Raw genomic sequence first — 83,564 nt, forward strand, 5'->3', positions numbered from 1 at the left:
GGGGCTCGCCCGCCAACGCCTGCCGTACGAAGGTGGGCACGGCCCGGCCGTCGTAGCCGCGCATCCGCGGCCCGTAGGTGTTGAACAGCCTCACGATGCAGGTGTCGGTGCCCAGCGCGTCGGCGTGGGCGGTCGTCAGCGCCTCACCGAACCGCTTGGCCTCGTCGTACACACTGCGCGGACCGACCGGATTGACGTTGCCCCAGTACCGCTCGTTCTGCGGATGCTGCTGGGGGTCGCCGTACACCTCCGAGGTGGAGGCGAGCAGGAAGCGCGCACCGGCCCGGTGCGCCAGCGCCAGCACATGGCGCGTGCCGAGACTGCCGGTCTCCAGCGTGTGCAACGGCAGACGCAGATAGTCGGCGGGGGACGCCGGCGACGCGAAGTGCAGCACCAGGTCGGGAGTCCGGTCGACGGTGAACGGCTGCGCCACGTCGGCCTCGACGAACGAGAATCCCGGGCGGCCGGTCAGTATGGATATGTTCTCCGGCAGCCCGGTGCTGAAGTCGTCGACACAGGTGACCGCGGCACCCGAGTCCAGCAGGGCGGCGCACAGATGCGAACCGACGAATCCTGCGCCACCGGTGACGACGGCGTGCTCCCATTTCCGAGGGAAAGCGGTGTTCATTCGATTTCCTCCGTACGTCGAACGGATGCCCCATGCCTGCGACCAGGCTCAGCCGAACGGGCGTCGGAGGCACGGCGGTGTGAGCCGTTCGAGTGGTGACGCGGTGTCACGGCGGGCCCGGGCCGGCCCGGGGGAGGGCACGGCACCCCGGTCCCGTCCACGGCCCGGGCTTCGCCGACGGAGCCACCGTGCGGTTCGGGGCAACCGCCGGGGATCGGCTCGACGCCGTCCCCCCGACCGTGATCACGGCGAGGGGTGCCACGCCGACCGCTCGACGATCCGGAAGCCGTGGACGTCACCGTGTCGCTCGGCGCGGTCACCTCGCCCACCGGGCCGGCCGCCGGATCCACCCACCCGAGCCGAGTCCGCTGTCACGGCGGGGCGGGGCCCCCCGGTGCGCGGCCCGACGAGCCACGGTCGCCGGCTCGCGGTCCGGGGACTCGCGCGTCCACCCGCCGGCCGGGCAGCGGGGGCCGCACCCGTCCAGCCCGGTGGCCGGACGCCCCTACGGCGCTACCGTCTCGCTGAAGAGCAGACCCGCGAGACCCGTCAGGCCGCCCTCGGCGAGGGCCCTGCGCTGCTGGTCCGCCGGGGTGCCCTCCTGGAGGAGCCGGTGGACCAGGGCGGCCACCTCCCGGTCGTCGCCCGTCTCGTCGAGGGCCGGCGTGATGGAGTCGATCAGCCGGGCGAGGACGTCGCCCGCGCTGCGGCGCCGCCCCTCGGGGTCGAGCAGCTGACCGGTCAGCCCGTGGCGGGCGGCGTGCCAGTTGGAGGCCAGCAGCAGTTCCTGCGGGCAGTCGGGGACCGGTAGGCCGTCCTCCTCGTTCCGGATGGCGGTGGCCACCATGGCGCGGATGATGCCGGCGAACATCACGGCGCTGTCGGCCCGCAACTGCACGTCCGTGCAGCGCACCTCGATGGTCGGGTACTTGTCGGAGAGCCGGGCCTGCCAGTACAGCTGACCGGTGTCGGAGATGACCCCGGAGTCCAGCAGCGCCCGGACCCGCCTCTCGTGGTCGTCGTGGTCCTCGAAGCGCGGCGGGGGCCCGCTGACCGCCCAGCGGCCGAAGATCAACGTGCGCCAGCTGGCGAAACCCGTGTCCGTCCCGTCCCACAGCGGCGAGTTCGCCGACATGGCCACAAGGGTCGGCAGCCAGACGCGCAGACGGTTCAGCACCGCGAGCCCGGTCGCCCGGTCCGGGACCGCGACGTGCACGTGCATCCCGTTGACCAGCTGCTCGGCGACCAGCTGGGGGGCCTGCGAACGCATGGCGAGGTAACGGGCCTTCTGGGTGACCGGTACGGGCGCCGCCTCCCGGTACGGCGCGGTACCGCACGCCGCGATCCGGCAGCCGTTCTTCTCCGCGGCCGTGCCGATGGCGTGCCGTAGGCGCAGCAGATGCCCGCCGACCTCCTCCAGGTCCGTGCAGACCGGCGTCGCGACCTCGACCTGGACCTGGAGGAGCTCCGACTGGACCTCCTGGTCCTCCACGATCGGTCCGAGACCGGCCGCGGCGCGCACCTGCTCCGCCAGCGGCACCGGCATGCAGGTGAGCGGATCGAGCAGCAGGTACTCTTCCTCGACCCCAACGGTGATCATGAGGCGACCCCAACGGTGATCATATGGCGCCGAGTACCCGTGAAGGACCGGCTGAACCGGGATGTCCCGACCGCTCCGGTGCCACCCGCGACGGTCACGGGCCGGGCACCTCGGGATGGCCGGACAGGGCCTTGAGCACGTCGTCCGGCTGGATGCGCAGCAGCTGCGGATCGGGCTCCTCGCCGTGCGGATCGCCGGGCGGGCCCGGATGCCACAGCGCCACGTGCCGCGTACCCGGCGGCGGCCCCCACAGGCGGGGCGACACCGGGCCGAACAGCGTGACCGAGGGAGTGCCGTACGCGACGGCCAGATGGGCCATGCCGGTGTCGCCGCTGACCACGGCCGCGGCCCCGGCGAACAACGCGGAGAGCCGCTCGAACGGCAGCCCGCCGCCGAAGACGTCCCCGTCCCTCGGCGCCACCCGCTCCAGCAGCTCGTCCTCACCGGGCCCCCCGGTCAGCACGACCCGGTGCCCGCGCCGGCGCAGGGCGCGCACGACGACCGCGTACCGCTCGGCGGGCCAGCGCCGGGATCCGCTGTCCGCGCCGGGGTGCACGACGATGGCGCCCGGGGCGGGGGAGGGCGTACGGGGCTCGGCGAGCCGCACGTCGTCCGGGTCGGCCGGGATCCCGTACCACTGCAGCAGGCGGCACCAGCGGGCCCGCTCGTGCTCGTCGTGCCGCCACACGGGCCCCTCGATGTCCGGCGTACCGGTGTGGGCGAACGCGAGGAGCCGTCCCGGGGCGAGCCGCTGGAGCAGCAGGTGGCTGGGCGGCCCGTTGCCGTGCAGGTCGACCGCCACCTCCGGCGGCGGACCCGACCAGCCGAGAGCGCGGGGGACGGCCCTGCCCGGCGCCGACGCCGGCAGCAGGGTGTCGACGGCGCCCGACGCGGCGGCCGGCGCGGCCAGCTGCCCGGGAGCGGCGAGCACCGTCTCGTACCCGGGGAACGCCCGTCGCAGCGCGCGCAGCGCCGGCACACCGGCCAGCAGGTCGCCCAGGCCGAGCGCGCGCAGCACCAGCAGCCGGGGCCGCGCCCCTCCGCCCGTCCCGCCCGTCCCCGGGGGGAGGCCGGAACCCGGGAGTCCTTCCGGGGCGGTCGCGTCCCGGGCGTAAGGACGTCCGTCCGGTCTCCGCGCGCCCCGGTTCACCCCCCGTCCTCCCCGTCCTCCATGGCGTGCCCGTCCTCCTCGTTCTCCTCGTTCTCCTCGTTCTCCTCGTTCTCCAGGAGTTTCCCCACCGCGGCCAGCACGTCCTCCGCCGTCACCTCGTCGAGGCACGGGTGCCCCGGTACGGGGCACTCGCGGGCGCGGCTGCCCTCACAGGCCGCCCGCTGGTCCCCGAGGAGGACGTACGGGACGCCGTACGGGCCCCAGCGCTCGGCGGGGACCACGGGGGAGAACAGGGAGACCACCGGCGTCCCGACGGCCGCCGCGAGGTGGGCCGGCCCCGTATTGCCCGTCACCACGGCGCCGGCCGCCGCGAGCACGGCCGCCAGCTGCGGCGGAGCCGTCCTGCCGCCCAGGTCCGTCCCGGCGCCGCCCGCGACGAAAGCGGTGAGGTCCCGCTCGTCCGGTCCGCCCGTCACGATGACCCGGTGGCCCGCGTTCGACAGCAGCCGCACCGCCTGGGCGCACCGCTCGGGGCTCCACCGGCGGGCCGCGACACTCGCGCCGGGGTGGACCACGACATACGGGCCGCCGCCCGTCAGCTCCGGCGCTCCCGCGGCGTGCCGCACCAGCAGCCGCCCGTCGTCACCCGGCGGGGGCGGGAAGCCGGCCGCCTCGGCCAGGTCCAGCGCGGCCCGCGCCTCGTGCGCGTGCGGCGCCCTGGTGTGGCGCACGTCCAGCAGCGAGCCGGGGGCGTCCACGCTGTCGGCGGCGATCCGGGCCACTCCCGCCATCCGCAGCAACAGCGCGGCCGGCAGCGGGCTCTGGTGGAACGACGTCAGCACCAGCGCCTCGTCCGCCCGGGCCGCCGCGATCCGGTCCACCACCCGCCCGATGTCGGTACGGTCCACCGGCGGTGGGCTGAAACCGGCCCACGGCGCCTCCCACACCAGCACCTCGTCGACGCCCGGCAGCAGCCTCGCGGCGGGAGCCCCGCGCGGCCCGCACAGCAGCGCCACCCGGTCCGCCCGGGCGGCGACCGCCCGCACGGCGGGCCCGGCGAGCAGGACGTCACCGAAACTGTCCAGCCGGACGACCAGCGCCCTCATGACGACCTCCTCGGGAGCGGCGACCCGTCGGGCGCCACGGGCACGTCGCCGAGCACCCGCAGGACGGCGTCGAGCAGGTCCGCGCAGACCAGCGGCGCGGCCGCCACCTCGTCCGGCAGGGTGCGCGCCGTCGGGACCAGCACCCCCCGCGCACCCGCCGCGCGCGCCGCGCCCATGTCCGCGCCGATGTCGCCGACGACCGCGCACCGCTCGGGGCGCACGCCCAGACGGCGTGCCGCTTCGAGGACCAGACCGGGGGCCGGCTTGCGGCACGCGCAGCCGTCCTGCGGCACGTGGGGACAGTGGACCCACACGTCGAGCGGCCCGAGCAGAGCGTCGATCCTGGCGTTGACGCGAGCCACCTGGGCCTCGGTCAGCAGCCCCCGGCCGATGCCCGACTGGTTGGACACCACGCCGACCGCGACGTCATGGGCGCGCAGCAGCCGGACCGCCTCCCGCGCACCCGGCATCAGCCGGACCAGGCCGGGATCGCCGTTGTACGGGACGTCCGCCACGAGCGTGTCGTCCCGGTCGAACAGCACGGCCGCCGGCCGGATCACAGGCCACCGCCGTCCCAGTTCCCGGCGCCGCGGTGGCGCAGCTCCCCGTGCAGCCGGTGCCAGGTGGCGAACGCGGGGATCAGCGCGCTGGTCGCGGCCACCGTCAGGATCTCGTCCCGGGTACACGGCCCGGGAGCGATCCGCGCCCGGGCGAACTCCGCCGTGCCCAGCGCCCAGACCGCCGTCGCGACGCCGGCCGCCCTCCGCCGCCCGGCCGTGGCCAGCAGCACGGCCGCCGCACCCGCCGCGGTGATCACCGCGTGGCGGCGGATCCGTCCGCGCGGGGCCGCGGCCCGCTCCCACCAGTCGGCCCCGTGCAGGCGCACCATCAGGGCGTCGTCGGCGTTGCCCCGCTGTACCCGCACCGACACCCAGCGGTCGGCGGGCCGTACGGGGTGTTCGGTGCGCCGCTCGCCCCGCCCCATGCGCCAGCCGGCGTCCATGATCCGCAGGGCCAGGTCGGCGTCCTCCCGGAAGGCCCTGGGGAACCGCTCGTCGAAGCCGCCCACCGCTTTCAGCGCCTCGGTGCGGTACGCCATGTCGGCGGTCGCCCACAGGGCGTCGGCCAGGCCGGCGGTGTTGCGTTCCCAGTCGGTGGGCTTGCGCCCCGGCGGCAGCGGAACCTCCAGGACACCCTGCACGCCCCCGGTCTCGGGGGACGCCTCGGCGAGGTCCCGGGCCAGTTGCTCGCGCCAGTACGCGCTCACCCGCACGTCGTCGTCGAGGAGGACCGTCCAGGGCTCGTCGACCGCGCGCACCCCCGTGTTGCGGGCGGCCGCCGGACCGCGGCCGCCACTGCGCAACACGACCGCGCGGTCCGCCAGCGCGCCGAGCGACGCCAGCGGCAGGTCGCCGGCCGGCCGGCCCGGGCGGTCGTCGACGAGCACGATCCGGCTCGGCTCGGGACCTTCGCTCGCGGCCAGCGCGGCGAGGCAGTCGGCGAGGCACGGCCGTCCGATGGTCGGGACGACCACGGCGTACGAGGCGAGCGGGGGGATCATGTGTCAGCCCCCTGAACCGTCAGCAGCATCTGCACCTCCAGGTCGAGGTGTCGGTTCCGCGCATCGGTACGGAATGCCGACCTTCGGTCACTTTAGGCACATGTGGCACGGCTTCGCAGGGCTCAGCTCCGCAGGTGGCGCTCCATCCAGTCGGCGGCGGCACGGCGGAACAGCCGCCTGTTCTCGGCACGCAGGAAGTCGTGACCCTCGTCGCGCAGGGTGAGGAGCTCGGCCGCGTGCCCGCGTTCGCGCGCGGCACGCACGAACTGCTCGGACTCTCCCGGCGGCACATTGGTGTCGTGCTCCCCGTGCACCGCCAGCAGCGGCACCCGCAGGTCGTCGACGCGGCTCATGGGGGAGAGGGACCGCAGCAGCGCGGCGTCGTGCTCCGGGTGCCCGTACTTGTGCGAGGCCGACTCCGCGATCCACGGTTCGGTCCCCGCGAAGAACGTCGAGAAGTCCGACATGCCGCAGACCGCCACGCCCGTGCGGAAGACCTCCGGGTGCCATGTCAGGGAGGCGAGGGTCAGGTACCCGCCGTAGGAGCGGCCCATGACCGCGAGGCGCCTCGGGTCGGCGAGTCCGCTCAGCACCGCGTGCGCCGCGCAGTCGGCCACGTCGTCGATCGCGGCGAACCGTCCCGCGCCGAGGTCGGCGTCCGTGAACGAGCGACCGGAGCCGGACGAACCGCGGACATCGGGCGCGAAGACGTCCAGGCCCCGCCCCAGGAGCTCGTGGTACAGCGGATCGAGGACGGGCCGTTCCTGCTCCTCGGGGCCGCCGTGCAGATGGACCACGCACGGCGCGGGGGCCCCGGGCTTCCGGCCGGGCGCCCGGTAGTACCAGCCGGCCAGGGGCAGCCCGTCGCGCGCCTTCAGCCGCAGGCGAGTCGGGCGCACGGGCCGGCGGCCCGGGGGGACGGCGTCCTGGTCCCGTGACGACCAGGAGGTACGCGCCGGGGGAGCCGCGCCGGGCAGCCACCACACGCCCGGTCGCCGCTGGGACCCGGACAACGCCAGGACCGCTCCCCGGGGCCCGGACCGGCCGATCCGCGTGACCACCTCGTGCGGCAGGGGGATCGCGCGCCGCACGGGCGGCCCTGGCGACCCCTCGGTGCCGGTGCCCTCGGCCCCGCGCGCACCGGCACCCGCGCGGGCGGTGCCGGTGGCCGGGGACGGCCGTGGCCGAGTGGCCGGCCCGCCGTCCGCGGGAAGTGCGAGGGTCTCCAGACGGCTCACCCCCTGGACGTTCCAGGCGAGGACGGCCTGCCGGCCGTCCTCGGCGAACGCCAGGAGTTCGAGGTCGCAACCCTCCCGCTCGGCCACCACGGACATGCCGGACCACTGGCCGTGCCGGTCCAGCGCGGCGGCCAGCAGCGCCGCGAACTCGCGCCGGTGGTCGCTGCGCAGCCACACGGTGCGCCCGTCCGGGGAGAACCGGCCGATCCACGGATCGCCGTCGGCGACCGGCACCACACAGCTGGTCCGCAGGTCCGACATGCGCAGCACCACCGCCTCCCGGCGACCGCGCGGCCCCCGGCGCAGCAGCGCCAGACGGCCGTCCCCGCTGACGTCGCACACGCGCAGTGTGGCGGCCCCCCGCTCCAGGGCGATCAGCGTGGGAGAGGCCGGACCATCGAGGTCGATGAGATAGGCGGCCAGCGTGTCGCGGCCGTCGGGCCCCGTACCGTCACGGTGTTCCTCGGGCGAGGGCCCCGGCGTGACGTCCCCCCAACGCGCCCCGCCGAGCAGCGTCGCAGGCCCGTCCCGGCCCGACCAGCCGGGGGGAAGCTCCACGGCGTACGCGTCCGGCCGGGCGAATCCCGGTTCGGCGGCCGTCCCCGTACCGCCCTCGCCCCAGCGCGCGACAGGCGGTCCGGCGACGGTGACGGCCAGGGCAGAGCCGTCCCGCGTCCAGCACCCCAGGTGCGCGGAGCTGCCCGGTTCGGCGCCCGCGAGGATCCGGCGGCGGCTGCCGTCCGGGCGTACGCACAGCACCCGGGTGTGCTCGCCGCCGCCCGGCGCGGTCGTATACGCGATCCAGCGCCCGTCGGGCGACCACGCCACCTCCGTCACCGGGTCCGGGTCCGAGTCCAGCAGGTGCGGCTCACCGCCGGCGGCGGGTCCGGTCCACAGCTGGGGCACTCCGGTCCGGTCACAGATGAAGGCGACGTGCTCACCCGTCGGGTCGGCCGACGGGTACCAGCACCCGTGGGCGATCAGCGGCTGCGGGGCGTCCCTCGGGCCCTGCGCGTCGGCGAGCGGCAGGGGGGTGGGGGCGGCGCACGCGGCGAGGCGGCGGACCGGCCCCGCACCGGAGCCGGTACCGCCCGTCACCGCGGGGCCCGGCGCGCCACCTGCCCCGGCCCCGGCCTCGGCCCCGGTCAGTGGATTCCGTGCGTCTGCAGCCATATCTCCAGCAAGGCGACTTGCCACAGGGCGTTCGCCCCGCGCTTCGTACGGTGGTCGTCGGGGGCGCTCAGCAGTTCCCGGACGTACTCGTCCCGGAAGACACCGCGTGCCCTGGCCTCGGGGGCCGACATGGCCTGCCGGACCCGTTCGAGCACGGGACCGGCCATATGGCGGATGGCCGGCACGGGGAAGTAGCCCTTGGGCCGGTCGACCACCTCACGGGGCAGCACACGGCGCCCGGCGTCCTTGAGGACGCCCTTGCCGCCCTGGGCGAGCTTCAACTCCGGCGGACAGGCGGCCGCCAGCTCCACGAGCTCGTGGTCCAGGAACGGCACCCGTGCCTCCAGGCCCCAGTCCATGGTCATGTTGTCGACACGCTTCACCGGATCGTCCACGAGCATCACCTCGGTGTCCAGGCGCAGCGCCGCGTCCAGGGCGGTCTCGGCGCCCGGGGCGGCCATGTGGTCCCGGACGAACCGGCCCGACACATCCTCGCCGGGCAGCATGTGCGGCTGGAGCACCCGGGCCAGTTCGGCGTGCGTCCGGTCGAAGTACACCTCCGCGTACCGCTGCGGCTCCCGCGCCCGCTCGACCTCCGCCATCGCCGGATACCAGTGATAACCGGCGAACACCTCGTCGGCGCCCTGGCCGCTCTGGACGACGGAGACCTCCTTGGACACCAGCTCGGACAGCAGATGGAAGGCGACCACGTCATGGCTGATCATCGGCTCGCTCATGGCCGCGATCGCCCCCTCCAGGGCGTTCGACACCCGGTCGGAGGGCACCATCAGCTGATGGTGCTCGGTGGCGAACCGCCGCGCGACCAGATCGGAGTACGCGAACTCGTCGCCCTCCTCACCGCCCTCCGCCTCGAAGCCCACACTGAACGTGGCGAGGTCCCGCTGGCCCTGCTCGGCGAGCAGCGCCACGATCAGACTGGAGTCCAGGCCGCCGGAGAGCAGCACTCCCACGGGCACGTCGGCCACCATCCGCCGGCGCACGGCGGTGCGCAGCGCCTCCAGCACGGCGTCCCGCCAGTCGGCGGCGTCCATGCCCGCGTGCTCGGGGCGCCGGGTGTACGACGGCCGCCAGTAACGGTGGTCGCGGTAGGTGCCGTCCGGCTCCACGACCCGTACGGTGGCGGGCGCCAGCCTGCGCACCCCCGTGAGGACGGTACGGGGTGTCGCGACGGTGGCGTGCCAGCTGAGGTACTGGTGCAGGGCCACCGGGTCCAGCGAGGTGTCCACCTCACCGCCCGCCAGAAGGGCGGGCAGCGTCGAGGCGAACCGCAGCCGGCCGGGCGTCTGCGACAGGTACAGGGGCTTGATGCCGAGCCGGTCGCGGGCCAGGACCACCCGGCCCGTGTCGTGCTCCACCAGGGCGAAGGCGAACATCCCGGTGAAGTGGTCGACACAGTCGGTACCCCACTGCCGGTACGCCTTGAGCACCACCTCGGTGTCCGAGGAGGAGAAGAAGCGGTGCCCGAGCCCGCGCAGTTCCTCGCGCAGCTCCTGGTAGTTGTAGACGCACCCGTTGAAGACCCCGGTGAGCCGGGCCTCGTTGTCGGTCATCGGCTGGGCGCCGCGCTCCGACAGGTCGATGATCTTCAGCCGCCGGTGTCCGAGGGCCACCGGGCCCTGTGACCAGATGCCCCGGCCGTCGGGGCCGCGCGGCGCGAGACGATCGGTCATGCGCTCCACCGCGGCCAGATCGGGACGGCGGTCGTCGAAGCGGATTTCCCCGCTCAGCCCGCACATACGGCACCTCCGGCCGTCGGCGCGTCCCCCGCTGCATCCGGGGCGTCGGCCCCCTCCTCGACGAGTGTGGGAAGAACCATTGCTACTCCTCGTGCGTGGGAAGCGGGGGTGCCGCCCGGCCGACCGGCTCGGCGGTGTCCGGCAGCCCGCTCCGATCCGCCGGGTTCCCCGCCGACCGCGGAGTAAGCCCCGGTGATCCGGACGCCCCGGCGCTCCGCCATCGGGACCGCCGGCACGTACCGCGCCGGGCATCCCGGTGACTCCCGTGGCCGTCCGGACCTGGAAGAGCGTCACGGCAGCGGTGCTGGGCACCAGCAGGGCCGACACCGTCCAGCCGCACCGGCCCGAGCACCGCCGCATGCCTCCACGGGCCCTCCCCGTAAGGGCCCGCGGGCACCATTCGGGCTCGCCGCCCCCGCCGAACGGGCACCGTGACGGCCGCACCGAGCCGTCCGGACGCGCCCCACCAGGGAAGATCCACGACCGGAACGGGCACGAACGGGCACAGCCCGAGCGGCGAAGAGCCTGGTCGCGCCGTCGCCCGGGTTGTACAAACGACGCATGAGCCCGAACGGGCGCCCGAGCCGCGGCAGAGCAAGGACATGTGTGGTGGACACCGACGAACGCAGACGAGCCATTCTGGACATCGCCCGCCAGGACGGGTCCGTCGCGGTGAACCGGCTGGCCACGGAACTGGGGGTGGCCAAGGAGACCGTCCGGCGCGATCTGCGGGCACTGGAGGAGCACGGTCTGGTGCGCAGGACGCACGGCGGCGCGCACCCCGTGGAGAGCGCCGGATTCGAGACCAGTCTCGCCTCCCGCACCACCCGGCTGGTGCCGCAGAAGTCCAGGATCGGAGCAGTGGCGGCGGACCTCATCGGTGACGCCGAGACCGTCTTCGTCGACGAGGGCTTCACCCCCCAACTGGTCGCCCAGGCCCTGCCCAGGGACCGGCCGCTGACCGTGATCACCGCCTCGCTGGCGGTCGCCTCCTCGCTCGCCGACGCGGAGAGGACCGCCGTCCTCCTGCTCGGCGGACGGCTGCGCGGCGCGACGATGGCCACGGTCGACCACTGGGCCACCCGGATGCTCGCCGGATTCGTCATCGACCTGGCGTACATCGGGGCGAACGGCATCTCCCGCGAGTACGGCCTGACCACCCCCGACCCCGCGGTCTGCGCGGTGAAGGCCCAGGCCATGCGCAGCGCCCGGCGCCATGTGTTCGTCGGCGTCCACACGAAGTTCGGCGCGGTGAGCTTCTGCCGCTTCGCCGAGGTCGGCGACTTCGAGGCCATCGTCACCGACGGGGGGCTGCCCTCCGCCGAGGCACAGCGCTACTCCCTGCTCGGCCCCCAGGTCCTCCGCGTCTGAGCCCACTCACCGCCCGCCCCCCGTACCCCTCCCGCACGGCTCGTCCAGCGGCCCCCTCCCCCATAACTCCCGCCTCCCGCCGCCCGGGAGGCGGGAGAGCGGGACCGCCGCACCCCCGCACAGGCCGACACCGCGCACCCGCACCCGCCCCGCGACCCCGCCCGCTCCCGCCGCGCCCTCGCCCGCCCCGGCCGGCCCCGTACCACCGCGACCCCTCGCACCCTCGCCCCCGTACCACCGGCCCGCCCCCTCGCACGGCCGGCCGGCCCGCGCACCCGTCACGTCCGCCCGCCGTACCACCCCACCAGGCAGGGGCGGTCCGGCACGGCCGCAACGAACGTCAGGAGACCCCATGCCCATCCAGCCACGAGCACGCGCCGTCAGGGTCCGCGTCCGCGTGGGCGCGGCCGCGGCCGCGACAGCACTCATCGCGTCGGGCTGCGCCGGAGCCGGTGGCACCGCCTTCGGCGGAGGCGACGCGCTGAACGTCCTCATGGTGAACAACCCTCAGATGGTCGCCCTGCAGAAGCTCACCAGGGACCACTTCACCCGGCGGACCGGCATCAAGGTCAACTTCACGGTGCTCCCCGAGAACGACGTCCGGGACAAGATCAGCCAGGACTTCTCCAACCAGGCCGGCCAGTACGACGTCGCCACCATCAGCAACTACGAAGTGCCCTTCTTCGCCGAGAACGGCTGGCTGCACGACCTCGGCCCCTACACCGCCCAGGACCGGGCCTTCGACCAGGACGACATCCTCGACCCCGTCGAGGAGGCGCTCACCGCCGAGGACGGCAAACTCTACGCGGAGCCCTTCTACGGCGAGTCGTCCTTCCTCATGTACCGCAAGGACGTGTTCGCGCAGGCCGGACTGACGATGCCGGCCAGGCCCAGCTGGCAGCAGGTGGCGGAGCTGGCGGCCCGCGCCGACGGAGCCAGGGACGGCATGAAGGGCATCTGCCTGCGCGGCCTGCCCGGCTGGGGCGAGGTCATCGCCCCGCTCACCACCGTCGTCAACACGATGGGCGGCACCTGGTTCACCGACGACTGGCGGGCCCGCCTCACCTCACCCGAGTTCGCCAGGGCGACCCGTTTCTACGTCGACCTCGTACGCCGGCACGGAGAGGCGGGCGCCGCGCAGTCCGGCTACGCCGAGTGCCTCAACAACATGACGCAGGGCAAGACCGCCATGTGGTACGACGCCACGGCCGGCGCCGGCTCCCTGGAAGCGGCGGGTTCCCCGGTCAAGGGCCGCATCGGCTACGTACCGGCGCCGGTGGACCGCACCGCCGCCTCGGGCTGGCTCTACACCTGGGCCTGGGGCATGCAGAAGGCATCCCGCAAGAGCGACCGGGCGTGGAAGTTCATCTCCTGGGCGTCCGGAAAGGAGTACGAGAACCTCGTCGGCGAGGAACTCGGCTGGACCCACGTACCGGCCGGCAAACGCGCCTCGACGTACGAGAACCCCGCCTACCGCCGGGAGGCCGCGGCCTTCGCCGACGTGACCCGGCGGGCCATCGCCACGGCCGCTCCCGGCAACCCCGGCACCCAGCCGCGCCCCGCCCCCGGCATCCAGTTCGTCGGCATCCCCGAATTCACCGACCTCGGCACCAGGGTCTCCCAGGAGATCAGCGCGGCCATCGCCGGCCGGCAATCCGTCGACGAGGCGCTGAGGAAGTCCCAGACCATGGCCGAGAAGGTCGCGAAGGAGTACCGGTGACCACATACGCGGCGCCACCGTCGGCGCCGGCCACGCCGTCCCGCCACCCCGCGCCCCGCCCCCGCGCGGTACGCGCCTGGGCCACCCGGGCACCCCTGCTCCCCGCTCTGGTCTTCCTGATCGCGGTCACCCAACTGCCCTTCGTCGCCACACTGGTGATCTCACTCTTCGACTGGAACTCCCTCGACCCCGAGGACCGGGCGTTCACCGGGCTGTCCAACTACGCGACCGTCGCCACCGACCCCGCCCTGCGCGAATCGGTCCTGACCACCGTGGTGCTCACCGCGACCGTCGTGGTGGTGAGCGTGGTGCTCGGGCTGCTGCTCGCCCTGCTCCTGGACCGGGCGTTCTTCGGCCGGGGCCTGGTCCGCACCCTCCTCATCACACCGTTCCTCATCGTCCCGGTCTCCGCGGCGCTGCTGTGGAAGCACGCCCTCTACAACCCGGAGTACGGACTGCTCAACGGCGCCCTGTCCTGGATCGGAGGGCTGCTCGGCGATCCCGAGCCCGCCCAGCCCGACTGGATCTCCGGCATGCCGCTGATCGCCGTCGAAGCCGCCCTCGTCTGGCAGTGGACGCCGTTCATGATGCTCATCCTGCTCGCGGGGCTCCAGAGCCGGCCGGCCGAGATGATCGAGGCGGCCCGGCTGGACGGCGCCGGGGCCTGGCAGATCTTCCGCCATCTGACCCTCCCGCACCTGCGCCGGTACCTCGAACTGGGCACCCTGCTGGGCTCCGTGTACATCGTGCAGAACTTCGACGCCGTCTTCACGATCACTTCCGGAGGACTGGGCACCGCCAACCTCCCGTACACCGTCTACCAGACCTTCTACCAAGCCCACGAATACGGGCTCGCGTCCGCCGCCGGGGTCGTCGTCGTGCTCGGCACGATCGTCATCGCCGCCTTCGCCCTGCGCGCGGTCTCGTCCCTCTTCCGCGAGGAGGCGACCCGCTGATGGCCGCACTCGACGTCCGCCCCGGCACACGGCGCACCGGGCGCCGTCCCGCCCCGTCCGACGCCCGGCCCGCGGCACGGCGCGCCCGCCGCCGGTCGGCCGCACTCGGCCTGCTCGCCTGGGTGGCGGGCCTCGGATTCTGCCTGCCGGCCATGTGGATGCTGCTCACCTCGTTCCACTCGGAACCGGACGCGGCGACCAACCCGCCCTCGCTCGCCGCGCCGCTGACCCTCGCCGGCTACCGGGAGTTCTTCGGTGCCCGGACCGGTGTCACCCCCTGGCCCGCCCTGATCAACTCCCTCACCGCTTCCGTCTTCTCGACCCTGCTCGTCCTCCTCCTGGCCCTGCCCGCGGCCTACGCGCTGTCCATCCGGCCGGTGCGCAAGTGGACGGACGTGATGTTCTTCTTCCTCTCCACCAAGATGCTGCCGGTCGTCGCCGGTCTGCTGCCGGTGTACCTCTTCGCCAAGAACGCGGGGATGCTGGACAACGTCTGGCTGCTCGTCATCCTGTACACCTCGATGAACCTGCCGATCGCGGTGTGGATGATGCAGTCGTTCCTCGGGGACATCCCCCTCTCCATCATCGAGGCCGCCCAGGTCGACGGCGCCCGGCTGCCGACCGTGCTGGCCCGGGTCGTCGCACCCGTCGCCGCGCCCGGCATCGCCGCCACCGCCCTCATCTGCTTCATCTTCAGCTGGAACGAGTTGCTCTTCGCCCGCGTGCTCACCGGTGTCGTGGCCCAGACCGCGCCCGTGTACCTGACCGGATTCGTCACCAGCCAGGGCCTGTTCCTGGCCCAGCTGTGCGCCGCGTCCGTCGTCGTCTCCCTGCCGGTGCTCGCCGCCGGTTTCGCCGCCCAGGACAAGCTGGTCCAGGGCCTTTCGCTAGGAGCTGTCAAATGAGGGCCGCAATCGTCGAAGCCCCCGGCAAGGTGACCGTCACGACCGTCCCCGACCCGGCCCCAGGCCCCCGGGAGGTCGTCGTCGCCGTCGCCTCGTGCGGTCTGTGCGGCACCGATCTGCACATCCTGCACGGGGAGTTCGCCCCCGCCCTGCCCCTCGTGCCCGGACACGAGTTCGCCGGGGAGATCGTCGGTGTCGGCAAGGACGTCACCGGACTGGCCGTCGGTGACAAGGTCGCCGTCGACCCGTCCCTGCACTGCCACGAGTGCCGCTACTGCCGCTCCGGCCGCGGCAACCTCTGCGACCGGTGGGCGGCGATCGGTGTCACCGAGCCGGGCGGTGCCGCCGAGTACGCCGTCGCACCCGTCGCCAACTGCGTCCGGCTGCCCGACCACGTCGACGTACGGGACGCCGCCCTGATCGAGCCGCTCTCCTGCGCCGTGCGCGGCTACGACGTGCTCAACGGCAGTCTCGGAGCGGAGGTCCTCATCTACGGGTCCGGGACCATGGGCCTGATGATGCTGGAGCTCGCCAAGCGGACAGGGGCCGCGTCCGTCGACGTCCTCGACGTCAACCCGCAGCGGCTGGCCACCGCCGGCGCCCTCGGCTGCTCGCGCGCGGCGGCATCCGCCGACGAACTGGACCGGCCGGAAGGCTGGGACGTCGTGATCGACGCGACGGGCAACGCGGCCGCCATCCAGGACGGCCTCCGCCGGGTCGCCAAGGGCGGCACGTTCCTCCAGTTCGGGGTCGCCGACTACGCGACGACCGCCGTCATCGAGCCGTACCGCATCTACAACCGGGAGATCACCATCACCGGCTCCATGGCGGTGCTGCACAGCTACGAGCGGGCCGCCGCGCTCTTCGCCGCGGGCGTGCTCGATCCTTCGGTGTTCATCAGCGACCGGCTGCCGCTGGAGCAGTACCCGCAGGCCCTGGACCGGTTCGCGGCCGGCCGGGGCCGCAAGATCGTGGTGACGCCGTGACGGGCGTGCTGGTGATGGGCGAAGCGCTCATCGACCTCGTGCCGCTGCAGGGCGGGGAACCGGAGCTCAGGCGCGCCCAGCCCGGTGGCGCTCCGGCCAATGTCGCGGTCGGACTGGCGCGGCTCGGGACGTCGTGCTGGTTCGCCGGTGCGCTGGGCGACGACCGCTTCGCCCGGGCCCTGGAGGAGCGGATGACGCGGGCCGGCGTCCACCTCGACCTGTGCGCGCGGTCACCCTGGCCGACGGCTCTGGCGGTGGCCGACCCGGGCGAGGACCGTGACCATGGCGGGCAGGCCCCTGCGGCCGCCGGAGCGGATGCCGCCGCAGGCCCGGGGGCGCGTGCCGGCAGCGACCGCGAAGGTCCGGGCCACCGGAGACGCGAGGGGACGTCCGGAGGGGCGGCCGACGGCTGCCGTCCCTCCGGCGTGTCCAACGGTTACCGCTTCCACCTGCACGACACGGCCACCTTCCGCATCGCGGACCGCGCCGCGAGCGTCGCCCGCTTCGGCGCGGTGTACGTGGGCGGCCTCGCCGCCGTCGTGCCCCCGGCCGCCGACGCGGTGGCGGCGACCGCGCGAGCGGCCGCGGCCGCTCCCGGCACCGTCCTCGTGGTGGACCCCAATGTGCGCGAGGAGGGAGCCGACGACCCCGTGGAGGGGCTGCGGCGGCTGCGCGAGCTGTGCCTGCTGGCGCGGATCGTCAAGGCCAGCGACGAGGACCTGGTACGGCTCTGGCCGGACCGGCCCGTCGAGGAGACGTGCCGCGCGCTGGCGGGGGAGGGCCGCCTGGTCGTGCTGACCCGCGGAGCACGGGGGAGTACGGCATACCTGCCGGGAACCGGCCGGCCCGGTGCCCCGGAACCCGTGTCGGTGCCCGCCGTCCCGGTGGACGTGGTCAACACCATCGGTGCCGGGGACGCGTTCACGGCGGGCCTGCTGAGCCGGCTGGACGCCCTGGGGATGCTGAACCCGGACGCGTTGGGCGAGCTCGACGCCCGGCAGGCCCGGGACCTGCTCCGCCACGCGGCCGCGATCGCGGCCTCGGTGTGCGCGACGTCCGGCACGGAACCGGCACCGGTGGCCGTCGCCTGAGACGGATCCCGGTCCGGGCGGGTGCGGCCCGTCGGCGGCGGAGTTCAGAAGCCGCTGACGAGCCGCATGTACCGGGTCCAGTCCCACAGCGGGCCGGGATCGGTGTGGGTCGCCCCGGGTACCTCGTCGTGCCCGATGATGCGGGCACGGGTTCTCGGAATGGCGTAACGGTCGCAGATCGCGGCGGTCAGCATGGCGGACCGGAGATACATCACGTCGGTGAACCACTCGGGCCGGTCGACCCACCCCTCGTGCTCGATCCCGATGCTGCGGGTGTTGTAGCTCCAGTTGCCGGCGTGCCAGGCGATGTCCTTCTCCCGGACGAACTGGCCGATGTACCCGTCGCCGGAGGCCACCATGTAGTGGGCGGAGACCTTGCGGGCCGGATCCTTGAAGATCCGCATGGCGTCCTGGAACGTCTCCTGGGTGATGTGGATGACGACGTACTCGACCGGATAGCCGGCGGGGCGCGTCGACACGGTGTAGTTGGACGGGCTGGCCGGTATCCAGTGCGTGGTCGGGTACGAGGCGGCGGACGCCGTGCGGGTGGTGAGAGCCCCCAGCCCGGCGGTGGCGGCGGTGAGCGCCGCGCCTCGCAGCAGTCCTCGGCGTGACGGCAGGGCACGTTCCATGGAGACTCCCGGAGCAGGGGGCGTAGGGGCGTCGGTAGGTGTGTGCATGACAACCTGGCGTCATGATGCGGGCTCGTCCTCCCGTCTGCCAAGGTCTCCCGGCTCCTGCCATTGGGCCGACCAATGACCCCGAACCGCCTGGTCGGAGCAGCTGGACGCATCCGGGCGTGACCGCCGGAGCGACGCCGAGCCCGCTTCCGCGCCGCGTCCCGTCTCCCTCTCCGCCGTGCCTCTCGTCACCGCGCCGGGCGCCCCGTCGCCCACCGCTCCGGCACGGCACGGCTCGTCGAGGCGCACGGAGGGCGGGGCCGGTGCGGAAGGCCGCACCGGCCCCGCGACGTCGGGCGCGGTTTCCCCGCCGACGGACGCACCGCCTCTCCGGTGCCCGTTCTCAGCCCTTGTCCTCCTGCCCTTCCTCGCGCCGCACGGGCCCTGGGCCCGGCTTGGGGACGTTCCTGCGCCGCTGTCCGGTCCCGTCCTCCGTGCCGCGTTCGCCCTCGGCCTGGGACGGGGTCGTACGGGGAACCTCGCGGTGACCGGTGTCACCGGCCCCGCTGCCTCGGCGGTCCCTGCCGGGCTCCCGCCCGCCCTCCGCCTGGGATGGAGTCTGCTCACTCATGTCACGCCTCCCGGGAGTGGTCACCCGCCCGCGGTGCCGGGGCGAGAGCCGACGAGTACCCGGACAGCCTGAGGAGGAACGCCGGCCGTCAGGCCGCCGGAACGGTCCGGGGCACCGCCCGGCGAGCAGACCGGGGAAGCGACCGGCGAAGCGCAGCGGCGGACAGCGGCATGGGGTTCGTCGAGGCCGCCGCGCCGGACGGCAGCAGCCGGGAGGGTCTGCTCGATCGCGGATCATCGCGGATCGCGGACGGCTACGGACCACCTCCGGAAGGGTTCCCGGTCGGAGCCGCGGCTCGGTGGCGACCGGCACGCCGTGGGCGTGGCGCGGTGGGCGGGCCACCGCGGCGGTGCCCTCAGATGTGCCGCGCGGGCGGGAGGCCGGTCCAGCGCAGCTCGGCGGGCAGATGCCGCATGTCGTTGGAGACCAGGACGGACGCCGGCCGATCGGGCGCGTACCGGATGACCGTCAGGGCGGCGTTGCCGTGGTGGAGGCCGAGCCAGCGCCACTTCGGCGCGTACATGGCCTCCCGCACCAGCCACGCGACCAGGAAGTTGTGCGTGACGACCAGTTCGTGCCGGTCCTCCTCCGTGTCCGCCGGCCCGGTGAAGAGGTCCATGGCCCGCTGGGCCAGTACGGGGCCGTTCTCCCGTTCCTCGGGTGTGGCACCGGCGAGGAAGCGGAGGAAGAAGTCCGCCGCATGCGCCGGAAGTTCGTCCCTCGCCGGCATGTGGGGAACGTAGTCACCGGCGGCCTCCGAGAGGTGAAGCGGCACGTTCTCCAGCTGTTCCCCGATCAGTTGTGCGGTCTGTTCCGCCCGGGGGAGCGGGCCGTGATGCACAGCCGCGAGGGGGATGTCCCGCAGGCGCCGGCCGAGCAGTACCGCCTGCCGGCGGCCGTCCTCGGTCAGTCCGCTCTCGTCCGGCGACGCCTCGCCGTGCCGGACGAGATAGGGATAGCGGGTGGCTGTGCCGGTCATTCCCACTCCTTCGAGCCCATTCCTGATCTTGTCTATCGGTGGACGCCGGCCCCTCGGCGCCGGTTCCTCCGCCGCGGTGGACGGCGCGGCGGAGGACCGCGACCCGCCGCACGAGGCGAGGGCCCGCCGGGGGGGGGAGGAGGAGGAGCGATCCTCACGCCGCACGGCCTGACCCCGGGGTCCGCCGGGTTCACCGGCCCCCACGAACGTCGGTCAACTCCCCGCTAGGATGCGGCTCATGGACATCGTGATCCCGCTCTTCGACCGCTTCGAGCCGCTCGACGCGATCGGACCGTACGAGGTCCTGGCCCATGTGCCCGGCGCGACCGTACGTTTCGTCGCCCCCGAGCCGGGCCTGGTGCAGGACGTGCTGGGCGCGCTGCCGGTGCACGTCCCGACCAGGTACTCCGAGGTGGAGCACTGCGACGTCCTGCTGATCCCCGGCGGGGGAGGCGCCTGGACCGTGGCGGACGATCCGGAATTCCTCGACTGGGTCCGCCGCATCCACGCCGGCACCCGCTTCACCACCTCGGTCTGTACCGGAGCCCTGGTCCTCGGGGCGGCCGGTCTGCTGAACGGCCTGACCGCCACCAGCCACTGGGGCGTGATCGCCGAACTGGAGTCTTACGGCGCCGTCTACACTCCCGAACGGGTCGTCCGTCAGGACCGGATCATCACCTCGGCCGGGGTGTCCTCGGGTATCGACATGGCGATCCGGCTGGCCGCCCTGCTCAGCGACGAGACCACCGCCCAGGCGATCCAGCTCTACACCGAGTACGATCCGCAGCCCCCCTTCGACACCGGCTCGGTGGCCAAGGCCCCGGCCGAGGTGCTCGAACGGGCTCGCACCCTGGCCTAGGGAGTGTCTTCAGCGTCCCGTCCGGCCGGGCGACCCCTGGCACGCACGCTCAACGCGTCGTCGTCAGTCGCCCATGCTCCGCAGGGTCTCGTTCCTCCGCCTTGCCATCCCCAGCGCCGGACCCCGCTGACCCATCCGGCCTGATCCAGACGGAAGACCCTGGAGCGTGTCCGGAACCTGGACCCGCGGGCCCGGCCCCGGACCGAGAAGATCCGGGGCCGGGCCCGCGGGCGCTCGGCCGTCGTCCGTCGCTCAGTTGAACGCGGCGGCGAACATGCCGGGCTCGTAGGACCCGCCCTGCAGGCGCACGATCACGGCGAGCCGGTTGGCCGCGTTGATCAGGGCGACCATGATGACCAACGCGGCGACCTGGTCGTCGTCGTAGTGCTTGCGTACCTCGGCCCAGGTCTCGTCGGACACGCCCTGATGGGCGTCGGCGAGCCGGGTGCCTTCTTCGGCGAGCGCCAGCGCGGCCCGCTCGGCCTCGGTGAACACGCTGGACTCGCGCCAGGCGGCGACCAGGTGGAGCCGGTCCGCCGTTTCACCCGCGGCCGTGGCCTCCTTGGTGTGCATGTCGATGCACCATCCGCAGCCGTTGATCTGGCTGGCCCGCAGCGACATCAGCTCCTGCGTGGAGTGCGGCAGCGGCGACTGCTGGAGCACCAGGCCGGCGTTGGCGAACCGCTTGGCGAACTTGGCGCCGATCTCGTTCTCGAACAAGTTGAATCGGGTGTCCATGGCGTCGTCCTCACTCGTGGTGTCGCACTGTCGAACACGAGATGCCGGCGCTCCGCTCCGTGTGACGGGAAGGCGGTGTGAGGTGTGCCACTGATCGTGGGTGTCACACATCCGGGGGCACCGGCGTCTTGTGCGCGTGACACCGTCGACAGCGAACAGGCAGGAGCAGCCGGTGAACAGCAAGCACAGTGAGCCCACGCGCACGAAGGGCACGGCCGGGGAGCTCGTCGGCGGCGGAGGCGCGGACACCGCCACCGAGGCGTTCGTCGCCCACCGCAACCTGTTGTTCACCGTCGCCTACGAGATGCTCGGCTCGGCCGCCGACGCGGAGGACGTGCTGCAGGAGAGCTGGCTGCGCTGGGCGGGTGTGGACCTCGCGACGGTCCGGGACCAGCGCGCGTACCTGGTGCGGATCACCACACGCCAGGCGCTGGGCCGGCTTCGTACGCTCGGCCGGCGCAAGGAGTCCTACGTCGGCACCTGGCTGCCCGAACCGCTGCTCACCGCGCCCGACGTGGCCGAGGACGTCGAGCTGGCCGACAGTGTCTCGATGGCCATGCTGCTGGTCATGGAGACGCTCGCGCCGACCGAGCGTGCGGTCTTCGTGCTGCGCGAGGTGTTCGATCTCGGGTACGAGGAGATCGCCGAGGCCGTCGGCAAGAGTCCGGCCGCCGTCCGCCAGATAGCGCACCGGGCGCGTGCTCACGTCGCGGCGCGCCGGCCGCGCGGGATCGTTTCCCCGGCCGAGACCCGAGAAGCGCTCGACGCGTTCCGGCGAGCTGTCGAGACGGGCGACTTGCAGAGCCTGCTCGACACCCTCGCGCCCGATGTCGTCCTCCTGGGCGACGGCGGCGGAGTCAAGCAGACTGTGCTTCGGCCCATCGTGGGGGCCGACAAGGTGGCCCGGCTGCTGGTCCACGGTCTGGGCAGGGTCACCACGCTGTCGCTGCGACCGGTGCAGGTCAATGCCCGCCCGGCGCTGGTGATCCGGCTCGACGGCGAGATCGACACCGTCATGGCGGTTCGCATCGACGACGGCCTCATCACCGGCCTCTACGCCGTGCGCAACCCCGAGAAGCTGTCGCACATGCAGCGCGAGACCACCCTGCGCCGCTGAACCGCTGAACCGGTGTGAACCGGTGGCCGCACGGAGGCGGACGGGGCCCGGCGTGAACGGGCCCCGCGCACCGCTGGAGGCGCGGACGCCGTCCCGTGCGACGGGTGGCGTGCGGGGCCCGCCCTCGGGCGATGGGCAGGGCGGGCCCGGAGTGCCCGGCACCGGGCCCAGGTCAGCGTGCTCGCCGGTCGATGAGTGCGGCCAGGCCGTCCAGGATGCGCTGCAGCCCGAACTCCCACGCCTGATCCTGCCCCTCGGTGTGGAGCGCGGACGCGAGGGCCGCCGTGAGCGCGGGAAAGGGCTCCCCGTGTTCCCGCAAGAGGTCTCCGAGGACGGCGCCCAGGTGCGCCTCGGGGTTGCCCGCGGGTCCCGCGGCCTGCGCCTGCTGGGTGATGCCGCGCATGTGACCGATCAGCAGGACGGCCGCGTCCATCCGTTCGGCGCCGTTCAGCCCTGTGCCGTCCAGCGCGGAGACGGCACGCTCCAGCCAGGACAGTTCCCCCGGCCCCGGGACACGCGGCCCGACGGTGGCGGCCAGCACCCAGGGGTGCTGGTGGAAGACGGTGATCAAACGGCGGGCCCACTCCTCCAACTGCTCCCGCCAGCCACCGGGCCGCGTCGGCGCGGGGCAGGGGCCGATCGCGGCGTCCACCATCAGGGCGACCAGCTCGGCCTTGCCCGGCACGTACCGGTACAGGGCCATCTTCGTCACGCCCAGCTGTGCGGCGACCCGCTGCATGGACACATCGGCCAGCCCGGCCGCGTCGGCGATCTCGATCCCGGCCCGTGCGATGCGGTGCAGATCGAGTGTCGGCCTCGGTCCGCGCGTCGGCTTGGGGTGAGGACCCCACAGCAGTCGTACCACTTCGGCGCCGGCGCCATCCATGTCTGCCGCTCCTTCCGGTCCGGGTCTTGCCCTGCGAACTGTTTCCAGGGTACACAGTCTCTGTCCGTGTCCTTAGGACACAGTTTTTGAGCGGAGGCACCCGTGAGCAGGAACGTCCTCATCTCCGGCGCGAGCATCGCCGGCCCGGCGCTGGCCTACTGGCTGGGACGCCACGGATTCAGACCCACCGTCGTCGAACTGGCCCCGGCCCTGCGCCAGGGAGGCCAGGCGGTCGACTTCCGTGGCGAGACGCACCTGACCGTGCTGGAACGGATGGGACTCGTTCCCGTACTGCGCGCGCTCCAGACCGGCGGGAGCCCGATGCGCTTCGTCGACGAACGCGGCCGGACGCTCTTGCGTCTGCCGTCCGAGTTCGCCGGAGGTGAGCTGGAGGTGCCCCGTGGAGACCTGGCCCGAGTGCTGTACGAACACAGCCTCCCCCACACCGAGTACGTCTTCGGTGACTCGATCACCGGTCTCACCGAGACCTCCTCCGGTGTGCGGGTCGACTTCCGGCACGGGGTCTCACGCGACTTCGACCTGGTCATCGGCGCGGACGGGCTGCACTCCCACGTCCGCGGCCTCGCCTTCGGCCCGGAGGAGCACCATGTGCGCCACCTCGGCTACTACGCCGCCGCCTGGCAGCTGCCCAACGACCTGGGGGTGGAGAAGGGGTCGGTCGGGTACAACGTGCCGGGGCGGCTCGCCGCCGTCGGCGCCGACCACCGGGACCCTGCCCTGGCCGGTGCGTTCTTCGTCTTCGCCGCGCCGGAACTGGCGTACGACCGCCACGATCCCGAACAGCAGAAGCGTCTGATCGGCAGCGCCTTCTCCGGCCTCGGCTGGGAGGTGCCCCGCCTGCTCGCCTCCCTGCACCGGACTCCCGATCTGTACTTCGACTCGATCAGCCGGGCCGATGCGGACACCTGGTCGAAGGGGCGGGTGTGCCTCATCGGTGACGCCGCCTGCGGGGCCACCCTCGGGGGCATGGGCACGGGGGCCGCGCTGGTCGCCGCCTATGTGCTGGCCGGCGAACTCGCGCGGGCGCGGGGCGACCACCGGGCGGCCTTCCTCCGGTACGAAAGCAGGCTCCGCGGGTACGCCAGGAGCTGTCAGACGGGCGGCGGCCGCGCGGGCAAGTTCCTGGCGCCCGGCACAGCCGCCGGCATACGGCTGCGCAACACCCTGCTGTCCCGTCCTCTGTTCCTGAACGCGATGCTCAGGCTGGGGGAGAAGGTCAGCAGCACCCTGGCCCTGCCCGACTACGCGGACGACCCGGGCCACGTCGCTCGGTGACCCGCTTGCGCGAAGCCCTCCCGGCATTCAGGCCCGGCCTCGACGCGCCGTCGCGGCGGGCGCCGGACACCGGGTAAGCGCCGGACACCGGGGCAGGGGCGACCCGCAAGCGAAGCCTCTGCTCCGGTGCCCGAGGCCCGGAAAGGGTCGGACCCCGTCGCGACGGGGGAGACACGACGGGGTCCTGACCCACCTCTTCCCGGAACGTGCACCGTCACACCTTCACCGCCGGGCGGATCGCTCCGAAGGCGGCACGGGCCTCCCGGGACGTCCGGGCGAGGGATCCAGGACGGGGCGGCGGTGCGACCACCCGGCGACCCGCACGAGCGCGCGCCATCCGCTCGGCCGCGGCGCCCGGTGCGCGCGGGTCCACCGCTGGGCGCGGCCGGGCGGTGTACGACGTCACCCGTTCCGGCCGACGGCGGCCTGGTCCGCGATGTGCGCCCTGACCGAGCCGTAGACCGAGGCGTCGAGGGGGAATTCGGTGTGCCCCAGGCAGGTGGTCAGGTTGTTCACCGCGCCGGTGAGGGACACGGTGCTGTCGGGGTTGATGATGATGTCGCAGGGCGACTTCCAGGTGGCGTAGCGGGGAGTGCCGGGCGTCTCGTCACCGGCGTTGAGGGCGTTGAGGAAGGCCGAACCGGGACGCATTTCGGCGCACGCGGCGCCGCCGCACCAGTAGGCGGTGTCGGTGCCGTGGTTGGGGCCCGCCAGCGAGACCCACGCGTCGACCTTGCGGTCTCCTCCGAGGTTCTTGAGGTAGTAACGGGAGGAGAGGCTCCCCAGCGAGTGCGTGACGAGGTCGACCCTGGCCGCGCCGGTGGCCGCCAGGACGCGGTCGATCTCCTGGGCCAACTGGGCGGCCGTCGTGGCGTTTGCCTGGGTGGAGGCGTACGTCCACTGGTACAGGCGGTCGTTCGGCCAGCCGTCGGAGCGGAAGCGGTCGGCCATGGTGTTCCAGGTCGATCCGCTGCTGTTCCAGCCGTGCACGAAGACGATCGGATCGGGGACGGCGGCCGTGGTGGCGGGCGCCTCCGCTGAGACGGCGGGGGCGGCCGCGGCCTCGGAAGGGAGGGCCGCGAAGGCCAGGGCGACGGCGCAAGTGGTGCGCAGCAGAGCAGAGTTCACACACCAGGTTGTAGCGGGACGACAGCACCCGACACCATGAGAACCGGGGTCGGCTCACCCGCCTGGGCGTCGCCCTTCACCGCGGAAACGTTTTGGCGTCGTACTCCCGGAAGGACGGACCGCCGAGGGCGATGAGCGGGGCACCCGGCTCCCCCGACCGCGCCGAGACCGCTGGAAGCGAGCCGGTGCGGACCGCTCCGGGGGCGGGCGGGCGCCGGCTTCCGGGCGGGAACCCGGCAGACGGTGAAGACGTCCCGCAACACGGCCGGCCCGGACGGGACACCCCCTGGGCCCGGAGCGCGGCGGGATCGCGGTGGACGGTCTTCACACCGGCGTAGAACCGCTCGGCCCGCGTCGCAGGGGGACGAACCCCTTCGCCCTCACCGGGCCGACGTCGCCCGGCCCACGACGGAGATCCTTGCGGGCATCCATACGGGCCATCGAGGCGGTCCTTTCCGGTTCACTCCACCGGCCAGGGGTGGACAGGCACCCGTGACGGCGGGAACGTGTGAGGCGAAACCCACGTGATCCCCACACGACCGGCCGGCCCACCGCCCGACGGAGCGGCCGTATCCAGCGACCTCACAGCGGCACCGGGCCGTCGCGGGACGGATACGGGGCCGAACGACGCTCTCCCCGGCGGCACGCCCCCCCCGGCGTCCGCGAACCGGCCACGCGGTCCGGTGGTACGGCCACTGCGAAGGGGCAGGTATGCGAGTCATGTCGGTTCTCACCGTCGACGTCGGCACATCGGTCATCAAGTCGGTCGTGTTCGACGCCCGGGGAAAGGAGATCGCCCTCTCCCGTACCCGTACCGAAGTGCTGCGGCCCCACCCCGGCTGGGCCGAACAGGACATGGACGCGGTGTGGAACGGTGTGGTCCGCACCGTGCGCGGGGCCCTCTCCCGACTCGGCAGGGAGCACGCCCCGGTACGGCTGATGAGCTTTACCGCCCAGGGCGACGGCTGCTGGCTCGTCGACGACGACGGCCGCCCCACCGGCCCCGCGATCCTGTGGTCCGACGGACGCGCCGGCGACCTGCTGACCCGCTGGGCGGCGGACGGCGTCCTGGAACGGGCGTACCGCCGCAACGGCTCGCTGACCTGCGGCGGCATGCCGAACGCCGTGATCAGCTGGCTCGCCGCCCATGACCCGGGGCGCCTGGAACGCTCCCGTACGGCGCTCACGGCCGCCGGATGGCTCTTCCTCGCACTCACCGGTGTCGCGGCCATCGACCGGTCCGACGCCTCGGCGCCCTTCCTCGACCACACCACCGGCCGGTACGACCCGGCGATCCTGGACCTGTTCGGGCTCGGCGACCAGCGCAGGCTCCTGCCCGAGGTCCTGGGGGAGGACGAGCGCATCGCGGAGCTCACCCGCCGCGCCGCCGACGAGCTGGGGCTGCCCGCGGGGCTCCCGGTGGTGATGGCCCCCTACGACATCGCGGCCACCGCGTGCGGTGCCGGTGTCGTCAGCCCCGGCCAGGCGTGCGGCATCCTCGGCACGACCCTGTGCACGGAGATCGTGACCCGGCGGGTGGACACCACCGGCGAACCCTGCGGCATCAACATCGCCTACGGCGGCCCGGACCGCGTGCTGCGCGCCTTCCCGACCCTCTCCGGCACGGAGGTCCTGGACTGGGCGGCGCGCACCCTGGGCATCGGGAGCCCCGCGGCCCTCGGCGAGCTCGCGTTCGGCCCCCGCCCGGTCACACCACCGGCGCGACCCGGCGGCGCACCCCTCGCGCCCGACGCCCGGCCGATGGCGCCCGGAGCCGGGGGAGTGGCGTTCCTGCCCTACCTCTCGCCGGCCGGGGAACGGGCCCCCTTCCTCGACCCCCAAGCCCGCGGCGCCTTCTGGGGACTGTCCCTCGACCACTCACGCGCCGACATCGCCCGAGCCGTCTTCGAGGGCCTGTCGATGGTCGTACGGGACTGCCTGCGGGCAGCGGGAACCGAGGTCCGCGAACTGCGTCTGTGCGGCGGCGGATCGGCCAGCGACCACTGGTGCCGGCTGATCGCGGACGTCACCGGCGTCCCCACCGCGCGCAGCGCCGACACCGAACCCGGTGCCAAGGGCGCGTTCCTGACCGGCCTCGTCCACAGCGGCGCCGAACCGGACATGCGCACCGCCGCCGACAAGTACGTCCGCGTGCGCACCACCTGGGAGCCCGACCCGCGGCGGGCCGCCCGGTACGACGAGCTCCACGCGTCGTTCCTCACCTGGCGCGACACCGCCCGGTCCCTCGGCTGGGCCCCCGCACCGGGTCCCGGGCCCGCCCCCGCGCATAACGTACGTCATGCCTGACGACGTCCTCGGCCCCGACGCCGTCCACCTCGGTCTCGACCTCGGCACCCAGAGCGCCCGGGCCGTCGCCGTGGACGGCACCGGCCGGCTGCTGGCCGCAGTCTCCCGCCCCCTGACCGGCCACCGCGACGGGCCACGGCACGAACAGGACCCCGAACAGTGGTGGTCCGCCCTCGCCGCCGCCTGCCGGGAGGCGCTCGCCGGAATCGCCCCCGGGCGCGTACGGGGCCTGGCCGTCGACGGCACGTCCGGCACCGTCCTCCTCGCCGACCGGCACGGCACGCCCTTGACACCCGGCCTCATGTACGACGACGGGCGGGCCGGCGCGTACACCGAACGCGTCAACCGGGTGGGGGAACGCGTATGGCACCAGCTCGGCTACCGCACCATGCAAACGTCCTGGGCCCTGCCGAAACTGCTGTGGCTCCTCGACCGCACCCCCGTGGACGGAGCACGGCTGCTGCACCAGGTCGACCTCGTCACCTGGCGACTGGCCGGACGGCAGACCGCGAGCGACGCCAGCCATGCCCTCAAGACCGGCTACCACCTGATCGACGAGCGCTGGCCCGAATCCGAACTGGCCGCCCTGGGCGTCCCGCCCGGCCTGCTGCCCGACGTGGTACGCCCGGGAGCCCCGCTCGGCACGGTCTGCGCCGCGGCCGCGTCGGTCACCGGCATCCCCGCCGGAACGCCGATCGTGGCGGGGATGACCGACGGCTGCGCCGCAGGGATCGGCGCAGGCGCCCTCACACCCGGGGCGTGGAACTCCGTCCTCGGCACCACCCTGGTCCTCAAGGGCGTCAGTCCCCACCTGGTCAGGGATCCCACCGGGACCGTCTACTGCCACCGGGGCCCCGGCGGCGCCTGGCTGCCCGGAGGGGCGTCCAGCAGCGGGGCCGGAGCGATCGCCCAGTGGTTCCCCGGCGCCGACCTCGACGCGCTCACCGCACGGGCCGCCGCGTCCGGCTCCACCGCCGTCGTCTACCCGCTGGTGGGCGCGGGCGGCGAACGCTTCCCCTTCCGCGCCCCCGACGCCGTGCCCTTCGTCCTCGGTGACCCGTCCGGCGACGGCGCACGGTTCCACGCCTGCCTGCTCGGCGTGGCCTGTGTCGAACGGCTCGCCTTCGACCACCTCGACCACATCGGCGCCCCCGTCGACGGCCCCCTCACCCTCACCGGCGGGGGAGCCCGCAACCGCTACTGGTCACAGCTGCGCGCGGATGTCCTGGGCCGTCCGGTCGCCCTGCCCGAACAGGCCGAGGGCGCCGTCGGCATGGCGGTACTGGCCGCGACCGCCTCCGGCGCCACGCTGGAGGAGGCCGCGGCCGCCATGGTGCGCGTACGGGAGGAGCTGCGTCCCGATCCGGCGCGCACGGCCCGGCTGACCCACGCCTATCTCGGATTCGTCGACGAACTGACCCGGCGCGGCTGGCTGGACCGGTCCGTGGCCGACCACGCGCGCGGAAGGGCCGGGCAGTGACCCACTTCGTCCTCGTACGCCACGGTGAGACCACCTGGCACGCCGACAACCGCTACGCGGGCCGCACCGACGTACCGCTGACCGGTCTCGGCCGGCGGCAGGCCGCGGCGCTCGGCACCTGGGCCGCGGGACAGCGGCTGGACGCCGTGCTCTGCTCACCGCTGTCGCGTGCGCGGCTCACCGCCGAACCGGCCGCCGCCGCCCTGGGCCTCGCGCCGCGCGTGGACGAGCGGCTGTGCGAACTGGACTTCGGACGCGGCGACGGACTCACCCGGGGCGAGATGGCCGAGCGGTTCCCCGCGGAACTGGCCGCGTTCCTCGACGACCCGGTGGCCCATCACCTGCCCGGAGGCGAGGACCCGGCCGCCGCCGCCGAGCGGGCCATCGCCTGCCTGGAGGAGGTGGCGGACGAACTCCCCGACGGGCGCGTGCTCGTCGTCGCCCACTCCACCCTCGTACGCCTTGTCCTGTGCACGCTGCTCGGCATCCGGCTCTCCCTCTACCGACAGGTCTTCCCGGCGCTGGAGAACGGGGCCCTCACCGAGCTGCGGCTGCGGCACGGCAAGGCGTCCCTGCTGCGGCTCAACGTCCCCGCCATCGCCCCCACCTCCTGAGACCACGCCGCCCACGGCACCGACCGCCCCTGACAGACCCCCTCTGGAGCATCCCGTGACCACCACCGTCCTCGCCGCGGGCGACCATTTCGTCCTGCCCCGTCTGTTCACCGAGGAACTGCGTGCCGCGGCACCCGGCGCGGCGCTCGACGTCAGGGAGATCCAGCTGCCCTGGCCGCACACCCCCTTCGGCAAGGTCGCCGAGGTCGACGAGGCCGTCGGCAGCGAGGACGAGATGATCGAGGCCCTGCGGGACGTACGCGTCTGCGTCACCCAGATGGCCCCGCTCACCGCACGTGTCCTGGCCCGCTGCCCGGCCCTGGAGCTCTTCTGCGTCAGCCGGGGCGGCCCGGTCAACGCCAACCTGGAGGCCGCCACCCGTCACGGCGTGGCCGTGAGCCACGCACCCGGCCGCAACGCCGTGGCCGCCGCCGAGCACACCCTCGCGCTGCTGCTCGCCGCGGCCCGCGGCATCGGCGAGGTCCACACCGACCTCACCCACGGCGTCTGGCGCGGGGACTACTACGACTACGACAACTGCGGCATCGAGATCGACGGCTCCGTCGTGGGCCTCGTCGGCTTCGGCGCGATCGGCTCCCGGGTGGCGCGCGCGCTGGTCGCGATGGGCGCCACGGTCCTCGTCCACGACCCGTACGCGAAGCCCGAGGCCGTGGCGGGCATCGCCGAACTGGTCCCCCTCGACCAGCTGCTGTCGCGGTCCAGGATCGTCTCCCTGCACGCTCGGGTGACGGACGAGACCCGGGGCATGATCGGGCGCGAGCAGCTCGCCTCCATGCCGCGCGGGTCGGTCCTCGTCAACTGCGCCCGGGGCGCGCTGCTCGACTACGACGCCGTGTGCGACGCCCTGGAGTCCGGCCGTCTCGCGGGCGCGGGCTTCGACGTATACCCGGCCGAGCCGGTCCCGGCGGGCGCGCGCCTGCTGAGCACGCCGGGTGTGGTCCTCACCCCGCACATCGCCGGGGCGAGCCGGCAGGTCGCCCACAAGGCGGCTCGGATCGTGGCGGGCGAGGTCGGCCGCTTTCTGCGCGGCGAGGGGCTCGCCCACTGCGCCAACCCGGAAGTGCTGGGCCGTTAGGGCCGCGGGAGGGCGCGGGGGCCGCGGGAGGGCGCGGGCGTGCGCGGGGTCGCTCGGCCGGTGGGGACGGAGGCCGTTTCGCCGGTTTGATCATGGGGTACCCGGGCCGGGTGTCTACACCCGGAGGTGGTCCATGAGTGAACTGGGGCATGAGGCGAACGGCACCATCACCACCAAGGTTCCCGCACGGCTGGACCGGTTGCCCTGGTCGCGCTGGCACTGGATGATCGTGATCGGTCTGGGGACCGTGTGGATCCTCGACGGTCTCGAAGTGACCGTCGTCGGCAACATCGCCAGTCGGCTCTCCGAGGACGGCAGCGGACTCTCCATCACGGACGCCCAGGTCACCGGTATCGCCGCCGCGCTGTACGTGGCGGGCGCGTGTTCCGGAGCGCTGTTCTTCGGCTGGCTGACGGACCGTTACGGGCGCAAGAAGCTCTTCCTGATCACCCTGGCCGTCTACCTGGCCGCGACCGCGCTGACCGCCGTGTCCTTCTCGGCCTGGTGGTTCTTCCTCTTCCGGTTCCTCACCGGCTTCGGCATCGGCGGCGAGTACGCGGCCATCAACTCGGCCATCGACGAACTGATCCCCAGCAGGTACCGGGGCCGCGTCGACCTGATCATCAACGGCAGCTTCTGGCTCGGCGCCATGGGTGGCGCCCTGCTGTCCGTGCTCGCCCTGAACACCGACATCTTCCCCAAGGACATCGGCTGGAGGCTGACGTTCGGCCTGGGCGTGGTGCTGGGCCTGGTGATCCTGCTGGTGCGGCGGCACGTCCCGGAGAGCCCGCGCTGGATGTTCATCCACGGGCGCTCGGAGGAGGCCGAGAAGCTGGTCGACGACGTGGAGCGCGAGGTCGAGAGGGAGACGGGGGAGCGGCTGCCCGAGCCGGCCGGATCGATCACGATCAAGCAGCGGCACAGCGTCGGCTTCGTGACGATCGGCAGGACGCTCTTCCGCTCGTACCCCAAACGGGCGGTGCTGGGGCTCTCGCTCTTCGTCGGACAGGCGTTTCTCTACAACGCCATCACCTTCGGGTTCGGTTCGATCCTGGTGAAGTTCTTCGATGTCCCCAGCGGTACGACCGGCTACTTTTTCACCGTGATCGCGTTCGGCAACTTCCTCGGACCGCTGCTGCTCGGCCGTCTCTTCGACACCTGGGGACGACGGCCCATGATCGCCGGAACCTACGTCCTGTCGGGACTGCTGCTCTATGTCACGGCCTGGATGTTCGGCAACGGCTGGCTCACGGCGATCACCATGACGGCGTGCTGGTGCGTGGTCCTCTTCTTCGCCTCGGCCGGCGCCAGCTCCGCGTACCTCACGGTCAGCGAGATCTTCCCGATGGAGACCCGGGCGATGGCCATCGCCTTCTTCTACGCCATCGGCACCGCTGCCGGAGGTATCTCGGGACCGCTGATCTTCGCCGGCCTCACGGAGAGCGGAGTCGTCGGCGACACCGTGCTCGCGTTCTGCATCGGAGCGACGCTGATGGTCCTCGCGGGGGTGGTGGCCGTCTTCTTCGCCGTGGACGCGGAACGCAAGTCGCTGGAGGACATCGCCACCCCGCTGTCGGCGCAGGCCGCCGCCACGACACCGGCCGACGCGAGCTCGGCCGACGCCTCCTCGACACCTCCGCCCACGGGCTCGGCGTCCCCCCGCTGACCGCATCCGCCCACGGGCTCGGCATCCCCTGCTGACCGCCCCCGACCAGGCCGGACAGTGCCGATTGGCATTCCCGGGGAAGGGTGGTTTATCGTTCACCTAAGCGCTTGTGGAGATCCCTTCACAACCGCGCGAGTTGCCCCGGCTGGTTCCCCCGTCCAGCCGGGGCTTCTCCTTTCCCGGGGCCCGCCGCTGTTCCCGGCGGCTCCCTCCCGGCCGGGTGCCGCCCGCCTTCACGTCTTCTCCTCAGCCTTGTCCCGCCCTTGTCCTGCCCTCGGTCCCGCCCTCGGTCCCGCCCCGTCCTGTCCGCGGCCCCGCCGCTCGCGCGCGGTGCCCCCGTCCCCTGACACGACCCCCGGGGGCACGCGAACGGGTGGGTTCATGCCCGGGCACGGCTTCGGGGCCGACCGCCCGGGCATGCGTCCGACGAACCACTGCGGACGAAACCACCCGAGGAGCGATGGGACATGACCGAGTACGAACGTTCCCGCACGATGCCGGCGCCGCCCGAGCAGGTCTTCGACGAGGCCGCCAACGTCGGCCGGCTGAACTCCTGGATGCCGGAGGATCTGCACGTGCGCGCCGAGGAGCTGCCCGCGGTCACCGTGCACGAGGACCACAGCGACCGGGACACCTCCGCGCTGCTGCGCGCGCGCAAGGAGCAGATGCGGCTGGAGTGGGGGACCAGGGACACCGGCGGCTACGCCGGATGGCTCCAGGTCGCGGGGATCGACAGCGGTGCCAGTGAGGTGACGGTGCACCTCTCCTTCTTCGAGAAGGAGCACGACCCCGGCCAGGAGGCTGTCCACACCGCCCTCGACGGGAGCCTTGAGCGCCTTGAGGAGCAGGTACGGCTGAGGGTCGACGGGGCCGCGGGCTGAGGAGGGCGTCCGGTCCGGCCCCGCGGCCGGACCGTGGGTGATCCGCCCCGGCGGGCGGCCCCGCCGGACCGTGCGCGCGCGCTCACGTCTCCACTCCCGGCGGGCGCTGCCGTCCGTCGCCGCGCAGCCGTCGTCCGACGGCGACCAGCCGGGGGTGGCGTTCCTGGAGCTCGGCGGAGTGGCGGTCGAGCTCCTGGGTGAGCCGCTCGGTGCGCTTGAACACGTCCAGTTCGTCGAGGATGCGGTCGATCTCGGCGAGCAGCGCGCCGTGCAGCTGCCACTGCCGGGGGTGCTCCTGCACGTCCTCCAGCAGCAGGTCGGCGACGTGGTCGCGGGTGGTCCGGCTGACGGCCAGCGCGTTCGTCAGCCGGTCCTCGGCCTCCTCGGCGCTGGCCGCGACCGGGGTCGTGACCAGTACCGCGTAGCTCTCGATCGCGTCGGCCATCTGTGCGTACAGCTCCTTGAGGGACGCGGCGACGTCCGGCGGGAACAAGGACTCCTCGGTCCGGAACTTCGCCAGATCGGTCAGCGTGCGGGTGAGGACCCGCAGCACCACGGCACAGATCTCCAGCGTGTCCAGGCCGGTCCGCAGGACGACCCTGGCCATGAGTCCCTGCCGGACGCGCGGGTTCATCATCAGACTCTCCTCCGCCTGCCGCAGCGAGGCGTCGACCTCCACGATGTCGTGGTCCAGCCGGCGTGCCTCGTGCAGCCTGGAGGCGGCGTGCCCGACAGGGATGTGGCCGCGCTCGCCGATCTCCTCGCCCATGGCGCGCAGCATCCTGCCCATCTCGTTGGCCAGTCCGTTGATCGAGGCCCCGGCCGTCTGCACCCACACGGGCGGGGCGAACAGCAGATTGAACAGCAGGCCGACCCCGGCGCCGATCAGGGTCTCCAGGACCCGGTGCCAGGCCACGGACGTGGCCTGCGAGACACCGAGGACCAGCATCGCGCTGATCGCCACCTCCGGTACGAACTCGTCCACCCGCACGAAGCGCCCGATGATGAGCGAGGTGAAGATCGTCAGGCCGAGGCTCCACCAGGTCAGGCCGACCAGGGCGCTGAAGCCGATGGAGATCAGAACCCCGACGACCACCGAGTTGACGCGCCGCACCCCGGTGGTCAGGGTCGAGTAGAGGGTGACCTGCACGACGAGGAGAGCGGTCAGCGGAGCCGTCAGGGGCGCGGGCTGCGGGGGCAGGACCATCAGGGCGACGACATAGGAGATGACGGCGGCAGCGGTGGAGCGCAAGGTCTGCGCCGCGACGGGTTCGGTGGTCCGCCGCACCAGTTTGATCACGGGTGCTGATACTTCCGGCATCCCATTCCAGTGCCCGATCATGAGCAGATCAGCACACTTCCGTCCCAGGAACCCCTCGGACGCTCCTGTTGCCCAAGCGACTCCCATGTCTCTGCCATCACTGCTGCCACAGTGATATCCGGTGTCACTGACGTGCCCGCTGTTCTCCGCCACCACGGTTGTCCGCGCCGGAGCCGGGCGGAGCCGGGCGGAGCTGGGCGAGGCCGTGCGGGGGAGGCGGGCGGAGCCGCGGGCGGGTTTGCGAGGAACCGTCCGTGGTACGGACAGAGGCCCGGACCCTTGTCGAGGAGGAGTGATGGACCTGCCTTCGGACACCCCCGCCGCTTCCCGCACGCCCCGGCCCGCCCGGGTGGCCGTCGTCACCGGATCGGACTCCGGCATCGGCCGTGCCACCGCCGTCCGCCTGGCGAGCCAGGGCATGGACATCGGCATCACCTGGCACACGGACGAGGAAGGCGCGCACCGGACGGCCGAGGAGGTCCGGGCCCATGGGCGGCGGGCGGCCCTGGCCAGGACGGACCTGTCCCGGCTGCCTGACGCCGCCGGCGTGGTCGAGGACCTGGCGCGGGAGCTCGGTCGTATCGACGTCCTCGTGAACAACGCCGGTACAGGGACGGCCACACCCTTCGTGGACATGGAGTACGAGACCGTGCGCGAGGTGATCGACGTCGATCTCATCGGGCCCTTCCTCTGCGGCCAGGTCGCCGCGCGCCGCATGATCCGGCAGGGCGACGGCGGGTGCATCGTCAATGTGACGTCCGTGCACGAGCACCAGCCCCGGGTCGGCGCCGCGCCCTACTGCGCGGCCAAGGGCGGACTGGGTCTCCTCACCCAGGTCATGGCGCTCGAACTGGCCGAGCACGGCATCAGGGTGAACGCCGTGGCCCCCGGGGAGATCGCCACCCCGATGACCGGCCAGGAGGACGAGGACGTGCGCCGCACCTCCCGCCCCGGAGTCCCGCTGGGCCGCCCGGGTGACGCCCGCGAGGTCGCGGCGGTCATCGCGTTCCTCGCGAGCGAGGAGTCCTCCTACGTCACGGGCGCGTCCTGGGCCGTGGACGGCGGCATGCTGCGGATGGGCCCGCAGGCGGGGTCGCACCTGGAGAGCGACGCCTGGCGCCGGCCCTGAAGCCCGGACGCCCACCGGACCCTGCCCGCCGCGCCCCGGGTGGCCACACGGCGGGAACGCGGGGAGGACGGCGGGGCTGAACGCCGGGACGAAGGCCGGCGGGGACGCGGGAACGACGGCGGGGATGGATGCCGGGCCGAAGGTCGGGATGTATGAACGGCGCTCCTCGGGGCAGCCGCCTCATCAGTGATCGTCAACGATCACCGCGAATTCGACGTGATCCCCTGTGATCCGAGTGAGGAGCCCACCGTGCTGCTGGCCCACCCCGCCGTGCTGAAGAACCTCATGGAGCGCTACGAAGCCCTTGCCCTGCTCCAGGCCGGGGACGGCGGGCCGGAGAGCCGCCAGGAGTTCGACGACGTCGGCTACCTGCTCTGTGTGGCGACCGGGACGAGCGACGTCGACGCCGCGCTCGTGGCGGCCCGCTACCGGCTGCCCGGCGCCCGTACCGAGGACGACTCGCTCCTCGGGGCCCAGGACGCCGTCCTGTGACGCGCGTGATCCGTCGCGCCCCCGCCGCGTGGACGTGAACGCCCGCGCGGTCCCGCCCGCGCTCCTCGCATCGCACGGCCGGCGGAGCCGCGCCGACCGAGGGCCCCGCCGCCGGCGGGGCCCTCGGTCGTTCTCCGGTCGGCCGGGTTCAGCGCGCCGTCGGTCGGTTCACCGCGTGACCACACGCCGCTCATTGGGGACGCAGTGGGTCATGGTGAGACCCGAGACGTCGCGGGGCGGGTTCTCCCCGAGGTTCGCCAGCCGCTTGCGGTCCTCCTCGGTGAGGTCCTGGCTGGCGAGCGGCTCCAGCCCGGCGACCTCCCGCGGGGTGATGCCGAGCCCCTCACCGACGCGGACGCCGAGGTCGTTCTCGACGAGCAGGAAGTGCCAGACCATCCGCTCCTGGACCGGCCGGTCGCACTGCTTGAGCAGCGTGATGAAGTTGTTCACCAGGTCGTCGCGCTCCCACTGCTCCATGAGCAGATAGCGCTGGCCGGCCTGCGTGTAGTCGTTGGTCCGGGGGATCCGCTTGCGCGTGAGCCTGCCACGGATCTCCGGACCCTGTTCGTCGTGCGTGGGGAACTGTCCCTCGCGCAGACCGCCGGTGATCGACGGCTCGTAGTTGACGATCGGGTTCTCGCCGCCGCCGTCCACGTGGTAGGTCATCAGGCCGTCGCGCTGATTGGTGCGCACCTCGGCGTTCTTGGCGTGATTGACCGGCAGCTGCAGGTAGTTGGGCCCGACCCGGTAGCGCTGGGTGTCGCTGTACGAGAAGGTACGGCCGACCAGCATCTTGTCGTCGGAGAAGTCCAGACCGTCCACCAGGACGCCGGTGCCGAACGAGATCTGCTCGTTCTCGGCGAAGTAGTTGTCCGGCATCCGGTCGAGCACCATCCTGCCGATGGGCTTCGGCGGGAAGTCCTGCTCGGGCCAGGTCTTGGTGTCGTCCAGCGGATCGAAATCCAGCTCCGGGTGGTCGTGGTCCTCCATCATCTGCACCCGCAGCTCCCACTCGGGGTGGTCGCCGCGCCCCACCGCCTCGTAGAGGTCCTTGGTGGCGTGCCCGAGGTTGTCGGCCTGCACCTGGGCCGCGTCCTCCGCGGTCATGCTGCTGACGCCCTGCTTGGGGATCCAGTGGTACTTGACGAGGACGGTGTCGCCCGCGTCGTTGACCCACTTGTAGGTGTTCACGCCGAACCCCTGCATATGGCGGTAGTCGGCGGGGATGCCACGCGGGCTGAAGAGGTTGACCAGCATGTGCATGCTCTCCGGGGTCTGCGACATGAAGTCGAAGATCCGGCGCGGCTGCTGCTCGAAGGTGACCGGGTCCGGCTTCAGCGCGTGGATCACGTCCGGGAACTTGATCGCGTCGCGGATGAAGAACACGCCCAGGTTGTTGCCGACCAGGTCCCAGTTGCCGTCCTCGGTGTAGAACTTCACCGCGAAGCCGCGCGGGTCGCGCGCCGCCTCGGAGGAGTCCCGGCCGCCGATCACCGTCGAGAAGCGCACGGCGAGGTCGGTCCGCTTGCCGCGCTCCTGGAACAGCTTGGCCCGGGTGAAGCGGCTGATCGGCTCGTCGCCCCAGGCGCCGTACGCCTCGAAGAAGCCGAACGCGGTGACGCCCCGGGCGTGGACCACGCGCTCGGGGATGCGTTCCCGGTCGAAGTGGCTGATCTTCTCCAGGAACTGGTAGTTCTCCAGTGTCGCCGGGCCGCGTGCCCCGACCGTGCGCTGGTTCTGGTTGTCGTAGACCGGGTGGCCCTGCCGGTTGGTGAGCACCTTGCGGTCGTCGCCGGGGGTGGGACCTCGGCTCGATACGTCCGTCACGATCCTCCGCTCCTTCGAGTTGTTCGAGATGTTTTGTCCAATACGTCGCAGTATCCTCCGTCAGCCGCCAGCCGGAAGGGGCCAACCGGTACGGGAGGCGACGGATCGCCGCCCGCCTCCCGTACCGGACCTGCCGCCGTCACCCCGCCGTGGTCGCGTGCGGACGCGGCGTGGGGGCGCCGTCGCCGGCGTCGTCGGCGCTGTCGCGCACGCCCAGGTGGTAGACCGCGAAAGCCTGGCCGATCACCGGCTGCGCCACGTTCCGGACGCGCACCCCGCCGCTGGTCATGCCGTGTTCGACGCCCATGTGCGCATGACCGTGGACCGCGAGGTCCGCCGCAGCCCCGTCCACCGCCTCGGCCAGCAGATAGCTGCCCAGGAAGGGGTAGATCTCCAGCGGCTCGCCCACCAGGGTGTCCGGCACCGGCGCGTAGTGCGTCAGGGCGATCCGTACCGCGCAGTCCTTCCGTTCCAGCACGTCCAGAGCGGTGCGCAGCCCGTCGGCGCACCGCCGGGAGTACTGGATGAACGCCTTCATCTCCGGCTCGCCGAACTCGCCGCCGCTGCGGCCCGCGAAGCCGCCGCCGAACCCCTTGGTCCCGGCCACACCGACCCGGACGCCATTGATGTCCAGGACGGTCCCCTCGCCCTCCAGCACCCGCACGCCCACCGCTTCGAGCGCCGCCGTCACCGCCGCCTGCTGGTCGCTCTGGTAGTCGTGGTTGCCCAGGACCGCGACGACCGGGACGTCCAGCCCGGCCACTTCCCCGGCCACCACCTGCGCCTCCTCGGCCGTGCCGTGGCGGGTCAGGTCACCGGCGAGCAGCAGGACGTCCGCGCACTCGCCGAGGGTGTCGAAGGCCGGCCGCAGCGCTCCCGCGCTGTCCGGGCCCAGGTGGATGTCGCCGACCGCTGCTACTCGGATCACGCCAGCTCCTCGGGGTGGTCGGGGGCGGTCGCTCGGACCACTACCAGGTCCTCGCGCACGGGCAGCCCGGCCAGCTCCTCGCGCGCGATCCGCAGGATCTCGTCCTTGCAGGCGGCGCTGGAGACGGTGCCGTAGAGCATGACCGTCACACCGCGCTGCTCGATCCGGATGCCCAGCTCGGCGATGTCCTCGCCGGCCAGCCGGTCGCGCAGGTGCGCGATGCGGTACTCGGCGGTGTCGGCGGTGTTCATGACCTCACTCCCGTCGGTCGATGACGTTCAGGCGCTCCAGCAGGTAGAGGAACGCCTCGGGCATCGGGACGCCCTCGTTCTCCCGGCGCAGCAGATCCCAGTCGATCTTCTCCCGCAGGGTCCGTGCGATCGGGAGCACCGCCCCGAAGTCGCAGTGGTGCTCCGAGAAGGCGGCCAGCAGGCTGCCCATCAGATCGGTCGGGGCGAGTACCGGCATCTGCACCGAGTCCACCGGCAGGATCTGGGCCCGGGCCAGCAGGTCACGGTTCACCGGGTGGCGGGTCAGCTCGAAGATCAGGTCGATCTCCTCGCCATGGCTGCGGGCCTTGACCAGCCAGTCCTCCGGCGGGATCCGGACCCGGATGCCCGCGCCCTCCAGGTCCCGCGTCACCGCTTCGGCGTCCTCGCGCAGGATGGCGAAGTCGGTGTCGTGCTGGAGGCTGGCCGGTACGCCGTGAGCGTAGGCGGCCACACTTCCGGCCAGCGCGAAGGGATGACCGGCGCCCTTCAGGATGCTCGCCACGTGCTTGGTGGCCTCCAGGATCGCCTGGGTGCGGTCCGGAGGAAGGCGGCTGCCCCCGGACCCGCCGCCCTGGGCGGGACCTGGCGAAGGGGCCGGAGGATCGGCCTCCACGGCCCTGCCGCCCGCCAGCCGCAGCCCGGACGGCTCCGTCGGTGTGCCCGGATGGGTGGCGTCCTGCGAGTGGTTCCTCACGGTTGTCCGTCCTCCTCGTCGGCCTGCGGGGAGCGGTTCGGGTACCCGCCCTGTGCCGAACGACCCATGGGAATGCGCGGCCGTGTGGATCCCGTCGATCAGCGCCGGCGCCGGGCCACGGCCGCCATCACGGTTCCCACGGTCACGAGCAGCGCCGCCACCCCGGCGAGCAGCCACAGCTGGACCCCGGCACCCGTGTCGGCCATTTCGCCGGCCGCCTCCACACGCAGGCGCCGGTCCATGGCGAGCGCCTCCGATTCGGAGGGGGCCGCCTGGCGCGAGACGGGCGACACGAGCGCGCCGGCGGCGGGGGAGGGACCGCCGGCTCCGCTCGCCGCGACGGGCTTGGGGCCGGCCGCCGGACCGCTGCCGGACTGCTGTGCCCCGGCGCCGCCGTCCGTACGGCCGGTGTGTTCGTCGCCCTGGTCCGGGTGGCCGGAGCCCGCCGGTGCCGAGGGCCCCGACTCCGCGCCGCCGGACGCCCCCGGCCCGGAAGGCGACGGTGACGGCGCGGCCGTGGCGCCCTGTCCGCACGACAGCTCGGCGGCGAACGGGACGTGGTGGATCCCGCCCGCGTTCACCGCGCCACCCGAGGAGGCCGGGAGGGTTCCCGCCTCCAGCGAGCGGACCACGACGTCACCCTCGATGCCCGCCGCGCTCAGGTCCTTCAGATGGGCCCGGGGTGCGTGGAGGGAGCCGAACAGCGTGTTTCCGCCCGTCAGGGTGATCCTCGCGGCGTCGGGGAAGGCCCACAGGAGATAGGGCGCCTCCGCGTCGCCGGCACCCGTGAGGGCGGGTGTGCGCCAGGACAGGCCGTCTCCTCCGGTGTCGGTCACCACGACGAGAGGGCCGGTGGCCGTCGGCTTGTTCTCGAAGGTGAGCACCGCGATGTCGCTGAGCTGCTCGCCGGTCAGACGCAGCACGTTGGTCCGGTCCTCGGACAGGCGGACCCGGACGTTCGAGCCGGGCGCGAGGTCGCCGCGGTCCGTCAGCGCCGCCCCTTCGCCGTCCCGCGCCACCACGTCCGCCGAACAGGAGGCCAGCAGATCGGCGCGCCCGCGATGGCCGGCGAAGAGCTCCCCGACGTCCAGCAGACCGGGCGCGGGCCCGACCGAGCCGGGCGGCTGCGGGACCGTGAGCTCGATGCGCGGCGTGGTGTTGTATCCGGTGCCGGAGCCGACGATCCGGGTGTTGACGGCGGCTCCGTTCATGTCGGTGGCCAGAGCGGGGGTGCGGGCGGTGTCGCCGATCTTGACGTATCCGTCGCCCCGCACCCGCAGCACACCTTCGGCGGCGCTGCCCGCGAAGTCCGCCCTGCCCCCGACCAGCAGCGCCGTGGGCCGGGAGTCACCGGGGGCGACGAAGGAGCCGCCGCCCGGCGGCGAGACGGTGAAGCCCGTACCGAACCGCAGGTCCCCGCCGACCGCGACGGCTCCCCGGCTCTCCCCGGCACCCAGCAGGGCGTCCTTCTCGGTGACGACGCCGAATCCGTTGTTCCCCGCCATCGGATTGCCGACGACGGCCGTCGACGTACGGGAGGACCGCTCGGACGCCGGGGGAGCCGGGTCGGCCTGGACGGTCTGCACCGCGATCCCCAGACTCACCGCGCATACCGCGGGCACTACAGCCATTCCAGTCATTCGCATAGCGGGAAAATAGGATCATCGTGCGCGTCTGTGCGTGTGACGCGCCCAGTCGCCCGACCGCCTCACATCAATGGCGGAACGGACGGCCGCCCACCGGCCATCACCCCGCCCCGTCGGCACATCGGCTCGCTCAGGACGCTGCCCCGGGCGCCGGGCCGCCGAGGCCCGCCGGGCCGGGTCAGCCCAGTTCCAGGGTGCTGACCCCGAAGACCCGGTCGGCGGCGAAGGGGCGGACCGGGCCGGTGTACATGCGTGCCGTACGGAACGAGGGGGTCAGGCCGCGGGCCTCGGCCAGACGGACGGCCGCCGGGTGGGCGTCCGGGACGTCGACGGCGATCGTGGCCGCCCCCGAGGCGGCCACGAGGGAGTCGAAGAGCGCCTCGGCATCGGCCGGCGCATCGGCGAACAGCGGTCCGATCCGCGCACCCTCCCGCGCCGGGCGGATCACCCCGTACCCCGTGAGCCGGCCGTCGACGACACGGGCGAGCGCCACGTGTCCCGGCAGCGTCAGCCACCCTTCCAGGAACCGGACGCGCTCGGCCGGATAGCAGGCGCTGTCGTACGCGGCGATGGCGGACAGGCCCACGCTGACGGCCGGCACCACGCCCTCGCCCGGCGGGCGCACGGGCGCCGGCCCGGCGTACCGCGCGGTGCCGTACGCCCAGGCGAAGCCCGAGCGGCGGTAGTTGTCCTGCTGCGCCGGCACCCCGTCCAGTCCCACCGTGCGGTCACCGGCGTGGGCGAGCGCCGCCTTCCACGTGGCCAGCCCGTGCCCGAGGCCGCGCAGGTCCGGACGCACCAGGTAGAAGCCGAGAAAGGCATAACTGTCGCTGTAGTTGACCACCGACACGGACGACACCGGCTCGCCCGCGATCCTGCCCAGGAAGAAACCGTCGGGATCCTGCGCGAAGAAGCCCGCACCGTCGGACAGGCCCGGATTCCAGCCCTCGGCAGCCGCCCACTCCGTCACCAGGCGCCAGTCCTCCGGCGTCGCCCGGGACACCTGCAGGTCCCCATCCGACGGGTACGTCATCACGATCTCCTTCGGGCCGTCACCACGGTTGTCCTCGTACGCTATGCACGCGGCCGGTCACCCACCAGAGGGCGTCATGGGGCGCGCTGCCTGGGCGGCTCCCGCGACCGGCGGTGCCCACGCCGGTCCCGCGACAGGGACCGGCCGCCCGGCCGCCGCCCGGAACCGGGCGGCCGGGGCGCTGGGCGGGGCGACATACGGGGGGCCATGGACGGGCGGTGCACCGCACGCAACCGTGCGGTGCACCGCAGAGCCCCCTCAGCCCGTCGCTCCCGTCAACCCGAGTCCTTGGACATCCCGCTTCCGGGTGGGCCGTCGCTCCCGGGTCGGTCACCGGTCGGTCCACCGGCTTCTTCCGACGGCTGCTCCGCCGCGGCCGGGTCCAGGATGCGGGTCAGGAAGTTCCGCGTCCGCTCGTGCTGCGGATCGCCCACGACCCGTTCGGCCGGGCCCTCCTCGATGATCCGCCCGCCGTCCATGAAGACGACCCGGTCGGCGACCTCCCGGGCGAAGCTCATCTCATGCGTGACGACCATCATCGTCATGCCCTCGGCGGCGAGCCTGCGCATGACGGCCAGCACATCGCCCACCAGCTCCGGGTCGAGCGCCGACGTGGGCTCGTCGAAGAGCATCACCTCCGGCCCCATGGCCAGCGCGCGGGCGATCGCCACCCGCTGCTGCTGACCGCCCGACAACTGCGCGGGGTAGGCGTCCGCCTTGTCCGCCAGCCCCACCCTTGCCAGGTTCTCCCGGGCGACGGCCTCCGCCTCCTCCTTGCCGCGGCGCAGGACCCGTCGCTGGGGGAGCGTCAGGTTCTCGGTCACCGTCACGTGCGGGAAGAGGTTGAACTGCTGGAAGACCATGCCGATCCGGCGGCGGACGGCGTCGATGTCGACATCGAGGTCGGTGACCTCGGTGCCGCCCACGAAGACCTGCCCCCCGCTCGGCTCCTCCAGCAGATTGACGCAGCGCAGCAGCGTCGACTTCCCCGACCCGGAGGGCCCGATGACGCACACCACCTCGCCCGTGGCGATCTCCAGATCGATGCCGCGCAGCACCTCGTTCTCACCGAACGACTTGTGCAGTGCGCGGATCTCGATCTCCGGACGGCCCGGTTCCTTGCGCATCCCGCTCCTCACCTCGCCCTGTCGGCACGGGCTTCGAGGCGGCGCACCACGAAGCTCAGGGGAATCGTCACCAGCAGATAGCAGAGCCCGGCCACGAGGATCGGCGTGGAGTTGGCGGTCTGGCTGGCCAGATCCCGGCCGAACTTGGTCAGTTCCCGTTCCTCCAGGGTCACCCCGAGGAACAGGACCAGCGAGGAGTCCTTGAACAGCAGGACCAGTTCGTTGGTCAGAGGCGGGATGACGATGCGGAACGCCTGCGGGATGATCACCGACACCATGGCCCGGGCGTGCGAGAAGCCGAGCGAACGCGCCGCCTCCATCTGCCCCTTGGGCACCGCCTGGATACCGGCACGGATGGTCTCGGCCATGTACGCGGCGGCCACCAGGCCGAGGCCGAGCGCCACCTTCCCGTACGTACCACCAGGGATTTCCGTCCCCGGGAAGGCCAGCGGCACCGCGACACCGACGAAGATGAAGATGAGCAGGGCCGGGAGACCGCGGAACAGCTCGATGTAGACGCTCGCCACCCACCGGTAGGGCGCCACGGAGGAGAGGCGCATCAGCGCCACGATCAGACCGAGCACCAGGCCGAAGAGGAAGCCGGAGAGCGTGTACACCACCGTGTTGCGCAGTGCGATGGTGATGATGTCGGGAAAGAGCTGGCTCGCGAGGTCCTTCTGCGCGAACTGGTTCTGCAGGCGGTCCCAGTCGGCCTTGACGGCGACCAGGACCACCACCGCCACGAGCACCGCGTACTGGACGCCCTGGGAGACGCGGCGCCGCTGGCGCCTGGACAGCCGAGAGGTCACGACTGTCCCTTGGGCAGCGGGCCGATCCACTGCTCGTAGAGCTTCTTGTACGTCCCGTCGGCCTTGGCGTCCGTGATGGCCTTGTTGATCGCGGCCAGCAGCTTGTCGTTGCCCTTCTTCACCGAGAAGCCGTACTGCTCGCCCGTCTCGATGTTCTCGCCGAGGGCGAACGCGTCGGCGTTGGCCTTGTCCTTCAGCCAGCCCTGTACGACCGGGTAGTCGATGACGACCGCGTCGACCTGGCCGGTGCGCAGACCGTTCAGCACGGCGTCGGAGCTCTCGAACGCCACCGGGTCGAAGCCCTGCGAGGTGGCGTAGCTCTCCCCGGTGGTCTCCGCCTGCGCCCCGAGCTTGAGCTTCTTCTCCTTGACCTCCGCCAGCGTCGTCACGCCGCTCTTCTTGGTGGCGAGCAGTGCCTGGGTGGCGTCGAAGTAGGGGACGGAGAAGTCCACGTTCTTCTTGCGCTCATCGGTGATGGTCATGCCGGCGGCCGCGAGGTCGCACTCACCGGAGTTCAGGAAGGCGCCCGTCTTGAAGTTCTCGAACGGTGTGTCGAGGATCTCCTGCTTGACGCCGATGTCCTCGGCCACCAGGTCGACGAGCGACACATCGAATCCGACCACCTTCCCGTTCTGCTCGAACTGGAAGGGCGGGTACGGCAGATGGGTGCAGGTGGTCAGCTTCCCCTTCTCGGCCACGGGCACACCCCCCTTGGCCACACCGGGTCCTTCGTCGTCCGACGAGCAGCCCACGGCGAGCAGCAGACCGGCCGCTGTGGCGCAGGCGGTGATGACGGTACGGGAGCGGTGGGCGCGCTTGCCGCCGGCAGTCCTCAGCACGGGTTGACCTCCTTGACACGGGGGCGGCGGGGGTGGGACAGCCGCCGGGCGTGATCGTATGCCACGGAAGGCGTGACGTCGCGGAGATCAGGAATCCCCTCACAGGCGCCGCCCCAGCCCCAGGGCACCCCGTGGCCCCATGAGTCCCAACTCTCATGCGCCGCAGCTCGCCGATCCGGCCGCATCCGGGAGACAAGCCCTAGGGTCGGGGATGTGATCCGACACACGACAAACCCGAAAGTGGCGGTCCTCGGCACCGGAATCATGGGTGCCGCCATGGTCCGTTCCATGCTCCGCTCCGGCCTGTACGTCCACGCCTGGAACCGCACCCGTGAGAAGGCCGACGCACTCGTCGCGGACGGCGCCCGCACGGCATCCACCCCCGCCGAGGCCGTCACCGGAGCCGATGTGGTCCTGACCGCCCTCAACGACGGCCCCCGGGTGCTGCAGGCGATGAAGGACGCGCTGCCCGGTCTCGCCCCCGGGACCGTATGGGCCCAGACCGCCACCGTCGGCGACGCCGCCACCGCGGAGCTGGCCGCCTTCGCCGACGAGCACGGCCTCACGTTCGTCGACGCGCCCGTCCTCGGCACCCGGCAGCCCGCCGAGGCGGGCGAGTTGCTGGTCCTGGCCGCAGGCCCCGAGAGCGCGCGCACCACCCTCGCTCCCGTCTTCGACGCCATCGGCCGACGGACCACCTGGGTCGGCGACGACGGGCGAAGCGCCGCCGCGAGCCGCCTCAAACTGGTCCTCAACAGCTGGGTCGCGGCCCTCACCCACGCCACCGGCGAGGCGCTCGCGCTCGCCCGCGGACTCGACGTCGACCCGCGCCTGTTCCTGGACAGCGTCGAGGGCGGGCCGCTGGACAACGGCTATCTGCGTGCCAAGGCCGCCGCCGTACTCGCCGACGACTACGCGCCGAACTTCACCGTCACCAACGCCCTCAAGGACGCGCGCCTCATCGTCGAGGCCGGCCGGCGCTCCGGCGTCCGGCTGGACCTCGCGGAAGCGGGCGTGGCCCGCTTCGAACGCCTGGAACAGCGGGGCCAGGGCGACCGCGACATGGCGGCCAGCTACCTGGCCGCCTTCGAGCCGTCCGTCCAGGACGGCTGAGGCACGGGGGCCGCGGCGGGAGGAGCCCTGTCCGGGTGCCGACGGACACCCGCCGGGCCGCCCGGCCCCGGAGCCGCCCCGGGCCGCCCGGCCCCGGAGCCGCCCCGGGCCGCCCGGGGCGGCCGTGCGCACCGCCAGGCCATGCACCGGTCCTCCCCGGCCGCTCCTCGCCGCTCCGTCGCGGGCGGACCGGACAGGCCCGTCGGTACGTCGTGCGGATTCCGGGACGCCCGGCACCACCCGGCGGTACGCTGACGGGCCGCCGGCTCACGCGGTGCGGCGGAGCCGGCCACCGAGGTCGTCACACCCATCCGCACGGCATGACCGGGGCTGGAACGGACGAGGTCCCGGCAGCGCCCCGAAGCCAGGAGGGTCCGTTGGACTCGTCAGGTGAGACCCCGCACAGGATGGACCCCGCGGGCGGCTGCCCCCACGCCGACAACGCCCGCCTGCTCGCCCGGGGAGCGGTCGCCCCCGTGCTGCTCCCCGGCGACGTGCCGGGGATGGCCGTGCTCGGCCATGACGCGCTCAAGGAGTTCCTGGCGCGGCCCGACGTCGCCAAGAACGCCCAGCACTTCACGGCGCTGCGCGAGGGGCGCATACCCGACGGCTGGCCGCTGCGGACCTTCGCCACCGTGCGGGGCATGACCACGGCGGACGACGCCGACCATCGCCGGCTGCGCGGTCTGGTCGGCAGGGCGTTCACCACCCGCCGGGTGGAGGAGCTGAGGCCACGGATCGAGGCGCTGACAGCGCAACTCCTCGACCGGCTGGAGGACACGGCCGCGGCGGCCGGTGACGGTGTAGCCGATCTGCGCCGCCACTTCGCCCTCCCGCTGCCGATGGGCGTCATCTGCGAACTCCTCGGCGTGGACCCCGGACACCAGGACCGGCTGCACCATCTGAGCAACCGGGTCGTCGCCACCGACATCGGCCCCGAGGAGGCGATGGCGGCCAACCGGGAGCTCGTCGCCGTACTGACCGCGGTCGCCGCGGCCCGCGCCGCCGACCCCGGCGACGACCTGACCAGCGGACTGATCGCGGCCCATGAGGAGAACGGTGACCGGCTGAGCCGGGAGGAGCTGATCGGCACCCTGCTGCTGATGATCGTCGCCGGGCACGAGACGACGCTCAACCTCATCACCAACGCGGTCCGCGCGCTCTGCGCCCACCGGGACCAGCTCGGCCTGGTGCTCGGCGGCGAAGCGGACTGGGCGGACGTGGTCGAGGAGACCCTCCGCTGGGACAGCCCCGTCGGTTACTTCCCCTTCCGCTATCCCACCCGGGACATCACCCTCGACGGCACCCTCATCCCCAAGGGGACGCCGGTCCTGGCCGGTTACTCCGCGGCCGGCCGGGACACCGCCGCCCACGGCCCGGACGCCGACCGGTTCGACGTCACCCGCACCGCCCGCCACCTCTCCCTGGGGCACGGACCGCATTACTGCCTGGGCGCGCCGCTGGCACGGCTGGAGGCCACGGTCGCCCTGGAACGGCTCTTCACCCGCTTCCCCGAACTGGACCTGGCCGTCCCGCCGTCCCGGCTGCCCCGTCACGCCGGATTCGTGGGCAACAGCGTCCACACGCTCCCCGTGCGCCTGCGACCCGCTACGAAGGACCACGGTCAGCGGCCCTGAGCGCGGCCACCCACCGCATCAACTCGGCCTCGTTGCCGCTCAGCCCGGCGGACCGCAACGCCTCGTCGGCCTCCGCCATCGATGACGACAGATACGCCCCGGCCATCGGCGCCAGCACCGGATCGGTGAGCACCGCTTGCGCGGTCTCCACCAGCCGGATGTAGGCCTGCGCGGCGGCGCGCTCGTGCAGGGTGAGGGTGGTGACCATCTCTGCCTCCCGGTCGATGGGTTGGGACGTCCCACTCTTCCGTACGCCACTGACAATCACCCGGCACGGCCTGCCCCGCGTGTGGCAGGGACCCCTCCGTCACCGGCCGTGCGTCATCCCGCACGCCCCCGGACGTACTCCTCCAGCCGTTCCAGGAACACCTGCTGCCCCGCGACGAGTCGGGGCGCCGCCTCCTCGGGGGCGAACCAGGCCGCCCGGTCGACCTCCGGGAACTCGCGCGACACGCCCGAACCGCGCGGCCACTCCATGGTGAAGGTGCCCGGCACCATCTGTTCCGGATCGAGGTCCGCCTCCACGGCCCACGCCGTGACGATCTTCCCGTTCGCCTGCCGGATGTCACCCAGGGGGATCCTCTCCCCGTCGGGGGCGGGCAGCCCCAGCTCCTCCACGAACTCCCGCCGCGCGGCCGCCTCGGGCGTCTCGTCGGGCTCGTACTCGCCCTTGGGGATCGACCACGCGCCCTCGTCGCGCGCGGCCCAGAAGGGCCCGCCCATGTGGGCGATGAGCACCTCGACACGTCCGTTCGACGTACGGAACAACAGGAGTCCCGCGCTTCGCTTCACCGTCATGCCGGAGAGTTTGCCCCTCGGCGTCCGGGATAGCGTTCCCGGGCAGAACGATCACCCCGAGTGAGGGAGCGTGGGATCCCATGTGCGAAGCGGCCGCCCGGCCAGGCCCGCCGGCGTCCCCCGCTCCTTCCGGCCGGTCCTCGCCGTCCGGCGGGTCCGGTCCTGCCGGGGCGCCGTACCAGCCCGGTTCCGGGGAAGGGCCCGACCGGGCCGGATTCCCGGCCGGCGAAGCGGCCCGGGCGCGCTCCGTCCGCCAGCTCGACGAGCGCGTCACGAGCTGCCGGGCCTGTCCCCGTCTGGTGGCCTGGCGCGAACAGGTGGCCCGGGAGGGCCGCCCTGCCTACGCGGGCTGGGACTACTGGGCCCGGCCCGTCCCCGGCTTCGGCCCCGACGACGCCGCGCTGCTCGTCGTCGGTCTCGCACCGGCCGCCCACGGCGGCAACCGCACGGGCCGGATGTTCACCGGTGACCGTTCCGGCGACGTCCTGTTCGCGGCCCTCCACGAGGTCGGTCTGGCCAGCCAGGCGCGGTCCACCGACGTGGAGGACGGTCTGCGGCTGTACGGAGTGCGGGTCACCGCCCCGGTCCACTGTGCCCCGCCCGCGAACAAGCCGACACCGCGGGAGCGGGACACCTGCCGCCCCTGGCTGTCGGGCGAACTGCGGCTGCTGCGGCCCACCGTCCGCGCGCTCGTCGTCCTCGGCGCCTTCGGCTGGCAGGCGGTCCTGCCCGCGCTGGCCCAGGCGGGCTGGGAGGTGCCCAGGCCGCGCCCCGCCTTCGGACACGGCGCCCGCGTCACACTGACCGCCACCGACGGCGGGCCGGACCTGGAGGTGTTCGGCTGCTATCACGTCAGCCAGCGCAACACCTTCACCGGCCGCCTCACCCCGGCCATGCTGACCGATGTGCTCGGTCGAGCGGCCCGGGCGGCCGGACTGCCGAGGGGGGAGCGGTGAACCGCACCTCATCGGCGTGCGCGACGATCTCGACCTCGTCGCCGAGGGACCACTCGGCGACCCGCGACGCCACGGCCGCGGGCACCACGTCGCTGATGCCCGCTGCCGCCGGGACGTCGTACGTCCCGTGGGCGTCGTGGGGCAGGACCACCCGGTAGCCCCGCTCCAGGGCTTGCCTCGCCGTGGCGGCGACGCACATCTCCGACATCACTCCGCAGACGGCCAGCGACCGCACCCCCGCCCCGGTCAGCACGTCGCCCAGGGCCGTCTCCCGGAAACCGTCGTCGTGCGCCTTGCGGATCACGGTCTCGCCCGGCCCCCGCCGGACGGGCAGATGGAGTTCCCATCCGGGTGTCCCGGGCTCGTCGGACGTCCCCGGCGCACCGTCGTTCTGGAGGTGGACGACGAGCGCGCCGCTCTCCCGCGCGCGTTCCAGCATCGTCCCTGTGCCCACGAGCACCTGCTCGGCCTCCGGCACCGCCTGGTCGCCGGTGAAGAAGGCGGACTGGACATCGACGACGACGAGGGCTTCCACGGGCGGCGATGAATGATCGGTCATATGTTCATCATGCAGGCTTGGATCAGGGGTGGGCGGTGATACGCACAGGTCCGCCGTCGGCGGCGACCCGGCGGGTCCAGTCACCCGCCAGCGTCACCGAACGCGACGGCGCCGCCGTTCCCCACACCCGCCGGCGGTACAGCAGCCGCCCGTCCTGATGCACCGTCAGCAACGGTCGTACGAGGAGGGTGTCCGGGCGCAGCAGGAAACGCCGGGCACCGGGCGGGACGACACGGTTCGGTGTCACCCACCGCAGCGGGGCCTCGACCACCACCGGAACGTGCCTCCCGGGCCAGTGCGCGCCCGGCGTCCCGCCCGTGCCCGAGCCGGTCAGGAAGGCCAGTACCGACTCCGCCGCGTCACGCCCCTCCGCGGCCGCCCGCCCGGCGGTCTCCACCCCGTGCAGCACATTGCCCACCGCGAAGACCCCGGGCTCCGAGGTGCGGAACGCACCATCGACCGCGGGACCGCGCGTACCGGGGTCGAGGACCACCCCGCCGTACCGCGCCAGTTCGCGCTCGGGGATCCAGTCGCCCGTGAACACGACGGTGTCGCAGGCCACGGTCGTGGTCCGGCCGTCCCGGTGGGTCAGCCGCACTCCCGACAGCCGCCCCCGTCCCACCAGTTCGTCCACCGTGGTCGAGCCCAGCACGGGCACCCGGCTCAGGGCACCGGGCCGGGACCAGGGCTCCTCGGTGACCAGCGCCGCCACCTCGACGCCCGCGTGCCGCAGGGCCCGTACCGCGTGGTGGGCGACCGGCTCCGCCCCGACGACCAGGGCGCGGGTCCCGATCCTCCGGCCGTACAGGTACACGGACTGCTGCAGCTCACCCGTGGTCAGCACCCCGTCCGGGCGCGAACCGGGCACCAGGCGTGCGCTGCGGGGCCGTTCACGCGCGCCGGTCGCCAACACCACCGCCCGCGCCCTGATCCGCTCCAGACCGTCCGGGCTCGTCGTCTCCACGGCCAGAGGGCCCGCCCAGCCGGTCGCGGTGACGCCCGTCCGGACCGTCGCGCCCGCCCGTACCGCTTCCTCCGCCATATGGCGCGCGTACGCCGGACCGGTCACCGGCCGGCGCAGCTCCCGCCACCCGAACCCGGTGCGGTGGCAGTGCCGGGGGACGCCTCCGGCCTCCCTCTCCCGTTCCAGCACCTCGACGGCGCCGGCACCGAGGACGGCCAGCCGGGCGGCGGCCGCGAGTCCCGCCGGGCCCGCGCCGACGACCAGGACGTCGACGTGCCGCTCGCTCCTCACCGTCCCGCCTCCTCGAACAGCGCCCGCACGGCCGCCCCGCAGTGGAACCCCTGGCAGCGCCCGGCCCGTGCCCGTGTGCGCCGCCGCAGGCCGTCCGGCGACCGCGGCGGGATCGGGCCGGCCAGCGCGTCCCGGATCTCGCCCCGTGTCACCCGCTCGCAGTGGCACACGATCGCCCCGTACTCCGGATCCGCGGCGATCATCCGCGCGCTGAGGTACGGGCGGGGGAACGCCTCACCGAGATTCGGCGTCCGCGGCGGCGGCAGTTCACCGGGCGCCCCCAGCTCCAGCCCGGCTTCGCCGAGGAGCTCGGTCACGTACACGGCGATCGCCATCGACGCGGTGAGCCCGGTCGACCGGATCCCGCCCACCGTGACGTACCGCTGTCCGGGGTGCGAGGTGATCCGGTAGTCGTCCTCCCCGGTGGCGGCGCGCAGCCCGGCGTAGACCGCCGTGACCTCCTCGTCCAGCAGCCGGGGAAGGATGCGCCGGCCCATGTCCCGCAGGTACGAGAGCCCTTCGGCCGTCGTGCCGGTCGCCGTTCTGGCTCCCGGGGCCAGGTCCTCCGCCGTCGGCCCGAGCAGCACGTTGCCGTACACGGTGGGGGAGACCAGCACCCCCTTGCCCAGCGCCGTCGGTACCGGCAGCAGGATGTGGTTCACCAGCCCCCGGGCGAACTTGTCGAAGACCATCAGCTGACCGCGCCGGGGCGTCACCGTGAAGTCGTCACGCCCCAGCAGCCGGTCGAGCTCATCGGCGTACAACCCCGCGGCATTGACGAGGAACCGGGTCCGCAGCACGCCGCGGCTCGTACCGAGCTCGTGCACCGCGCCCTCGCGGACCGTCTCGACCCGGCAGTCCAGACGCAGGTCCACCCCGCCGTGGACGGCCTGCGTCGCGTAGGCCAGCGTCGTCGACCAGGGACAGATCACGCTCTCGCCCGGAACGTCCAGCGCACCGAGCGCGCCCGGCCCCAGATGGGGTTCGCGTGCCCGCAGCTCGTCCGCGCCGATGAGGCGCGCCTCGTGGTAGCCGTTGCGGACGGCCTTCCGCGCCAGGGAGGGCAGGGTCGCGAGCTGCTCCTGGTCCCAGGCGACCAGCAGGGCCCCGAGAGGTTCCACCGGGATGCCGGTCGCGGTGGCGTACGCCGCGAGCCTGCGCTGCCCCTCCCGTACGAGCCGTGCCTCCAGGGAGCCGGGCACGGCGTCGAAACCGGTGTGCAGGATGGCCGTGTTGGCCTTGGACGTTCCGGCGCCGATGTCGTCCGCGGCGTCCACGAGCGCGGTGCGCAGGGAGTGGCGCGCCAGCTCGCGGGCGATCGCGCAGCCGACGACGCCGGCGCCGACCACGGTCACGTCGTAGGGCTCGTCCGGCGGGACCGCCCCCGGCCGCCCCGTCACCGCGCCCGGCCCGGCAGCGCGTCCACCGCCGCGCGGAAGACCCCCATCCGCGTCGCCGCCTCGGCGGCCGGCACCCGCGGCTCGTAGACGGCGGCCGGTGTCCACACGGGCACCGCCTCCTTGGGCGACAGCCGCGGATCCAGGCCGATCCGGGCCAGGGCGCCCACCCCCAGCGCGGTGACGTCCGGCAGCGCCGACACCTCGACGGGCAGTTGCAGCAGGTCGGCCTGCGTCTGCATGAGCAGCGCCGAGCGGGTCAGCCCGCCGTCGACCCGCAGCGAGGTCAGCGGGGTGCCCAGGTCGGCGGCGGCCGCGTCGGCGAGCTCCACCACCTGCGCGGCGATGCCCTCGCACAGCGCCCGCACCAGATGCCCGGCGGTCGTGTCCAGGCCGAGGCCGGTCACCGAACCCCGCAGGTCGCCGCGCCACCAGGGGGCGGCGAGCCCGGCCAGCGCCGGGACGAACGTCACCCCGCCGGTGTCCGGCACCGACGTGCCGACCGGGTCGAGGTCCGAGGCGCCCGAGATCACCCCGAGATCGGTCAGCCAGCGCACCGCCGACGCGGCCGTGTACACCTGCCCGTCCAGGCAGTAACTGGTCCGCCCGCCGAGCCGCCACGCCACACAACTCACCAGCCCCGAGCGACCGCGCCGGGGGCGCGATCCGGTCTGCGCGAGCAGGAACGCCCCGGTGCCGTAGGTGCACTTGGCGCCGCCCGGTTCGGTCACGTCCTGCGCGAGCAGTGCGGCCTGCTGGTCCACGATCAGACCGGTCAGCGGTACGGCGCGGCCGAACGCCCCGGTCGTGCCGACCTCCCCCGCGACATCGACGACGCGCGGCAGCCGCTCATCGGCGAGGCCGTAGACGTCCAGCGCCTCGGGCGACCAGTTCACGCCGTCCAGGTCCAGCAGCTGGGTCCGTCCGGCGGTCGCCGCGTCCGTGACGAACGCGCCGGTCAGCTGGTTCACCAGCCACGCGTCGCTGGTCGTGACGACACCCTCACGGGTGAGATGGCGTCGGATCCAGGCCATCTTGGGAGCGGCGAAGTACGGGTCGAGGGGCAGCCCGGTCCACTCGCGCAGCGCCTCGGCGTGCGGTGCCAGTTCGGTGCACAGTTCCTCCGACCGCCGGTCCTGCCAGACGATCGCGTCGGTGAGCGGGGTGCCGGTGCGGGGGTCCCACGCGAGCACCGTCTCGCCCTGATTGGCCAGGCCCACCGCGGCGACCGGCTCCCCGGCCTCGGCCAGCGCCGCCCGTCCGGCCAGCAGGACCGAACCGAGGAGCTCACCCGGGTCGGCCTCCACCCGGCCACCGGGCAGATGGCGCGGGCGCACCGGCGCCGTACCGGAGCCGATCACCCCGCGCTCCGGGCAGACCACCAGGGCCTTGGTGCCCGAGGTGCCCTGGTCGACGGCCAGCACAGGGCCCGTCATCGTCCACTCCCGTCCGCTCGGAGGACCCGGTGTCCGGCGGGGGAGCCGGACCGGGCCGGCGAACCGTGATCGCCGCACGGAAGCCTGGAACACCGCGGCGGCCCCGTCAAGACGCTCCCGGAATGTCCGGTGGATTGACGTAACGTCAACTGTTGCCGGTGGCCGAATAGTTGTGGTTCCCGATGAAACTGGACCGGGACCGTCGGACGGGCCCTATAGTGATCGCCGATCAACGGCGATCCGCTCGAAAGTTCGGTTATTTCTCCTGGCACCGGCCCGGTTGCAGCGCGGCAGCCGACCCCGCCGGACCGCCCTGTTCCCCCATGCCCAGAGGACCCATGACCATCACAGCGCCACCGGCCAGCCCGGCCTGCCCGCCGACCGGGGCGAGGTGATGGCCGGCTCCGAATTCCGGCCCGTGTACCACCCCGCGGGGCACGACAACGCGCTGCGGGGCGTGGTGCAGGACTTACGCACCGGACGCTGGGTGTCCATGGCACAGCTGCTGGCCGACACCGACGGCTGGGCCCTGTGGACCCAGCGCACCCAGGTCCTGGCGGCGGTCGCGGCCGGATCCGATGTCGTCCAGGCATGGCGGGCGGAGCGGCCGCACAGTGCCGCCGCGACCGTGATGTACACCCGGGTGGCGGTGGAGCGCGCGATCCGGGCCCACCGCGAAGGGCACAGGAGGACCCGCGAACTGTGGCAGCAGGCGTGGGAGTCGTGCACGATCGCGGCCCGGACCGCTCCCGCCGACCCGGTGCCGTGGGTGTGTCTGCTGGCCCTCGCGGTGCTCGACGAGGAGCAGCGGATGGAGGAGCACCGGGTGCCCCCGCCCGGCCCCATGCTGCCGCCCGGTCCGTGGGGGCTGCTCGCGGAGGCGCACAAGCGCGACCCGTACAACCGCGAGGCGTACCACCGCATGCTCCAGTTCGTGTACGCCCGCCGGTCCGGCCCGGCCACCGGACCGCTGTCCGAGGCGGTCAACTTCGTCCAGTGGGCGGCGGCCTCCGCACCGCCGGGCTCGGCCCTGCACGCGCTGCCGCTGTACACCCGGGTCGAGCGCTACCGCCGGGAGCGCGGCCAGGAGAAGGCCCTGGACCTGCACTGGGTCGCCGAGGACGCGACCCGGGACGCCGAACGCGCGCTGACCGCCTGGTTCGACCGCACGGCCCCCGCCGCCTCCTCTCTGCTCGATCTGAACCATCTGGCGCACGCCCTGTGGGGTGCCCTCCGGTTCGACGACGCCGCCCGTGTCTTCACGGCGCTCGGCCCCTACTACACCCCGCAGCCCTGGGCGTACCGCACCCGCGACCCCGGTGACCGCGCGCTGGCCGAGGAAGTGTTCACTCGCGCCCGCAGCCGGTGCCTGACGACGGTCCCGGACCGCTGAGAACGGCGGCCCGGCCGACCGCCGAGCGGCCGTCGCCGAGCAGTCCCGACCCACCGTCGGCCGGCCCGGCCGGCCGTTCCCTCCCCGCACCGCCCGAGCCCCCGACCGTCCCCCCGCACCCCACTCGGAGGTACCGCCATGTCCCGCGCCCCATGGGCCAGCACGGAGTCGAAGACCCCTCCCAAGGATGAGGAGGAGAGGCTCAGGGAGCTCGGCTACCAGCCGGTCCTGGCCCGCCGCATGGGCGGCTTCGGCAACTTCGCCATCAGTTTCTCCGTCATCTCCGTGCTGTCCGGTTGTATGACCCTGTACGGATTCGGGCTCGGCACCGGCGGCCCCGCCGTCATGATGTGGGGGTGGGTGGGGGTCGGCCTGTTCGTGCTGTGCGTCGGCATGGCGCTCGCCGAGGTCACCAGCGCGTACCCCACCTCGGGAGCGCTCTACTACATGGCCGACCGGCTGGGCGGGCGCCGCTGGGGCTGGTACACCGGCTGGCTCAATCTGCTCGGACTGCTCGGCGCGATCGCCGGTATCGACTATGGCGCGGCGCTCTTCACGGGGGCCTTCCTCAACCTCCAGTTCGGATTCGAGCCCACGCCCGGCTCGACCATGCTCATCTTCCTCTGCATCCTGCTGCTGCACGCGGTGCTGAACCTCTTCGGCGTACGCCTGGTCAGCGTCCTGAACTCGATCAGCGTCTGGTGGCACCTCGCCGGTGTCGCCGTGATCGTCGGCGCGCTCGCGTTCGTCCCCGACCACCACCGGTCGGCGGAGTTCGTCTTCACCGAGTTCGTCAACGACACCGGCTGGGCGAACCCCTTCTACGTGGCGGCCGTCGGCCTGCTGCTGGCCCAGTACACCTTCTCCGGCTACGACGCCTCCGCCCATCTCTCCGAGGAGACCTCCAACGCCTCCGTCACGGCGGCCAAGGGCATCGTGCGGGCCATCTGGGTCTCCTGGGTGGCCGGCTTCGCCCTGCTCGCCGGGCTGACCTTCGCGATCCAGGACTACGCGGGCACGCAGAACAGCGCCACCGGCGTACCGCCCGCGCAGATCCTGCTCGACGCCCTCGGAACCGGCGGAGCCACCGCCCTGCTCCTGGTGGTGATCGTGGCCCAGCTGTTCTGCGGCAACGCCGAGGTCGCCGCCGCCAGCCGTATGGTGTTCGCCTTCAGCCGCGACAACGCGCTGCCGGGGTCCGCGTACTGGCGCAAGGTCAGCAGCCGTACCCAGACACCGGCCAACGCGGTCTGGCTGTCCGTCGCCGTCGCCTGCGTGCTGGCCCTGCCGTCGCTGTACTCGGCCACCGCCTACGGGGCGGTCACCGCCATCAACGTCATCGGCATCACCCCCGCGTACGCGATCCCGATCTTCCTCCGGCTGCGCGCGGGCCACCGTTTCGAGCCTGGCCCGTGGAGCCTGGGGCGCTGGGGCAGGCCGATCGGCTGGACGGCCGTGATCTGGGTCGCGGTGGTCACGGTCCTGTTCTGTCTGCCGCAGAAGTCCCCGGTGACCCTCGAGTCGATGAACTACGCCGTGATCGCGCTGGCCGTGGTGCTCGCCCTGGCCAGTGTCTGGTGGTACGTCGCACGCCGCTCCTACGGCACCCCCTCCGCGTACGGGAACGCCCGCGAGCAGGCGGAGATCTCGGAGGGCATCGTCTGAGCCGCCCGGTCAGCCGGTGAACTCGTAGGTCCAGCAGGACGATTCGGGGGCGAACCGGATGTCGGTGACCTCCAGTGTGTGGCCGTGCTGGTCGCACACCACACGGTGGACGGTGAGGCGGGCCGCCGGGTCGGGCCGGCTGACGCCGATGGACTCCCGTCGGGTCAGCCGCAGCCCGGCCCGGTGCATCCAGTGGTACAGCAGCCGCAGGTCGGGCCGGTGCTGCGGCCAGGCGTCCGCCCGGCGGAAGCGGGCGAGTTCGGGCACCTCCGCGAGCGCGAAGCGGGAGAAGCGCGAGAGGGCCTGCTGAACCGTCGCTCCGGAGCGGTCCAGCACCTGGTGGCGGTGGACGAGCGAGGGCTCGCCGGGCAGCAGCCCCAGCTGTTCGGCGAGGTCGGAGGGGGCGGGTTCCCAGTCGAGTCCCGTCTGCGCGTCCGCGTCCGCCGCGCCGGTGCCACAGGGGAAGTGCAGCATGGCCGGGGCGAGGGCCGGCCCCCCGCTCCGCGGCCCCGCCGCCGCGGCGAACGTCCCACGCCGTTCGGTGACGACGAGTCGCTCGTCGCGCAGCAGTTGCAGCGCGCTGCGCACCGTCTGCCGGTTGACCTTGAAACGGTGCACCAGGGCGCGCTCGGAGGGCAGCCGGGCGCCCGGGGCGATGCGTCGGTGCGTGAGGTCGTCCCGCAGGGCGGCGGCGACCTGGAGGTAGAGCGGGAGTGACGCGGAGGCGTGGGGATCAGCCATGTTCAACCCTCAAGTTTCTTCGCTCAGCGTAGCTGTGTGAGCCGTGTCGGTGAGCAATCCCTATCATTGGTCTAAACCTCTTAGGAAGCCTTTCCAGGGGGCCTCGCCGCACTCTGTCCTGAATGGTTCACCCCCGCCGGCCACGGGTACCCGCAGTCGCGCCCTGGAGGAGACGGTGAAGGGACGGGCGCGATGAGGGCTGTGACGTGGCAGGGAAAGCGGGACGTGCGCGTGGAGACGGTGCCCGACCCGAGGATCGAACAGCCGACGGACGCCCTCATCAAGGTGACGTCGACCGGGCTGTGCGGGTCGGACCTGCATCTGTACGAGGTGCTCATTCCGTTCATGAACCCCGGTGATGTGCTGGGCCACGAGCCGATGGGCATCGTCGAGGAAGTTGGCCCGGAAGTGCCGGGTCTGAAGCCGGGTGACCGTGTGGTCGTGCCCTTCCAGATCGCGTGCGGCCACTGCTGGATGTGCGTGCAGGGCCTGACGACCCAGTGCGAGACGACCCAGGTGCGCCAGGAGGGCATGGGGGCCGCCCTGTTCGGCTACTCCAAGCTCTACGGCTCCGTGCCCGGCGGTCAGGCCGAGTACCTGCGGGTGCCGCAGGCGCAGTTCGGCCCGATCAAGGTGCCCGAGGGCCCGCCGGACGACCGCTACCTCTACCTCTCCGACGTCCTGCCCACCGCCTGGCAGGCGGTCCAGTACGCGGACGTCCCGCCCGGCGGATCGCTCGTCGTCCTGGGGCTCGGCCCCATCGGTGACATGGCGTGCCGGATCGCCCTGCACCAGGGCGCCGGCCAGGTGATCGGTATCGATCTGGTGCCCGAGCGGCTGCAGCGGGCCCGGGCCCGGGGTGTCGAGGCGATCGACCTGAGGGGTCACGACGGCCGGGACGAGCTCGTCGACGCCGTCCGCGCCCGGACGAAGGGGCGCGGACCCGACGCGGTCATCGACGCGGTGGGCACCGAGGCGCACGGCAGCCCGGTCGCCCGCGCCCAGCAGAACGTCGCGGGCCTCATGCCCAAGGCGTGGGCCGCCCGCCTGCACCAGAAGGCCGGCGCCGACCGGCTGGCAGCCCTCTACCTCGCGATCGACCTGGTCAGGCGGGGCGGCACCATCTCGCTCAGCGGAGTGTACGGCGGAGCCGCCGACCCCCTGCCGATGATGACCCTGTTCGACAAGCAGATCCAGCTGCGCATGGGGCAGGCGAACGTCCGCCGCTGGGTCGACGACATCCTGCCCCTCCTCGTCGACGAGGACCCGCTGGGCGTGGACGACTTCGCCACCCACCACCTTCCGCTGACCGACGCCCCGCAGGCCTACGAGATGTTCCAGCAGAAGACGGACGGCGCGGTCAAGGTCGTCATGCGACCCTGAACGCCCGCACCCGGAACGCCGAACGGCGTCGCCGGTCCGTCCGCCTCACACCGCCCCCGCTCGGTCGCCGTCGGCCTCACGCCGCAGCGGCGGCCCGGCGGGGGTCGCGGGCGCGGGCGCGAAGAGCACCGCCCGCGCGATCCGGGGGGCGAACAGCACGGTCGGCGGATTCACCAGCCCGAGCACGGAACGGAAGGCGGCACCCACCGCGGGGTCTCCGGTGGCGCGCTCCTGGACCCGCTTCAGATACCAGCTCACGGGCCGGTCGGCCGCCCGCGTCCCGAGGGCGTTGCCGATCGCGCCCGGCATGGCCCTGTCGGACCCGGCCGAGATGTCCCATGCCTGCTGGGACGCCTTCAGCAGCGCCTGCTGTACACGGCGGGTCGTCGGGGTGCGCCGGGTGTCGGCCAGGGCGTCGCGCAGCGCCACCGCGCTGATCGCCGCGACGGCCATGCCCTGTCCGTAGATCGGGTTGAAGGCGCAGAGCGCGTCACCGGTGGCCAGGAACCCCGCCGGACGTCGCCCCGGGCCGTCGTAGCGCCGGCGGACGTTGCCCGTCCTGCGGAAGCCGTGGACCCCGGACACCGGCTCGGCCCGCGCCAGCCAGTCGCGCAGGACGGGGTGGGGCAGCCGCTCCGCGAACTTCTCGAACGCGTCGTCGTCGGTGGGCGGTTCGTCGCCGCGCAGCCCCGACAGCGTGACGAGATGGAGCCCGTCCTCGATGGGCATGGCCACACCGCCGTACGTCTGCGCGGGGTTCGGGATGATGAAGTACCCGAGGCAGTCGGCGCCGCCTCCGTACCGCCCGTCGCGGTACATCCGGGTCGCGTACGCGAGGCCGGTCTCGATGGTCTCCTCGTGCGGGGGCTCCGCGCCGAGCCCGGTCAGCCACTCCGGGGCCCGCGTGCCCCGGCCGGAGGCGTCCACCACGAGGTCGGCCTCCAGCGGGCGCGTCTCCTTCTCCTTGCCCGTTCCGCGCTCCCGCAGCAGCACCCCCCGTACGCGCGTCGCGTCGCCGAGCAGCCCCACGACCTCGTTGCCCTCGACGGTCCGGATCCTGGGGTCGGCCAGCACCCTGCGCCGGACGAGCTGCTCCAGCCTGGGCCTGGCACCGGTGAAGAGGGGGGACGTGGTGGTGGTGCGCCGGAACCAGCGGCCGCCCTGCCACTGCACGATGTCCTCGGGCATGCCGACCACCGGCGCCCCTTGGGCCCGCAGCTCCTCGACCGCGCCGGGCAGGAGCTGGTCCAGGGCGAGCTGCCCGCCCTCCAGCAGGACGTGCGTGTGCCGCCCCTGGGGGACGCCGGGGCGTGGGGCGGGCTCCTCGGGGAAGCGGTCCCGCTCGACCACCGTGACGCGCTCGGCGTGTTCGGCGAGCACCCGGGCCGCGAGCAGACCGGCCATGGAGCCGCCGATCACCACCGCGTGCCGCGTCCGACGACTGGTCCCCAACAGGTCGGCCATGCCCACCCCTTCGCGTTGTCGGTCTACGACTGCCCAGTATCCACGGTCCGTTGCGGCAGGTCCCGCGCTCCGAGCCGGAGGTGCTCGATGTGGTAGACGGCCTCGTCGAGGAGTTGGGCGACATGGTTGTCGTACAGGCTGTACTCGATCCTGCGGCCGTGCCGGGTGCCGACGACCAGGCCCAGCGCGCGCAGCAGCCGCAACTGGTGGGAGACCGCGGACTGCTCCATGGCGACGGCCTCGGCCAGCTCGGTCACCCCGCACGGGCCCTGGCGCAGCCTGGTGAGGATCATCAGCCGGGACGGGGTGGCGAGGGCCTGGAGGGTGGCGGCGATGGTGGCCGCCGACTCCGCGTCGAGGCGGGCCGTGGGGGTCGTCCCGCCGTTCACTCCGTGTCCCATGCAGGTCATCGTAACCGTGCGCCTGGGAGCACAAGTGAAGAGATGTTCATGTGTTCCGCTATGGTGGGCGCAGCTCCCGCCGTCCACGCGATGAGGTGTGCCCCCATGGCTTCCCCGGTGCTCCACGCCCGACCCCCGGTTCCGTCCGCCGCCGTCCCTCTCCCGCCCCGCCGCACCAGGCTCTTCGCCCTGCCCGAAGTGCGATGGGCCGCCCTGTCCGCCGCGGCGTTCCTCGCCGCGCTCCCGCTCGACCTGGCCGGGGCGCCGGCCTGGGCGTGGGGGCCGCTGTACGCCCTCTGCTACGCCGCCGGCGGATGGGAACCCGGCCGGGAGGGCCTGCGGGCCCTGCGGGGGAAGTCCCTCGACGTCGACCTGCTGATGGTGGTGGCCGCGATCGGCGCCGCCGCGATCGGGCAGTTCCTCGACGGCGGGCTGCTGATCGTGATCTTCGCCGTCTCCGGCGCCCTGGAGGCGCTGGCCACCCGCCGTACCGCCGACTCGGTACGCGGACTGCTGGACCTGGCCCCCGCGAAGGCCGCCCGGGTCGCGAACGGCAGCGAGGAACAGGTCGACGTGGCCGCGCTGCGCGTCGGCGACACGGTGCTGGTGCGGCCGGGGGAGCGACTGCCCGCCGACGGCACGGTCCTCGACGGCGCGAGCGACGTCGACCAGGCCACCATCACCGGCGAACCCCTGCCCGCCCCCAAGACCCCCGGGGACCAGGTCTTCGCGGGCACGCTCAACGGCACCGGGGCGCTGCGTGTGCGCGTCGGGAAGGACGCCGCGGACTCCGTCATCGCCCGTATCGTCGCGATGGTCGAGGAGGCGAGCGCCACCAAGGCCCCCACCCAGCTCTTCATCGAGAGGATCGAGCAGCGCTACTCGGTCGGCGTGGTCGTCGCCACCCTCGCGCTCTTCTCGCTGCCCCTGGCCTTCGGCGCACCCTTCACCGAGACGCTGCTGCGCGCCATGACCTTCATGATCGTCGCCTCGCCCTGCGCGGTGGTCCTCGCCACCATGCCGCCGCTGCTCTCCGCCATCGCCAACGCCGGCCGGCACGGCGTCCTGGTCAAATCAGCCGTGGTGATGGAACGCCTGGGCGCGGTGGACCGCGTGGCCCTGGACAAGACCGGCACGCTCACCGCGGGCACGCCACGCGTCGCGGAGGTGCGCGTCCTGCCGGGCTGCTCGATGGCGGAGGCCGAGATCCTGGCCCTGGCCGCCGCGGCCGAAGCGCCCAGCGAACACCCCCTGGCCCGGGCGGTGGTGGCCGCCGCCCGGGAGCAGGGGCTGCCGATCGCGGCCGCCACCGGGTTCTCCTCCGAACCCGGCCTCGGCGTGCGGGCGCTCGTCGACGGCAGGCTGGTGCGCGTCGGCCGCCCCCGCGCGCCCCACACCCCGGCGGGCGGGGCGGGGGAGCAGGGGCGCGGGCCGGCGGAGGCCCGCCGGACGCCGGAGGAGGAAGGGCGCACCACGGTCGTCGTCGACGTGGAAGGCGCTCCCGTGGCCGTGCTCGTCCTCGCCGACCGGCTGCGGGACGGCGCCGCATCGGCCGTCGCCGCACTCGCCCGCCTCAGCGGCACCGCGCCCGTCCTGCTGACGGGCGACAACGAGGCGGCGGCCCGGCACGTCGCCGCCGGTACCGGCATCACCGACGTACGGGCCGGGCTGCTTCCCGAGGACAAGGTCGAGGCGGTACGCGCCTGGGAACGGGCCGGGCAGCGCACCCTGTTCGTGGGCGACGGCGTCAACGACGCCCCCGCGCTGGCCGCCGCGCACGGCGGCGTCGCGATGGGCCGGGCCGGCTCCGATCTGGCGCTGGAGACGGCCGATGCCATCGTCGTACGCGATGAGCTGGCCACCGTTCCGGCGGTCGTCGCGCTGTCCCGGCGGGCCCGCGCGCTCGTCGTGCAGAACCTGGTGATCGCCGGGGTCTGCATCGGAGCCCTGGTGATCTGGGACCTCGCGGGACATCTGCCGCTCCCGCTCGGTGTCGCCGGCCATGAGGGCTCCACCGTGCTGGTCGGCCTCAACGGCCTGCGGCTGCTGCGCGAGTCGGCCTGGCGGAAAGCCTCCGTCTGAGGCCGGGGGCGCCTCCGCGCAGTCGGCCGGAGGCGCCTCCGCACGCCCGCCACCGTGGCCGCGTGACCCCCGCCAGGGACTCGCGGGCGATCGCGGGACCCCGGCGGCCGCCCACGCGCCGCGCGGCCGCCGTCCGCCAGGAGCGCTCACATGGCTCCCGCCACCTTGGCGGCCAGCGCGGAGTGGTCCGCGGCGCGCCACCGTGCCGGCCTCATACGGAACGCCGTTCCGAGCCCCGCCTGCTGCTCCGCGGACGCCTCCAGATAGGCCCGGGCAAGCTCCGGCGGCAGGTACCGGTGTGCCATCGCCTCGCGCGCCTCCGCACTGACGGGTCCTTCGGACGTCACCGGACCCTCGACGCCGACGTAGCGGAATGTCGGGCCGTCCTCGTGCACGCAGATACCGAAGCGGCCCGTCGCCCGGATGAGGTCCGCCTTCCGCGACTCCCGATGCGTGTGGATCACCACCTCCTGGCCAGGGGCGTAGGCGTACCACATGGGCACGGCGAGGGTCGCGACACCGTCCTCCTGCGCCACGCTCAGCACACCGACCCGCGCTTCCGCGAGAAACGCCTCTCGTTCCGCGACTCCCATGGAAAACGACATGCCACGCCCTTCGCTCGTCTGCTCGTCCGGCTCCGACAAGGCAACGCCGACAGCGGACCCCAAGACACGGCCGCACGGGGTGTCGGCGTGCGCCCGTCGGCGTGGGCGGCCCGCGTGGCGATCCTGGGGTGTGCGGGGACCGCCGCCTACGCGCGGGCCTCGAACTCCGCCAGCGCCTCGGTCAGCCACATGATCCAGAACCGTTCCAGCTCGATGCCCCCGCGCAGCACCAGATGGCGCAGCCGGTCCTCCCCGCTGTCGCGCTCCGGCGGGAACTGCCGTTCCTCCATGCCCAGATACTCGGCCAGCTGCGCCTGGTGGAGGTCCAGGTGGCGGCGGAGCTCGTCCGCCAGGCCCTCCGTGCCCACCACCGCCGCGGCGCGCAGGCGCAGCAGCAGGGAGTCCCTGATCGGCTTGGGGTCCTCGCTCCGGCCGACCCAGTCGGTCAGCTCCGCGCGCCCCGCGGGCAGCACTTCGTACTCCTTCTTCTGCCCGCGGGCGGGCACCTGGGCAGGCAGGGCGCGAATGTGCCCCGCCTGCTCCATCCTGCCGAGCTCACGGTAGATCTGCTGGTGGGTGGCCGACCAGAAGTAGCCGATCGACCGGTCGAAGCGCCGGGTCAGTTCGAGACCCGAGGACGGCTTCTCGAGCAGAGCGGTGAGGATCGCGTGCGGCAGTGACATGACCGCATCCTAGATACGGTGGATCACAGGGCCGCCGCCAGCCGTGTCCCCTGGTCGATCGCGCGCTTGGCGTCGAGCTCCGCGGCCACGTCCGCGCCGCCGATGAGGTGCACGGACAGGCCCGCCGCCGACAGCTCCTCGAAGAGTTCGCGCCGCGGCTCCTGGCCGGTGCACAGCACCACGGTGTCGACCGGTACCGTGCGGGCCTCTCCGTCGACCGTGATGTGCAGCCCCTCGTCGTCGATCCGGTCGTACGAGGCTCCCGCCACCATCGTCACGCCCCGGTGCTTGAGTTCCGTCCGGTGGATCCAGCCGGTCGTCTTGCCGAGGCCCGCGCCGACCTTGGTGGCCTTGCGCTGGAGCAGGTGCACGGTCCGCGGCGGCTCGGGGCGCTCGGGTGCCCGCAGCCCGCCCCGCTCGGTGTACCGCGTGTCGACGCCCCACTGCCGGAAGTACGTCTCGGGGTCCTGGCTCGCACCTTCGCCCGCGTCGGTCAGGAACTCGGCGACGTCGAAGCCGATGCCGCCCGCGCCGATGATCGCCACGCGCCGGCCGACCTCGGCGCCGTCCCGGAGCACGTCCAGGTAGCTGACCACGCTCGGGTGGTCGACGCCCTCGATGTCGGGGAGGCGCGGAGTGACGCCGGTCGCGACGACGACCTCGTCGAAGCCGGCCAGCAGGCCGGCCGTGGCACGGGTGCCCAGCCGCACCTCCACGCCGTGATGTGCCAGCCGGTCGCGGAAGTAGCGCAGGGTCTCCTCGAACTCCTCCTTGCCGGGAACCCGCTTGGCGATGTTGAGCTGACCGCCGATCTCCTGGGCGGCGTCGAAGAGCGTGACGCCGTGGCCCCGTTCGGCCGCGGACACCGCGCAGGCCAGCCCCGCCGGCCCGGCACCGACCACGGCGACGCGCTTGCGCAGCCGGGTGGGGGAGAGGACCAGTTCCGTCTCGTGGCAGGCGCGCGGGTTGACCAGGCATGAAGTGATCTTGCCGCTGAAGGTGTGGTCCAGGCAGGCCTGGTTGCAGCCGATGCACGTGTTGATGGACTCGGGGCGGCCCTCGCGGGCCTTCGCCACGAAGTCGGGGTCGGCCAGGAAGGGACGGGCCATCGACACCATGTCCGCCCGCCCCTCGGCCAGCAACTGCTCGGCGACCTCGGGAGTGTTGATGCGATTGCTCGTGATCAGCGGTACGGAGACCGACCCCATCAGCTTCTTGGTGACCCAGGTGTACGCGCCGCGCGGCACCGAGGTGGCGATGGTGGGGATACGCGCCTCGTGCCAGCCGATCCCCGTGTTGATCATCGTGGCCCCCGCCGCCTCGATCTCCTTGGCGAGCGAGACCACCTCCTCCAGCGAGGAGCCGCCCGGCACCAGGTCCAGCATGGACAGCCGGTAGATCAGGATGAAGTCGTCGCCCACCCGCTCGCGGGTACGGCGCACGATCTCCAGCGGGAAGCGGACCCGGTTCTCGTAGGAGCCGCCCCAGCGGTCCTCGCGGCGGTTGGTCCCTGCCGCGATGAACTCGTTGATCAGGTAGCCCTCGGAGCCCATGATCTCGACACCGTCGTATCCGGCGGACCTGGCGAGCTCGGCGGCCCGCACGTAGTCCTCGACGGTCTGCTCGACCTCGTCGTCGGTGAGGGCGTTCGGGACGAAGGGGCTGATCGGGGCCTGGAGCGCGCTCGGCGCGACCAGGGCGGGGTGGTAGGCGTACCGGCCGAAGTGCAGGATCTGCATCGCGATCCGGCCCCCGGCCGCGTGCACGGCGTCCGTCACCAGGCGGTGCTGTGCGGCCTCCGCCTCGGTGGTGAGCTTGGCCCCGCCGTCGTAGGGGCGCCCCGCCTCGTTCGGCGCGATTCCGCCGGTGACCATCAGGCCCACGCCGCCGCGGGCCCGGGCGGCGTAGAAGGCGGCCATGCGGGCGAAGCCGTTCTCGGCCTCCTCCAGCCCGATGTGCATCGACCCCATGAGCACCCGGTTGGGCAGGGTCGTGAACCCGAGGTCCAACGGGCTGAGCAAGTGCGGGTACGGGGTCATGGGGGCGCCTCCTCGCGCAGGGTCGTCCCCCAGTTCTAGACGACGCGGCACCGTTGTGCAACAAGTTGCATAAGGAGGAGGGCGTGAGCTGCGCTACCCCGCGGCCGGCCCCACCGCCGATGCCCACTCGTCCAGCTCCTCCGGTGTGCGCGGTCCCGGGGCGCCGGCCGCCAGAAGGCCCCGGGCCCGCAGAGCGGCGGCGACCGCCATGCCCCACGGCCTGCGCAGCCGCGCCGCCTCCAGCAGCGACCGGTCCGCCAGGAGCTCGGCCACCGGGCCGGTGCGCAGCCCGTCCGGGGCGAGCACCGCCGCCTCGTCCGCCCAGCGCAGCGCGAGGTCCACGTCGTGCGTCGCCATGACCACCGTCGTTCCCGAGGCGCGCAGCCGGTCCAGCACGTCCAGCAGCCGTTCCTGGCCATGCGGATCCAGCCCCGCCGTCGGCTCGTCCATGATCAGTACGCGCGGGCGCATCGCGACCGCGCCCGCGATCGCCGCACGCTTGCGCTGCCCGTAGGAGAGCAGATGCGTCGGCCGGTCCTCCAGAGCCGTGATGTCCAGCGCCTCCAGGGACTCCCGCACCCGGACCCGCACCTCCTCCTCCGGCAGGCCCAGGTTCATCGGTCCGAACGACACGTCCTGCCCCACGGAGGCGGCGAACAGCTGGTCGTCCGGATCCTGCACGACCAGCTGCACCGTCGTACGCAGCCGGGTCAGCCCCGCCCGGTCGTACGACACGTCCTCACCCGCCAGCCGCAGCCGCCCGCTCGCGCACCGCAACCCTCCGCTCAGCAGGCGCAGCATCGTCGTCTTGCCGCTGCCGTTGCGGCCGAGGAGCGCGATCGAACGGCCCTGCGGCACGGCGAAATCGACGCCGCTCAGTACGGCGGGGCCGTCCTCGTAGGCGTAGCCCGCACCGACGAGTTCCACGACGGGGGGAGGGGGCAGGACAGTCACGGCAGGAGCCTTTCCAGTACGAGAGTCAGGGCGACGAGACCGGCCAGCAGTGCCCCGGCCGCGCCCAGGAACCGCCGGGAGGGCGCCGTCCGGGGCACCAGGACCCGCAGCGTCCCGTCGTAACCGCGCCCGGCCAGCCCGGACTGCAGCCGGGTGGCCCGGTCGAAGGCACGGACGAACGCCGTCGCCCCCAGCCCGGCCAGCGAACGCCAGGTGGCCGCCCTGGTGGTCAGCCCGAGCCGGGCGGCCTGCGCCTGCCGGATCCTCGCCATCGTGTCCAGCAGCAGGAAGCTGATCCGGTACATCACGAGCGCGACGTCCACCACCGGCGCCGGCACACCCGCCCGCACCAGCCGGGGCAGCACATCCGAGACCGGAGTGGTGAACGCGAACAGCAGCACACCCAACGAAGCCGCCGAGGTCCGCAGCAGCAACTGCGCTGCGTGCAGGGGCCCGTCGGGCGCCGGCGTCACGAACCCGCCCGCGCCGCCCACCTGGAACAGCAGGGGGACCGCGCCCGTCACGCAGAAACCGAGCGGGATGCGGAACGCCCGCCACAGCTGCCGGGGCGCCACCCCGGCCGGTCCGAGCAGCACGGCGAGGGTCGCGGCCGCCACCAGCACGGCTCCCGGCCACGGTGGCAGGCAGACCGCGCACAGCGTCAGACCGAAGCCGAGAAACGCCTTCTCGCACGGATGGCGGCGGCGCCAGCGACTGCTGTGCGCCGCCGCGTCGATCGGCAGCACCCCCGGCTACGCGGACGGCCGCGGATCACGGGCGCCGGTCCCGGAGCCGGCCACGGCGGCATCGGCACCGGCCACGCTGTCGGGCCCGCTTCCGGTGCGGGCCCGTGCCTCGCCCTGCCGCCGGCCGCGGCGCAGACCGAAGTAGTAGGCCAGCACCCCCGCCCCGAGCGCGGCCTGGAGCGAGAACAGCGCCGACTCGATCTCGCCCGACGGCGGCTCGTACAGCGGGGTGAACCACGGCTCGTAGTCCGGCTTGTTCTCCGTGATCGCCGTCTCGGCCTGCGCGTCGGCGCCGGTGAACGGTTCTTCCTTGTGGTCGCCCAGGCCCAGCGCGAGCGGAAGCACGGCCAGTGCCACGACGATCAGAAGCAGCAGCGTGTTGATCCTGGCGTTACGGCTCATCAGGCCACGGCCTCCTTCTTCTCGTTCCCGCGGCCGCCCGTGAGCAGTACCCCGAGCCGGGTCAGCTCACCCTTGCTGGACTGGATCAGCAACCGCATCACCAGCACCGTCAGCAGACCCTCGCTGATGGCGAGCGGAATCTGGGTGACGGCGAAGATGCCCCCGAACTTGCCCAGCGCGCCCATGAAGCCGCTGCTCGGGTCGGGGAAGGCGAGCGCCAGCTGCACGCTGGTCACGCAGTACGTGGACAGGTCGGCCACGAACGCGCCGAAGAAGACGGTGACCATGAGCGGCAGGCCGAACCGCCGCAGCAGGCGGTACACGCCGTACCCGGCCCACGGCCCGACGATCGCCATGGAGAAGACGTTGGCGCCGAGCGTGGTCAGGCCGCCGTGCGCCAGCAGCAGTGCTTGGAACAGCAGCGTGATCGTGCCCAGTACCGCCATGATCGGCGGCCGGAACAGGATCGCTCCCAGCCCCGTACCCGTGGGGTGGGAACAGCTTCCGGTCACCGACGGGATCTTGAGTGCGGACAGGACGAAGGTGAAGGCACCGGAGGCGCCCAGCAGCAGGGTGGACTCGGGATTGCTCCTGACCTCCCGGGTCAGGGCGCGTACGCCGTGTACGACGAAGGGAGCGGCGGCGACGCTCCAGGCGGCCGCGTGTATCGGGGGCAGATAGCCCTCGGCGATATGCATGGTTGGGAGACCCTCTCCAGCACCTCGTGGATGGACAACGCGCCCTGGCCGGTCTCCTGGCTGACGGGTCATGCCGCCGCGACTCCGCCTTCCCGGACAACGCGGTCTCCCGCCGTCCAGTGGCTTCCCGAGGGATGGAGCCGGACTTCCCGATCACAGTGGCGAGGGCCGCACCGGTACTTCACCGGTTTCCCGTACACCAAGGCCCTGCGACACTAGTGCGTTGACCAGGTACATCACAACCCGCGCAGGGGCGCGCACTCCGGCGCCACCCCGGTCTGCGCCCACCCCGGAACCCCGGGGCCGGTGACCGAGCCGGCCGCCGACGACGGCCGCCGGCTCGGCGCCGGGCGCCCGGCCCGACCGGTTCACGACACCCCGGCGCAGGGGCCGCCGGCCGGGGCGGGCCGCCGTGGGCGGCCCCCGCCCCCGCTCCCCACGGGACCCGCCACGGGCCGGCGCGGCGCGTGACCACAAGGGCCGTGACCCCAAGGCGGCCCGTGGCCCGCGGCTCCGGCGTACCTCACACCTTGCGGTAGTCGTACGCCTCCGATGCCGCCGTCACCACGGCGTCCAGGTCGGCCCCCGCCGAAGCGGTGACCACGGCCGCGACCGCGCCCTCCACGAACGGCGCGTCCACCAGCCGCGTGCCGTCCGGCAGCTCGTCGCCTTCGGCCAGCAGCGCCTTCACCGTCAGTACGGCGCTGCCCAGATCGACCAGGACCGCGACCCCCGCGCCGCCGTCGACCGACGCCGCCGCCTCCGCGATCAGCTCGGAGCTGGTGCCCAGCCCGCCGTCCGCCGTGCCGCCCGCGGCGGCCACGGGAGCGGTGTCGCCGCCGCCCGCGAGACCCCGTGCCAGCTCCGCGACCGCCGCCGCCACCGCCGCGCTGTGCGACACGAGCACGATGCCCACCCGCGCGTTCATCCCGCCACCGCCGGGCCCTCGGGCGTCGATCCGGCCGCCTGCGCGAGCGTCGCGATCAGCAGGGCGGACGACGTCGCGCCCGGATCCTGGTGCCCGATGCTGCGCTCGCCCAGATAGCTGGCCCTGCCCTTGCGCGCCTGCATCGGCACCGTCGCGAGCGCGCCTTCCTCGGCCGCCCGCGCGGCGGCCTCGAACGACTCGTCGAGCGCCGCCACAGCCGGTTCCAGCGCGTCCAGCATCGTCTTGTCGCCGGCCGCCGCCCCGCCCAGCTGCGCCACCGCGGCCACACCCGCGCGCAGCCCCTCGGCCAGCTGCCCCGGCGTCACCTCCGCCGCCTCGCCCAGCGCCTTGCCGGTGCGCCGCAGCAGAGTCCCGTACAGCGGGCCCGAGGCTCCTCCCACGGTCGAGATCAACTGCCGCCCGGCCAGGACCAGCAGCGCCCCGGGAGTCCGCGGCGGGTCCTTCTCCAGGGCCTCCGTCACGGCCGCGAAGCCGCGACGCATGTTGGTCCCGTGGTCGGCGTCCCCGATCGCCGAGTCCAGTTCGGTGAGCCGGTCCGCCTCACGGTCCACGGCGGCGGCGGCGATCGTCAGCCAGCGTCGGAAGAAGTCCGTGTCCAGCGCGGTGCTCCCCATGTCAGCAGCCCCACCGAAGGGCGGCCGTGCGCACCGGCGCGTCCCACAGCCGCAGCAGTTCCTCGTCGACCTGGCAGAGGGTCACCGAGCAGCCCGCCATGTCGAGCGAGGTCACGTAGTTCCCGACGAGGGTCCGGGCCACCGGAACGCCCCGCTCACCCAGCACCCGCTGCACCTCGGCGTTGAACCCGTACAGCTCCAGCAACGGCGTCGCCCCCATCCCGTTGACGAGCGCCAGCACCGGGGCGTCGGGCCGCAAATCCTCCAGTACGGCGTCCACGGCGAAGTCGGCGATCTCCCGGGAGGTCATCATCGCGCGCCGCTCGCGTCCTGGCTCGCCGTGGATTCCGATGCCCAGTTCGAGCTCCCCGGAAGGGAGGTCGAAGGTGGGGGTGCCCTTCGCGGGCGTCGTGACCGCGCTCAGCGCCACGCCGAAACTGCGCGAACTCGCGTTCACCTGCCGGCCGATGGCCTCCACCCGCTCCAGCGGCGCGCCCTCCTCGGCGGCGGCGCCCGCGATCTTCTCCACGAACAGCGTGGCTCCGGTGCCGCGCCGGCCGGCCGTGTACAGACTGTCCGAGACGGCCACGTCGTCGTCGACCAGGACCTTTGCCACCTGGACGCCCTCGTCCTCGGCGAGCTCGGCCGCCATGTCGAAGTTCAGCACGTCGCCGGTGTAGTTCTTCACCACGAACAGCACCCCCTCGCCGCTGTCCACGGCGGCGGCGGCCCGCGCCATCTGGTCGGGCACCGGGCTCGTGAACACCTCGCCCGGGCAGGCCGCCGAGAGCATGCCGGGACCGACGAAGCCGGCGTGCAGCGGCTCGTGTCCGGAACCGCCCCCGGAGATCAGGGCCACCTTCCCCGCCACGGGAGCGTCACGCCGTACGACGATCCGGCTCTCCACGTCCACGTTCAGCTCGGGATGCGCGGCGGCGATGCCCCTCAGGGCGTCCTCGACGACTGTCTCCGGCACATTGATGAGCATCCGCATCGCTATCTCCCAGCAGGAATGTCAGGTGCGACCCTGAGTGGCGTCTGTGCAGGTCAAGCAGCGTTTCGTCCATGCATGCGTGTGTTCCCCTACATCATCGCGAGAGCCACGGGACGCGACAACCCTTCCTCTGCGTGCCCACCGCTTCGCCGCGCGTGACCCCCGCACCGGGAGCGGAATTCCGCCGGCGGTCCGCGTGTTTCTGCCCGCATCCGCCGATGATGAAATCACGGCGATCGCTCGTCACATTAATGAACCATATTTTCCTGGTGAATCCGTCCTCCGGGTGTCTATGGCCGGAAAGCTCCCTGCGACAGATATCGCCGCTTTCTGTCGGAAATTCTGCGCACCTCTAGCCCTGATGTGTCCGGACGCGCACCGCGGAGCGGGCGCGCGGATCGACACGTGTGAGTGAACACCCCGTTCCCCCCGGTATCGAGTCGTCACGTTCGTGCACCCGGAGCTCAGGGGCCCCGGGTCGCGAGGGCCGGGCCCCCGGAGGGAGCGCGGCTACCGGCATGAAACCCGGCACGATCGGCCAGAACGCGGCGAGCGGGCGTGCGGTGTGTCGCGGTCAGGGCGAGCTTTCCGGACATCCCCTAGCGCTTGGCGTGGGGGTGGTCCTGGGCGTCGCCCGGTCCCGCCGGATGGTGCGGCATCTGGGGTGCCAGCTGGCTGTTCGCATGGAGGACATGGACCAGGCGCCGACGGCGCCGCAGCTCCACCATGTCGATGCGGCGCATCCGGCTCGCAGCCGGCGGCACCAGCGTGGAGACCGCCGTGCACGCCGACGCGCAGACGAGCAGCCAAAGTGCCGTGTTCATCACCACGAGTTTCCTTCCCTGGTCCCCATTCAACAACGGCTTCCGCGCTGCTGATTCGGGTGGCTTTACCGGCGCGCAATGCGACGGCAGTTGCATAACGGAATGGCATATGTCGGGTTACGCATCAAAGGCAAAGTGGCAGGCGGTCGGATGGAAGGTAAACAGGCTCTTCGCATCGAATGCGCACATCGTGTCGGATGCCTCCGCGGAAGCCCGCCGACCGGAGGCGCCGACCGGAAGCGCGGATCGGAAGCGTGCCCGAGCGCGGTCCTGCACCGGCGCGGGAGGGCCGCCACGGTCCCCGCGTACCTCCGGCCGAGGACGGTGTCGGTCCGCCCGTGGCACGAGCGGACATTTCACGGGATCGTGAGCGGACACTTCACGGGATACGGGACCCGATCCGGGCGATGAGCAGGGCGATGTCGTCGTCCGCCGAGGCGGGCACCAGATGGCTGATCAAGGAGTCGCACAGATGGCTCAGGGGCTGCTGGGGCTCGGCGAGCAGATGGGTGAGATCCGTGAGCCGCTCGTCGATGTCGGTGCCACGGGACTCGACCAGGCCGTCCGTGTAGAGCACGAGGAGACTTCCCGGCTCCAGGTCGAGGTCCGTGGTGGTGAAGGCGACACCCCCGATGCCGAGCGGAGCACCGGGCGGCAGGTCGAGAAGACGGGCCGTGCCGTCGGGGGTGACGACGACGGGAGGCGGATGCCCCGCGCGGGTGATGCGGCAGTGGCCGGTGGCGGGATCGCAGACGGCGTAGATGAAGGTGGCCAGCATCGGCTCGGCGAGATCGGCGAGGGTGGCTTCCAGATGGCCCAGCAGTTCGCCCGGCGACAGGTCGAGACGGGCCAGCGCCCGCACGGTGGCCGACAGCCGGCCCATGACCGCGGCCGCGTCGATGCCGTGGCCCATCACGTCCCCGATGAGGAGAGCGGCCTTGCCCTGCGGCAGCCGGATGACGTCGTACCAGTCGCCGCCGATCTCGTTGGCGTCGCTCGCCGGAAGGTACCGGTGGGCGACCTCGACGCCCGGCGGCGCCGTGATGTATTGGGGGAGCATGCTGCGCTGGAGGATCACGGCGGTGTCGTGCTCCCGGTGGTAGAGACGGGCGTTGTCGACGCTCACCGCCGCGCGGGCGGCCAGTTCACCCGCGAGGCCGACGTCGTTGGTGCCGAAGGGACCGGCGGAAGCGAGGCGGTAGAACGTCGCCACACCGAGTACGACGTCCCGCGCGACGAGCGGCGCCATCATGAACGAACGCACCCCGATCCGCCGCAGCTTCTCCGGCGTGGTGGTGTGCCCGGCGGCCGGGGCGATGGCCCGCTCGTCGAGATGCGGGATCAGGAACGTCTGCCGGTCGACCAGGGCCTGGGTGTACGGCGCGGTCACCGGGAAGACCAGGGTGCGGCCGAGGGGGGCCAGCAGGTCCGGGATCCGGGAGCCCACGAGAGGGGCCTTGCCCAGTCGGCGCAGGGCCGAGCCGCCGACCAGACCCGCCCCCGGGTCGGCCCCGGAGGCCAGCGCCTCCAGGACGTCCACCGTGACGGCGTCGGCGAGCCCGGGCACGGCGACGTCCGCGAGCTCCTGCGCCGTGCGTTCCAGGTCCAGCGTGGTGCCGATGCGGATGCTGGCCTCGTTGAGCAGGGCGAGCCGGCGGCGGCTCTCCTCCATCTCGGCGTGGACCCGCTGCTGCTCGGTGATGTCGGCGATGGTGGCCGTCACGCCGATACCCCGGCCCGCCGCGTCCTCCAGCCGGACGTACGAACACGACCACGCGCGGTCGTGCAGGGGATCCGCCGGGGTACGCCCCGTCCGGCGGAAGTCCAGCAGGGGCTCGCCGGTCGTCAGGACCCGCCGCATGGCATCCTCCATCTCGTCCGTGTTCGTCTGCGGCAGCACCTGCGCCAGCCGGCGTCCCACGTGCGCGGACTCCGGAACGCCGTTCATCGTCACCAGGGCGGGGTTGACCCGCAGGAACCGCAACTGCGTGTCGAACACCGCGATACCGACCGGCGAGCGCGAGAACAGTCCGTCCCATACCGCCGACGAACCACGGATCCGGCGGGCCCGGTGGGCGTCCGCCGCGAAGATGAGCACCGAGGTGCCGCTGTGGCGACCGGGCACGGGGCACGCCCAGATCTCCAGCTCCATGGGATGCCCGTCCCGGTGCCAGGCGGTCACCGTCCCCATCACGCCACGGCCGGTGGCGGCCGTCTCCCACAGGGAACGGCCCAGACTCCGGTCCGTACCGGGATGCAACAGGTCGGCGATGTGACGGCCGAGCACCTGCGGAGGTGCGTAGCCGAGCAGCTCCTGGGCGGCGGGATTCCAGCGCACGATGTGCCCATCGGCGCCGGTGGCCACCAGGGCCACGGGCAGGGCGCCCAGCCACCCGCCGGCATCCCGGGCGGCGCCGCTGGTCACGTCGTCCGGCGTGGGTTCGTTCATCACCGACCCCCGCGTTGCGCAGGATCCCCTCCCAGTATCACCACCCGTCCCCGTATCAGCATCGCAGCGCGGTCCGTCCGGTTCCTTCGGCGGTGGCGGTGGCGGTGGCGGGGGTACGGGGCGGGCCCGGGCGGCCCGGCCCGCTGCGGCCCCGGGGCCCGGACCGTCCGGAGCGACCGCCACCGTCCTGTGCCGGGTGCCGATCGGGTGCGCTGCTCACGGAGCCGCGCGCGCCGCCAGCAGATCCAGCTCGCCCACCCACAGCCGCACCAGCTCGTCGTGGCCCGTGACCGCCCGGTCGGTGACGAAGCAGATGCGGGCCGTCCCCGCGTACTCGGTCAGACAAGCGGCGAGAGCCTGACCGGCCGGCAGCGACAGCAGCGGCATCATGTCGATGACCGTCCGGTCGCCGAGCGACAGCGGCTCGTCGGTGCCCGGAACATGGGACGCCAGCACCGTGGTGCGCCGGGGGTGCAGGTCCCAGGCGTGCAGCCACCCCCCGAGGCGGCCGGGCAGTACACGGCTCAGGGCCCCCTCGCGGGGACGCGGCGCGGCGGAACGGACGGCGTCCGTCTGGGTCTTCACGCGGGCGATCCGCTCGATCGGATCGATCATGGCGACCGGCAGCCGTACCCCTGCCCCGACCACCGCGCTGCCCGGCCGGGCGGCCTCGTCCCCGCGCCGCAGACCGGTCGGCACCGTCAGACGGAGCGTCCGGCCGCGCAGGAACCCCCGGCCGCAGGGGAGCACCCGGCCGTACGGCAGGGTCCTGCCCCGTGGCAGCGCCCGGGCCCGCGGAAGGGCCGGCCCGACGGGTGAGCGTCCCCGCCCGTCGGCCCAGGCACCCAGCGCCCCGGCCAGGGCGGCGAGGTACACGTCGTCGACGGTGGCCGAGTACGCCGCGGCGATCTCGTGCAGGCGGGCGGCCTTCACGCTGCCCCATGTGTAGTGCACCTTGCCCGTCAGGGGGAGGTGCCCCGGCAGCAGGCGGGCGGCGGGCCACAGCCCGCGCAGGATGTCGAGCCCTTCGCGGACGGCGGTCGCGAGCGCCGCCCCGCCGCGGGCGCGACCGGCCCCGGGGACCTCGGCGCAGGCCGGGACTCCGACGGGTCCGGCGGCGGAGGAGCGCGGTGCCCGCGCGAGCACATCCCGGAAGATCTCGGTGAGCAGCATGCCGTCGAGACGGTTCTGGTCGGCCCGCAGCACGACGGCGAACTCCTGTGGCTCATAACCGTGCACGAGCCACACCCCCCACTCCGGGCCGGACAGGGGCCGTGCCGTCAACTCCTCCAACGCCAGGCGCAGCCCCGCCTGACCGGTTCCGCAGGGTACGGGCGCGTCGAAGACGTGCCGTTCCGGGACGAAGGGGGATCCGGCCCTCGCTCGCCCGAGCCCCGGGTGGGCCGCCACGGCGAGCCGCGCCAGACGGAACAGTTCCTGGGGCTCCAACGGGCGGCCCGCGCAGCGGACGACGCCACCCACGACAGCCGGTGATCGGTGGTGGGCCGCCTCGTGGCCGAGCCGGGCCCATTCCAGGGGGCGGGCGGAGTGCCGCCGGGACGACGCCGGAGCGGCGGCGTCCCGGCCGTCGGCGGGGAGGGAACGGGGCGGTGGTTCATGACGAAGAGCCACGGCGGCTCCTTCCGTACTGCCTGAGATGGTGATCAGGGGCGACACGGAGATCCGGCCGCCGGAACGGGGAGTGGCCGCACCCGGTCCGGACCGCACCGGATGCCGCACTTCTTCGACCAGCGGCTCCGCGAGCGCGGCGACCGGACCTCGGCCTGATCATTGGCCTGTCGGACGGAGAACGTCTTCCGTGCGGTGATGGATACGCAAAGTAGTGCAATCGCCTCAAAAGCCCCGCCTATGAGGTGCCTCCACCCGGCCCGTTCCGGCCTCCCGGGCACGCCCGGGCACTCCTGGGCGGACGAACGTTCCGTACCGTGCTGCCCGCCGCGCCCACCCTCGCCCACCCGAGCCCTGCGGGTCCACGTCCCGGCCCGGGCGAACCGCCGGCGTGCCCCGTCCCACCCCCGGACCGGCCCAGGACGCGTCGCGTTCGTCCTCCCGCCGGAAGGGCGGGTGCGCGTGTCAGGCCGGGACCGGTTCGAGCAGGCCGGTCCGCAGGGCCGCGACCAGCTCGTCGTCCACACCCAGCACATCGGCGGCGTAACCGCGCAGGGATCCGTGGCGCTCGGCCACACCGGCCAGGAACAGACGCATCACCTCCGCGGGTGCCTGCCCGTATCCGGGCCAGGCCGGGCGCCGGCCGCCGTGGTCGGCCTCCCAGTCGGCGAGCAGCCGCTCGGTGGCCAGCCCGGTGAGGGTGAAGTCCTCGACGGCATCGGCCTCCGCCACCCCGACCAGAACCAGCACCAGCGCGGCCAGCAGACCGGTGCGGTCCTTGCCGGAGGCGCAGTGGAACACCGCCGGGCCCTCTCCGGTGGCGAGCACCTCAAGAGCCCGGCGCAGCTCCTCGGCCCCGTCGTGGGCCACCTCCAGGTACCGCTCGGCGAGATAGGGGCCGGTCTCCACGTCCGGGCCGAGGGCCGCCTGGTCGTAGGGCCGGTGTTCGACGCTGAGGTTGTGGTACGAGAAGGACGGGTGCTCGGGCACCCGTCCCTTGCCGTCGATCTCCCACGGGTAGCGCAGATCGATGACCGTACGGATGCCCAGGCCCAGGAACCGGTCCCAGTCCTCGCCGCGGAGCTTGCCCAGCGAGTCGGAGCGGAACAGCCGCCCCCAGCGCACCACATGGCCGCCGTCCTCGGTGGTGTAGCCGCCCATGTCACGGAAGTTGTGCAGCCGTTCGAAAGGTATGCATCTGTTCACAACGTGGCACCCTACGTTCTCACTTCCGGCCGGGACGGCGCCACGCGCCCGTCATGCCGTCCGGCGGGCGGGGCGGCCCGACGGTGCGATGAGCCGACAAGTCCCGCCGTCCGCACGGCGACCCGGACCGGAACGGGCGGTACGACCACCGCCGACGCGCCCGATCCGCGCGGGCACGCTGCTGTACGGGTGCACTTCTGGCCCGGCGTCCGGCTCCCCGCCGTCGCGCGCCCATAGCCTCGGCCCATGAATGAGACATTCGACCACGCACCGGAAGCATGGACCGCGGGACGCCTCAGAGACGCCCTCAAGGACCTGTCCGACGACACCGTGATCCACATCGGGGTCGCGGACGAACCCAACGACTTCGACACCTATCACGAGTACACCCTGGTCGACGCCGAGCCGGTGGAGAAGGAGCGGCCGGTGACGGAGGACGGGACCGAACGCTACGAGGTGGAGTTCACGCTGTTCGCCGACTACAAGGCCGGAACCTACGACCGCGTCGACGACTGAACCGTGCGGTGTGCGGCGACGGCGGCACGCGCGGCCGCCGGGGCGGCCCCGCCGCGCGGGCCGGTCACCGCGGCGGGGCCGCCCCGGCGGGACCGCTTCCGGCAGCGGGGAAGGGCTTAGTCCCGGCAGCGGCGGTCCCCGCCCGGTGCCCCGCCGCCCTCCGGGCCCGCCGCCGTCCGCCAGGCTCCGCTCCTCTTCCGGATCCGGGGCCCGTGCTGTACGGCCTGCTGTACGGTCGGAGCATGTCGAAATCAGTGACGATCCGCGTCGATGACGACCTGCACGCACTGCTCAAGCAGCGTGCCGAGACCGAGGGCACCACGGTGACCGCGCTCATCACGCAGGCCGCGCGGGACGCCGTCCGCGACCCGCGCCTCAAGAGTGCCTCCGCCGTCTTCCGGGAGTTCGTCGCCGACCAGGCCGACGCCTTCGACAAGGCGTTCCCCGACGACACCCCCGACCGGCTCGACGCCGGGGGGCGGGCCGCCTGACCGTGGAGCTCTACATCGACATCCGCTGGCTGCTGGAACGCCAGGCGGAGGTCCTGCCCAAGCATCCCACCGTCCACGACTTCACCGGCCTCGTCGCCGCGGTGGGCCGCCACCGCGTCAACACCCCCAAGGTCGGCGCCACCGTCGACAACGCCTGGCGGGCCGCCACCCTGATGCACTCGATCATCCGTCTGCGTCCGCTGCCCGCCCGCAACGCCCTCTTCGGCGCGGCGGTCGTCGTCGCCTACCTGGACGCCGCCGGCGAGGGGATCGACGCGCCCTACGGTGCGCTCATCGACCTCGCCCGCGACATCGACGACGGCCACACCGACGCCTATGACGCCGCCGAACGCATCCGCACCTGGCGTATCTGACCTCGTCCGCCCGCTGCCGTACGGGTCAAGGGCACGGGCGCAAGCCCCTCGCCGCCGACCCGACCGGGGCGGGCCCCCGCGCTCCAGGACTGTTTCGTCGAGCGGACGGGCCGGACGGCCGGGCTCCACGGTCGGCCGGCGCCCGGCGGAGGCGCGAGCGGGTGGGCGGAACGCCGGTCGACCGCGACCTGCTGGACGTCATGGCGGGCGCCCGTCTGCTCCAGGAGGCCGGGGCCCTCGCGCTCGCCCCCGCTCATGCCACGCCTCGCCGCGATGCTCCGTCCCGCCACCGCCCGGTGGCCTGCCCGCCCACCGCTCGACCGGCGCCGGCCGTGAACCGCGGGCACCGTGTCGGCGGCCGGCTCGCGCCGGGGACCCAGGGGCCTCCGTCCGGCCACCGGGCGGAGGCGGCGTGGGAGAGTGATCCGCCGCTGACGGCCTGGACCGGACGGATCAGCGCGGTGACCGTCCGTCCGGCGGACCGCCCCTGGCCCGGTCGCGGAAGGTGGCCGGGGTCTCACCGGCCCGCTGCCGGAAGAACTTGGTGAACACCGCGGGGCCGGGGAAGCCGAGCCGTTCGGCGATCGCCGTGGCGGACAGATCGGTGTGCACGAGCAGACGCCTGGCCTCCAGCAGCACCCGGTCGTCGATGAAGCGCTTGGCGCCGCACCCCTGTGCCGCGCGGGCCGCGCGGGTCAGCGTACGGACGCTGTAGCCGAGTTCCCGCGCGTAGTCCTCCACGCGGTGCGTGCGTGCGAAGCCCCGTTCGAGCGCCTGCTGGAACCGGCGGAACACCTCACTGCCCGGCTCGTCGCGCTCCGGACCGCCGTCGCGGCCCGCACCGGCCTCACCGCCCTCGCCTCCGCGCAGATGGGCCAGACGCAGCACGAGCACGGCGAGGAGATGACGGACCACCTCGGCGCGCACCTCCAGCGGCAGTTCGGCCGGCCGCCGGTACTCGCTCTCCAGCAGGTCCAGCACGCGCCGTATCGCGTCCCCGTCCGACCCCTCCGGGACCGGCGGCAGATGCCAGGCGCGCCGGTCGGCGCGTGAGGCGTCCACGGTGGCGGCGCTCAGGAACCCCGACCGGAACAGCACGGCGGTGCCCTCGGCGCCGGCGAGGTCGGAGCGGTACTGGTGGACCTGGCCGGGGCGCACCCACAGCCAGCCGCCCTCGGTGAGTTCGTACTCGGTGAAGTCCACCGCGCACCGCAGCGAGCCGGCCCGCACGGTGAGCAACTCGTGGAAGGTGGGCCGCCTGGGGGAGTACGGATCGATGCCGTTGCCCCGGGCACGGGCGAGCAGTCCGGGGAAGTCGAGCACCTCGGCGCCGAGGGGCGTCCCGGCGGAGGCGCGGTTGCGGTGAGGCGCCGGGGAGTCGCCGTCGTGCCCGTTTCCGTCCATGGGGTGTCTCCAGCGTCCGGCCACGTGGGCAGGTACCGAGTCTAGGTCGTGTCCGGAAAGTCTCGCCTTGACCGCGGCGTCCTGCACGCCCGGCGAGACACCCCCTGGCCCGGCGAAACGGGCGGCGAACCGAGCATGTGCGCGTCGCCGGGGGCGCCCGCCCGCGGTCCCGGTGACCGGGATGCTCCGCGCGAACGCGGCGAACATGCCGGCCTCACGGCGCGACGTGCGTGGCCCCCGACGAGGCGCACGCCGGGTGCGGCGTCGAGCGCGGGAGCGCGCGTGATCTCCGCCACCCGGAGCTGTCCGGCGTGGGCCCAGCAGGCAGACTGGCCGAAACGCCCAGGGAGGGGAGCGCACGTGAACACGGAGCAGGTGGGTGTCCGTTGACGACCGAGACCGACACCGGAACCGGCCACGGCACGGGGAGCGGAACCGGCACCGGAGCCGCCGAGGGGTCCCGAAGCGAAGGCGGCGTCACGGCAGCGGCGGCGGCCGCGGGCGGCGCCGGGACGACCGCTGCCGCAGTGGGCACCGGGGCGGGCGTACTCGCCGCCCTGCTCGCCCTGACGGAGACGGGCGAGGACCGCTTCCGCGCCGATGTCGTCGTCCGTGAGCCCTTCCCGCTCTACGGAGGCCAGGTCGCCGCCCAGGCGCTGCTGGCGACCGGGCTGACCGTGTCCGCCGACCGGATACCCCACTCGCTGCACGCCTCCTATCTGGCCGCGGGCGACACCTCGCGTGCGGTCGACTTCCGCGTCGAACGCGACCGCGACGGCCACTTCTTCTCGTCCCGCCGGGTGACGGCCGAGCAGGACGGCAAGGCGTTCTTCACCATGACCGCCTCCTTCCACCGGCCGGCCCGCGGCCGGGACGCCCAGCTCGAACCCGCCCCGAAGGCCACACCGCCGGACGACTCCGCCCCCTTCGACATGGCCAGGCTGCCGTGGATCGAGTGGCGGCTCCCGAGGCAGGCGCAACCGTGGGGCCGTGGACTGCCCACTCGCGTGTGGGCCCGCCCCCGGGAGGGCGTCACCGGCACACCGCTCCTCCAGGCCTGCGCCCTCGCCTACGTATCGGATGTCTCCACCGGGGTCTCCGGTGTCGAGGGCGGCGGCAGGGGCGCGGGCATCACCCTCGACCACTCCCTCTGGTTCCACCGGCCGGCGCGGTTCGACTCCTGGATGCTTCTCGACATGGTGCCGCGTACCGTCGCACACGGACGCGGCTGGTACAGCGGTGGCATCTACTCCGCCGACGGGGTCCTCGTGGCCAGTCTGGCCCAGGAGACGCTCTTCCCACCGGTCAGGAAGCCCAAGTCCAGGCCGGAGGCCGCCGCGGGGAGCTGAGGCCCGGCCCGGCCGCAGCCCTCCGTCCTGTCCGGCCGCCCCCTTCCGGCCGACGGCCGCCCGGCCCGCGGGTGAGCGCGGCGCCGGGCGGCCGGACCATCCGGTCGTACGCGGGGCGACGGCGGCGGCGTACGAGGCCAAGGAGGTCTGCGACGGGGTCGTACCTTCGGGGGCGGACCGGGTCAGGCCCGCCAGGTGTCGTTGAGGAGGACCTTGCCCGACACCGGGGTGGTGAAGGTGCGGTTGGCCCCGGACTCCCAGGTGACGCCGCCGCTCGCGTCCTTGCGTATGTACTTGTACTCGCAGGCCGTTCCCGCCGGCAGGGTGACGTCGGCCTTCCAGATCGGATAGCTCGCGGGATCGAGCCTGGGCGCGCTGCCGGTGTTCCAGTTCCCGAGCTGCGCGCAGCTGCCGACGACGTGGATGTCCTGACCCGGCACGGTGGTGGCATCGACATGGAAGGAAGCGCCGGTGGTGACCGGGGTCCCGGGGTCCGTCCCGCCCGTACCGCACGTCCTGGCGCCGGTGTGGAGTGCGATGGCGGTGTCGGCGGGCAGTGTGGCGGTGAACTGGCCGGTGCCGTTGACCGTGACGGGCCGGTTGTTCTGCACGTCGCAGTAGGTGCCGGCGGGCAGGGCGGTCTGGAAGGTCCGGGTGAGGGCGGACGTCTCGTGGTTGAGGGCGACGTAGGCCTTGTCGCCGCGGCCGAAGGCGACGGCGTTGTTCCCGTTGTCCCACCA

77 protein-coding genes and 1 riboswitch (1 of these 78 cut by a window edge) are annotated in these 83,564 nt (G+C 73.2%); of the genes, 28 read left to right on the forward strand and 49 right to left on the reverse strand.

Translation table 11 applies throughout. From position 1 onward, the window contains the following. From PUR26_RS19980 to PUR26_RS20015, 8 genes are all read right to left on the reverse strand, one after another. Nucleotides 1-628: the 5' portion of an NAD-dependent epimerase/dehydratase family protein gene (locus PUR26_RS19980; RefSeq protein ID WP_329873778.1), read on the reverse strand. Its footprint begins 353 nt before the window's first position; the window shows 628 of its 981 coding nt (coding positions 1-628); its start codon is at nucleotides 626-628; the stop codon falls past the left edge of the window. Nucleotides 629-1,133: 505 nt separating this feature from the next. Continuing rightward, on the reverse strand, nucleotides 1,134-2,228 hold the full coding sequence (locus PUR26_RS19985) for a carboxylate-amine ligase (protein WP_329873779.1): 1,095 nt from the start codon (nucleotides 2,226-2,228) through the stop codon (nucleotides 1,134-1,136). A 94-nt stretch (nucleotides 2,229-2,322) separates the two neighbouring features. Continuing rightward, nucleotides 2,323-3,378, reverse strand: coding sequence for a glycosyltransferase family 9 protein (locus tag PUR26_RS19990; protein WP_443077112.1), 1,056 nt, complete (start codon nucleotides 3,376-3,378; stop codon nucleotides 2,323-2,325). Further along, complete coding sequence (locus PUR26_RS19995; protein ID WP_329873780.1) at nucleotides 3,375-4,445, reverse strand: glycosyltransferase family 9 protein; 1,071 nt, start codon at nucleotides 4,443-4,445, stop codon at nucleotides 3,375-3,377. Before PUR26_RS19995 ends, PUR26_RS19990 begins: the two co-directional genes overlap by 4 nt. Continuing rightward, entirely contained in the window at nucleotides 4,442-5,005 is a 564-nt protein-coding gene (locus PUR26_RS20000) for a D-glycero-alpha-D-manno-heptose-1,7-bisphosphate 7-phosphatase (protein WP_329873781.1), read from the reverse strand. Before PUR26_RS20000 ends, PUR26_RS19995 begins: the two co-directional genes overlap by 4 nt. Beyond that, nucleotides 5,002-6,006, reverse strand: coding sequence for a glycosyltransferase family 2 protein (locus PUR26_RS20005; RefSeq protein WP_329873782.1), 1,005 nt, complete (start codon nucleotides 6,004-6,006; stop codon nucleotides 5,002-5,004). The genes PUR26_RS20000 and PUR26_RS20005 overlap by 4 nt, the downstream gene beginning before the upstream one ends. Before the next feature lie 122 nt (nucleotides 6,007-6,128). Then, entirely contained in the window at nucleotides 6,129-8,417 is a 2,289-nt protein-coding gene (locus PUR26_RS20010) for a prolyl oligopeptidase family serine peptidase (RefSeq protein ID WP_329873783.1), read from the reverse strand. Beyond that, nucleotides 8,390-10,174 (reverse strand): N-acetylglutaminylglutamine amidotransferase, encoded by a 1,785-nt coding sequence (locus PUR26_RS20015; protein ID WP_329873784.1) that lies wholly within the window; start codon nucleotides 10,172-10,174, stop codon nucleotides 8,390-8,392. The genes PUR26_RS20010 and PUR26_RS20015 overlap by 28 nt, the downstream gene beginning before the upstream one ends. Nucleotides 10,175-10,783: 609 nt before the next feature. On the opposite strand from PUR26_RS20015, the gene PUR26_RS20020 reads away from it, so the two are divergent. The 6 genes from PUR26_RS20020 (at nucleotide 10,784) to PUR26_RS20045 (ending at nucleotide 17,203) form a co-directional block, all read left to right on the forward strand. Then, nucleotides 10,784-11,545, forward strand: a complete 762-nt coding sequence (locus PUR26_RS20020) for a DeoR/GlpR family DNA-binding transcription regulator (protein ID WP_329873785.1) — start codon at nucleotides 10,784-10,786, stop codon at nucleotides 11,543-11,545. 352 nt (nucleotides 11,546-11,897) lie between these two features. Then, on the forward strand, nucleotides 11,898-13,265 hold the full coding sequence (locus PUR26_RS20025; protein WP_329873786.1) for an ABC transporter substrate-binding protein: 1,368 nt from the start codon (nucleotides 11,898-11,900) through the stop codon (nucleotides 13,263-13,265). Then, nucleotides 13,262-14,221, forward strand: coding sequence for a carbohydrate ABC transporter permease (locus PUR26_RS20030; RefSeq protein ID WP_329873787.1), 960 nt, complete (start codon nucleotides 13,262-13,264; stop codon nucleotides 14,219-14,221). The genes PUR26_RS20025 and PUR26_RS20030 overlap by 4 nt, the downstream gene beginning before the upstream one ends. Continuing rightward, the gene (locus PUR26_RS20035) at nucleotides 14,221-15,126 is read left to right on the forward strand and encodes a carbohydrate ABC transporter permease (protein WP_329873788.1); all 906 of its coding nucleotides are present in this window, start codon (nucleotides 14,221-14,223) and stop codon (nucleotides 15,124-15,126) included. The genes PUR26_RS20030 and PUR26_RS20035 overlap by 1 nt, the downstream gene beginning before the upstream one ends. Further along, complete coding sequence (locus tag PUR26_RS20040) at nucleotides 15,123-16,112, forward strand: zinc-dependent alcohol dehydrogenase family protein (protein ID WP_329873789.1); 990 nt, start codon at nucleotides 15,123-15,125, stop codon at nucleotides 16,110-16,112. Before PUR26_RS20035 ends, PUR26_RS20040 begins: the two co-directional genes overlap by 4 nt. Beyond that, nucleotides 16,109-17,203, forward strand: a complete 1,095-nt coding sequence (locus tag PUR26_RS20045; RefSeq protein WP_443077113.1) for a PfkB family carbohydrate kinase — start codon at nucleotides 16,109-16,111, stop codon at nucleotides 17,201-17,203. The genes PUR26_RS20040 and PUR26_RS20045 overlap by 4 nt, the downstream gene beginning before the upstream one ends. A 44-nt stretch (nucleotides 17,204-17,247) precedes the next feature. On the opposite strand, the gene PUR26_RS20050 is transcribed toward PUR26_RS20045, so the two are convergent. The 3 genes from PUR26_RS20050 to PUR26_RS20060 form a co-directional block, all read right to left on the reverse strand. After that, complete coding sequence (locus PUR26_RS20050; RefSeq protein ID WP_329873790.1) at nucleotides 17,248-17,835, reverse strand: N-acetylmuramoyl-L-alanine amidase; 588 nt, start codon at nucleotides 17,833-17,835, stop codon at nucleotides 17,248-17,250. A 391-nt stretch (nucleotides 17,836-18,226) separates the two neighbouring features. Beyond that, nucleotides 18,227-18,454, reverse strand: a complete 228-nt coding sequence (locus tag PUR26_RS20055) for a hypothetical protein (protein WP_329873791.1) — start codon at nucleotides 18,452-18,454, stop codon at nucleotides 18,227-18,229. Nucleotides 18,455-18,809: 355 nt separating this feature from the next. Next, nucleotides 18,810-19,433: a histidine phosphatase family protein gene (locus tag PUR26_RS20060; RefSeq protein WP_329873792.1), complete on the reverse strand. Its 624-nt coding sequence runs from the start codon at nucleotides 19,431-19,433 to the stop codon at nucleotides 18,810-18,812. Nucleotides 19,434-19,671: 238 nt separating this feature from the next. Between PUR26_RS20060 and PUR26_RS20065 the strand changes: the two genes are divergently transcribed. After that, nucleotides 19,672-20,292 carry a DJ-1/PfpI family protein gene (locus tag PUR26_RS20065; protein WP_329873793.1) on the forward strand — a complete coding sequence of 207 codons (621 nt, stop codon included), beginning with the start codon at nucleotides 19,672-19,674 and terminating at the stop codon, nucleotides 20,290-20,292. Between the two features lie 252 nt (nucleotides 20,293-20,544). Here the strand turns inward: PUR26_RS20065 and PUR26_RS20070 are convergent, their stop codons facing one another. Beyond that, a complete protein-coding gene (locus PUR26_RS20070; protein WP_329873794.1) occupies nucleotides 20,545-21,030 on the reverse strand; it encodes a carboxymuconolactone decarboxylase family protein in 486 nt (161 codons plus the stop codon). Nucleotides 21,031-21,202: 172 nt separating this feature from the next. On the opposite strand from PUR26_RS20070, the gene PUR26_RS20075 reads away from it, so the two are divergent. After that, the gene (locus PUR26_RS20075) at nucleotides 21,203-22,147 is read left to right on the forward strand and encodes an RNA polymerase sigma-70 factor (RefSeq protein ID WP_329873795.1); all 945 of its coding nucleotides are present in this window, start codon (nucleotides 21,203-21,205) and stop codon (nucleotides 22,145-22,147) included. A gap of 172 nt (nucleotides 22,148-22,319) precedes the next feature. Here the strand turns inward: PUR26_RS20075 and PUR26_RS20080 are convergent, their stop codons facing one another. Next, nucleotides 22,320-23,033 (reverse strand): TetR/AcrR family transcriptional regulator, encoded by a 714-nt coding sequence (locus PUR26_RS20080; protein WP_329873796.1) that lies wholly within the window; start codon nucleotides 23,031-23,033, stop codon nucleotides 22,320-22,322. 102 nt (nucleotides 23,034-23,135) lie between these two features. Between PUR26_RS20080 and PUR26_RS20085 the strand changes: the two genes are divergently transcribed. Beyond that, complete coding sequence (locus PUR26_RS20085) at nucleotides 23,136-24,329, forward strand: FAD-dependent monooxygenase (RefSeq protein WP_329873797.1); 1,194 nt, start codon at nucleotides 23,136-23,138, stop codon at nucleotides 24,327-24,329. A 402-nt stretch (nucleotides 24,330-24,731) separates the two neighbouring features. Here the strand turns inward: PUR26_RS20085 and PUR26_RS20090 are convergent, their stop codons facing one another. Next, nucleotides 24,732-25,457, reverse strand: a complete 726-nt coding sequence (locus PUR26_RS20090) for an esterase/lipase family protein (protein WP_329873798.1) — start codon at nucleotides 25,455-25,457, stop codon at nucleotides 24,732-24,734. A gap of 720 nt (nucleotides 25,458-26,177) precedes the next feature. Between PUR26_RS20090 and PUR26_RS20095 the strand changes: the two genes are divergently transcribed. From PUR26_RS20095 to PUR26_RS20120, 6 genes are all read left to right on the forward strand, one after another. Further along, complete coding sequence (locus PUR26_RS20095) at nucleotides 26,178-27,764, forward strand: FGGY-family carbohydrate kinase (protein WP_329873799.1); 1,587 nt, start codon at nucleotides 26,178-26,180, stop codon at nucleotides 27,762-27,764. Then, entirely contained in the window at nucleotides 27,757-29,244 is a 1,488-nt protein-coding gene (locus PUR26_RS20100) for an FGGY-family carbohydrate kinase (protein WP_329873800.1), read from the forward strand. The genes PUR26_RS20095 and PUR26_RS20100 overlap by 8 nt, the downstream gene beginning before the upstream one ends. After that, nucleotides 29,241-29,858: a histidine phosphatase family protein gene (locus PUR26_RS20105; protein WP_329873801.1), complete on the forward strand. Its 618-nt coding sequence runs from the start codon at nucleotides 29,241-29,243 to the stop codon at nucleotides 29,856-29,858. The genes PUR26_RS20100 and PUR26_RS20105 overlap by 4 nt, the downstream gene beginning before the upstream one ends. 55 nt (nucleotides 29,859-29,913) lie before the next feature. Beyond that, on the forward strand, nucleotides 29,914-30,954 hold the full coding sequence (locus PUR26_RS20110) for a 2-hydroxyacid dehydrogenase (protein WP_329873802.1): 1,041 nt from the start codon (nucleotides 29,914-29,916) through the stop codon (nucleotides 30,952-30,954). 133 nt (nucleotides 30,955-31,087) lie between these two features. Beyond that, complete coding sequence (locus PUR26_RS20115) at nucleotides 31,088-32,620, forward strand: MFS transporter (RefSeq protein ID WP_329873803.1); 1,533 nt, start codon at nucleotides 31,088-31,090, stop codon at nucleotides 32,618-32,620. A gap of 467 nt (nucleotides 32,621-33,087) precedes the next feature. Continuing rightward, entirely contained in the window at nucleotides 33,088-33,501 is a 414-nt protein-coding gene (locus PUR26_RS20120; RefSeq protein WP_329873804.1) for an SRPBCC family protein, read from the forward strand. An 82-nt stretch (nucleotides 33,502-33,583) separates the two neighbouring features. Here the strand turns inward: PUR26_RS20120 and PUR26_RS20125 are convergent, their stop codons facing one another. Continuing rightward, complete coding sequence (locus PUR26_RS20125) at nucleotides 33,584-34,822, reverse strand: FUSC family protein (RefSeq protein ID WP_329873805.1); 1,239 nt, start codon at nucleotides 34,820-34,822, stop codon at nucleotides 33,584-33,586. A 295-nt stretch (nucleotides 34,823-35,117) separates the two neighbouring features. On the opposite strand from PUR26_RS20125, the gene PUR26_RS20130 reads away from it, so the two are divergent. Beyond that, the gene (locus PUR26_RS20130) at nucleotides 35,118-35,951 is read left to right on the forward strand and encodes an SDR family oxidoreductase (RefSeq protein ID WP_329873806.1); all 834 of its coding nucleotides are present in this window, start codon (nucleotides 35,118-35,120) and stop codon (nucleotides 35,949-35,951) included. Between the two features lie 249 nt (nucleotides 35,952-36,200). Further along, nucleotides 36,201-36,443 carry a DUF5133 domain-containing protein gene (locus PUR26_RS20135; protein WP_329873807.1) on the forward strand — a complete coding sequence of 81 codons (243 nt, stop codon included), beginning with the start codon at nucleotides 36,201-36,203 and terminating at the stop codon, nucleotides 36,441-36,443. A gap of 168 nt (nucleotides 36,444-36,611) precedes the next feature. Here the strand turns inward: PUR26_RS20135 and PUR26_RS20140 are convergent, their stop codons facing one another. From PUR26_RS20140 to PUR26_RS20180, 9 genes are all read right to left on the reverse strand, one after another. Next, nucleotides 36,612-38,270, reverse strand: a complete 1,659-nt coding sequence (locus tag PUR26_RS20140; RefSeq protein WP_329873808.1) for a catalase — start codon at nucleotides 38,268-38,270, stop codon at nucleotides 36,612-36,614. A gap of 139 nt (nucleotides 38,271-38,409) precedes the next feature. Beyond that, nucleotides 38,410-39,198 carry a metallophosphoesterase family protein gene (locus tag PUR26_RS20145; protein ID WP_329873809.1) on the reverse strand — a complete coding sequence of 263 codons (789 nt, stop codon included), beginning with the start codon at nucleotides 39,196-39,198 and terminating at the stop codon, nucleotides 38,410-38,412. Continuing rightward, the gene (locus PUR26_RS20150; protein ID WP_329873810.1) at nucleotides 39,195-39,449 is read right to left on the reverse strand and encodes a hypothetical protein; all 255 of its coding nucleotides are present in this window, start codon (nucleotides 39,447-39,449) and stop codon (nucleotides 39,195-39,197) included. The genes PUR26_RS20145 and PUR26_RS20150 overlap by 4 nt, the downstream gene beginning before the upstream one ends. A 4-nt stretch (nucleotides 39,450-39,453) precedes the next feature. Then, on the reverse strand, nucleotides 39,454-40,164 hold the full coding sequence (locus tag PUR26_RS20155; RefSeq protein ID WP_329873811.1) for a hypothetical protein: 711 nt from the start codon (nucleotides 40,162-40,164) through the stop codon (nucleotides 39,454-39,456). A gap of 98 nt (nucleotides 40,165-40,262) precedes the next feature. Further along, a complete protein-coding gene (locus PUR26_RS20160) occupies nucleotides 40,263-41,768 on the reverse strand; it encodes a collagen-binding domain-containing protein (protein ID WP_329873812.1) in 1,506 nt (501 codons plus the stop codon). Between the two features lie 220 nt (nucleotides 41,769-41,988). Next, the gene (locus tag PUR26_RS20165) at nucleotides 41,989-42,843 is read right to left on the reverse strand and encodes a GNAT family N-acetyltransferase (protein WP_329873813.1); all 855 of its coding nucleotides are present in this window, start codon (nucleotides 42,841-42,843) and stop codon (nucleotides 41,989-41,991) included. A gap of 275 nt (nucleotides 42,844-43,118) precedes the next feature. Further along, on the reverse strand, nucleotides 43,119-43,970 hold the full coding sequence (locus tag PUR26_RS20170; RefSeq protein WP_329873814.1) for an amino acid ABC transporter ATP-binding protein: 852 nt from the start codon (nucleotides 43,968-43,970) through the stop codon (nucleotides 43,119-43,121). Nucleotides 43,971-43,978: 8 nt separating this feature from the next. After that, on the reverse strand, nucleotides 43,979-44,779 hold the full coding sequence (locus tag PUR26_RS20175; RefSeq protein WP_329873815.1) for an amino acid ABC transporter permease: 801 nt from the start codon (nucleotides 44,777-44,779) through the stop codon (nucleotides 43,979-43,981). Continuing rightward, nucleotides 44,776-45,615: an ABC transporter substrate-binding protein gene (locus tag PUR26_RS20180; RefSeq protein ID WP_443077122.1), complete on the reverse strand. Its 840-nt coding sequence runs from the start codon at nucleotides 45,613-45,615 to the stop codon at nucleotides 44,776-44,778. The genes PUR26_RS20175 and PUR26_RS20180 overlap by 4 nt, the downstream gene beginning before the upstream one ends. Nucleotides 45,616-45,831: 216 nt before the next feature. On the opposite strand from PUR26_RS20180, the gene PUR26_RS20185 reads away from it, so the two are divergent. Then, nucleotides 45,832-46,731 (forward strand): NAD(P)-dependent oxidoreductase, encoded by a 900-nt coding sequence (locus tag PUR26_RS20185; protein ID WP_443077114.1) that lies wholly within the window; start codon nucleotides 45,832-45,834, stop codon nucleotides 46,729-46,731. A 407-nt stretch (nucleotides 46,732-47,138) separates the two neighbouring features. After that, a complete protein-coding gene (locus PUR26_RS20190; RefSeq protein ID WP_329873866.1) occupies nucleotides 47,139-48,368 on the forward strand; it encodes a cytochrome P450 family protein in 1,230 nt (409 codons plus the stop codon). On the opposite strand, the gene PUR26_RS20195 is transcribed toward PUR26_RS20190, so the two are convergent. Next, entirely contained in the window at nucleotides 48,340-48,576 is a 237-nt protein-coding gene (locus PUR26_RS20195) for a hypothetical protein (RefSeq protein WP_329873816.1), read from the reverse strand. The two genes, PUR26_RS20190 and PUR26_RS20195, sit on opposite strands and share 29 nt — an antisense overlap. A gap of 113 nt (nucleotides 48,577-48,689) precedes the next feature. Further along, complete coding sequence (locus tag PUR26_RS20200) at nucleotides 48,690-49,166, reverse strand: NUDIX domain-containing protein (RefSeq protein ID WP_329873817.1); 477 nt, start codon at nucleotides 49,164-49,166, stop codon at nucleotides 48,690-48,692. An 80-nt stretch (nucleotides 49,167-49,246) separates the two neighbouring features. On the opposite strand from PUR26_RS20200, the gene PUR26_RS20205 reads away from it, so the two are divergent. After that, complete coding sequence (locus tag PUR26_RS20205) at nucleotides 49,247-50,122, forward strand: uracil-DNA glycosylase (protein WP_329873818.1); 876 nt, start codon at nucleotides 49,247-49,249, stop codon at nucleotides 50,120-50,122. Here the strand turns inward: PUR26_RS20205 and PUR26_RS20210 are convergent. From PUR26_RS20210 to PUR26_RS20225, 4 genes are read right to left on the reverse strand one after another with little or no spacing between them, the layout of a single operon-like run. Continuing rightward, nucleotides 50,049-50,681, reverse strand: a complete 633-nt coding sequence (locus PUR26_RS20210) for a cysteine hydrolase family protein (RefSeq protein WP_329873819.1) — start codon at nucleotides 50,679-50,681, stop codon at nucleotides 50,049-50,051. The two genes, PUR26_RS20205 and PUR26_RS20210, sit on opposite strands and share 74 nt — an antisense overlap. A 22-nt stretch (nucleotides 50,682-50,703) precedes the next feature. Then, a complete protein-coding gene (locus tag PUR26_RS20215) occupies nucleotides 50,704-51,936 on the reverse strand; it encodes an NAD(P)/FAD-dependent oxidoreductase (protein ID WP_329873820.1) in 1,233 nt (410 codons plus the stop codon). Continuing rightward, nucleotides 51,933-53,291, reverse strand: a complete 1,359-nt coding sequence (locus PUR26_RS20220) for an FAD-dependent oxidoreductase (RefSeq protein WP_443077115.1) — start codon at nucleotides 53,289-53,291, stop codon at nucleotides 51,933-51,935. Before PUR26_RS20220 ends, PUR26_RS20215 begins: the two co-directional genes overlap by 4 nt. A 41-nt stretch (nucleotides 53,292-53,332) precedes the next feature. Further along, nucleotides 53,333-54,769 carry an FGGY family carbohydrate kinase gene (locus tag PUR26_RS20225; RefSeq protein ID WP_329873822.1) on the reverse strand — a complete coding sequence of 479 codons (1,437 nt, stop codon included), beginning with the start codon at nucleotides 54,767-54,769 and terminating at the stop codon, nucleotides 53,333-53,335. Between the two features lie 394 nt (nucleotides 54,770-55,163). On the opposite strand from PUR26_RS20225, the gene PUR26_RS20230 reads away from it, so the two are divergent. Beyond that, nucleotides 55,164-56,162 (forward strand): hypothetical protein, encoded by a 999-nt coding sequence (locus PUR26_RS20230; protein ID WP_329873823.1) that lies wholly within the window; start codon nucleotides 55,164-55,166, stop codon nucleotides 56,160-56,162. 138 nt (nucleotides 56,163-56,300) lie between these two features. Then, entirely contained in the window at nucleotides 56,301-57,827 is a 1,527-nt protein-coding gene (locus PUR26_RS20235; protein ID WP_329873824.1) for an amino acid permease, read from the forward strand. A 9-nt stretch (nucleotides 57,828-57,836) separates the two neighbouring features. Here PUR26_RS20235 and PUR26_RS20240 read toward each other — a convergent pair whose 3' ends face one another. Further along, entirely contained in the window at nucleotides 57,837-58,568 is a 732-nt protein-coding gene (locus PUR26_RS20240) for a GntR family transcriptional regulator (RefSeq protein WP_329873825.1), read from the reverse strand. A 192-nt stretch (nucleotides 58,569-58,760) separates the two neighbouring features. Here PUR26_RS20240 and PUR26_RS20245 point away from each other — a divergent pair, with 192 nt between their 5' ends. Further along, nucleotides 58,761-59,951 carry a zinc-dependent alcohol dehydrogenase gene (locus tag PUR26_RS20245; protein ID WP_329873826.1) on the forward strand — a complete coding sequence of 397 codons (1,191 nt, stop codon included), beginning with the start codon at nucleotides 58,761-58,763 and terminating at the stop codon, nucleotides 59,949-59,951. Nucleotides 59,952-59,996: 45 nt separating this feature from the next. On the opposite strand, the gene PUR26_RS20250 is transcribed toward PUR26_RS20245, so the two are convergent. Together PUR26_RS20250 and PUR26_RS20255 are read right to left on the reverse strand one after the other, a co-directional pair. Then, on the reverse strand, nucleotides 59,997-61,415 hold the full coding sequence (locus PUR26_RS20250) for an FAD-dependent oxidoreductase (RefSeq protein ID WP_329873827.1): 1,419 nt from the start codon (nucleotides 61,413-61,415) through the stop codon (nucleotides 59,997-59,999). A gap of 23 nt (nucleotides 61,416-61,438) precedes the next feature. Then, the gene (locus PUR26_RS20255; RefSeq protein ID WP_329873828.1) at nucleotides 61,439-61,816 is read right to left on the reverse strand and encodes an ArsR/SmtB family transcription factor; all 378 of its coding nucleotides are present in this window, start codon (nucleotides 61,814-61,816) and stop codon (nucleotides 61,439-61,441) included. A gap of 105 nt (nucleotides 61,817-61,921) precedes the next feature. On the opposite strand from PUR26_RS20255, the gene PUR26_RS20260 reads away from it, so the two are divergent. After that, nucleotides 61,922-63,898 (forward strand): heavy metal translocating P-type ATPase, encoded by a 1,977-nt coding sequence (locus PUR26_RS20260; protein ID WP_329873829.1) that lies wholly within the window; start codon nucleotides 61,922-61,924, stop codon nucleotides 63,896-63,898. Nucleotides 63,899-64,044: 146 nt separating this feature from the next. Here PUR26_RS20260 and PUR26_RS20265 read toward each other — a convergent pair whose 3' ends face one another. The 14 genes from PUR26_RS20265 to PUR26_RS20330 all read right to left on the reverse strand — a co-directional run bounded on the left by PUR26_RS20265 (nucleotide 64,045) and on the right by PUR26_RS20330 (nucleotide 78,690). Next, nucleotides 64,045-64,503: a pyridoxamine 5'-phosphate oxidase family protein gene (locus PUR26_RS20265; RefSeq protein WP_329873830.1), complete on the reverse strand. Its 459-nt coding sequence runs from the start codon at nucleotides 64,501-64,503 to the stop codon at nucleotides 64,045-64,047. 146 nt (nucleotides 64,504-64,649) lie between these two features. Next, nucleotides 64,650-65,186: a PadR family transcriptional regulator gene (locus PUR26_RS20270; protein ID WP_329873831.1), complete on the reverse strand. Its 537-nt coding sequence runs from the start codon at nucleotides 65,184-65,186 to the stop codon at nucleotides 64,650-64,652. 23 nt (nucleotides 65,187-65,209) lie between these two features. Further along, nucleotides 65,210-67,225 (reverse strand): NADPH-dependent 2,4-dienoyl-CoA reductase, encoded by a 2,016-nt coding sequence (locus tag PUR26_RS20275; RefSeq protein WP_329873832.1) that lies wholly within the window; start codon nucleotides 67,223-67,225, stop codon nucleotides 65,210-65,212. Between the two features lie 93 nt (nucleotides 67,226-67,318). Further along, the gene (locus PUR26_RS20280) at nucleotides 67,319-68,170 is read right to left on the reverse strand and encodes an energy-coupling factor ABC transporter ATP-binding protein (RefSeq protein WP_329873867.1); all 852 of its coding nucleotides are present in this window, start codon (nucleotides 68,168-68,170) and stop codon (nucleotides 67,319-67,321) included. A 5-nt stretch (nucleotides 68,171-68,175) separates the two neighbouring features. After that, nucleotides 68,176-68,925, reverse strand: coding sequence for a cobalt ECF transporter T component CbiQ (gene cbiQ, locus PUR26_RS20285; protein WP_329873833.1), 750 nt, complete (start codon nucleotides 68,923-68,925; stop codon nucleotides 68,176-68,178). Nucleotides 68,926-68,931: 6 nt separating this feature from the next. Next, a complete protein-coding gene (locus tag PUR26_RS20290) occupies nucleotides 68,932-69,327 on the reverse strand; it encodes an energy-coupling factor ABC transporter substrate-binding protein (RefSeq protein ID WP_329873834.1) in 396 nt (131 codons plus the stop codon). Further along, nucleotides 69,327-70,025 carry an energy-coupling factor ABC transporter permease gene (locus PUR26_RS20295; RefSeq protein WP_329873835.1) on the reverse strand — a complete coding sequence of 233 codons (699 nt, stop codon included), beginning with the start codon at nucleotides 70,023-70,025 and terminating at the stop codon, nucleotides 69,327-69,329. The genes PUR26_RS20290 and PUR26_RS20295 overlap by 1 nt, the downstream gene beginning before the upstream one ends. A gap of 29 nt (nucleotides 70,026-70,054) precedes the next feature. Beyond that, nucleotides 70,055-70,244: riboswitch (cobalamin riboswitch) on the reverse strand. A gap of 304 nt (nucleotides 70,245-70,548) precedes the next feature. Continuing rightward, nucleotides 70,549-70,953 (reverse strand): PTS-dependent dihydroxyacetone kinase phosphotransferase subunit DhaM, encoded by a 405-nt coding sequence (locus tag PUR26_RS20300; RefSeq protein ID WP_329873836.1) that lies wholly within the window; start codon nucleotides 70,951-70,953, stop codon nucleotides 70,549-70,551. After that, nucleotides 70,950-71,588: a dihydroxyacetone kinase subunit DhaL gene (gene dhaL / locus PUR26_RS20305; protein WP_329873837.1), complete on the reverse strand. Its 639-nt coding sequence runs from the start codon at nucleotides 71,586-71,588 to the stop codon at nucleotides 70,950-70,952. Before dhaL ends, PUR26_RS20300 begins: the two co-directional genes overlap by 4 nt. A gap of 1 nt (nucleotide 71,589) precedes the next feature. Beyond that, nucleotides 71,590-72,582: a dihydroxyacetone kinase subunit DhaK gene (gene dhaK / locus PUR26_RS20310; protein ID WP_329873838.1), complete on the reverse strand. Its 993-nt coding sequence runs from the start codon at nucleotides 72,580-72,582 to the stop codon at nucleotides 71,590-71,592. 599 nt (nucleotides 72,583-73,181) lie between these two features. Continuing rightward, complete coding sequence (locus tag PUR26_RS20315; RefSeq protein WP_329873839.1) at nucleotides 73,182-73,406, reverse strand: hypothetical protein; 225 nt, start codon at nucleotides 73,404-73,406, stop codon at nucleotides 73,182-73,184. A 379-nt stretch (nucleotides 73,407-73,785) separates the two neighbouring features. Next, nucleotides 73,786-75,855 (reverse strand): SpoIIE family protein phosphatase, encoded by a 2,070-nt coding sequence (locus tag PUR26_RS20320; protein ID WP_329873840.1) that lies wholly within the window; start codon nucleotides 75,853-75,855, stop codon nucleotides 73,786-73,788. 216 nt (nucleotides 75,856-76,071) lie between these two features. Continuing rightward, nucleotides 76,072-77,487, reverse strand: coding sequence for a WS/DGAT domain-containing protein (locus PUR26_RS20325; RefSeq protein WP_329873841.1), 1,416 nt, complete (start codon nucleotides 77,485-77,487; stop codon nucleotides 76,072-76,074). Between the two features lie 462 nt (nucleotides 77,488-77,949). After that, a complete protein-coding gene (locus PUR26_RS20330; RefSeq protein ID WP_329873842.1) occupies nucleotides 77,950-78,690 on the reverse strand; it encodes a tyrosine-protein phosphatase in 741 nt (246 codons plus the stop codon). 246 nt (nucleotides 78,691-78,936) lie between these two features. On the opposite strand from PUR26_RS20330, the gene PUR26_RS20335 reads away from it, so the two are divergent. From PUR26_RS20335 to PUR26_RS20345, 3 genes are all read left to right on the forward strand, one after another. After that, nucleotides 78,937-79,206, forward strand: a complete 270-nt coding sequence (locus tag PUR26_RS20335) for a DUF6225 family protein (protein WP_329873843.1) — start codon at nucleotides 78,937-78,939, stop codon at nucleotides 79,204-79,206. 242 nt (nucleotides 79,207-79,448) lie between these two features. Then, entirely contained in the window at nucleotides 79,449-79,697 is a 249-nt protein-coding gene (locus tag PUR26_RS20340) for a YlcI/YnfO family protein (RefSeq protein WP_329873844.1), read from the forward strand. A gap of 2 nt (nucleotides 79,698-79,699) precedes the next feature. Beyond that, nucleotides 79,700-80,071: a toxin Doc gene (locus tag PUR26_RS20345; RefSeq protein WP_443077116.1), complete on the forward strand. Its 372-nt coding sequence runs from the start codon at nucleotides 79,700-79,702 to the stop codon at nucleotides 80,069-80,071. A gap of 453 nt (nucleotides 80,072-80,524) precedes the next feature. Here PUR26_RS20345 and PUR26_RS20350 read toward each other — a convergent pair whose 3' ends face one another. Next, entirely contained in the window at nucleotides 80,525-81,475 is a 951-nt protein-coding gene (locus tag PUR26_RS20350; RefSeq protein WP_329873845.1) for a helix-turn-helix transcriptional regulator, read from the reverse strand. A gap of 386 nt (nucleotides 81,476-81,861) precedes the next feature. Between PUR26_RS20350 and PUR26_RS20355 the strand changes: the two genes are divergently transcribed. Further along, entirely contained in the window at nucleotides 81,862-82,824 is a 963-nt protein-coding gene (locus tag PUR26_RS20355; RefSeq protein ID WP_329873846.1) for an acyl-CoA thioesterase, read from the forward strand. Between the two features lie 182 nt (nucleotides 82,825-83,006). Here PUR26_RS20355 and PUR26_RS20360 read toward each other — a convergent pair. Continuing rightward, a partial coding sequence (locus PUR26_RS20360) for a carbohydrate-binding module family 20 domain-containing protein (protein WP_329873847.1) occupies nucleotides 83,007-83,564 on the reverse strand: 558 nt, incomplete at its 5' end.

Origin of the sequence: Streptomyces sp. SP18CS02, from assembly GCF_036322365.1 — a bacterium.
GTDB lineage: Bacteria > Actinomycetota > Actinomycetes > Streptomycetales > Streptomycetaceae > Streptomyces.

Coding starts and splice junctions, on each gene's coding strand:
- PUR26_RS20165 (WP_329873813.1), bottom strand. CDS start 42,843: ATGACGTACCCGTCGGATGGGGACCTGCAGGTGTCCCGGGCGACGCCG.
- PUR26_RS20335 (WP_329873843.1), top strand. CDS start 78,937: ATGAATGAGACATTCGACCACGCACCGGAAGCATGGACCGCGGGACGC.
- PUR26_RS20015 (WP_329873784.1), bottom strand. CDS start 10,174: ATGTGCGGGCTGAGCGGGGAAATCCGCTTCGACGACCGCCGTCCCGAT.
- PUR26_RS20255 (WP_329873828.1), bottom strand. CDS start 61,816: ATGGGACACGGAGTGAACGGCGGGACGACCCCCACGGCCCGCCTCGAC.
- PUR26_RS20150 (WP_329873810.1), bottom strand. CDS start 39,449: ATGAACACCGCCGACACCGCCGAGTACCGCATCGCGCACCTGCGCGAC.
- PUR26_RS20115 (WP_329873803.1), top strand. CDS start 31,088: ATGAGTGAACTGGGGCATGAGGCGAACGGCACCATCACCACCAAGGTT.
- PUR26_RS20120 (WP_329873804.1), top strand. CDS start 33,088: ATGACCGAGTACGAACGTTCCCGCACGATGCCGGCGCCGCCCGAGCAG.
- PUR26_RS20205 (WP_329873818.1), top strand. CDS start 49,247: ATGTGCGAAGCGGCCGCCCGGCCAGGCCCGCCGGCGTCCCCCGCTCCT.
- PUR26_RS20290 (WP_329873834.1), bottom strand. CDS start 69,327: ATGAGCCGTAACGCCAGGATCAACACGCTGCTGCTTCTGATCGTCGTG.
- PUR26_RS20320 (WP_329873840.1), bottom strand. CDS start 75,855: ATGAACGAACCCACGCCGGACGACGTGACCAGCGGCGCCGCCCGGGAT.
- PUR26_RS20275 (WP_329873832.1), bottom strand. CDS start 67,225: ATGACCCCGTACCCGCACTTGCTCAGCCCGTTGGACCTCGGGTTCACG.
- PUR26_RS20240 (WP_329873825.1), bottom strand. CDS start 58,568: ATGGCTGATCCCCACGCCTCCGCGTCACTCCCGCTCTACCTCCAGGTC.
- PUR26_RS20250 (WP_329873827.1), bottom strand. CDS start 61,415: ATGGCCGACCTGTTGGGGACCAGTCGTCGGACGCGGCACGCGGTGGTG.
- PUR26_RS20195 (WP_329873816.1), bottom strand. CDS start 48,576: ATGGTCACCACCCTCACCCTGCACGAGCGCGCCGCCGCGCAGGCCTAC.
- PUR26_RS20060 (WP_329873792.1), bottom strand. CDS start 19,433: ATGACCGGCACAGCCACCCGCTATCCCTATCTCGTCCGGCACGGCGAG.
- dhaK (WP_329873838.1), bottom strand. CDS start 72,582: ATGCGGATGCTCATCAATGTGCCGGAGACAGTCGTCGAGGACGCCCTG.
- PUR26_RS20095 (WP_329873799.1), top strand. CDS start 26,178: ATGTCGGTTCTCACCGTCGACGTCGGCACATCGGTCATCAAGTCGGTC.
- PUR26_RS20010 (WP_329873783.1), bottom strand. CDS start 8,417: ATGGCTGCAGACGCACGGAATCCACTGACCGGGGCCGAGGCCGGGGCC.
- PUR26_RS20315 (WP_329873839.1), bottom strand. CDS start 73,406: ATGAACACGGCACTTTGGCTGCTCGTCTGCGCGTCGGCGTGCACGGCG.
- PUR26_RS20055 (WP_329873791.1), bottom strand. CDS start 18,454: ATGAGTGAGCAGACTCCATCCCAGGCGGAGGGCGGGCGGGAGCCCGGC.
- PUR26_RS20170 (WP_329873814.1), bottom strand. CDS start 43,970: ATGCGCAAGGAACCGGGCCGTCCGGAGATCGAGATCCGCGCACTGCAC.
- PUR26_RS20050 (WP_329873790.1), bottom strand. CDS start 17,835: ATGGAACGTGCCCTGCCGTCACGCCGAGGACTGCTGCGAGGCGCGGCG.
- PUR26_RS20070 (WP_329873794.1), bottom strand. CDS start 21,030: ATGGACACCCGATTCAACTTGTTCGAGAACGAGATCGGCGCCAAGTTC.
- PUR26_RS20300 (WP_329873836.1), bottom strand. CDS start 70,953: ATGAACGCGCGGGTGGGCATCGTGCTCGTGTCGCACAGCGCGGCGGTG.
- PUR26_RS20200 (WP_329873817.1), bottom strand. CDS start 49,166: ATGACGGTGAAGCGAAGCGCGGGACTCCTGTTGTTCCGTACGTCGAAC.
- PUR26_RS20190 (WP_329873866.1), top strand. CDS start 47,139: ATGGACCCCGCGGGCGGCTGCCCCCACGCCGACAACGCCCGCCTGCTC.
- PUR26_RS20065 (WP_329873793.1), top strand. CDS start 19,672: ATGGACATCGTGATCCCGCTCTTCGACCGCTTCGAGCCGCTCGACGCG.
- PUR26_RS20025 (WP_329873786.1), top strand. CDS start 11,898: ATGCCCATCCAGCCACGAGCACGCGCCGTCAGGGTCCGCGTCCGCGTG.
- PUR26_RS20125 (WP_329873805.1), bottom strand. CDS start 34,822: ATGCCGGAAGTATCAGCACCCGTGATCAAACTGGTGCGGCGGACCACC.
- PUR26_RS20350 (WP_329873845.1), bottom strand. CDS start 81,475: ATGGACGGAAACGGGCACGACGGCGACTCCCCGGCGCCTCACCGCAAC.
- PUR26_RS20270 (WP_329873831.1), bottom strand. CDS start 65,186: ATGTCACTGCCGCACGCGATCCTCACCGCTCTGCTCGAGAAGCCGTCC.
- PUR26_RS20080 (WP_329873796.1), bottom strand. CDS start 23,033: ATGGATGGCGCCGGCGCCGAAGTGGTACGACTGCTGTGGGGTCCTCAC.
- PUR26_RS20040 (WP_329873789.1), top strand. CDS start 15,123: ATGAGGGCCGCAATCGTCGAAGCCCCCGGCAAGGTGACCGTCACGACC.
- PUR26_RS20235 (WP_329873824.1), top strand. CDS start 56,301: ATGTCCCGCGCCCCATGGGCCAGCACGGAGTCGAAGACCCCTCCCAAG.
- PUR26_RS20265 (WP_329873830.1), bottom strand. CDS start 64,503: ATGTCGTTTTCCATGGGAGTCGCGGAACGAGAGGCGTTTCTCGCGGAA.
- PUR26_RS20340 (WP_329873844.1), top strand. CDS start 79,449: ATGTCGAAATCAGTGACGATCCGCGTCGATGACGACCTGCACGCACTG.
- PUR26_RS20100 (WP_329873800.1), top strand. CDS start 27,757: ATGCCTGACGACGTCCTCGGCCCCGACGCCGTCCACCTCGGTCTCGAC.
- PUR26_RS19995 (WP_329873780.1), bottom strand. CDS start 4,445: ATGAGGGCGCTGGTCGTCCGGCTGGACAGTTTCGGTGACGTCCTGCTC.
- PUR26_RS20130 (WP_329873806.1), top strand. CDS start 35,118: ATGGACCTGCCTTCGGACACCCCCGCCGCTTCCCGCACGCCCCGGCCC.
- PUR26_RS20210 (WP_329873819.1), bottom strand. CDS start 50,681: ATGACCGATCATTCATCGCCGCCCGTGGAAGCCCTCGTCGTCGTCGAT.
- PUR26_RS20295 (WP_329873835.1), bottom strand. CDS start 70,025: ATGCATATCGCCGAGGGCTATCTGCCCCCGATACACGCGGCCGCCTGG.
- PUR26_RS20230 (WP_329873823.1), top strand. CDS start 55,164: ATGGCCGGCTCCGAATTCCGGCCCGTGTACCACCCCGCGGGGCACGAC.
- PUR26_RS20005 (WP_329873782.1), bottom strand. CDS start 6,006: ATGATCCCCCCGCTCGCCTCGTACGCCGTGGTCGTCCCGACCATCGGA.
- PUR26_RS20225 (WP_329873822.1), bottom strand. CDS start 54,769: ATGACGGGCCCTGTGCTGGCCGTCGACCAGGGCACCTCGGGCACCAAG.
- dhaL (WP_329873837.1), bottom strand. CDS start 71,588: ATGGGGAGCACCGCGCTGGACACGGACTTCTTCCGACGCTGGCTGACG.
- PUR26_RS19985 (WP_329873779.1), bottom strand. CDS start 2,228: ATGATCACCGTTGGGGTCGAGGAAGAGTACCTGCTGCTCGATCCGCTC.
- PUR26_RS20260 (WP_329873829.1), top strand. CDS start 61,922: ATGGCTTCCCCGGTGCTCCACGCCCGACCCCCGGTTCCGTCCGCCGCC.
- PUR26_RS20035 (WP_329873788.1), top strand. CDS start 14,221: ATGGCCGCACTCGACGTCCGCCCCGGCACACGGCGCACCGGGCGCCGT.
- PUR26_RS20245 (WP_329873826.1), top strand. CDS start 58,761: ATGAGGGCTGTGACGTGGCAGGGAAAGCGGGACGTGCGCGTGGAGACG.